The organism is Stutzerimonas stutzeri KOS6, from assembly GCF_000307775.2.
Lineage (GTDB): Bacteria > Pseudomonadota > Gammaproteobacteria > Pseudomonadales > Pseudomonadaceae > Stutzerimonas > Stutzerimonas stutzeri_B.
The window spans coordinates 504,224-602,541 of sequence record NZ_KK020675.1; the positions used below are offsets into that span (position 1 = coordinate 504,224).

General features: G+C 63.6%; 104 protein-coding genes and 1 tRNA gene (1 of these 105 cut by a window edge). 56 read left to right on the top strand and 49 right to left on the bottom strand.

Annotation, left to right across the window (positions count from 1 at the left end):
* The 16 genes from B597_RS26290 to aspS all read right to left on the bottom strand — a co-directional run.
* Window positions 1–435 carry the 5' portion of an acetyl-CoA hydrolase/transferase family protein gene (locus B597_RS26290; RefSeq protein WP_003292835.1) on the bottom strand. 1,062 nt of this gene lie to the left of the window's left edge, so only the first 435 of its 1,497 coding nucleotides appear in the window; the start codon lies at window positions 433–435; its stop codon lies beyond the left edge, outside the window.
* Window positions 436–634: 199 nt separating this feature from the next.
* A tRNA-Lys gene (locus B597_RS26295) sits at window positions 635–710 on the bottom strand.
* Window positions 711–783: 73 nt separating this feature from the next.
* On the bottom strand, window positions 784–1,458 hold the full coding sequence (gene queC, locus B597_RS26300; protein ID WP_003292834.1) for a 7-cyano-7-deazaguanine synthase QueC: 675 nt from the start codon (window positions 1,456–1,458) through the stop codon (window positions 784–786).
* 39 nt (window positions 1,459–1,497) lie between these two features.
* Entirely contained in the window at window positions 1,498–2,139 is a 642-nt protein-coding gene (gene queE, locus B597_RS26305) for a 7-carboxy-7-deazaguanine synthase QueE (protein ID WP_031323193.1), read from the bottom strand.
* Between the two features lie 122 nt (window positions 2,140–2,261).
* Window positions 2,262–3,074, bottom strand: coding sequence for a tol-pal system protein YbgF (ybgF, locus tag B597_RS26310; RefSeq protein ID WP_003292832.1), 813 nt, complete (start codon window positions 3,072–3,074; stop codon window positions 2,262–2,264).
* A 6-nt stretch (window positions 3,075–3,080) separates the two neighbouring features.
* On the bottom strand, window positions 3,081–3,584 hold the full coding sequence (pal, locus tag B597_RS26315) for a peptidoglycan-associated lipoprotein Pal (RefSeq protein WP_003292831.1): 504 nt from the start codon (window positions 3,582–3,584) through the stop codon (window positions 3,081–3,083).
* Between the two features lie 46 nt (window positions 3,585–3,630).
* On the bottom strand, window positions 3,631–4,935 hold the full coding sequence (gene tolB / locus B597_RS26320) for a Tol-Pal system beta propeller repeat protein TolB (RefSeq protein WP_024161644.1): 1,305 nt from the start codon (window positions 4,933–4,935) through the stop codon (window positions 3,631–3,633).
* Window positions 4,932–5,930, bottom strand: coding sequence for a cell envelope integrity protein TolA (tolA, locus tag B597_RS26325; RefSeq protein WP_003292829.1), 999 nt, complete (start codon window positions 5,928–5,930; stop codon window positions 4,932–4,934). The genes tolB and tolA overlap by 4 nt, the downstream gene beginning before the upstream one ends.
* Complete coding sequence (gene tolR, locus B597_RS26330; protein WP_003292828.1) at window positions 5,930–6,370, bottom strand: protein TolR; 441 nt, start codon at window positions 6,368–6,370, stop codon at window positions 5,930–5,932. The genes tolA and tolR overlap by 1 nt, the downstream gene beginning before the upstream one ends.
* 11 nt (window positions 6,371–6,381) lie before the next feature.
* On the bottom strand, window positions 6,382–7,074 hold the full coding sequence (gene tolQ / locus B597_RS26335) for a protein TolQ (RefSeq protein WP_003292827.1): 693 nt from the start codon (window positions 7,072–7,074) through the stop codon (window positions 6,382–6,384).
* A 2-nt stretch (window positions 7,075–7,076) separates the two neighbouring features.
* The gene (ybgC, locus tag B597_RS26340; RefSeq protein ID WP_003292826.1) at window positions 7,077–7,520 is read right to left on the bottom strand and encodes a tol-pal system-associated acyl-CoA thioesterase; all 444 of its coding nucleotides are present in this window, start codon (window positions 7,518–7,520) and stop codon (window positions 7,077–7,079) included.
* A 51-nt stretch (window positions 7,521–7,571) separates the two neighbouring features.
* Window positions 7,572–8,624: a Holliday junction branch migration DNA helicase RuvB gene (ruvB, locus tag B597_RS26345; RefSeq protein WP_003292825.1), complete on the bottom strand. Its 1,053-nt coding sequence runs from the start codon at window positions 8,622–8,624 to the stop codon at window positions 7,572–7,574.
* Window positions 8,625–8,627: 3 nt separating this feature from the next.
* The gene (gene ruvA, locus B597_RS26350) at window positions 8,628–9,233 is read right to left on the bottom strand and encodes a Holliday junction branch migration protein RuvA (protein WP_003292824.1); all 606 of its coding nucleotides are present in this window, start codon (window positions 9,231–9,233) and stop codon (window positions 8,628–8,630) included.
* Window positions 9,234–9,409: 176 nt separating this feature from the next.
* On the bottom strand, window positions 9,410–9,934 hold the full coding sequence (ruvC, locus tag B597_RS26355; RefSeq protein WP_003292823.1) for a crossover junction endodeoxyribonuclease RuvC: 525 nt from the start codon (window positions 9,932–9,934) through the stop codon (window positions 9,410–9,412).
* A gap of 160 nt (window positions 9,935–10,094) precedes the next feature.
* A complete protein-coding gene (locus B597_RS26360) occupies window positions 10,095–10,844 on the bottom strand; it encodes a YebC/PmpR family DNA-binding transcriptional regulator (protein WP_003292822.1) in 750 nt (249 codons plus the stop codon).
* A gap of 147 nt (window positions 10,845–10,991) precedes the next feature.
* The gene (gene aspS / locus B597_RS26365) at window positions 10,992–12,767 is read right to left on the bottom strand and encodes an aspartate--tRNA ligase (RefSeq protein ID WP_003292821.1); all 1,776 of its coding nucleotides are present in this window, start codon (window positions 12,765–12,767) and stop codon (window positions 10,992–10,994) included.
* Window positions 12,768–13,219: 452 nt separating this feature from the next.
* Between aspS and B597_RS26370 the strand changes: the two genes are divergently transcribed.
* A complete protein-coding gene (locus B597_RS26370; RefSeq protein ID WP_003292820.1) occupies window positions 13,220–13,690 on the top strand; it encodes a Dps family protein in 471 nt (156 codons plus the stop codon).
* Between the two features lie 244 nt (window positions 13,691–13,934).
* Complete coding sequence (locus B597_RS47890; protein ID WP_003292819.1) at window positions 13,935–14,543, top strand: cold-shock protein; 609 nt, start codon at window positions 13,935–13,937, stop codon at window positions 14,541–14,543.
* A 52-nt stretch (window positions 14,544–14,595) separates the two neighbouring features.
* Here B597_RS47890 and B597_RS26380 read toward each other — a convergent pair whose 3' ends face one another.
* A complete protein-coding gene (locus B597_RS26380) occupies window positions 14,596–14,802 on the bottom strand; it encodes a SlyX family protein (protein WP_003292818.1) in 207 nt (68 codons plus the stop codon).
* Between the two features lie 2 nt (window positions 14,803–14,804).
* Complete coding sequence (locus B597_RS26385; RefSeq protein WP_003292817.1) at window positions 14,805–15,227, bottom strand: HIT family protein; 423 nt, start codon at window positions 15,225–15,227, stop codon at window positions 14,805–14,807.
* A gap of 436 nt (window positions 15,228–15,663) precedes the next feature.
* Between B597_RS26385 and B597_RS26390 the strand changes: the two genes are divergently transcribed.
* The 4 genes from B597_RS26390 to B597_RS26405 all read left to right on the top strand — a co-directional run bounded on the left by B597_RS26390 (window position 15,664) and on the right by B597_RS26405 (window position 20,312).
* The gene (locus B597_RS26390) at window positions 15,664–16,920 is read left to right on the top strand and encodes an OprD family porin (RefSeq protein WP_003292816.1); all 1,257 of its coding nucleotides are present in this window, start codon (window positions 15,664–15,666) and stop codon (window positions 16,918–16,920) included.
* A 153-nt stretch (window positions 16,921–17,073) separates the two neighbouring features.
* Entirely contained in the window at window positions 17,074–18,789 is a 1,716-nt protein-coding gene (locus B597_RS26395) for a proline--tRNA ligase (protein ID WP_003292815.1), read from the top strand.
* 9 nt (window positions 18,790–18,798) lie between these two features.
* A complete protein-coding gene (locus B597_RS26400; RefSeq protein WP_003292814.1) occupies window positions 18,799–19,734 on the top strand; it encodes a hypothetical protein in 936 nt (311 codons plus the stop codon).
* Window positions 19,735–19,739: 5 nt separating this feature from the next.
* Window positions 19,740–20,312: a transglycosylase SLT domain-containing protein gene (locus B597_RS26405; protein ID WP_003292813.1), complete on the top strand. Its 573-nt coding sequence runs from the start codon at window positions 19,740–19,742 to the stop codon at window positions 20,310–20,312.
* 35 nt (window positions 20,313–20,347) lie between these two features.
* Here B597_RS26405 and B597_RS26410 read toward each other — a convergent pair whose 3' ends face one another.
* Window positions 20,348–20,803: a TlpA disulfide reductase family protein gene (locus tag B597_RS26410; RefSeq protein ID WP_003292812.1), complete on the bottom strand. Its 456-nt coding sequence runs from the start codon at window positions 20,801–20,803 to the stop codon at window positions 20,348–20,350.
* Between the two features lie 227 nt (window positions 20,804–21,030).
* Between B597_RS26410 and B597_RS26415 the strand changes: the two genes are divergently transcribed.
* On the top strand, window positions 21,031–21,423 hold the full coding sequence (locus tag B597_RS26415) for a hypothetical protein (protein ID WP_003292811.1): 393 nt from the start codon (window positions 21,031–21,033) through the stop codon (window positions 21,421–21,423).
* A gap of 1 nt (window position 21,424) precedes the next feature.
* On the opposite strand, the gene B597_RS26420 is transcribed toward B597_RS26415, so the two are convergent.
* A complete protein-coding gene (locus B597_RS26420; RefSeq protein WP_003292810.1) occupies window positions 21,425–21,622 on the bottom strand; it encodes a hypothetical protein in 198 nt (65 codons plus the stop codon).
* 137 nt (window positions 21,623–21,759) lie between these two features.
* On the bottom strand, window positions 21,760–22,992 hold the full coding sequence (locus B597_RS26425; RefSeq protein WP_003292809.1) for a virulence factor BrkB family protein: 1,233 nt from the start codon (window positions 22,990–22,992) through the stop codon (window positions 21,760–21,762).
* 149 nt (window positions 22,993–23,141) lie between these two features.
* Between B597_RS26425 and arsC the strand changes: the two genes are divergently transcribed.
* From arsC to B597_RS26440, 3 genes are read left to right on the top strand one after another with little or no spacing between them, the layout of a single operon-like run.
* Window positions 23,142–23,495 (top strand): arsenate reductase (glutaredoxin), encoded by a 354-nt coding sequence (gene arsC / locus B597_RS26430; protein WP_003292808.1) that lies wholly within the window; start codon window positions 23,142–23,144, stop codon window positions 23,493–23,495.
* Window positions 23,492–24,097: an NAD(P)H:quinone oxidoreductase gene (wrbA, locus tag B597_RS26435; protein ID WP_024161645.1), complete on the top strand. Its 606-nt coding sequence runs from the start codon at window positions 23,492–23,494 to the stop codon at window positions 24,095–24,097. The genes arsC and wrbA overlap by 4 nt, the downstream gene beginning before the upstream one ends.
* Window positions 24,090–24,500, top strand: coding sequence for a DUF2069 domain-containing protein (locus tag B597_RS26440; RefSeq protein ID WP_003292807.1), 411 nt, complete (start codon window positions 24,090–24,092; stop codon window positions 24,498–24,500). Before wrbA ends, B597_RS26440 begins: the two co-directional genes overlap by 8 nt.
* Window positions 24,501–24,616: 116 nt before the next feature.
* On the opposite strand, the gene hda is transcribed toward B597_RS26440, so the two are convergent.
* The 3 genes from hda to B597_RS26455 are packed head-to-tail and all read right to left on the bottom strand — an operon-like array spanning window position 24,617 to window position 27,534.
* Window positions 24,617–25,321 carry a DnaA regulatory inactivator Hda gene (gene hda / locus B597_RS26445; RefSeq protein WP_003292806.1) on the bottom strand — a complete coding sequence of 235 codons (705 nt, stop codon included), beginning with the start codon at window positions 25,319–25,321 and terminating at the stop codon, window positions 24,617–24,619.
* Window positions 25,318–26,415, bottom strand: coding sequence for an AI-2E family transporter (locus B597_RS26450; RefSeq protein ID WP_031323195.1), 1,098 nt, complete (start codon window positions 26,413–26,415; stop codon window positions 25,318–25,320). Before B597_RS26450 ends, hda begins: the two co-directional genes overlap by 4 nt.
* 60 nt (window positions 26,416–26,475) lie before the next feature.
* Window positions 26,476–27,534 (bottom strand): DUF2066 domain-containing protein, encoded by a 1,059-nt coding sequence (locus B597_RS26455; RefSeq protein ID WP_003292805.1) that lies wholly within the window; start codon window positions 27,532–27,534, stop codon window positions 26,476–26,478.
* Window positions 27,535–27,909: 375 nt separating this feature from the next.
* On the opposite strand from B597_RS26455, the gene purM reads away from it, so the two are divergent.
* The 5 genes from purM to dapC are packed head-to-tail and all read left to right on the top strand — an operon-like array spanning window position 27,910 to window position 32,300.
* On the top strand, window positions 27,910–28,968 hold the full coding sequence (purM, locus tag B597_RS26460; RefSeq protein WP_024161647.1) for a phosphoribosylformylglycinamidine cyclo-ligase: 1,059 nt from the start codon (window positions 27,910–27,912) through the stop codon (window positions 28,966–28,968).
* Window positions 28,968–29,615, top strand: a complete 648-nt coding sequence (gene purN, locus B597_RS26465) for a phosphoribosylglycinamide formyltransferase (protein ID WP_003292802.1) — start codon at window positions 28,968–28,970, stop codon at window positions 29,613–29,615. Before purM ends, purN begins: the two co-directional genes overlap by 1 nt.
* A gap of 8 nt (window positions 29,616–29,623) precedes the next feature.
* Entirely contained in the window at window positions 29,624–30,334 is a 711-nt protein-coding gene (locus tag B597_RS26470) for a DUF3108 domain-containing protein (protein ID WP_003292801.1), read from the top strand.
* A gap of 54 nt (window positions 30,335–30,388) precedes the next feature.
* Window positions 30,389–31,054, top strand: a complete 666-nt coding sequence (locus B597_RS26475; protein WP_003292800.1) for a COG3650 family protein — start codon at window positions 30,389–30,391, stop codon at window positions 31,052–31,054.
* A gap of 49 nt (window positions 31,055–31,103) precedes the next feature.
* Window positions 31,104–32,300, top strand: a complete 1,197-nt coding sequence (dapC, locus tag B597_RS26480; RefSeq protein ID WP_003292799.1) for a succinyldiaminopimelate transaminase — start codon at window positions 31,104–31,106, stop codon at window positions 32,298–32,300.
* A 45-nt stretch (window positions 32,301–32,345) separates the two neighbouring features.
* Here the strand turns inward: dapC and B597_RS47260 are convergent, their stop codons facing one another.
* Together B597_RS47260 and B597_RS26485 are read right to left on the bottom strand one after the other, a co-directional pair.
* Entirely contained in the window at window positions 32,346–32,507 is a 162-nt protein-coding gene (locus B597_RS47260) for a hypothetical protein (protein WP_003292798.1), read from the bottom strand.
* 14 nt (window positions 32,508–32,521) lie between these two features.
* Window positions 32,522–32,767: a hypothetical protein gene (locus B597_RS26485; RefSeq protein WP_003292797.1), complete on the bottom strand. Its 246-nt coding sequence runs from the start codon at window positions 32,765–32,767 to the stop codon at window positions 32,522–32,524.
* 128 nt (window positions 32,768–32,895) lie between these two features.
* Here B597_RS26485 and B597_RS26490 point away from each other — a divergent pair, with 128 nt between their 5' ends.
* The 5 genes from B597_RS26490 to B597_RS26510 all read left to right on the top strand — a co-directional run bounded on the left by B597_RS26490 (window position 32,896) and on the right by B597_RS26510 (window position 36,494).
* Window positions 32,896–33,225, top strand: a complete 330-nt coding sequence (locus tag B597_RS26490) for a thioredoxin family protein (RefSeq protein ID WP_003292796.1) — start codon at window positions 32,896–32,898, stop codon at window positions 33,223–33,225.
* Between the two features lie 135 nt (window positions 33,226–33,360).
* Window positions 33,361–33,732, top strand: coding sequence for an ArsC family reductase (locus tag B597_RS26495; RefSeq protein ID WP_003292795.1), 372 nt, complete (start codon window positions 33,361–33,363; stop codon window positions 33,730–33,732).
* Between the two features lie 43 nt (window positions 33,733–33,775).
* A complete protein-coding gene (gene dapD / locus B597_RS26500) occupies window positions 33,776–34,810 on the top strand; it encodes a 2,3,4,5-tetrahydropyridine-2,6-dicarboxylate N-succinyltransferase (RefSeq protein WP_024161648.1) in 1,035 nt (344 codons plus the stop codon).
* A gap of 74 nt (window positions 34,811–34,884) precedes the next feature.
* Window positions 34,885–36,090: an aminotransferase class V-fold PLP-dependent enzyme gene (locus B597_RS26505; RefSeq protein ID WP_003292794.1), complete on the top strand. Its 1,206-nt coding sequence runs from the start codon at window positions 34,885–34,887 to the stop codon at window positions 36,088–36,090.
* The gene (locus tag B597_RS26510; protein WP_003292793.1) at window positions 36,087–36,494 is read left to right on the top strand and encodes a SufE family protein; all 408 of its coding nucleotides are present in this window, start codon (window positions 36,087–36,089) and stop codon (window positions 36,492–36,494) included. The genes B597_RS26505 and B597_RS26510 overlap by 4 nt, the downstream gene beginning before the upstream one ends.
* 186 nt (window positions 36,495–36,680) lie before the next feature.
* On the opposite strand, the gene B597_RS26515 is transcribed toward B597_RS26510, so the two are convergent.
* The 3 genes from B597_RS26515 to B597_RS26525 form a co-directional block, all read right to left on the bottom strand.
* Window positions 36,681–37,802 carry a beta-ketoacyl-ACP synthase III gene (locus tag B597_RS26515; RefSeq protein WP_003292792.1) on the bottom strand — a complete coding sequence of 374 codons (1,122 nt, stop codon included), beginning with the start codon at window positions 37,800–37,802 and terminating at the stop codon, window positions 36,681–36,683.
* A gap of 255 nt (window positions 37,803–38,057) precedes the next feature.
* A complete protein-coding gene (locus tag B597_RS26520) occupies window positions 38,058–38,981 on the bottom strand; it encodes a c-type cytochrome (protein ID WP_024161649.1) in 924 nt (307 codons plus the stop codon).
* Entirely contained in the window at window positions 38,978–39,628 is a 651-nt protein-coding gene (locus tag B597_RS26525; protein WP_003292790.1) for a c-type cytochrome, read from the bottom strand. Before B597_RS26525 ends, B597_RS26520 begins: the two co-directional genes overlap by 4 nt.
* Window positions 39,629–39,874: 246 nt before the next feature.
* Here B597_RS26525 and B597_RS26530 point away from each other — a divergent pair, with 246 nt between their 5' ends.
* Complete coding sequence (locus B597_RS26530) at window positions 39,875–40,405, top strand: hypothetical protein (protein ID WP_003292789.1); 531 nt, start codon at window positions 39,875–39,877, stop codon at window positions 40,403–40,405.
* 21 nt (window positions 40,406–40,426) lie between these two features.
* On the opposite strand, the gene B597_RS26535 is transcribed toward B597_RS26530, so the two are convergent.
* Window positions 40,427–40,654 (bottom strand): DUF3820 family protein, encoded by a 228-nt coding sequence (locus B597_RS26535; protein ID WP_003292788.1) that lies wholly within the window; start codon window positions 40,652–40,654, stop codon window positions 40,427–40,429.
* Window positions 40,655–40,892: 238 nt separating this feature from the next.
* On the opposite strand from B597_RS26535, the gene B597_RS26540 reads away from it, so the two are divergent.
* A complete protein-coding gene (locus tag B597_RS26540; protein WP_003292787.1) occupies window positions 40,893–41,429 on the top strand; it encodes an ankyrin repeat domain-containing protein in 537 nt (178 codons plus the stop codon).
* Between the two features lie 54 nt (window positions 41,430–41,483).
* Here B597_RS26540 and ybaK read toward each other — a convergent pair whose 3' ends face one another.
* Window positions 41,484–41,954, bottom strand: coding sequence for a Cys-tRNA(Pro) deacylase (ybaK, locus tag B597_RS26545; RefSeq protein ID WP_003292786.1), 471 nt, complete (start codon window positions 41,952–41,954; stop codon window positions 41,484–41,486).
* 71 nt (window positions 41,955–42,025) lie between these two features.
* On the opposite strand from ybaK, the gene glpD reads away from it, so the two are divergent.
* Entirely contained in the window at window positions 42,026–43,570 is a 1,545-nt protein-coding gene (gene glpD, locus B597_RS26550; protein ID WP_003292785.1) for a glycerol-3-phosphate dehydrogenase, read from the top strand.
* 32 nt (window positions 43,571–43,602) lie between these two features.
* On the opposite strand, the gene metE is transcribed toward glpD, so the two are convergent.
* Window positions 43,603–45,909 carry a 5-methyltetrahydropteroyltriglutamate--homocysteine S-methyltransferase gene (gene metE / locus B597_RS26555; protein WP_003292784.1) on the bottom strand — a complete coding sequence of 769 codons (2,307 nt, stop codon included), beginning with the start codon at window positions 45,907–45,909 and terminating at the stop codon, window positions 43,603–43,605.
* A 162-nt stretch (window positions 45,910–46,071) separates the two neighbouring features.
* Between metE and B597_RS26560 the strand changes: the two genes are divergently transcribed.
* Entirely contained in the window at window positions 46,072–46,662 is a 591-nt protein-coding gene (locus tag B597_RS26560) for an exopolysaccharide biosynthesis protein (protein WP_003292783.1), read from the top strand.
* A 156-nt stretch (window positions 46,663–46,818) separates the two neighbouring features.
* The gene (gene metR, locus B597_RS26565; RefSeq protein ID WP_003292782.1) at window positions 46,819–47,745 is read left to right on the top strand and encodes a transcriptional regulator MetR; all 927 of its coding nucleotides are present in this window, start codon (window positions 46,819–46,821) and stop codon (window positions 47,743–47,745) included.
* A gap of 6 nt (window positions 47,746–47,751) precedes the next feature.
* Here the strand turns inward: metR and B597_RS26570 are convergent, their stop codons facing one another.
* The 3 genes from B597_RS26570 to B597_RS26580 all read right to left on the bottom strand — a co-directional run bounded on the left by B597_RS26570 (window position 47,752) and on the right by B597_RS26580 (window position 49,973).
* Window positions 47,752–48,726 (bottom strand): SDR family oxidoreductase, encoded by a 975-nt coding sequence (locus B597_RS26570; protein WP_003292781.1) that lies wholly within the window; start codon window positions 48,724–48,726, stop codon window positions 47,752–47,754.
* 84 nt (window positions 48,727–48,810) lie between these two features.
* The gene (locus tag B597_RS26575) at window positions 48,811–49,266 is read right to left on the bottom strand and encodes a VOC family protein (RefSeq protein ID WP_024161650.1); all 456 of its coding nucleotides are present in this window, start codon (window positions 49,264–49,266) and stop codon (window positions 48,811–48,813) included.
* Window positions 49,267–49,340: 74 nt separating this feature from the next.
* Window positions 49,341–49,973, bottom strand: coding sequence for a LysE family translocator (locus B597_RS26580; RefSeq protein ID WP_003292779.1), 633 nt, complete (start codon window positions 49,971–49,973; stop codon window positions 49,341–49,343).
* Between the two features lie 232 nt (window positions 49,974–50,205).
* On the opposite strand from B597_RS26580, the gene B597_RS26585 reads away from it, so the two are divergent.
* The 12 genes from B597_RS26585 (at window position 50,206) to B597_RS26640 (ending at window position 60,616) form a co-directional block, all read left to right on the top strand.
* Window positions 50,206–50,856, top strand: coding sequence for a response regulator transcription factor (locus tag B597_RS26585; protein ID WP_003292778.1), 651 nt, complete (start codon window positions 50,206–50,208; stop codon window positions 50,854–50,856).
* Entirely contained in the window at window positions 50,853–51,236 is a 384-nt protein-coding gene (gene csgE / locus B597_RS26590) for a curli production assembly/transport protein CsgE (protein WP_003292777.1), read from the top strand. Before B597_RS26585 ends, csgE begins: the two co-directional genes overlap by 4 nt.
* Entirely contained in the window at window positions 51,233–51,649 is a 417-nt protein-coding gene (locus B597_RS26595) for a curli assembly protein CsgF (protein WP_003292776.1), read from the top strand. Before csgE ends, B597_RS26595 begins: the two co-directional genes overlap by 4 nt.
* Window positions 51,650–51,672: 23 nt before the next feature.
* On the top strand, window positions 51,673–52,503 hold the full coding sequence (locus B597_RS26600; RefSeq protein ID WP_024161651.1) for a CsgG/HfaB family protein: 831 nt from the start codon (window positions 51,673–51,675) through the stop codon (window positions 52,501–52,503).
* 245 nt (window positions 52,504–52,748) lie between these two features.
* Window positions 52,749–53,249 carry a curli fiber surface-exposed nucleator CsgB gene (locus B597_RS26605; protein WP_003292774.1) on the top strand — a complete coding sequence of 167 codons (501 nt, stop codon included), beginning with the start codon at window positions 52,749–52,751 and terminating at the stop codon, window positions 53,247–53,249.
* A 46-nt stretch (window positions 53,250–53,295) separates the two neighbouring features.
* Window positions 53,296–54,582, top strand: coding sequence for a PPE repeat-containing protein (locus tag B597_RS26610; protein ID WP_003292773.1), 1,287 nt, complete (start codon window positions 53,296–53,298; stop codon window positions 54,580–54,582).
* 375 nt (window positions 54,583–54,957) lie between these two features.
* The gene (locus B597_RS26615; protein WP_003292772.1) at window positions 54,958–55,761 is read left to right on the top strand and encodes an outer membrane protein OmpK; all 804 of its coding nucleotides are present in this window, start codon (window positions 54,958–54,960) and stop codon (window positions 55,759–55,761) included.
* Window positions 55,762–56,368: 607 nt separating this feature from the next.
* Window positions 56,369–57,739: a uracil-xanthine permease family protein gene (locus B597_RS26620; RefSeq protein WP_003292771.1), complete on the top strand. Its 1,371-nt coding sequence runs from the start codon at window positions 56,369–56,371 to the stop codon at window positions 57,737–57,739.
* 49 nt (window positions 57,740–57,788) lie between these two features.
* Window positions 57,789–58,463, top strand: a complete 675-nt coding sequence (locus B597_RS26625; RefSeq protein WP_003292770.1) for a TetR/AcrR family transcriptional regulator — start codon at window positions 57,789–57,791, stop codon at window positions 58,461–58,463.
* A 6-nt stretch (window positions 58,464–58,469) separates the two neighbouring features.
* On the top strand, window positions 58,470–59,438 hold the full coding sequence (locus B597_RS26630) for a LysR family transcriptional regulator (RefSeq protein WP_003292769.1): 969 nt from the start codon (window positions 58,470–58,472) through the stop codon (window positions 59,436–59,438).
* A 54-nt stretch (window positions 59,439–59,492) separates the two neighbouring features.
* A complete protein-coding gene (locus tag B597_RS26635) occupies window positions 59,493–60,014 on the top strand; it encodes a retropepsin-like aspartic peptidase RloA3 (RefSeq protein ID WP_003292768.1) in 522 nt (173 codons plus the stop codon).
* A 143-nt stretch (window positions 60,015–60,157) separates the two neighbouring features.
* Window positions 60,158–60,616 (top strand): DUF305 domain-containing protein, encoded by a 459-nt coding sequence (locus B597_RS26640; protein ID WP_024161653.1) that lies wholly within the window; start codon window positions 60,158–60,160, stop codon window positions 60,614–60,616.
* On the opposite strand, the gene B597_RS26645 is transcribed toward B597_RS26640, so the two are convergent.
* Window positions 60,613–61,554 (bottom strand): class I SAM-dependent methyltransferase, encoded by a 942-nt coding sequence (locus B597_RS26645; RefSeq protein ID WP_003292765.1) that lies wholly within the window; start codon window positions 61,552–61,554, stop codon window positions 60,613–60,615. The two genes, B597_RS26640 and B597_RS26645, sit on opposite strands and share 4 nt — an antisense overlap.
* Window positions 61,555–61,615: 61 nt before the next feature.
* Window positions 61,616–61,840, bottom strand: coding sequence for a hypothetical protein (locus B597_RS26650; protein ID WP_003292764.1), 225 nt, complete (start codon window positions 61,838–61,840; stop codon window positions 61,616–61,618).
* A gap of 14 nt (window positions 61,841–61,854) precedes the next feature.
* Here B597_RS26650 and B597_RS26655 point away from each other — a divergent pair, with 14 nt between their 5' ends.
* Complete coding sequence (locus B597_RS26655) at window positions 61,855–63,387, top strand: sialate O-acetylesterase (RefSeq protein WP_003292763.1); 1,533 nt, start codon at window positions 61,855–61,857, stop codon at window positions 63,385–63,387.
* Window positions 63,388–63,538: 151 nt separating this feature from the next.
* Here the strand turns inward: B597_RS26655 and B597_RS26660 are convergent, their stop codons facing one another.
* Together B597_RS26660 and B597_RS26665 are read right to left on the bottom strand one after the other, a co-directional pair.
* Window positions 63,539–64,126: a glutathione S-transferase family protein gene (locus tag B597_RS26660; RefSeq protein WP_003292762.1), complete on the bottom strand. Its 588-nt coding sequence runs from the start codon at window positions 64,124–64,126 to the stop codon at window positions 63,539–63,541.
* Window positions 64,123–64,551 (bottom strand): VOC family protein, encoded by a 429-nt coding sequence (locus B597_RS26665; RefSeq protein ID WP_003292761.1) that lies wholly within the window; start codon window positions 64,549–64,551, stop codon window positions 64,123–64,125. The genes B597_RS26660 and B597_RS26665 overlap by 4 nt, the downstream gene beginning before the upstream one ends.
* 113 nt (window positions 64,552–64,664) lie before the next feature.
* Here B597_RS26665 and B597_RS26670 point away from each other — a divergent pair, with 113 nt between their 5' ends.
* Window positions 64,665–65,588, top strand: a complete 924-nt coding sequence (locus B597_RS26670; RefSeq protein WP_003292760.1) for a LysR family transcriptional regulator — start codon at window positions 64,665–64,667, stop codon at window positions 65,586–65,588.
* A 166-nt stretch (window positions 65,589–65,754) separates the two neighbouring features.
* Here B597_RS26670 and B597_RS26675 read toward each other — a convergent pair whose 3' ends face one another.
* Genes B597_RS26675 through B597_RS26690 form a run of 4 tightly spaced genes read right to left on the bottom strand, consistent with a single transcriptional unit; the run spans window position 65,755 to window position 73,014 of the window.
* Entirely contained in the window at window positions 65,755–67,260 is a 1,506-nt protein-coding gene (locus B597_RS26675; protein WP_003292759.1) for an MFS transporter, read from the bottom strand.
* Window positions 67,261–67,269: 9 nt separating this feature from the next.
* On the bottom strand, window positions 67,270–68,706 hold the full coding sequence (locus B597_RS26680) for an efflux transporter outer membrane subunit (RefSeq protein ID WP_003292758.1): 1,437 nt from the start codon (window positions 68,704–68,706) through the stop codon (window positions 67,270–67,272).
* Window positions 68,706–71,843 carry a multidrug efflux RND transporter permease subunit gene (locus B597_RS26685; protein ID WP_024161654.1) on the bottom strand — a complete coding sequence of 1,046 codons (3,138 nt, stop codon included), beginning with the start codon at window positions 71,841–71,843 and terminating at the stop codon, window positions 68,706–68,708. The genes B597_RS26680 and B597_RS26685 overlap by 1 nt, the downstream gene beginning before the upstream one ends.
* Before the next feature lie 16 nt (window positions 71,844–71,859).
* Window positions 71,860–73,014: an efflux RND transporter periplasmic adaptor subunit gene (locus tag B597_RS26690; protein ID WP_024161655.1), complete on the bottom strand. Its 1,155-nt coding sequence runs from the start codon at window positions 73,012–73,014 to the stop codon at window positions 71,860–71,862.
* A gap of 160 nt (window positions 73,015–73,174) precedes the next feature.
* Between B597_RS26690 and B597_RS26695 the strand changes: the two genes are divergently transcribed.
* The 4 genes from B597_RS26695 to B597_RS47500 all read left to right on the top strand — a co-directional run bounded on the left by B597_RS26695 (window position 73,175) and on the right by B597_RS47500 (window position 77,127).
* Window positions 73,175–73,909: a response regulator gene (locus B597_RS26695; RefSeq protein ID WP_024161656.1), complete on the top strand. Its 735-nt coding sequence runs from the start codon at window positions 73,175–73,177 to the stop codon at window positions 73,907–73,909.
* Window positions 73,906–74,982: an ATP-binding protein gene (locus B597_RS26700; RefSeq protein WP_003294231.1), complete on the top strand. Its 1,077-nt coding sequence runs from the start codon at window positions 73,906–73,908 to the stop codon at window positions 74,980–74,982. Before B597_RS26695 ends, B597_RS26700 begins: the two co-directional genes overlap by 4 nt.
* A 245-nt stretch (window positions 74,983–75,227) precedes the next feature.
* Window positions 75,228–76,016 (top strand): pyruvate kinase, encoded by a 789-nt coding sequence (locus B597_RS47495; protein ID WP_226924941.1) that lies wholly within the window; start codon window positions 75,228–75,230, stop codon window positions 76,014–76,016.
* Complete coding sequence (locus B597_RS47500; RefSeq protein ID WP_226924942.1) at window positions 75,970–77,127, top strand: pyruvate kinase; 1,158 nt, start codon at window positions 75,970–75,972, stop codon at window positions 77,125–77,127. Before B597_RS47495 ends, B597_RS47500 begins: the two co-directional genes overlap by 47 nt.
* Window positions 77,128–77,187: 60 nt before the next feature.
* Here B597_RS47500 and B597_RS0223045 read toward each other — a convergent pair whose 3' ends face one another.
* Together B597_RS0223045 and B597_RS47895 are read right to left on the bottom strand one after the other, a co-directional pair.
* On the bottom strand, window positions 77,188–77,613 hold the full coding sequence (locus B597_RS0223045; protein ID WP_226924943.1) for a DUF6632 domain-containing protein: 426 nt from the start codon (window positions 77,611–77,613) through the stop codon (window positions 77,188–77,190).
* A gap of 165 nt (window positions 77,614–77,778) precedes the next feature.
* Complete coding sequence (locus tag B597_RS47895; protein ID WP_031323198.1) at window positions 77,779–79,542, bottom strand: methyl-accepting chemotaxis protein; 1,764 nt, start codon at window positions 79,540–79,542, stop codon at window positions 77,779–77,781.
* Window positions 79,543–80,159: 617 nt separating this feature from the next.
* Here B597_RS47895 and B597_RS26715 point away from each other — a divergent pair.
* A complete protein-coding gene (locus B597_RS26715) occupies window positions 80,160–80,426 on the top strand; it encodes a ParD-like family protein (RefSeq protein ID WP_003294236.1) in 267 nt (88 codons plus the stop codon).
* On the top strand, window positions 80,423–81,220 hold the full coding sequence (gene map, locus B597_RS26720; protein WP_003294237.1) for a type I methionyl aminopeptidase: 798 nt from the start codon (window positions 80,423–80,425) through the stop codon (window positions 81,218–81,220). Before B597_RS26715 ends, map begins: the two co-directional genes overlap by 4 nt.
* 131 nt (window positions 81,221–81,351) lie before the next feature.
* On the opposite strand, the gene B597_RS26725 is transcribed toward map, so the two are convergent.
* Entirely contained in the window at window positions 81,352–81,756 is a 405-nt protein-coding gene (locus tag B597_RS26725) for a VOC family protein (protein WP_003294239.1), read from the bottom strand.
* Window positions 81,757–81,814: 58 nt separating this feature from the next.
* On the opposite strand from B597_RS26725, the gene B597_RS26730 reads away from it, so the two are divergent.
* The 3 genes from B597_RS26730 to B597_RS26740 all read left to right on the top strand — a co-directional run bounded on the left by B597_RS26730 (window position 81,815) and on the right by B597_RS26740 (window position 85,232).
* The gene (locus tag B597_RS26730) at window positions 81,815–82,117 is read left to right on the top strand and encodes a putative quinol monooxygenase (protein WP_003294241.1); all 303 of its coding nucleotides are present in this window, start codon (window positions 81,815–81,817) and stop codon (window positions 82,115–82,117) included.
* Window positions 82,118–82,329: 212 nt separating this feature from the next.
* Entirely contained in the window at window positions 82,330–83,571 is a 1,242-nt protein-coding gene (locus tag B597_RS26735; RefSeq protein WP_003294242.1) for an OprD family porin, read from the top strand.
* Window positions 83,572–83,636: 65 nt separating this feature from the next.
* Window positions 83,637–85,232: an argininosuccinate lyase gene (locus B597_RS26740; protein WP_003294243.1), complete on the top strand. Its 1,596-nt coding sequence runs from the start codon at window positions 83,637–83,639 to the stop codon at window positions 85,230–85,232.
* A gap of 4 nt (window positions 85,233–85,236) precedes the next feature.
* Here the strand turns inward: B597_RS26740 and B597_RS26745 are convergent, their stop codons facing one another.
* Complete coding sequence (locus B597_RS26745; protein ID WP_003294245.1) at window positions 85,237–86,487, bottom strand: cation:dicarboxylate symporter family transporter; 1,251 nt, start codon at window positions 86,485–86,487, stop codon at window positions 85,237–85,239.
* Window positions 86,488–86,599: 112 nt separating this feature from the next.
* Here B597_RS26745 and B597_RS26750 point away from each other — a divergent pair, with 112 nt between their 5' ends.
* On the top strand, window positions 86,600–87,526 hold the full coding sequence (locus B597_RS26750; protein WP_003294247.1) for a LysR substrate-binding domain-containing protein: 927 nt from the start codon (window positions 86,600–86,602) through the stop codon (window positions 87,524–87,526).
* A gap of 191 nt (window positions 87,527–87,717) precedes the next feature.
* Here B597_RS26750 and B597_RS26755 read toward each other — a convergent pair whose 3' ends face one another.
* Together B597_RS26755 and B597_RS26760 are read right to left on the bottom strand one after the other, a co-directional pair.
* Window positions 87,718–88,419: an SDR family NAD(P)-dependent oxidoreductase gene (locus B597_RS26755; protein ID WP_003294248.1), complete on the bottom strand. Its 702-nt coding sequence runs from the start codon at window positions 88,417–88,419 to the stop codon at window positions 87,718–87,720.
* 16 nt (window positions 88,420–88,435) lie between these two features.
* Complete coding sequence (locus B597_RS26760; protein WP_003294249.1) at window positions 88,436–89,743, bottom strand: ABC1 kinase family protein; 1,308 nt, start codon at window positions 89,741–89,743, stop codon at window positions 88,436–88,438.
* Between the two features lie 384 nt (window positions 89,744–90,127).
* Between B597_RS26760 and B597_RS26765 the strand changes: the two genes are divergently transcribed.
* From B597_RS26765 to B597_RS26795, 7 genes are all read left to right on the top strand, one after another.
* Window positions 90,128–91,654 carry an ATPase domain-containing protein gene (locus tag B597_RS26765; protein WP_003294251.1) on the top strand — a complete coding sequence of 509 codons (1,527 nt, stop codon included), beginning with the start codon at window positions 90,128–90,130 and terminating at the stop codon, window positions 91,652–91,654.
* A complete protein-coding gene (locus B597_RS26770; RefSeq protein WP_003294252.1) occupies window positions 91,638–93,329 on the top strand; it encodes a response regulator in 1,692 nt (563 codons plus the stop codon). Before B597_RS26765 ends, B597_RS26770 begins: the two co-directional genes overlap by 17 nt.
* A gap of 377 nt (window positions 93,330–93,706) precedes the next feature.
* On the top strand, window positions 93,707–94,687 hold the full coding sequence (locus B597_RS26775; RefSeq protein ID WP_003294253.1) for an isopenicillin N synthase family dioxygenase: 981 nt from the start codon (window positions 93,707–93,709) through the stop codon (window positions 94,685–94,687).
* A complete protein-coding gene (locus B597_RS26780; protein ID WP_024161659.1) occupies window positions 94,680–95,429 on the top strand; it encodes an alpha/beta fold hydrolase in 750 nt (249 codons plus the stop codon). Before B597_RS26775 ends, B597_RS26780 begins: the two co-directional genes overlap by 8 nt.
* Window positions 95,430–95,474: 45 nt before the next feature.
* A complete protein-coding gene (locus tag B597_RS26785) occupies window positions 95,475–96,452 on the top strand; it encodes an ABC transporter substrate-binding protein (protein WP_003292994.1) in 978 nt (325 codons plus the stop codon).
* 4 nt (window positions 96,453–96,456) lie between these two features.
* Window positions 96,457–97,260: an ABC transporter ATP-binding protein gene (locus B597_RS26790; RefSeq protein WP_003292993.1), complete on the top strand. Its 804-nt coding sequence runs from the start codon at window positions 96,457–96,459 to the stop codon at window positions 97,258–97,260.
* Window positions 97,247–98,029 (top strand): ABC transporter permease, encoded by a 783-nt coding sequence (locus B597_RS26795; RefSeq protein WP_003292992.1) that lies wholly within the window; start codon window positions 97,247–97,249, stop codon window positions 98,027–98,029. Before B597_RS26790 ends, B597_RS26795 begins: the two co-directional genes overlap by 14 nt.
* Window positions 98,030–98,318 lie beyond the last annotated feature (289 nt).

Sequence of the window (98,318 nt, forward strand, 5' to 3'; positions counted from 1 at the left end):
GGTGGTCGGAACGATATGGCCGTCCTCGGTGATGCACAGCGCTTCGACGATGGTGACGTCCGGACGCTTGATCTGATGGTTGCGCATCTGCTCGACGGTGTGCGACAGGTGCTGGTCGATGAACATGACCTCGCCCTGGTTGATGGCCTTGCGCAGCACCGGATCCGCCTGGAACGGCATGCGACGAGCCAGCAGGCCGGCAGAAGCCATCTTGCCATCCAGGTCGTTACCGAGGCTGGCACCGGTGACCAGGCTGATCTTCAGCTTCTCGTCCTTGGCACGGTCGATCAGCGCAAGGGGTACTGCCTTGGCTTCCCCCGCACGGGTGAAGCCGCTCATGCCAACGGTCATGCCGTCGCGAATAAGGGAAGCGGCCTCTTGGGCGCTCATGACCTTGTTCTGCAGAGAGGACAAGCGGATGCGATCAGAATACATTTGAGCCTCGAACCAACGGACAATCAGGAAGGTCGCAGTCTATTACGTTTAAAAACGCTTGAGCCACCTACTAAGGTCGTAGAGAAAAAAGTGGCTTATGGCCGAACGTAGCACTCGCGCGGAGCCGAGCGAAAAAGCGGGCATAAAAAAGCCGGACGACCTGTCGGTCTCCGGCTTTCTCTGCTCCCTGAGGAGAATCTGGTGGGTCGTGTAGGATTCGAACCTACGACCAATTGGTTAAAAGCCAACTGCTCTACCAACTGAGCTAACGACCCGATGCGGGGCGCATGATACTGATTTGATTGATGAAAAAAAAGTTTTTTTTAAAAAACTTTGTTCAGCGAACCTTCAGCGATAACGAGTCGGATCGGCCAGCCCGGCCTCGGCGAAACCCGCAGCCCGCAGCCGGCAACTGTCGCACTTGCCACATGCCCGCCCATCCTCGTCAGCCTGATAGCAGGACACGGTCATCGCGTAGTCAACACCCAGGCGCGCGCCTTCCTGAACGATCCGCGCCTTGCTCATGTCCTGCAGCGGGGCCTGGATGCGAAAACCTGTACCCTCCACGCCCGCCTTGGTCGCCAGATTGGCCATGCGCTCGAACGCCGCGACGAATTCGGGACGACAGTCCGGATAGCCAGAGTAATCCACCGCATTGACGCCGATGAAGATGTCCTGCGCACCCAGGACTTCCGCCCAGCCAAGCGCCAGCGAAAGGAAAACGGTATTGCGAGCCGGCACATAGGTAACCGGGATACCGTCGCCAGGCGACTCGGGCACATCGATGCTCTCATCGGTCAGTGCCGAGCCACCGATACCGTTGAGGTTGAGCCCTATGACCTTGTGCTCGACCACGCCCAACTGCCTGGCAACGCGCTCCGCAGCCTGCAGTTCGGCACGATGACGCTGCCCGTAATCGAAGCTCATGGTGTAGCAGGCGTAGCCCTGATCACGGGCCATTGCGACGACCGTAGCCGAATCAAGCCCACCAGACAGCAGAATGACTGCCTTCTTATCGTTCATTGCGCATTACCCTCAAAGCAAATTACCGAGGCCGGTGATTCAGTGGCCTGGCGCGTCATTCCAGATGATCTTGTGCAGCTGCAACTGCAACCTGACCGGCAGGTTGTCGGCAACGATCCAGTCGGCCAGCGCACGCACATCGACCTGGCCATGGCTCGGCGAGAACAGTACTTCGCCAGCCCGGCGATCAAGGCCGTACTCGATCAGCTTGCTGACAGCCCAGTCATAGTCCTCGCGCGAGCAGATGACGAACTTCACCTGATCGTTGCGCGTAAGGCAGCCAATGTTCTCGTAGCGATTGCGCGCAATTTCGGCAGAACCTGGCGTTTTCAGGTCGACCACGCGACTCACCCGCTCGTCTACCGCGGAAATATCGAGTGCGCCACTGGTTTCCAGCGACACCTCGTACCCGGCATCGCACAGGCGCCGCAGCAGTGGCACACAATTGGGCTGGGCCAGCGGCTCTCCACCGGTGACACAGACGTAACGAGGGTTATAGCTGGCGACGCGTTCGACGATCGCATCGAGGGACATCAGCTCTCCGCCACTGAACGCGTAGGCGGTATCGCAATATTGACAGCGCAGGGGACAGCCAGTGAGGCGAACGAACACCGTGGGCAGTCCACTGGTGCGCGTCTCGCCCTGCAGCGAGTAGAAGATCTCGGTAATTCGCAGGGTCATATCAGCCACGGGCGTGACGGCTAGACAGGCCATCCGCCTCCGTTGCAAGGAATAGGGGCGGCGATTCTAACGAAAAAACCCGCACAATGGGCGGGTTTCGTTCGTTATCACCAACGGTGACTTCAGCGATTGAGCTGGCGCTGGGCAAGCTGGGCCGCAGAAGTGTTCGGATACTGCGAAATGACCTGACGCAGAATGCCCTGGGCCTTGTCCCGATTCCCCAGCCGAATCTCGACATCGGCCAGCTTGTAGAGCGAATCCGGCACCTTGCTGTGCTGCGGATAAGCCTGACTTACGCGAGCAAAAGCCTGGCCGGCGCCTTGCAAATCGCCCTTGGCCAGATTGACTTCGCCCAGCCAGTATTGGGCGTTGCCCGCATATTGACTGTCGGGGTATTTACGCAAAAAAGCCGCGAACGCCTGGCTGGCCCTGTCGAAGTCCTTTGCCTTGATCAGGTCGAAAGCAGCGTCGTAATAGAGCTTTTCCTGCGCCGGGTCGCTCGACTCGCTACGCCCCTGCCCTTGCGCGGCGGCATTGGCACTGGCATCGGCGGCGGATGATGCCTCTTGGGGCGCCACCGCCTGATTGGCAGCAGCTGCGGACCCGCTCGACAGGCGTCGATCCAGATCCTGATAACGTTCCAGCCCCTCTTGCTGCAGGCGCTGGATCTCATTCTGTTGCACCTCGAGCATGCCGCGCAATTGCGCGATCTCTTCCTGCATCTGCTGCAGTTGCATGAAGAGCATGCCCTGCGCCGAAGATGGGGCGACAGCCCCACCTCCGGCATAGGCACCATCACCGCTCGGCGCAGCCGCGGAATATCCGGAGCCGGTGCCAGTGGCACCCTGCTCGTAATCCACGACCGGCACTTGAGCCAGCGCCATCAGCGGCAGCCCGAGCACTGTAAAAGTCAGAGCGTGACGGTACTTTCGCATGACGACTTACTTACGCAGTTCGACGCGACGGTTCTGAGCCCAGGACTGCTCGTCGTTACCCATGGCAACCGGACGCTCCTCGCCGTAGGAAACCAGTTCCAGCTGGGCCGGGGAAACACCCTGCAGGACCAGGTAACGCTGAACGGCCTTGGAGCGGCGCTCGCCCAGAGCCATGTTGTACTCACGGGTACCACGCTCGTCGGTGTGGCCTTCCAGAACGACGCGAGCGCCGTTGCCTTTCAGGTCCTTGGCGTGAACGTCCAGAGCGCGCATGGCTTCCGGCTTCAGGTCGGAGCTGTCGTACTCGAAGTAGAAGGTGGTGATGGCGCGCAGAGCAGCTTCTTCGCTCATGCTGCCGTCGACGGCACCGGAGTCAGCACCATAACCAGCATTCGGATCGATCGCGCCCGAACCCTCGCCCGAATCGTCGCCGCCTTTGGACGAACAACCGACAGCAACAGCCATGGCCAGAGCCAGAGCGGTGAACTTACCGAATTTCAGCATTTCCATTTGTAACAACCCCAGGTGTGTTTTGGTTAAAAGCGTTGATACCGCATCAGTTCAGGTAAGGGGACCAGGACGGCTCTCGGACTTCGCCTTGAGCTGTAGGAAGCGGGAGCCTAACGCGTCCATTGATGGACACGAGCATCAAGACTCCCCGGCCCTGCTGGCGGGTGGCGTAGATTAGCATGGTGCCATTAGGCGCAACAGTGGGCGACTCATCCAGACTGGTATCAGAAAGTATGCGCAGGTTGCCGCGCTGCAGATCCTGAGCAGCAACCTTGAAGTTGGTGTAGCCATCCTGACGATGAATCATGACCAGGGTCTTCTCGTCGGCCGACAGTTTCGGGTTGGCGTTGTAGTTGCCGACGAAGGTCACCCGCTCGGCAGAGTTGGTACCCAGCCGCTGCTTGTACACCTGCGGCTTGCCCGCGCGGTCGGACGTGTAATAGATGGTCTGACCGTCAGCTCCCCAGAACGGTTCGGTATCGATCGCATAGTGATTGGTCAGGCGCTGCAACTGCCGCGAGCCCAGGTCCATCACGTAGACCTCGGGATTGCCGTCCTTCGACAGCACGAACGCCAGGCGATTACCGTCCGGGGAAAACGCCGGAGCGCCGTTCAACCCTTCGAAATTGGTGATCTGCTCGCGTCGACCGGTATCGATGTGCTGGATGAAGATGCGTGGACGCTTCTGCTCGAACGAAACGTAGGCGATGCGACGTCCGTCCGGCGAATAGCGTGGCGAGAGGATGGGTTCGCGCGACTGCAGCAAGGTCACTGCGCGCGCACCGTCATAGTCCGAGCGCTGCAGCGTATAACGGGTATTCGCGCCACCCAGCCGCTCGACAGTCACGTACAACAGGCGGGTCGAGAACGCCCCCTTGATGCCGGTCAGTTTCTCGAACGCCTGATCCGCGGCATGGTGAGCCATGTCGCGCAGCTGATCCGAACCGCCACCGACCGTTCCGCTCATCACTTGCTGCTCGGTGGCAACATTGAATACCTCGTAGCGAATCTGCAGACGACCGCCCGCCGGCTCGATGTTGCCCACCATCACATACTGGGCGCCCAGCGCCTTCCAGTCGCGATAGATGATCTCGCTGCCACGGCTCGGCATGCTGATCATGTTCTGCCGCGCAATGGGCTGGAACGTGCCCGAGTTACGCAGGTCGTTACCGATGATTTCCGCCATGTCCTCCGGCAGCACGGTACCGCCCTGCCAGCCGAAAGGCACCACGGCGATCGGAATCGCACGATCGGCACCGCTGGTCACGACGATGTTTTTCTCCTGCGCCACCGCCATTCCTGTCAGGCAGCACAACAAAAGGACAAGTAGACCTCGAAGGGAGTTGATCACAACGCAAGATCCTCAGGCGTGAATGTCATTTTGAATGAACGGTAGGGCTGAAATTCCTGCGGGCTCAGGCCCTGCATTTCAGTCAACCGACCGATGTTCTTCACTGCGGCAACCGCAGAATTGTCGAAGGGTACGTCACCGCTCGATCGCGAAACACCGACGTTGGTGATAGTGCCATCCGGAAGCATGTTGACCTGCAACTGTACGGTCATGTTGTTGCGCGCTGATGGTGGGCGGGTCCAACCTTCCGCGGCACGCAGCCGAATCAGGTCATCGAAGTTACCGGATACCTGATCGCCTTGCGTATCAGCCATCGCCTGTTGACGTTCGGTGGAGTCGGACAGCAGCTCGGCAAGCGCCTGAGCCTTCTTGTCCTCTGCCGCCTTGCGTGCAGCTTCTGCCGCAGCTTTCTTCTTGGCTTCTTCCGCCGCCTTTTTCCTGGCTGCCTCGGCCGCAGCCTTCTTCTTCGCGTCCTCGGCTGCTTTGCGCTTGGCCTCTTCGGCGGCCTTCTTCTTGGCCTCCTCGGCCGCTTTCTTCTTGGCCGCCTCTTCTGCAGCTTTCTTCTTCGCGATCTCAGCCTGTTTCTGCTGCTCGACCTTCTTGGCCGCCTCGGCCTTCTTGGCTGCAGCAGCCTTCTCGGCAGCCGCTTTCGCCGCTTCGGCCTTTCGAGCCTCCTCAGCCTTCTTTTGTTCCGCAACGCGAGCGGCAACCTGCTTTTCCTGCTCGACCTTGCGCTGCTCCATCTGCTCGGTCTCGAACTGCTTGGCAGCGGTCTTCTTCGCCTCGCCGGCGATCTTCTGGTTGGTCTGCGTGGTCGCCTGGCTCTGCGACTTGAGCTGATACAGAGTGGCCTGCACGATCGGCTTGGATGGCGGCAGCTCGGGCGTCATGGAAAAACTGACGAACAGCATGCCGAAGATGAGCAAATGCAGGCCGACCGCAAGCACGGTCGGCCAGAAATAGCCCTGCGAAGGCGAGGAGTCGCGCTGCTGCATCAGGGCGCCTCGGTGATCAGGCCGACATTGCCCACACCGGCCTCCTGCAGACCACCCATGGCAGCCATGACCGAGCCGTAATCGACGGCCCGGTCGCCACGAATGAACACCTGGGTATCCGGGCGCTGGCGCATGATGGCGACGACGGCACGGGTCATGTCTTCCAGCGCTACCGCCTCGTTACCCTTGCTCTCGGTGTCGACTTCGCTGCCGACATTCCAGTAGTAGGTCTTGTCCGCCTTGATGGAGATGGTCAACACCTGCTTGTCGTTGTCCTGCGGCAAGGCCTCGCTGCTGACCTTGGGCAGATCGACCTTGACGCCCTGGTTGAGCATCGGCGCCGTGACCATGAAGATGACCAGCAGCACCAGCATCACATCGATGTAAGGCACCACGTTCATCTCGGCGACGGGCTTGCGTCTGTTGCGGATTCTGGCCATGGCCGTGGGCCTCAGTCTTCGGTGGTGTGGACTTTGCGGTGAAGGATGGCCTGGAACTCGTCGGCGAAGGTGTAGTAGCGGCCAATGAGCATCTCGCCGCGCGCAGCGAAACGGTTGTAGGCGATCACCGCGGGAATCGCGGCAAACAGGCCGATCGCCGTGGCGATCAGCGCTTCGGCGATACCCGGAGCCACGGTTGCCAGCGTTGCCTGCTGCACCTGCGCAAGACCGCGGAAGGAGTTCATGATCCCCCAGACAGTACCGAACAGGCCGATATACGGACTGGTGGAGCCAACGGTGGCGAGAAATGGCAGGCTCTGCTCCAGTTTCTCCTCTTCACGCGAAATCGCCACGCGCATGGCACGGTTGACGCCATCCATCACTGCATCGGGATCGACGCCGGACTGTTGGCGCAGACGGGAAAACTCCTTGAAGCCGGCACGGAAGATCTGCTCGACACCTGAGTCCGGATCAGGATTGCTACCGGCCTGCCGATAAAGCTTGGACAGGTCGATACCCGACCAGAAGCGCTCCTCGAAAGTATCCAGCGCCCGCTTTGCGGCGCGCAGCATGCTGCCGCGCTGAAAAATCAGAATCCACGAGGTCACCGAAGCGGCGACAAGGATCAGCATGACCAGTTGCACCACGAAGCTGGCGTTGCTGATCAGGCTCCACATGGACATATGATCGACGTTGGCTTCCACGCTTACTCTCCTACAGGGGATAGACCCGAGCCCGCGAAGGCTTCGCGCAGCTCTTCGGGAATGGCTCGGGGTTTCAAACTCTCGGCACGCACGCAGGCCACCAGCACCTGCCCCTCACACAGCAAAACATCATCCATCGCGCGACGAACCTGTTGACGGAAACGCAGGCTGGCACGATTCAGCTCGATCACTTCGGCCGTCACCAGCAGTTCATCATCCAGGCGCGCCGGCGCCCGGTAGCGCGCCTCGACCGAATGCACGACGAACAGCAAGTCCTCACCAGCCAGCTGCGACTGGGCGAATCCCAGGATGCGCAACCGCTCGGTACGAGCTCGCTCCATGAATTTGAGGTAATTGACGTAGTAGACGATGCCCCCCGCATCGGTGTCCTCGTAGTAGACACGACAACGGTGGGTGAAGATCTCGGCTTCGGCTTGCGCGCGCATACTAGTGCTCGGCCCTGTAAATGCCAATCGGGTAACAGAACAATATTTTCTTCAAACCATGTCACCGTCGAACAGGTCCGGTGTCGGGGCGTCGCCCATGCGCTTGGGCAGGTTGAGGCCGAAATGCAGATAGGCATGGCGTGTCACGACGCGACCGCGTGGCGTGCGCATGATGTAGCCCTGCTGGATCAGGTAGGGCTCGAGCACGTCCTCGATGGTATGGCGCTCCTCGCTGATCGCAGCGGCCAGGCTGTCGATACCCACCGGCCCGCCGTCGAACTTCTCGATCAGAGTCAGCAGCAACCGGCGGTCCTGGTGATCGAAGCCACGCTCATCGACATCGAGCATGTTCAGGGCGAGATCGGCAATTTGCCGCGTGATCTCGCCCGTGCCGCGCACTTCGGCGAAATCGCGCACACGGCGCAACAACCGATTGGCGATTCGCGGCGTCCCCCGCGCCCGCCGGGCGATCTCGAAGGCCCCCTCGGGCTCGGTCGGCAATCCCAGGATACCGGCCGAGCGACTGACGATGGTGGCCAGGTCCTCGGTGGAATAGAACTCCAGGCGCTGCACGATCCCGAATCGGTCGCGTAGCGGATTGGTCAACATGCCGGCACGGGTGGTGGCGCCGATCAGAGTGAACGGGGGCAGATCCAGCTTGATCGAGCGAGCCGCCGGGCCTTCGCCGATCATGATGTCGAGCTGGAAGTCCTCCATGGCCGGATACAGCACTTCCTCGACAATCGGCGACAAGCGGTGGATCTCGTCGACGAAAAGCACGTCACCGGCTTCCAGATTGGTCAGCAACGCAGCGAGGTCGCCGGGCCGCTCGAGGACCGGCCCCGAGGTGCTCTTGATCGACACCCCCATTTCTTCGGCGATGATGTTTGCCAGCGTGGTCTTGCCCAGGCCAGGCGGACCGAAGATCAGGGTGTGGTCGAGCGCTTCCTGGCGCCCCCTGGCGGCGCGAATGAACAGATCCATCTGCTCGCGCACGACCGGCTGGCCGATGTATTCGGCAAGCCGCAGTGGGCGAATGGCGCGATCCAGCTGTTCGTCGCGGTCGCGACTGCTGGCCGTGACGATACGATCCGCTTCGATCATGGCTTACACCATACCCTTGAGGGCACGACGGATCATTTCTTCACTGCTCAAATCTTCTTCCTGTATGGCGGACACTGCGCGGCTGGCTTCCTGAGGCTTGAAGCCCAGGGAGATCAACGCGCTGACCGCATCATTCTCGGCGCTTGTGACTGCCGTTTTGCCGCCAGGTTCAACCACGAAGGTCGCGATCGCAGGCATGCTTTCCCACGCCTTGAAGCGATCCTTCAATTCCACCAGCAGGCGCTCGGCGGTCTTCTTGCCTACGCCAGGGATGCGCACCAGGACCGACGTATCCTGCGCCTGGACACAACGCACCAGCTCGTCGACCTCCAGGCCGGACATCAATGCCAACGCCAGCTTGGGCCCCACTCCATTCAAGCGGATCAGCTCGCGAAACAGCTCGCGCTCACGCTTTTCGGCGAAGCCATAAAGAAGTTGTGCGTCTTCACGCACAACAAGGTGCGTATGCAGCGTCACCGGCTCGCCGACCGCCGGCAGGCGATACAGCGTCGTCATCGGCACCTCGACTTCATAGCCGATGCCATTAACGTCGAGAATCAGGTGCGGCGGTTGTTTCTCCGCCAGGGTGCCACGCAAACGTCCGATCACAGTCCCGCTTCCTCCACGACCGCGAAGCCCCTGCTCCCGGCCAATCGATTTGTTTCCACCCATGGCGTATGCCGTTCGGAAGGCAGAGATTACTTCGTAGGAGCGCGCCATGCGCACGTTTCGCGAGCATGGCCCGCTCCTACAAGTGATCCCGCGGCCCTGGCGGACGATGACGACTACAGCCGCAGGCGCCCGCCTCGCCGCTTGGCCCCAACCAGCCCATGAGGTATCAGGCTCTGCCTGTGATGCGCATGACAGAGGGCGATAGCCAGCGCATCGGAGGCATCGATCTGCGGCTTTTCCAGGAGCTTGAGCAGGTGCATGACCATCATCTGCACTTGCTGCTTGTCCGCTCCACCCGTTCCGGCGATCGCCTGCTTGACCTGCGTCGCGGTGTACTCGGCGATCGGCAGCCCGGCTTCGGCCCCAGCGACGATGGCTGCTCCCCGAGCCTGGCCGAGCTTGAGCGCGGAATCGGCATTACGTGCCATGAATACCTGCTCGATACCCATGGTCACCGGGCCATAGGTTCGGATGACCTCGCTCACCCCGCTGAAAACGGCACGCAGGCGCTCCGACAGCTCACCCGTGCCGGTGCGAATGCAGCCCGAGGCAACGTATTCGCAAGCGCGACCGGTGTCTCGGACGACGCCGTAACCGGTGATTCGAGAGCCCGGATCGATACCCAAAATCAGCGTCATGCCTTGGCCGTGCTGTCTATTTATCCAGTGGCGAGTATACGGAGGCGCCTGCCACGACGCCACCAGCGGCGTCATATCCAAATGCTCGGCTGACGCTGCACCGAAGCATAAAAAAACCGGAAGCGCTGCTGCGACTTCCGGCTTGTTCGAGCACCACGACTCAGCCCAGCTGCTCCATCACTTCGTCCGGAATCTCGGCGTTGTGGTAAACGTTCTGCACATCATCCAGATCTTCCAACGCATCGATCAGACGCAGGACTTTCTGCGCAGTCTCGACATCGGTGATCGGCGCCATGATCGACGGGATCATCGCCACCTCCGCCTCGTCACCCTTGAACCCAGCCCCGGTCAGCGCCTCGTTGACCGAAAGGAAATCGGCGAAGCTGGTGTAGACCTCGACGGAGCCGTCTTCCTGGGTGACCACGTCGTCGGCACCGGCCTCCAGCGCCGCTTCCATCAAGGCGTCCTCGTCGACGCCGGGCGCGTAGCTGATCTGACCCTTGCGGTCGAACATATAGGCCACCGAACCATCGGTGCCGAGGTTGCCGCCGTTCTTGCTGAAGGCGTGGCGCACCTCTGCGGCGGTGCGGTTGCGGTTGTCCGTCATGGCCTCGATGATGATCGCCACGCCGCTCGGCGCGTAACCCTCGTAGCTCAGCTCCGTCATGTTGTCCGCTTCGCTGGAGCCTGCGCCCCGGGCGATGGCGCGATCGATGACGTCACGCGACATATTGGCGGTCAGCGCCTTGTCCACGGCCAGACGCAAACGCGGGTTGTCCGCCGGCACACCGCCGCCGTGCTTGGCCGCCACGGTCAGTTCGCGGATCAGTTTGGTGAAGATCTTGCCCCGCTTGGCGTCCTGACGCTCTTTGCGATGCTTGATATTGGCCCATTTGGAATGACCAGCCATAACTCACTCCATTCTTCGACTGAATCAGAAATCTCGATAACCCGCCCAACGCCTACTTCGACAGGGCGGGTATCGCCATAACGCCGCCTGCACGGCCCGGAGCCGCAAGACGAAGAAGCCTGGCAGGAACCAGGCCTCGGATAGCGCTTATTCCGCCTTTGGCTGCTCGCGCAGACGGATATGCAGGTCGCGCAGCGCCTTGTTGTCCACTGCCCCCGGCGCCTGGGTCATGACGTCCGCCGCACTCTGGGTTTTCGGGAAGGCGATCACTTCGCGAATGGACTGCGCACCGGTCATCAGCATCACCAGGCGATCCAGACCGAAGGCCAGGCCACCGTGTGGCGGAGCACCGAACTTCAGCGCATCGAGCAGGAAGCCGAACTTCTCCTCCTGCTCGGCTTCGTCGATGCCGAGGATGCGGAATACGGTCTGCTGCATTTCCTTGCGATGGATACGGATCGAGCCGCCACCCAGCTCGGTGCCATTGAGTACCATGTCGTAGGCGCGCGACAGGGCGGCCGCCGGATTGGCTTCCAGTTCCTGCGGCGAGCATTTCGGCGCGGTGAACGGATGGTGCAGCGCACTCAGCGAACCGTCGTCGTTCTCTTCGAACATCGGGAAGTCGACTACCCACAGCGGAGCCCAGTCGCAGGTCAGCAGCTTGAGGTCGTGACCGATCTTGATGCGCAGCGCACCCAGCGCCTCGGAAACGATCTTGGCCTTGTCGGCACCGAAGAAGACGATGTCGCCATCGACCGCACCGACACGATCGAGGATCACATTGAGGTTGTCTTCCGGAATGAACTTGACGATCGGCGACTGCAGACCCTCGACGCCCTTGGCACGCTCGTTGACCTTGATGTAGGCCAGGCCCTTGGCACCATAGATGCCGACGAACTTGGTGTAGTCGTCGATCTGGCTGCGCGGCATGCTCGCCGCACCCGGTACCCGCAGCGCAGCGACGCGACCTTTCGGATCGTTGGCCGGGCCGGAGAAGACCTTGAACTCGACCGCATTGAGCTGATCGGCAACGTCCACCAGCTCCAGCGGGATACGCAGGTCAGGCTTGTCCGAACCATAACGGCGCATGGCCTCTTCGAACGGCATGTGCGGGAAGTCGCCGAACTCCAGACCGAGCACTTCCATGAACAGCTTGCGGATCATGCCTTCGGTGATACCGATGATGTCCGCTTCGTCGAGGAAGCTGGTCTCGATGTCGATCTGGGTGAATTCTGGCTGGCGATCGGCGCGCAGGTCTTCGTCGCGGAAGCACTTGGCGATCTGGTAGTAGCGGTCGAAGCCGGCAACCATCAGCAGTTGCTTGAACAGCTGCGGCGATTGCGGCAAGGCAAAGAAATTACCGGCATGGGTACGGCTCGGCACCAGATAGTCGCGCGCACCCTCGGGCGTCGGGCGCCCCAGGATCGGCGTTTCCACGTCGAGGAAACCGTTTTCATCCAGATAGCGACGAATGCTGGCGGTGATACGCGAGCGCAGCTTGAGCTTCTCGGCCATCTCCGGACGGCGCAGGTCGATGAAGCGATAGCGCAGGCGCGTCTCTTCACCGACGTCGCTGTACTCGTTGAGCGGGAATGGCGGAGTTTCCGCGTCGTTCAGCACTTCCAGCTCGTAGCCCAGCACCTCGATGGCGCCGGAGCTCATGTTCGGGTTGACCGCACCGGCAGGGCGCAGGCGCACCTTGCCGGTCACCTTGATGACGTACTCGCTGCGTACCCGGTCAGCCGTGGCGAAGGTTTCGGCGCGGTCCGGATCGAAGACAACCTGGGCCAGCCCCTCACGATCACGCACGTCGAGGAAGATCACCCCGCCGTGGTCACGACGGCGATGTACCCAGCCGCAAAGAGTGATTTCCTGACCGTCCAGGCTTTCGTTCAGTTGGCCGCAATAGTGACTGCGCATCATGATGGTGTTCGCTTCTCGTATCTTGAATTCGATGGGGCGCTGGAGCCGCGACAGGCCGACGGCACCGTTGCTGCTCTGCGGAAGCGGCATGTTGCTGCGCGCGGTACCGCATTTCGCATGGGGGTGCCGGACGCTGCAGCAGGGCTGTCGGGCGCCGGGCACAAGGGCGGGATTATATCCGCATAATCAACACCGCGCAGCCGTCGGCCCGGGCAATTCTGTTTCTGCCAGCGGACGACTGAACCCAGGAGGGCGCCTGCCCTCCAAAGGCGATCAGCGATGTGCGTGCCGCATCAATTTACAAAGCGAAGCCTTTTTCTGGCATAACTAGGGCCTGTTGACGCTTCAGCGCGAACCGCGTTGCTGCGCCATTTGCCACGCAACCCTTCGGGCCGGCCACGAACGAAACGTCAACAAACCCTAGCGTCTGAACCATCCACCAGGAGAGAAATATGGAAATCAACATTGGTATCGCCGAACAGGACCGTGCAGCCATTGCCGAGGGCCTGTCCCGCCTGCTCGCCGACACCTACACCCTGTACCTGAAGACCCATAACTTCCACTGGAACGTGACGGGTCCGATGTTCAACACCTTGCACACCATGTTCGAGACCCAGTACACCGAACTGGCCGTCGCGGTAGACGATATCGCCGAACGCATTCGCACCCTGGGCTTTCCGGCGCCGGGCACCTACGCGGCCTATGCCCGCCTGAGCTCCATCAAGGAAGAGGAAGGCGTCCCGACGGCAGACGAGATGATCAAGCTGCTGGTGGAAGGCCAGGAAGCGGTCGTACGCACGGCGCGCGGCATCTTCCCGCTGCTGGACAAGGTCAGTGACGAGCCGACTGCCGACCTGCTGACCCAGCGCATGCAGATCCATGAGAAGACTGCCTGGATGCTGCGCAGCCTGCTGTCAGCCTGAGCCTCTTCGGCACAGGGCACTCGCCGGAGTGCCCTGTTGCACCACGACGACGCATTCCTTGCGCCTCGACACCGCGACACGCTCATTTGAGCCCCCCACGCCTTTGCTGTTAAATACGCCGCGCTGCAAGCCAGCCCGCGCGGTTCCTCGAGCAGTATTCAGCCCTGAGCGAGAGAACGTTCCCCACGAGCACCCTGGCCCCTGCGGCTTCTTCTGTCGTGTTATCAACGTGAGCCATACAAGAATGCTTAAGATCGTCCATGTTCTGGCGGGCGTGATCGCCCTGCTGTTGTCATTCGTCCCCAGCCTACGCGGCGGCATGCCGCTCCTGCTGCAGCCCGAAGCCTTGTGCCTGCTGATGCTCGGCCTGCTGAACGCGCAATTCGCCCCTGCGGCTCTACTGAACGACAGCCGGACCCGCCCGGTAATCATTGCCACATCGACCCTGCTGCTGCTCGCGATCGCCCTGCAGGCCGCGATCCTGCTGGCTGCACTGCCGCAGATCGCAGGCCAACCAGCGACCCTGGCCAGCCTGCTGCTCGCCCTGGTCGCCGTCCTGCTCCACCTGGCGACACCGCGCGGACGCATCTCGCAGGCGAAAGCCGCTCGCCCGACCACGAGCGCACCGTCGACAGCCGGCCGCGAGGCGGGCACGGTGAAGTGGTTCAACACCTCCAAGGGCTTCGGCTTCATCTCCAGGGACAGCGGTGACGATGTGTTCGTGCACTTTCGTGCGATTCGCGGCGAGGGACACCGGATCCTGGTCGAGGGCCAGCGTGTGGAGTTCACCATCATGATGCGCGACAAGGGACTTCAGGCCGAGGACGTCGTCCCGGTCGACCCGACCCGCTAAGCCGGCCCAGCAAAGCGCAGGGCCGACCGGCCCTGCTTCCGGCAATATCCAGTCAGTAATGGGGCGGCGGCGCTTCGTCCTCACCTGCACCCAGCGAGCTTTGCAGCTCTTCCTGGCGTCTCGCCAGCGCAGCCAACTGAAGCTTCACGCGCTCCATGATTCGCTGCTGTTCGACCAGTACATCATTCAGGGCCTGAATGGTGTCATCCTGAAACGCCAGACGCGCCTCCAGGTCCGTTATGCGGGCTTCCAGATCCATCGTCATTCCTCGAAACGAAAGTCGTCGGCAAGAACCAGCCGTAGTTTCTCCCTGATCGCCGCCACCTGCTCTTGGGCATAGGGTTTCGCAGGCTGTTTGCCCCATACCGGTGCCGGCCAGGCAGCGTCGTCGCGACGCCTGGCGATGACATGCATATGCAGTTGTGCAACCACGTTGCCGAGCGCAGCAACGTTCATCTTGTCCGCACCGAATGTGTCCTTGACGATCTCGGCCAGCGCGGTGGTTTCCCGCCACAATGCCTGCTGGTCCGCCGAATCGAGCTGGAACAGTTCACTCACCTCCTCGCGCCGCGGCACCAGGATGAACCACAGATATTGCGCATCGTTCATCAGCAATAGCCGGCAGAGCGGGAAGTCACCAATCAGCGACGTATCCTGCTCCAGACGTGAATCGAGAACGAACATAACACTCCCCTTCGACCTGATTGCGAGGCAGTGCGGGAATGCACCGCCTATTAAGCGTCGAAGAAGGATACTCCAGCCCAGCCCGGCAACAACCGCCCTGCGCGCGCAATAATGGTGCCGAGCGCATCTGCGCACGCCGCATTTCGGTGCAGCCGCAGAAACAAGTAAGCTATTGCACGCCTCAAAAGCGCGTCAAACGCATTTGGGTGCGATTTTTGCTATCCATCACGAGAAGCTACGGCAGCGGCTTCAAAACGCCGCAACCGATGCCACGCTGCTTGCTCTGGCGCTGCACTAGAGCTAAACAGTACATTCTCTGGATGGCTTTTCGCGTAAGCGGCCATAACTGGCTAAAGCCTGATGCGGGACTAAGAAGTTGCACCCTTTCCGTTCACGGGAAGGCAAGCACCGTTTTCAAACCAAAGGAGCAGTCACAATGAAAGTGATGAAGTGGAGCGTAATCGCCCTGGCCGTATCGGCGGGCACCTCCCAGATGGCGTTGGCCAGCCAGCAATCGGAATCCAAGGGATTCGTAGAGGACGCAAGCCTCGATCTGTTGCTGCGCAATACTTATTGGAACCGTGATTTCCGTGAAGGCGGCATTGAAGATGCCAAGCCGTGGGGCCAGGGCTTCATCGCCACCTTCGAATCCGGCTTTACCCAGGGCACCATCGGGGTCGGCGTTGATGCGTTCGGCCTGCTCGGCGTACGTCTGGATGGCGGCCGTGGCAGCAACTTCGATCAAATGTTCGAATTTGAATCCGACGGCCACCCGGAGCGCGATGTCGCTCAAGCGGGCGCAGCCATCAAGGCACAACTTTCCAACACCGTCGTGAAGTACGGCGACCAGATGCCAATGATGCCGGTACTGGCATACGACGACTCCCGCCTGCTGCCTCAATCGTTCACGGGCACCCTGGTCACCAGCAACGAGATCGAAGGTCTCGAGCTGAATGCCGGTCACTTCACGTCGGAAAGCTCGATGGCATCGTCCAGCCGTGACAATGCCGCACTGAAGAGCATCGACGTATTCGGTGGCACCTACCAGTTCACCGAAGGGCTGAGCGCTTCGCTTTATTTCTCCGACGTGGAAGACACGTACGACAAGAAGTACGCGAACATCAATTACGTCATGCCCCTGTCCGCAGACCAGTCTCTGGCGTTTGACTTCAACTACTACAAGACAGACGACATCGACGATCGTCTTGTCGCGGATGCCGACGACAATACCATCTGGAGCCTGTCGGCCAAGTACAGCGTTGGCGCGCATGCTTTCATCCTGGCCCACCAGCGCGTGTCCGGCGACACCGGTTATCTGTATGACAACGGTGACGGCGGTAGCGCAATCTGGGTAGCGAACTCCTTCCTCTCCGATTTCAACGCGAAAGACGAACGCTCCTGGCAGGCCAGCTATGAGCTGGACTTCAGCGGCTACGGCGTTCCGGGCCTCTCCTGGAAAACCGCCTACGTCCGCGGTGACAATATCGATGCCGAGTTCTACGGCGGCACTGGTGAAGGCAGCGAGCGGGAAATCTTCAACCAGGTTTCTTACACCGTACAGAGCGGCCCGGCAAAAGACCTGAAGCTTCGCGCGCGCAACTCCATCCTGCGCACCAGCTCCGAGGTCAACGGGTATGTGCCTGATATCGATGAATGGCGCCTGTTCGTCGAATACCCGCTGAGCATCCTGTAACCCAGGCGTTCAGAGCGTTCGATGCAAGACGGAGCCCGGCGAAAGCCGGGCTCTTTCGTTTAATCAACCGACCCAGCCCCGTCCTGTACGCCGCACCAAGCGCGCCGTACAATGCCGGCCAAATTTCAGCCTCTGCAAGGACATAACGGCCACATGCGCACCAGTCAGTTCCTGCTCTCGACTCTCAAAGAAACCCCCTCCGATGCAGTGGTCATCAGCCATCAACTGATGCTGCGTGCCGGCATGATCCGCAAGCTGGCTTCGGGACTGTATACCTGGATGCCGATGGGTCTGCGCGCACTGCGCAAGGCGGAAGCCATCGTTCGCGAAGAGATGAACAAGGCGGGCGCGCTGGAAGTGCTGATGCCCGCCATCCAGCCGGCCGAGCTGTGGCAGGAATCAGGCCGCTGGGAGCAATACGGACCGGAGTTGCTGCGCCTGAAGGACCGTCACAACCGCGAGTTCTGCGTCGGGCCGACCCACGAGGAAGTCATCACCGATCTGGCGCGCAACGAGCTGAACAGCTACAAGCAGCTGCCGATCAACTTCTACCAGATCCAGACCAAGTTCCGCGACGAGATCCGGCCGCGCTTCGGACTCATGCGTGGTCGCGAGTTCCTGATGAAGGATGCCTATTCCTTCCACCTGACCCAGGAATCGCTGCAGGAAACCTATGACCGCATGCACCAGGCCTACTGCAACATCTTCACCCGCCTGGGCCTGAATTTCCGTCCGGTCCAAGCCGACACCGGCTCCATCGGTGGTACCGGCTCCCACGAATTCCACGTGCTGGCCGAGTCCGGTGAGGACGACATCGCCTTCAGCGACACCTCCGACTACGCCGCCAATATCGAGAAGGCCGAAGCCATTGCGCGCGAAACCGAACGCGCGGCGCCTGGCGAAGCGCTGCGCCAGGTCGATACACCGGATGCCAAGACCATCATCGAGCTGGTCGAGCAGTTCGATCTGGCAATCGAAAGGACCGTCAAGACGCTGGTTGTGCATGGTGTCGAGGAAGGCAAGCTGGTCGCCCTCATCGTGCGCGGCGACCACGAGCTCAACGAGATCAAGGCCGCCAATCTGGAACAGGTCGCCAGCCCGCTGGTGTTCGCCTCGGAAGCGGAAATCCGTGCCGCCATCGGCGCCGGCCCCGGCTCGCTGGGGCCGCTGAATCTGCCGATCCCGTGCGTGATCGACCGATCGGTTGCCCTGATGAGCGATTTCGCGGCCGGCGCCAACGTCGACGACAAGCATTACTTCGGCCTGAACTGGGAGCGCGACCTGCCGCTGCCGGCGATCGCCGATCTGCGCAACGTGGTTGCCGGCGATCCGAGCCCGGACGGCCAGGGCAGCCTGATCATCAAGCGCGGCATCGAAGTCGGCCACATCTTCCAGCTGGGCACCAAGTACAGCGAGGCCATGAAATGCCAGGTCATGGGTGAGAACGGCAAACCGGCAACCCTGATCATGGGCTGCTACGGCATCGGTGTTTCCCGCGTGGTCGCCGCTGCGATCGAGCAGAACTACGATGATCGCGGCATTCTCTGGCCCGACGCCCTGGCCCCCTTCCAGATCGCGCTGGTTCCGATGAAATATGAAGCCGAAGCGGTTCGCGAGGCCACCGATCGACTCTATGCCGAACTGACCGAGGCCGGTTACGAAGTGCTGCTCGACGACCGTGACAAAAAGACCAGTCCCGGCGTCAAATTCGCCGACATGGAGCTGATCGGCATCCCGCACCGCATCGTCATCAGCGATCGCGGGCTGGCCGACGGCACCCTGGAGTACAAGCACCGCCGCGATGAACAACCGCAGGCGGTCGCGGCTTCAGAAATCCTGTCCTTCATCAATTCGCGCACTCATCGCTGATCGGAAACCATGCTCAACCGACGTATTGTCGCTTCAACCAGCGCCGCGCTCTGCGCGGCGCTCCTGCTTGGCGGCTGCGCCAATCACCTGCCACAGCGCAGCGAACAGGAGGCCCGCACCGAGCGCAAGCTGCTCGACCACAGCCTGCGCATCGAGCTCGGCGAGCCGCAGGTGCTCGAACTGCCCCAACGGCGCATTCGCATCCAGGAACAGAAGACATTCGAGGTCACCGACTTCGATGTCACACGCCGTTACGACCGCTACACGCCCTATCAGCCATGGCGCGAGCTGTACGAAGTCCCGATGGGATTCGTCGCGGTGGTCGCGGGCGTGAGTGCCAACGTGCTCAACGTAGTGATGCTCGGCAATATCCCCGAAAGCGCTACGCGCGGCTGGATCAGCTACGGTTTCGCCGGTATCAATCCGTTCCTTAACGTCGAGTCCAATGGCCGCTCGCAGCAAAACCTCGCGAGCCTTGATGAACAGCGCCGCGATGCACGGCTCGAGTACACCAGCCTACCCTGGGCCGAGCGCCCGGTTCAGGTGGTGGCAGGCCCGCAGACCCACGAGCTGACCACCGACCGGCATGGCATACTGCGCCTGAACCTGCTCGATGGTTCGTTCGCCGACCAGGACATTACACAGGTGGGCAAGCTTCTGCTGTCGGTCGAAGATCCCCAGGATGGCGCTCGCGCCGATGCCTCGTTGCTGGTCAGCCACAAGCTGCGCGGCAAACTGCAGGAGGCGCACGACCTGATCTTCAACGATCTCGAAGGCGACGACGTAGCGCAATGGGTACATCGGGTCAGGCGCCTGTCCGAGCTCGGCCTGGAAGAAGAAGCCAGCGAGCTGGAGCAAAGCCTGATCGAGCTGACACGCAACGATCCGGAGCTGCAGAAACAGTTTCTGGACAGCCTGATCGAAGGCAGCAGCAGCGGAAACTGAAGCCGATGAAGGCGCGGAATCTTCTTCTGCCATTGCTGCTGGCGATTGCACTGCCGGCAGCCGCCAATATCCGCCAGGCGCCCGAACCCGAACTGCGCGAACTCATGCTGCGGACCGTTGCCGAGGCGGACAGCTTTCAGGATCGCTTCGATGCCGAAGTCTGGCTGGTGGACATGTCCGGACGCCTCAGGCGCTATGTGGCGGACGCCGGGGAGCGGCTATCGCTGCTCAGACTGGTTCACCGCGAAGCGAGCAAGGCCGGCTTGAAGCCGGAGCTGGTGCTGGCGCTGATCCATGCGGAAAGCCATTTCGACCGCTTCGCGATATCCAGCGTCGGTGCGCAGGGCATGATGCAGGTGATGCCGTTCTGGAAGGCCGAATTGGGACGACCGCAGGACAACCTTACCGACAACGCCACCAATCTGCGCTATGGCTGCACCATCCTCAGCTACTACCTGCGAAAGGAAAACGGCGACATCAACCGGGCGCTCGCGCGCTACAACGGCAGCCTCGGCAAGAACCGCTATCCAGCCAAGGTGATCGGTTTCTGGCAGGACTACTGGTACGTCAAGCCGTAAGAATCGCCAATCAATGGCAGTCGTCGAACGATGCGCTACTCGTCCCGTAGCTGTTCGAGATGCGCCAGTATCCCAGCGGCAGTCTGCTCACCGATCAACTGCTTGCGCACCCTGCCCTCGTCGTCAACCAGATAGCTCACCGGCAATACGGCACTGCGTGACAGCTGCAGCCGCTCGGCCGGATCGTCGCTGAGGACCCTGAAACCAATCCCCAGCGCCTTTGCCGCTTGTGCAAGCTCCTCGCCGCGCAGTTCATCGAAATTGACTCCGAGAACCTCCAGCCTTTGCCCCTCGTCGGCCAGGCTATTGAGTTCGGGTATTTCGGTGCGACAGGGTCCGCACCACTCGGCCCAGTAATTGACCAGCAGCCACTTGCCCTGCAGCTCGGCAGCTGTGACTTGCCGGCCATGCTGGTCCGGGCCCCAATCGTCGTCGCAAGCAACGAGCGACAGGCAGATGAGGATCAGGAGTGATGCACGCAGCTTTGCCATGATAGGAGAACCCTCGACTTATCAAGCAGGAGAATACCGCTTCCGTTCCGACCGGGCACGGGCCATGTCGCCGTTTCCCGGCAGGACCGCCAAAGGTGCCAAGGAACCGTCGCGCTTTCGCGGTTCTGCGAGCCCCATCACGAGCGTCGCCGCTCGAGTGCACAGTTTTAGCGGAGCCGGGCTGCCTATAATTCCGCACCCATCAGCAATAGGCCAGTAGCGAAGCCATGTCCCAACTTCATGACAAACTGATCGGTAATGTGCCATCGCGCATCGTCGAGCAAGCCGCCATCTCCCTCACCACCTACGACGGCCGCATCGCCGAGTTCAACGTCGCCGGCTGGTTGCAGCTGCGTGGGACGGCTGGACTGATGGTTTCGCTCGTTGCCAAGTACCGCGACGGCCAGCAACAGCTGGAATCGCCAATCGATCATGGCCGGACTGACAGCGCGGGCAAGATATTGTTGTCCGGCGTCGCCCGGCTACCAGTCAGAAAAAGGATCGAGGACCTGCAGATCCATCTCCGCCCCGCATCCGAAGTCTCGGCCGGCTCGGTGGAAGAACTGTTCGTGCACCCAGTCGAACCCGTCATGGCTGAAATGAAGAGCGCAAAAGCCTGACTCAACCGCTCACTTTCTTCGGCTCGACCTGTCGGACTTCAGGCGTGGACGGCCTTTCATCGCATTGCACCGCCGAACGCTCCACCAACGACTCGGGCCACTGCGAGAAGCACAGGCCGGTCAGACGGTTCAATGCATCCAGCGCCGCGTCGGGCGCTCGCTGATGCAGATAAAGGATGCCACTGCGTTTGCCGTTCATCGCGCCGTCCTATCGAGTACTCAAGCCTTAGCCAGAAGCATGCCAGCCATGCGAATGCCACCGGCCTGCGCCCATATGGCCGTTTCCGTTGCCTTCTGCCGCCGCGGCGAGCACGACCGAGTCGCGCGATCACTCCGTTATTGACGATTTTTGTCACCGCTGGCCTGCAGCCAGTCGGCCAGGCTACCGCTGAACAGGTTGGCCTGCTCCTGCTGCAGCAGTTCGAGGGAACGGCGTAGCGTCGGATACCAGGGCTCATCGAGCTGCTCCGGCAGTTGCACGCGCGCCGACAAGGGCCAGGGATTGGAGCGCAGCAGCTGATCCAGGCTGTAATGGCTGAGATCGCGGCAGAGCACCCAGCCCCCGGAGCCAGTGCGACAGGCCAGTTGCTCCTGATCGAAGAAGCCGAGTATCTCGTCCCACTCATCCTCCGGCAGGCGCAGGCCTGATCGGTGCAGATCGCGTAGATGAAGCTCGCGCCCCTCCTGCTGACGCTGATGCAGGTGGCGCAGCAGCGTCAGCATGACCAGCAGGCGCGGCAGCGGGCGACGACGCCATTGCTGCGACGATGACAGGCCACAGACCAACTCGGCACCGAACAGCACGATCATCCACGACAGGTACACCCACAACAGGAACAGCGGCACAGCGGCAAACGCGCCATAGATCAGCTGATAGCTGGGAAAGTAGCTGACATACAAAGCGAACAGTTGCTTGGCTGCCTCGAACAGGACTGCCGTGAAGACTCCGCCTGCCAGCGCATGACGCACCGGCACGCGGGTATTGGGCACGGCCGCGTAGATCAGCGTGAACGCGGCAACACTGAGCAGCAGCGGCATGACCTTGATCAGAGTGCCGACACCGAAGACCGCATAGGGCCCCGATATCAGCGACAGCGACGCGATATAGGTACTGGTGGCGAACCCCGCCCCAAGCAACAGCGGCCCGAGGCTGAGGATAGCCCAATAGAGCAGGAAGCTGGATACGCCGCGCCGCGGTTGCCGCACACGCCAGATGGTGTTGAAGGCCTTTTCGATGGTCAGCAGCATCATCAGCGCGGTGGCCATGAGAAAGCCGACACCGAACCAGGTGAGCTGCCGCGCCTGGCTGGTGAAGGCGACCAGGTATTCCTGGATGGTCGCTCCCGTGGACGGGATGAAGTTGTTGAAGATATAGAACTGAATCTGCTCACCAACGCCCCGGAACGCGGGAATCGCCGAGAGCATGGCGAAGGTGACGGTCATCATCGGCACCACGGCGAACAGCGTGGTGTAGGTCAGTGCCGCGGCACTGTGTGGTCCACGGTCGGTCAGAAAGCGCCTGACCAGGAAACGGCTGAATTCCAGCATGTTGTCGATGCGCTGATGCATCCATTCTCCCTTAGAGGCGCGACGGCCTCGACGATCATAGCCCTCGCAGCGGACAGATGACTGCTCACGAGGCGCCAGTGCTGAACGTTTCGGCGGGCGCCCCGTTGAGGGTTAGAATGGCCACTTCAACCGGCGAGACGCAACTACCAATGACCGAACTCACGCTGTATCACAATCCACGCTGCTCCAAATCACGTGGTGCGCTGGAGCTGCTCGAGGCCCGCGGCCTGACGCCTGAAATCGTGCGCTACCTGGAAACCCCTCCCTCGGCACACGAGCTCGAAGGACTGCTGGGCAAGCTGGGACTGACGGCGCGGCAGCTGCTGCGGACTGGCGAGGACGAATACAAAAGCCTCGACCTGGCCAACCCTGAACTCAGCGAAGCCGAGCTCATCGACGCCATGGTCCAGCACCCGCGGCTGATCGAGCGCCCGATCCTGATCGCTGGCGACAAGGCCATCGTCGGCCGCCCACCGGAAAAGGTCCTGGAGATACTGCCTTGAGCGCTCCGTACATCCTCGTGCTTTACTACAGCCGTCACGGCGCCACTGCCGAAATGGCCAGGCAGATCGCCCGCGGCGTCGAAATGACCGGCATGCAAGCGCGCCTGCGCAGCGTTCCAGCCGTCTCCACCGAATGCGAAGCCGTTGCACCGTCCATTCCCGATTCCGGCGCCTTGTATGCGACCCTCGAAGACCTGAAGAATTGCGCCGGACTCGCGCTGGGTAGCCCGACCCGCTTCGGCAACATGGCCGCGCCGCTGAAATACTTCCTCGACGGCACCAGCAGCCTGTGGCTGACCGGCGAACTGGTCGGCAAGCCGGCCGGCGTCTTCACTTCGACCTCCAGCCTGCACGGCGGCCAGGAAAGCACGCTGCTGTCCATGCTGCTACCGCTGCTGCATCACGGCATGCTGGTCCTCGGCCTGCCCTACAGCGAGAACGCCCTGCTGGAAACCCGCGGCGGCGGTACGCCTTACGGCGCCAGCCATCATGCCGGGACGGACGGCAAGCGCCTGCTGGACGAACACGAAATCGCCCTCTGCCGCGCCCTCGGGCAACGCCTGGCGCGAACCGCCCAGCAGTTGGAGACCCAACGTGGCTAAGAAGCGAAAACCACTGCCGACGCTGGAATGGCTCAAGCCGCGGATCAAGCTCAGCCGGGGCATCGGCCTGGCCAGCTTTTTTGGCCTGGCCGTGTTGCTGACAGTATGGAATCTGGTCTTTGCCGACCTGCATGGCGCACGTACCTGGGTGGTGCTGAGCATCCAGCTGATTCCGCTGCTGCTGGTCGCGCCAGGCATGATCGCCGGCAGTCCACGTGCGCATGCCTGGACCTGCTTCATCGTCAACCTTTACTTCATTCAGGGTGTACTGGCCGCCATCGATCCCGCACGGATGATCTACGGCCTCGCTGAAGCGTGCCTCAGCCTGACGCTGTTCATCGCCGCGCTGCTCTACACCCGCTGGGCGTACCAGTACGAACGCAAGGCTGCCGGCGAAAGCTGAACACAGCGAGGAACGAGCCTTGCTCGCGGATGCTGGCCACGCGAAAGCCGCTCGCGGGCATGGGCTCGGCGGCGCCGCCCGGTTTCTGCGGCAATCGCGGGGAGCTATGAGCCCCGCTACCAGCCGAGGGTTTCCTTGAGAAAGGGGATGGTCAGCTTGCGCTGTGCCTGCAGCGACGCCTGATCGAGCCGGTCGAGCAACTCGAACAGCGCACTCATGCTGCGCGAGCCCCGGGTCAGGATGAAGCGACCGACATCGTCCGGCAGATTCAGGCCGCGTCGCGATGCCCGCAGCTGCAGGGCGCGAAGCTTGTCCTCGTCGGACAGCTGCTGCAGCTGGAATACCAGCGCCAGACTCAAGCGCGACTTGAGATCCGGCAGCTGGATCGCCAATTCTCGCGGAGATGCGTCTGCCGCCAGCAGCAGCCGTCGACCGGCGTCGCGCAGGCGGTTGAACAGGTGGAACAGCGCTTCTTCCCACACCGCATCGCCCGCAACCGCATCGAGATCGTCCAGGCACACCAGCTCGCTTTGCTCGAGGTTGTCGAGCAAGGCCGGGCCATACTCGGCCACTTCGGCCAGCGGCAGATAGACCGCCAGCTCGCCACGCTCCTCCACCCGCAGGCAGGCGGCCTGCAGCAGATGGCTCCGGCCCACACCGGACTGTCCCCAGAGATAGATCAGCTCGTCGGACCAGCCCGCAGCAGGCGAACACAGCCGCTCGACATAGCCGAGGGCCGCCGCGTTGGCGCCCGGATAGAAGTTGGCGAAGGTTGCGTCGTCACGCAGACGGACGCCGAGGGGAAGCTGGATGGGTTTCATGGCTGACTGGGTGGTTCGGCCGGTGCACCGGCAGGCTCGGCGTAAAGGTCGGAGAGTTTATATAGATCGTGGACGTGACGCAGCAGAACCATGATCACCGCGGCCACTGGCAGCGCCAGCAGCACACCGGTGAAACCGAACAGCTGGCCACCGGCGAGTACCGCGAAGATCACCGCCACCGGGTGCAGGCCGATGCGATCACCCACCAGCAACGGCGTCAGCAGCATGCCCTCGAGCATCTGCCCGACCGTGAACACGGCCGCCACGCCCAGCAGCGGATAAGGCTCCAGGCCGAACTGGAACAGCACCGCCACCACAGCCGCGCCGAAGCCGACGACAAAGCCCATGTACGGCACGATGCTGGCGAGTCCCGCCAGCACACCGATCAGCAACCCCAACTCGAGCCCAAGCAGCATCAGCCCGGACGCATAGATGACCGCCAGCGCCAGCATGACCAGCAGCTGGCCACGCAGGAAAGCGCCGATGACCTCGTGACACTCGCTCATCAGACCGACGATCATCCCTTCACGCCTACGCGGCAGCAGGCTGCGTAGCTTGAGCATGATCAGATCCCAGTCGCGCAGCAGATAGAAGCTCACCACAGGGATGAGCAGCAGATTGCCGATCCACGCCAGCAGCGCCAGGCTGGAAGCGGTCGCGCGACTCAGGATCATGCCGAGTATGTCGGTGGTGCTTCCCAGATGCTCGGTGAACGCGGCCTTGAGCTGATCGAGACGCCAGAAATGCTCTTCCAGGCCGAACTGCGCCTGCACCCATGGCAACGCCTGGAGCTGCAGCCAATCGAGCGTCAGCGGGGCCAGTTGGTAAAGCCGCATCAGCTGCTTGCCCAGCATGGGCAGCAACACCAGCAGCATCAGCAACATCAGCAGGCTGAACAGCGTGAACACCGCGATCACGCCCCAGGTACGCGACAGCCCCCAGCGCTCCAGGCGGTCAACCAGCGGATCGCCCAGATAAGCCAGCAGGATGCCGATCAGAAACGGGGTAAGAATCGGCGTCAGCAGATACACCAGCCAGACGCACAACAACAGCGCCACCAGCCAGGGCCAGCGGTTCGAATCACTCATGTTCATGCTCATTGCCTTCCTTGCAAGACTGTCGCCGGGGCCGTAGAGGACGCTGCAAGCGCCTCATTACCAGCGATAACGCAACACTGTACCGGTGTCGGGCGCCACCGGCGCGCTGTCCGGCTCGACGGCTTCGCCAGGCTCGCCCATCGGCTGCTGCGCAGCCAACGGCTGTTCGCCTTCGCTCACCTCCTGCAGTCGCGCCAGCGACAGCTGCGCACGCAGTTGCTCGGGACTGGCATTGACGCGATAGACCAGGCGATCACTCTCGACCCGCAGCAATACGCCGCCGAACGGCTCGAGCAACCGGTCCAGCTCGGCGAAGCGCGCCACATCGGCGCCGATGACTTCCACCGTGAGGTCCGATGCCGCACCTGGCTCGATTAGATACCGCGGAGCGAGATACTGACTGACCGCCAACATGACCGCATCGGCAAGCGCCTCGGGAGTTTGCGCTTCGACCTTGCCGTCACGCTGTTCGGCATCGACCCATAGCCGCCAACGCGCCTGCCAGCTCGCACCCGCTTCACGCGCATGCACCGCAAGCAGGACATCGGCGTCATAACGCTCGGACGGTTCACCGAGCACACCGGGGCGAGCCTCGGCAAAGCCCTCCGGCGTCGCCAGCAACTGCTCGGACAGGTCGGCCAGCGGCAGGCGCAACGGCAGGCCGCGATGCTGTGCAGCCCCGCGCAGGATGCTGGCGTTTTCCTGGCCGTCACCGATCAGCTGGGTGCCGTCCACTCGCTCGTTCAGCCACCACGCCAGTACCGTCGGGCGGTTCGCTCCCCACAGGGAAACGCCGGCACGCCGCAGACTGCGCTCGGTGGTCGCCGGATCGAACTCAACGACGATGTGCGCGTCCTCGTAGCCATACTTGCTGATCAGTTGCTGCGGGGCTTCGCGCAGGGCTGCGAGCGCCTCACGCTTGCCAGCCCCGGCATCGCCGGTCAGGCGCAGCAACAGCGTGTCGAAGGCACGCTGCAACGCGGCCGTGCGCTCCTCGGCCTGCTGACCGGAAACAGGCTCGCGCACCTGGTAAAGGTCCCTGAGCGGCTCAGCGTGGCCAGGCAGTGCCGCCCCGAATGCAATGCACAGGACGAGTAAGCGGAAGATAAGGCGCATGATCGATTCTCGCAGACCACCAGCGGCTGGCGGCATGAAGTAGGGGGAACAGGACGCTACACCTTAAACAGCCCGCTCTGAGGCGGCAACCGCCGGCCTCACGGTCGTTGGCACCCGGCACGCCGATCCCGCCTCCGCTTTCCTCCACCTCTGCTGCCGGGATGGCCGCTGCGCAGCAAGCCTGATAAAATCGCGCGCTTTCCGCAGACCGGTCTCGGCGCATGCCGAGCCCTGCAGTCAGACGCCAGGCAGACACGGCGCAGGGAGCATTTCCCGGCGACGGATCGGCACCTGCCGATCCCGGCAGACACTTGTTGGCCTGGGCGCCGTATTTGACCGGTCGATACCCGCATTCCTTCCACAGGTCCGGATTCTATGAGCAAGCAACCCTCCCTCAGCTACAAGGACGCTGGCGTCGATATCGATGCAGGCGAAGCGCTGGTCGAACGCATCAAGGGCGTGGCCAAACGCACCGCACGGCCTGAGGTAATGGGTGGCCTGGGTGGCTTCGGCGCCCTGTGCGAAATTCCGGCCGGCTACAAGCAGCCGGTGCTGGTCTCCGGCACCGACGGCGTCGGCACCAAGCTGCGCCTGGCGCTGAACCTGAACAAGCACGACAGCATCGGCCAGGACCTGGTCGCCATGTGCGTCAATGACCTGGTGGTCTGTGGCGCCGAGCCACTGTTCTTCCTCGACTACTACGCCACCGGCAAGCTCAACGTCGATGTCGCCGCCACCGTGGTCACCGGCATCGGCGCCGGCTGCGAACTGGCCGGCTGCTCGCTGGTCGGCGGCGAGACCGCCGAGATGCCGGGCATGTACGAAGGCGAAGACTACGACCTGGCCGGCTTCTGCGTCGGCGTAGTGGAAAAGAGCGAGATCATCGACGGTTCCAGAGTGCAGGCCGGCGATGCTTTGATCGCCCTGCCCTCCTCCGGCCCGCACTCCAACGGCTATTCGCTGATCCGCAAGATCATCGATGTTGCCGGCGCCGACATCGAGAACATCCAGCTGGACGGCAAGCCGCTCACCGAACTGCTGATGGCCCCGACGCGGATCTATGTCAAGCCGCTGCTCAAGCTCATCAAGGACACCGGTGCGGTCAAGGCCATGGCGCACATCACCGGCGGCGGCCTGCTCGACAATATCCCCCGGGTACTGCCACAGGGCGCCCAGGCCATCATCGACGTGGCCAGCTGGAACCGCCCGGCGGTATTCGACTGGCTGCAGGAGCAAGGCAACGTCGACGAGCACGAGATGCACCGCGTGCTCAACTGCGGCGTCGGCATGGTCATCTGCGTCGCCCAGGATCAGGTCGAGACGGTACTGGCCAACCTGCGCGCATCGGGTGAAGCACCGTGGCTCATCGGCGAGATCGCCAATGCCGCGGAAGGTGCCGAGCGAGTCGTGCTGAATAACCTGAAACAGCACTGATGAGCGCAAGCTGCAATGTGGTGGTGCTGATTTCCGGCTCCGGCAGCAACCTGCAGGCGCTGATAAACAGCCAGAGCGAAGGCAATCCGGCGCGCATTCGTGCCGTGATTGCCAACCGCGCCGATGCCTTCGGACTGACCCGGGCGCAGGGCGCAGGCATTCCCACCGCCGTACTCGATCACAAGGCATTCGCTGGACGCGAGGCGTTCGATGCCGCGCTGATGCAAGCGATCGATGCCCATGCGCCCGACCTGGTGCTACTGGCCGGCTTCATGCGGATCCTGACGCCCGGCTTCGTACGCCACTACCAGGGCCGCCTGCTGAATATCCATCCGTCACTGCTGCCCAGGCACAAGGGCCTCGACACCCATCGGCGCGCCCTCGAGGCCGGTGACGAGGAACATGGCTGCAGCGTCCATTTCGTCACCGAGGAGCTAGATGGCGGGCCGGTGGCGATCCAGGCGAGCCTGGCAATCAAGCCGGGCGACAACATCGATGAGCTCACTCATCGGGTACATGCCGCCGAACACCAGATCTACCCGCTGGCCATGCGCTGGTTCGCCGAGGGGCGCTTGCGCCTTGCCGAACAAGGCGCGATGCTGGACGGCACCATCCTGCCGGCCTCCGGCTATCAGATCAGAATCTAGGAGATACCATGCGTCGCGCCTTGCTGCTCGCTCTTGCCGTGCTCACCCTGCCGGTCCATGCCCTGGAGCTCAAGCCGTTCTCAGCCAGCTACACCGCCGACTGGAAACAGGTTCCGATGAGCGGCACAGCTCAGCGCAACCTGGAGCAGCTGGAAGACGGCAGCTGGCGCCTCGACTTCGAAGCTTCCATGCTGGTTGCGAGATTCAACGAGCGCAGCACCTTCCGCACCGAAGGCGACACGTTCCTCCCCCAGACCTACCGCCTCAAGCGCAGCGGCCTCGGCAAGGGCAAGCGTGTCGAACAGCGTTTCGACTGGGAAAACAAGCAGGTCGAGGGCGAGGATCGCGGCGACCCGGTCAAGCTGCCGCTGCATCGCGGCCTGCTGGATAAGTCCACCTATCAGCTGGCGCTGCAGCACGAAGTAGCGGCAGGCAAGCAGAGCATGAGCTACCAGGTAGTCGACGGCGACGAGATCGAAACGTACGACTTCCGAGTTCTGGGCGAAGAGAGCGTCAGCACCAAGGCCGGCCAGGTCGACGCCATCAAGGTCGAGCGTGTGCGCGATCCGACTCAGAGCAAACGCGAAACCATCCTCTGGTTCGCCAAGGATTGGGATTACCTGCTGGTTCGCCTGCACCAGGTGGAGAAGGACGGCAAGGAATACCAGATCATGCTCGAAGAAGGCAGCGTCGCCGGCAAGTCCGTCAAAGGCAACTGAGCCATCGCGGCAGGGTCGATGACTGCCGCCTCCCCCACACTTGCGAGTCCATCGATGGCCCCTTCACGCTCCCTGCTGATTGCACTGCTGCTGTCCCTGGCGGGCTGCCAGTCTTTCTTCGCCGACGGCAACCCACCTCAAGTGGCGACCGAACGCTTGCAAGGCGAGCTACGGCGAGTCGACGGCCAGCTGCAGTTCCAGAGTTGCCAGGGCCAGCGCACGCTAAGCCTGCGGGAAGGGACGACAACTTTGCAGGATGACGCACAGGCACTGATGACCGACCAACAGCAGCGGCTGTTCGCCGATCTGCGTGGCACGCTCAGCCATGCGCAGCAAGAAGGCCCCGGCCTGCTCGCACTGACCCGCATCTACCGGCTGCAACGCGAAGGCCACGGCTGCCATGAAGACAGCTTCAAGGAGCTGATCCTGCGCGCCAGCGGCCATGAGTCAGGCTGGACGCTGAGCGTGACCACGCGCGGCATGCTGCTGGTACGCCCTGGCGAATCGCCGATTGCTCTGCCCTACCTGGAAGAGCAGCTCCCCGGCGGCCAGCTCAGCTTCACCAGTGAAGCCAACGAACATCGGCTCGACCTCTGGGTCGCGCCGCAGCGCTGCATCGACAGCGCCAGCGGCACCGTCAGCCACCTGACCGCGGAACTCCGCCTGGGCAGCCAGACCTTGCGTGGCTGCGCCTACTACGGCGGCGGCCGCGACGACTGAACTCATGAATGTGGACATTCGCCGCATTCATCCTGAAAGAACTGCATCCATGAACCACGCCCTGAACCTGCTGCACCCCTACCCCTTCGAGAAACTGCGCGGCCTGCTCGCCGACGCTCAACCGCCGGCAGACAAGCACGCCATCGCGCTGTCGATCGGCGAGCCCAAGCACCGCTCGCCGGACTTCGTCGCCCAGACGCTGACCGACAACCTCGATCAACTGGCGGTCTATCCGACCACGCTCGGCATTCCTGCGCTGCGCGAAGCCATTGCGCGCTGGTGCGAGCGCCGCTTCGATCTCGCCGCAGAGGCGCTGGACCCGGCGCGGCACGTGTTGCCGGTCAATGGTACGCGCGAAGCCTTGTTCGCCTTCACCCAGGCGGTGGTGGATCGCGACGCAGCCGGTCTGGTGGTCAGCCCCAATCCGTTCTATCAGATCTATGAAGGCGCGGCGCTGCTCGCCGGGGCCACGCCGCACTACCTGCCGTGCCTCGAGCAGAACGGCTTCAACCCGGACTTCGATGCCGTGCCGGCAGACGTCTGGCAGCGCTGCCAGATCCTTTTCCTCTGCTCACCGGGCAACCCGACCGGCGCGCTTGTGCCACTGGAAACCCTGAAGAAGCTGATCGCCCTGGCCGACGAGCACGACTTCGTCATCGCCGCGGACGAATGCTACAGCGAGCTGTATTTCGACGAGGCCAGTCCGCCGGCAGGCCTGCTCAGCGCGTGCGCCGCGCTGGGACGCCATGACTACAAGCGCTGCGTGGTCTTCCACAGCCTGTCGAAGCGCTCGAACCTGCCGGGGCTGCGCTCGGGCTTCGTCGCCGGCGATGCCGATATCCTCAAGGCCTTCCTGCTCTATCGCACCTACCACGGCTGCGCTATGCCTGTGCCGACCCAGCTGGCGAGCATCGCGGCGTGGAACGACGAGATTCACGTTCGCGCCAACCGCGAGCTGTATCGTGCCAAGTTCGATGCCGTGCTGGACATACTCGCGCCGGTCATGGACGTGCAGCGGCCGGACGGCGGCTTCTACCTGTGGCCGAAAACGCCACTGGACGATCAGCAGTTCACCCGCGAGCTGTTCATCCGCGAGCATGTGACCGTGGTGCCAGGCTCCTACCTGTCGCGTGAAGTCGACGGCGTATCCCCTGGGGCGGGCCGCGTTCGCATGGCGCTGGTTGCGCCGCTGGCCGAATGCATCGAAGCGGCCCAACGCATCCGCCATTTCATCGAAACCCTGTAAGCGAATCGGAGCCGGGGCAGCCTCGCCGCCCCGGCATGCCCACGCTCAGGCTACGCCAGGCGGGATCGCGTCCTTGCCATAATCGCGTAGCTTCTCCAGGTTTTCCGGCTTCATGTGTTCAGGCACGTCCGGGGCCGGACGTTCCTGCTGCGGCTCGGAGTGCGCTTCGTCGCGTGCCGGCCCGGCACGCTCGTCATGCTCGCTCATACGCGGCCTCCCGTTCAGATGGCATTTTCTTCCCAGATCAGCTGTCCTTCGTCGCTGACCTCTATAACCTTAGTCAATGCTGCCTCGGCGATCGCATCAGCCTCTGACGCCAGGTCGTAGCGGCGGCCATCGGCGATCCTGAACACCTGTACGTGCTCGTCGCTATCGCGTCGCTTGACGGCGATGACCGCCTCGAACGCATTCTCGACGGGCACCGCCGAAGAAATCGCCTCGAAATTCTCGAAATGCTTGCGCGCCATTACTCGTCACCTCACCGTTGCGATTGTCATCAATGGACAACGCCAGCAGTGTAAAAGGTCGAGTTTCCCGGCTGAACGACGGTTCGCCAGCAGGCTCGAACGTTTAACCGCACCTTGGAGGCCCTCCCGTGAACATGACAGAACACTACACGCCAACCGAACCAAGCCGGGCCGAGGTCGATGCCATGCGCGGGCCGGTCCTGCTGGAGTTCGGCACGCCATGGTGCGGCCACTGCCGCGCCGCTCAGCCGCTGATCGGCCAGGCGCTGGCCGACAGGACGGGCATCAGCCATCTGAAAATCGAGGACGGACCCGGCCGCCCGCTTGGGCGCTCGTTCCGCGTCAAGTTGTGGCCGACGCTGATCCTGCTGGAAAACGGCTCCGAGCTTGGGCGCATCGTACGCCCGCAAAACCAGCAGGCCATCGAGCAGGCGCTGGGCGAAGCAGGAAAAGGCTGAGCATGCGCAACCGCCGCGGACTGCCACACCAGCCCTGCGGGGCAAACGCCTCGACGGCATGCAGCGCCTCCACAGGCCGGCGAGGCATGGCATAATCCGCCGTCCAGTTTTGCAGGAGTCTTGGAGAGTCGCTCTATGTCCGAACCAGATCAGCAGTTGCGCCTGTACGGAATCAAAGCCTGTGACACCATGAAAAAGGCCCGTATCTGGCTCGACGAGCACGGGCTAAGCTACGACTTCCACGACTACAAGAGCGTCGGCATCGACCGCAGCCACCTCGAAGCCTGGTGTAACGAACACGGCTGGCAGACCGTTCTCAACCGTGCAGGCACCACCTTCCGCAAGCTGGACGACGCTGAAAAGGCCGATCTTGACCAGGCCCGGGCCATCGAGCTGATGTTGGCCCAACCGTCGATGATCAAGCGCCCCGTACTCGATCTGGGCGATAGAACCCTGATCGGCTTCAAGCCCGATCTTTACGCTGCCGCACTGGCGGCGCCGAACTGATAGCCGCCCACAGACGGCGCGGCCAACGAAAAAGGATAATCCTATGTCTGCAAACCTGTTCAGCCTCGCCTTTGGCGTCGGCACCCAGAACCGCCAGGGCGACTGGCTGGAAGTCTTCTACGCGCAGCCGCTGCTGCAGCCGGCCGGCGAACTGGTGGCCGCCATCGCCCCGCTGCTCGGCTATGCCGGTGGCAATCAGGCGATCAGCATCACCACCACGCAGGCCGCTCAGCTGGCCGATGCGCTCAAGCCGCTCGACGCCACCCAGTACGCGCTGCTGACCCGCCTGGCCGAAAGCCAGCGCCCGCTGGTCGCCACCCTGCTGGCTGAAGATGCGCCACTGACCTCCACCCCCGAGGCGTACCTCAAGCTGCACCTGCTGTCCCACCGCCTGGCCAAGCCGCACGGCCTGAACCTGACTGGCATCTTCCCGCTGCTGCCCAATGTCGCCTGGACCAATCAGGGCGCCGTGGATCTGAGCGAACTGGCCGAGCGTCAACTGGAAGCACGCCTGAAGGGCGACCTGCTGGAAGTCTTCTCGGTGGACAAGTTCCCGAAAATGACCGACTACGTGGTCCCGGCCGGCGTGCGCATCGCCGACACCGCTCGTGTGCGCCTCGGCGCCTATGTCGGTGAAGGCACCACCGTGATGCACGAGGGCTTCATCAACTTCAACGCCGGTACCGCCGGCCCGGGCATGATCGAAGGCCGCGTTTCCGCTGGCGTGTTCGTCGGCAAGGGTTCGGACCTGGGCGGCGGCTGCTCGACCATGGGTACCCTGTCCGGTGGCGGCAACATCGTCATTTCCGTGGGCGAAGGCTGCCTGATCGGCGCGAATGCCGGTATCGGCATCCCGCTGGGCGACCGCAACACCGTGGAATCCGGCCTTTACATCACTGCCGGCACCAAGGTCAGCCTGCTCGACGAAGGCGACCAGCTGGTCAAAGTGGTCAAGGCCCGCGAACTGGCCGGCCAGAGCGATCTGCTGTTCCGTCGCAACTCGCAGACCGGCGCCGTGGAGTGCAAGACCCACAAGTCGGCCATCGAGCTGAACGAGGCGCTGCACGCGCATAACTGAGCAGGAGCAGCGGCAAGCTGCGAGCCATGAGCGCCTGCCTTGCCGCCTCCCCTGCAGCTGGAGGTTTGCCGCTTATGGCCCTGTTTTCTCCCTGGCGCGCCGACTTCCCTGCCCTGGCGGTGCTCGAAGCGCAAGGCCAGACCTATCTCGACAGCGCCGCCACAGCCCAGAAGCCACAGGCGCTGATCGATGCCCTCAGCGGCTACTACACCTGCGGCGCCGCCAATGTGCATCGCGCCCAGCACCAGCCCGCCGAGCGCGCCACCCGCGCCTACGAGGATGCCCGCATCAAGGTGGCCAAGTGGCTGAATGCGGCCTCGCCCACCGAAATCGTCTTCACCCGCGGCGCCACCGAAGCGCTGAACCTGCTTGCCTACGGCCTGGAGCATCTCATCGAGGCCGGTGACGAAATCGTCATCAGCGCCCTCGAACATCACGCCAATCTGCTGCCCTGGCAGCAGTTGGCCAAACGACGCGACGCCAGGCTGCAGGTGCTGCCCATCGACGCCTCAGGGCGCATCGACCTCACCGCTGCCGCCGAACTGATCGGACCGCGCACGCGCGTGCTGGCGGTGAGTCAGCTGTCCAACGTGCTCGGCTGCTGGCAGCCGCTCGACGAACTGTTGCGCCTGGCCAAGGCACAAGATGCGCTGACCGTCGTCGATGGTGCGCAAGGCGTGGTCCACGGGCGCCACGACATGGCCGCGCTGGGCTGCGACTTCTACGTGCTGTCCAGCCACAAGCTCTACGGCCCCGATGGTGTCGGCGCGCTCTATGGTCGCGGCGAATCGCTGCTGCAGCTACGCCACTGGCAGTTCGGTGGCGAGATGGTGCGGATCGCCGACTACCAGCACGCCGAATTCCACGCCGCACCACTGGGCTTCGAGGCCGGCACGCCGCCGATCTCAGGCGTGATCGGACTGGGTACCACGCTGGACTATCTCGCGAGTCTCGATGCCGCCACCGTTGGCCAGCATGAGCAGGCGCTGCACGACCGGCTGGTGGCCGAACTGACGGCCCGGGATGGCGTCCGCCTGCTCGGTTCGCCGCAGGTCGCCCTGGCCAGTTTCGTGGTCGACCGAGTGCACCATGCCGACCTGGGGCATCTGCTCACCGAACAGGGGATCGCCGTGCGCAGCGGCAATCACTGCGCCATGCCGCTGATGAAGCATCTCGGCCTGGACGGTGCAACACGCGTCTCTCTCGGGCTTTACAACGATCACAGCGATCTCGAGCGTTTCTTCGACGCGCTGGATCAGGCCCTGGAACTGTTGCGATGAGTGACCTTCCACAGTCCGCTTGCGAGGCGCTGGGCGCATTTACCCAGGCAGCCGGCTGGGAGCAGCGCGCGCGCCTGCTGATGCAGTGGGGTGAGCGGCTGGAGCCGCTGGACGATGCCGAACGCAGCGAGGCCAATCGCGTCGCAGGCTGCGAGAGTCACGTCTGGCTGGTGGGAGAACGGCAGAATGAGCGCTGGCACTTCCGTGCCGCCAGTGACGCCCGACTCATACGCGGTCTGCTGGCAATACTGCTGGCGCGGGTCAATGGCCTGGAGGCGGACCAACTGGCCCAGGTGGGCATGGCCGACTGGTTCGCCAGCCTCGGGCTGTCGCGGCAATTGTCGCCTTCGCGCAGCAACGGCATGAACGCGGTGCTGCAGCGAATGCGTGAGCTGACCGGCTGATCGGGACTTCCCCACTGCCTGGAGTCGTCGTGGTGGGCTGAAGCCCACCCTACGGGCTGATCCGGGTCCTTCCCCACTGCCTGGGATCGCCGTGGTGGGCTGAAGCCCACCCTACGGGCTGATCCGGGTCCTTCCGCATTGCCTGGTGTCGTCGTGGTGGGCTGAAGCCCAGCCTACAAGCAACGATCAGCGTTTGCGCAGGATCACGCTGCCGATCGAGTAGCCGGCACCGAACGAGCTGAGCACGCCGAGGCTGCCGGCAGGCAGATCATCCTGATGCTTGTGGAAGGCAATCACCGAACCGGCCGAACTGGTGTTGGCGTAGGTGTCGAGGATCACCGGCGCCTCTTGCTCGGTAGCGTCACGCCCCAACAGCCGGCGGACAATCAGATGGTTCATGTTCAGGTTGGCCTGGTGCAGCCAGAAGCGTTGCACCGACGCCACCTCGATATCGTTCTCGCTCAGGTGCTCGCCGATCAGCTCCGCCACCATCGGGCAGACTTCCTTGAACACCTTGCGCCCTTCCTGGATGAACAGCTTGTCCGGGTCGTTCATGTGTTCTTCGGCGGCGCGGTTGAGGAAGCCGAAGTTGTTGCGGATGTTGTTGGAAAACTCGGTCACCAGCTTGGTGCTGACGACTTCCCACTGCTGCGCCGAGGTGGCCAGATCTTCGCGCTCGATGATCACCGCAGTGCAGGCATCGCCAAAGATGAAATGACTGTCGCGATCGCGGAAATTCATGTGCCCGGTGCAAATCTCCGGGTTGACCATCAGAATCGCGCGCGCCTGGCCAAGCCTGATGCTGTTCACCGCGTTCTGGATGCCGAAGGTAGCCGATGAGCACGCCACGTTCATGTCGAAGCCGAAGCCCTTGATACCAAGCGCGGCCTGCACCTCGATGGCCACCGCCGGGTAGGCCCGCTGCAGATTGGAGCAGGCGACGATCACGCCATCGATATCCGCCACCGTTTTACCGGCGCGCGCCAAGGCTTCTTCGGCTGCCTTGACCGACATCTCGCAAAGAATCGACCACTCGTCGTTGCTGCGCTCGGGAATTCGCGGAACCATGCGCTGCGGGTCGAGGATGCCAGCTTTGTCGGTGACATAGCGGCTCTTGATGCCGGAAGCTTTTTCGATGAAGGCAGAGCTGGACTCGGGCAGCGGCTGCATTTCACCGGCCGCGATGGCCGCCGCGTTTTCGCTGTTGAAACGCTGGACGTAGGTGTTGAAGGACTCCACCAGTTCGTCGTTGGAAATGCTGCTGGCAGGAGTGTAAAGGCCGGTACCGCTGATGACGACGTTATGCACGATCGCTCCTCTCGAATTTGGCTTGATCGTTCTGATGGCGGGACGGTGCGACGGCCAACCTCGGCCAGTCACCATCCTTCCAGCGCCTCTTATGGTGGCTATTGTGCACGAAAAGCAGAAAGAAACCGTAACATTGCGCAGTCTGCGGAGACTGTAATTAAGCCATTCGGCGTATACCGGAGTGACCGCCCGGTCGGAATATGAAGAAGGTGCCGCCCGGGCACCTCCTTCCGTTCACGACACTCGCCGCGAGTCTTATTTGACGCCCTGACCCAGCAGCACGCCATCGACCTGCTGCCCGTAAAGGTTGACCCCGTCGTTGGCGTGGTAGCGGAGCCGCGTCTTCTCCACCGAGCCCTCGACCAGCCGCGGGTCCTGCGGCCGTTCATGGCTGTTCATGTATGCGGCCACGTGCCAGGCATCCTCGTCGCTGAGCGAACCACCCTTGCCCAGCGGCATGCTCTCCTTGATGAAGGCCGCGGCGGTGTTGATCCGGTGCATGCCGGCGCCCCAGTTGAACGAGTCCTTGCCCCATAACGGTGGAAACACATAAGCGCCACCCGCCTGCTGGCCTTGACCGTTGTCTCCGTGACAGACCGCGCACTGCTCGACGTAGACCTGCTTGCCCTTGGCGATATCGAAACCACCTTTGGGCTGCGGGACTTCGGGATAGGCCCGCCCCGGCAGCTCCTGGCCCGTCGGAGCGCCAGTGGAGAGCCAGTAGGAATAGGCCGTCAACGCATTGATCACATGGCTATCGGCCGCCGGAGGCTTGCCGTTCATGCTGAACTGGAAACAGCCCTGGACCCGTTCGGCGTAGCTGTTGACCTTGTCGTTCTTCTTCCGGTAAGCCGGATACATCGGATACGCGCCCCACAGCGGCGCGGAGTTGGCCTTGCGACCCTGATCGAGGTGGCAATTGGTGCAATTCATGCCGTTGCCGACGTACTCGGCCGCGTACTTCTGCGTATCCACGAAGATCGCACGGCCCTGCTGCACCAGCTCGCCATAGGCATTGGCCGGCAGGTCCTTTTCCTCGGGGGGCTGAAAGTAGGACGCACCGGCAGCCTTGGCGGCCTTCTGGGTGAGCTGGGACTGGTCATCCATCTTGATCTCGGCTGCAAGCGAAGCGCCGCTGATCGTGGTAGCCAGCAGGGTAATCATCAGGCGCGCTTTCATTGACCGACCTCCTTCTGCCCAATACCGGCGAAATACTCGGCGACAGCCTGGACTTCGGCATCGGTCATCGAGCGGGCAATGTGCCCCATCAGGTCATTCGGATCGTTCTTGCGCGTGCCCTGGCGCCAGGCATTGAGCTGCGCACTGAGGTATTGCGTCGACTGTCCGGCCAGCGGCGGGAAGCTCTCGCCGACACCCATGCCACCGGGGCCATGGCACGCCACGCATTCGGGAATGTTGCGTTCCCAGGCACCCCGAAGGGCGAGACGCGGCCCCACGCCTTCCGCCTTTTCCGCCCGACCGATGCTGGCGAAAACCGGCGCCGGCCTGGCTTCGAGCATGGCCGCCACGGCACCCATCTCCTCATCGCTCAAGGCTGCGGCAATCGGTTGCATGACCGGATTGCTTCTCGCGCCGGAGCGGAAGTCCTCGAGTTGCTTGCGCGTATATCCGGCGGATATCCCGGCGAGGCGTGGAAAGCCCGCCGCCGCCATGCCCATCGCATCGGCACCGTGGCAGGTGCCACACGCCATCGCTGCGGGGTTGGCGCCGCCCTGCGCGTAAATTTTCTGCCCATCGGCAGCCTGTACCTGCATCGTCAGCAACAACGCAGCCACACCGGCCAGGGCCCAGCGAGTCGGTTTCATGGAAGACCTCATCAGCGGTTGGTGATGCTGCGCCACCGGCATCGTTCGAATCGATGCTCTCGTCTGTAGGCATGCGGCAGCCTGTCACAGCAACGCTAGCACAGCCCCGCCAGCACCTCTAGAAACAGAATAACCTTAGAACAACTTTGCATATGCACATGCGACAGCCGTTTAGAGGGGGCCCACGGGCCGCGCATCCGCTCGAAAGCTTGGTTATCCTTGTGCGCCCTCGACCCAGGAATCGCCATGAAAGACCAACTCGCCGAGCTGATCACACTCATCAGCTCCGGCTGCATGACCGCCGAAGACATAGCCCGAATCGCCGACGAAGCCGCCCAGGCCTATGCCGATCCGCAAGCCTTTCTGCAGGCCAATCCGGACATCAACTATGACGACAGCTTTCCCATTCCGCTCGGCGAATGGGTGGTGGTGGGCAGCCTGCCGGATACCGTGCTGTTCCAGGCGGACGACTATCAGGAGCTGTTCACCCAGATCGTTGCGTCCTTCGGCGACAGCGTCACCTTCGTCCTCAAGCCCAAGCAACTGGCCAGGACCGAACCACTGACGGCACTCAACCGCGTTCAGGTGCAATTGAGCAGCCTTTACCCGGAGAAAGGCGGCTACGTACTGGTGGACTTCAGTGATCCGCTGGATGACGAATTGCAGGCGGTACTGGTCTACACCTGCGATGTGCAGCGACTGATGGAGCTGGCCGTGGAGATCGGCATCTACGCCGCCCCAGCGCTGGACGCTCTGCGCCAGGAGCAGGGGCAGTAGGCGCCGTCAGGGACGCGAGGGCTAACCACGCATGCTGTTGCGGCGGCGCAGCGGCTCCAGCAGGGCGGAAAGCCCGTTGTGATCGATCTCGTGCATGAGCGCCAGCAACTGGCCGAGGCTGCCGGGAGGGAAACCGACACGGGCGAACCAGTTGAGGTAATGGCCAGGCAGGTCGGCGATCAGCCGCCCCTTGTATTTGCCATACGGCATCGTCTGGGTCACGAGTCGTTCGAGGTCTTCGGGTTTCATCGGGTGCGTATCGGAAGTATCAGGCTGTCGAATACTGCCACAGTCGGCGCCATCGCCGCCGTCAGGTTCTGTCGGCAAGCAGGCCGGCGCTCCCGGCAGCTCGCAATGCGCATGTCGCGTCCGGCATGCACGATGGCTATCCGCAGCATAGAAAGGCTTGCTTGGCGCTCATTCGCCGGCGCGCACACAATGGCAACCGAAACGGCGAAACGCCACCCTCTGCCAATGGAGAACAGCAATGCAAGCGCCCAAGCAGACACCGGAACTGGATGACGCCACCCTGGCCTTCGCCGAGCAGGTCTTCGACAGCGCCCGCAACGGCGACCTGGCCCGTCTTGGCGAACTGCTGAACCAGGGGATGCCGGCGAACCTGCGCAATCACGCCGGCGACAGCCTGCTGATGCTCGCCAGCTACCACGGTCACCTGGCAGCCAGCCGCGTGCTGCTCGAACACGGTGCAGATCCGCAGCTGCGCAACCATCGTGGCCACACGCCGCTTGCCGGCGCGGCGTTCAAGGGCGATCTGGACATGATCAAGCTGCTGATCGAACAGGGTGCCGATGTCGAAAGCCCATGCGCGGACGGCAAGACCGCGCTGATGATGGCGGCCATGTTCAACCGCACGCTGATAGTCGAGTGGCTGGTCGCACAAGGGGCCGATCCGCAGGCCACCGACAGCAACGGTGTCACGCCACTGGCTGCCGCGCGCATGATGGGCGCGAACGATACTGTCGCGCTGCTGCAGCGCATCAGCGAGTCGCAACAGGTCGATTGAATGCAGCCGAAGACAACAGGCCGCGGGCGCTCTACAGGGTGGGCGTGAGCTCCTTCAACCGCGCCCGATCGGCGCGAAGGTCGCCCTCGTGTGCTCGGCCAGTACCGCCGCTGCCAACTCAACCTCCAGACCACGGCGACCGGCGCTGACATACACGCTCGGTTGTGCCTGTGCCGAGCTGTCGATAAAGGTGCGTAGGCGCTTCTTCTGCCCCAGCGGGCTGATGCCGCCCAGCAGATAGCCAGTGGCGCGCTGAGCGGCCATCGGGTCGGCCATTTCGACCTTCTTCACCCCCGCAGCCTGTGCCAGCGCCTTGAGATCCAGCGTTCCGGCTACCGGAACCACGGCCACCAGCAGCTCGTTCTTCTCGCTGCAGGCGAGCAGTGTCTTGAATACCCGGTCAGGCTCCAATCCCAGCTTTTCCGCCGCCTCCAGCCCATAGGACGCGGACTTGGGATCGTGCTCGTAACTGTGCACGCGATGCTCGGCACGGGCTTTTTTCAACAGGTCGATGGCAGGTGTCATTGCTTTGTAGTGCGATTGGTTGATGAATGGCGGTAACTTACAGCACAAAGAATCGGCCGTTATAAGCATCCATGAATCATCCTCTACTTGCACCACTCGCGGAAGTCTACGATCTAGTCGTGGTGGGCGGCGGCATAAATGGCGCCGGCATCGCCGCAGATGCCGCGGGACGTGGCCTCTCGGTATTTCTCTGCGAACAGGACGACCTGGCAGGCCATACCTCCTCGGCCAGCAGCAAGCTGGTGCATGGCGGGCTGCGCTATCTGGAACATTACGAGCTGCGCCTGGTGCGCGAAGCGCTGGCCGAACGCGAAGTCCTGCTCGCCAAGGCGCCGCACATCGTCCGCCCGCTGCGCTTCGTACTGCCTTACCGCCCACACCTGCGCCCCTCGTGGATGATTCGCACCGGCCTGTTTCTCTACGATCACCTTGGCAAGCGCGAGAAACTGGGCGGCTCGCATAGCGTTCGCTTCGGCGACGACAGCCCGCTCAAGGACGACATCCGCCACGGTTTCGAATACGCCGACTGCTGGGTCGACGACGCCCGCCTAGTGGTACTCAACGCCATGGCGGCACGCGAGCATGGTGCGCACATTCACCCACGCACCCGCTGCGTCAGCGCGCGCAGCAGCAAGGGCCTCTGGCATCTGCACCTGGAGCGCAGCGACCGCAGCCGTTTTTCCATCCGCACACGGGCCCTGATAAACGCCACCGGCCCCTGGGTGACGACATTCATCGAGGACCACCTCAAGCAGAGCCCGCCTTACGGCATGCGCCTGATTCAGGGCAGCCACATCATCGTCCCGAAACTGTACGAAGGCGAACAGGCCTACATTCTGCAGAACGAGGATCGCCGAATCGTCTTCGTCATCCCCTACCTGGAGCAATTCAGCCTGATCGGCACCACCGATCAGGAATACCAGGGCGACCCGGCACAGGTGCGGATCACCGACCGCGAGATCGATTACCTGCTGGACGTCGTCAACGGTCATTTCAAGCAGCAATTGGGCCGTGACGACATACGCCACAGCTATGCCGGGGTACGGCCGTTGTGCGACGACGAATCCGACCAGCCCTCGGCCATCACCCGCGACTACACCCTGGCACTGAACCTGAACTCCAGCGAAGGACCACTGCTTTCGGTGTACGGCGGCAAGCTCACCACCTACCGCAAGCTCGCCGAAGCGGTACTGGCGCAGCTGGCGCCACTGTTCCCGGAGATGAAGGCCGCCTGGACGCACGACGCAGCGCTACCCGGCGGCGAACACTTCGACGAGCCGTCCGGGCTGGCCCACGCGCTGTGCGCCAGCTACCCCTGGTTACCCGGGGCGATTGCCCGGCGCTGGGCTCGAACCTACGGCAGTCGCAGCTGGCTGCTGCTCAAGGGCACGGACGGACAGAAGGATCTGGGCGAACATTTCGGCGCCGGCCTGCATGCCCGCGAGGTGGATTACCTGATGGTCGAGGAATGGGCACAGACGCCGGAGGACATTCTCTGGCGCCGCACCAAGCTCGGCCTGTTCATCGAACCGGCCGGCGTTACCCGGCTGCAGCACTACCTGGACAGCCGGACGGCCGAGCACCTGACCAGCTTCGAGCACGCTGCCCAGGGCTGAAGGACGCGGCGCGACGACCTGCACTGACGGCGTCAGGCCACCCCGGTATTGCGGGCCGCGCGCAATTGCCGGGCCGCAGCCACCATGTTCACCAGCGCAGCCTCGGTTTCCGGCCAAGCGCGAGTCTTCAGGCCGCAGTCCGGGTTGACCCAGAGTCGCTCGGCCGGGATGCATTCGGCGGCCTTTTCCAGCAACTGCACCATCTCGTTGGTATCCGGCACGCGCGGCGAGTGGATGTCGTACACCCCGGGCCCGATGTCGTTCGGATAGTCGAACGCGCGAAACGCTTCGAGCAGTTCCATCTGCGAACGCGAGGTCTCGATGGTGATGACGTCGGCATCCATGGCGGCGATGGATTCGATGACGTCGTTGAACTCGCTGTAGCACATGTGGGTGTGGATCTGGGTTTCGTCGCGCACGCCGCTGGCGCACAGGCGAAATGCCTCGACCGCCCAATCCAGATAATGCTGCCACCGGGCACGGCGCAGTGGCAGGCCTTCACGAAAGGCCGCTTCGTCGATCTGGATGATGCGGATACCGGCGGCTTCCAGGTCGCATACCTCATCGCGGATCGCCAGCGCCAACTGCCGCGCCTGCACTTCACGCGACACGTCTTCGCGGGCGAACGACCACATCAGCATGGTCACCGGGCCGGTGAGCATGCCCTTCATCAGCCGGTCGGTCTGCTGCTGGGCGTAACGAATCCAGTCGACGGTCATCGGCTGCGGTCGGCTCAGGTCGCCATAGATGATCGCCGGCTTGACGCAGCGCGAGCCGTAGCTCTGCACCCAGCCGAAGCGGGTGAAGGCATAACCGTCGAGCTGCTCGGCGAAGTACTCGACCATATCGTTGCGTTCCGCCTCACCATGCACCAGTACGTCCAGGCCAATCTGTTCCTGTACGGCGACGGCATGGCGGACTTCGGCGTGCATCGCCTCGGTATAGTCGCCAAGCGACAACCTGCCCTGCCTGAAGGCCTGCCGCGCGAGGCGGATCGCCGGCGTCTGCGGGAAGGAGCCGATGGTCGTGGTGGGGAATGACGGCAGTTGCAGTCGTGCACGTTGCAACTCGATACGCGTGGCAAAGGGCGACGTCCGCTGGCTGTCGCCGGGGCCGATGGCCCCAAGACGCGCCCGGACCTGTGGCTTGTGAATGCGCGGCGAGCGCTCGCGCGCAGCCTGTATTGTCCGGCTACGGGCAAGTGCGGCCTGCACATCGGGGTTCTGCGGATCGTCGATGGCGCGGGCGAGCGTGGCGACTTCGGCGCACTTCTGCACGGCGAAAGCCAGCCAGCTCTTCAGTTCCTCATCCAGCTTGTCCTCGCGCTCGAGGTCGACCGGGCTGTGCAGCAGCGAGCAGGACGGCGCCAGCCAGAGACGATCGCCCAGCCGCTCGGCGGCATGCCGCACCACCTCCAGTGCCTTGTCCAGATCACAGCGCCAGACGTTGCGTCCGTTGACCAGGCCCAGCGACAGCACCTTGTAGGTCGGCAACCAGTCGAGGATCAGCGGGTACTGCTCCGGCGCACGTACCAGATCGATGTGCAGGCCATCCACCGGCAGCGCCGCGGCCAGGCCGAGGTTGTCCTCGAGGCCGCCGAAATAGGTGGCGACCAGCTTCTTCAGCGGCGCGCGCTGCAGCAGGTTGTAGGCACGCTCGAAGGCATTCTTCCAGTCCTGCGGCAGATCCAGCGCGAGGATCGGCTCGTCGATCTGCAGCCACTCGACGCCCTGCGCGGCGAGCCGCTCGAGCACCTCGCCGTACACCGGCAACAGTCGCTCGAGCAACTCCAGTTTGTCGAAACCCTCGGCCTGGCCCTTGAGCTTGCCCAGCCAGAGATAGGTCAGCGGCCCGATCAGTACCGGTTTGACAGCATGACCCAACGCCCGCGCCTCCTCGACTTCCTCGAAAAGCTGGGTCCAGGACAGGCTGAACTGCTGGTCCACTGTGAACTCCGGGACCAGGTAGTGATAGTTGGTATCGAACCACTTGGTCATCTCCTGCGCCTGTGAGCCTGCGCAGCAATTGCTCGCCACGCCGCGGGCCATGGCGAACAGGGTCTCCATGGCCGGCTGGCCGTCGGCCGGACGGAAACGCTGCGGGACCACGCCGAACATCAGCGAATGTGTCAGTACCTGGTCATACCAGGCAAAGTCACCCACCGGCAGCAACTCGATTCCGGCCTCGGCCTGGAGCCGCCAGTGCTGCGCCCGCAACTGGCGGCCAACCTGATGCAGCCCCTGCTCGTCCAGCTCTCCTTTCCAGTACGCCTCGAGGGCCTTCTTCAGTTCGCGATCCGCGCCGATGCGTGGAAACCCGAGGTTGTGCGCTAAAGCCATTACTCACTCCGAATGCCGTCTTGCATGAATGGGGGGATTGTCCGCCTCCGCCAGCCATGAAACAAACTCAAGACATTGCATTTCAAAGAAAGAAAAATTCATGTTGAAGCATTTGTCGCCACCCGCGCTCTAAACCAGGAATCCTTCCGGCAAGACACGACCATGAATTCCGAGCAACCCCCGCAAAATCTCGAAAATCTGCTGGAGCGCCTCGAACGGGCCGGCGAAGCCGACCAGCCGGTGACCATCGAGTGCATGCTGCAGGCCACGGACGAGCGCAGCTTCGGTGCCCTGCTGCTGATACCGGGCTTGCTGGTACTCTCGCCCTTGTCCGGCATTCCCGGTCTGCCCAGCGTGCTGGCGGTCATGGTTTCGTTGATCGCCGTTCAGTTATTGCTGGGACGGGAGCGCTTCTGGCTTCCGCAGTGGCTGCTCAGGCGCAGCGCTTCGCGCAGCAAGTACGACAAGGCCATCGCGTTCCTCCAGCACATCGCGGGCTTCGTCGACCGCTTGCTGCGCCGGCGCCTGACCTTCCTCACCAGTGGCCCGGCGACTCGCCTGAATGCCCTGCTGTGCCTGGCAATTGCCGCAACGATGCCGCCACTGGAGCTGATTCCGTTCGGCAACTCCATCGCCGGGGCGGGGCTGAGCGTTCTGGGCCTGGGCATGATGGCTCGCGACGGGGCCATGGTCCTCGTCGCATTGCTGTTCTTCTTCGGGCTGGCCTTCATGGTTTCTCGGCTGTGGTCGTGAACCTGCCTCGCCAGCAGCGATAGCGGCCTCTCGACAGCATGGAGACGCTGCGACACACTTGCGGGTGGATGAGCCATGCTCATATCTGCTCACTTCCGGAGTGAAGCGACCTTTGCCCGAACGGTCGCAACGCTCCGCCCTGCAAGGTAATCCGGCATGCTCGAACTTCGCCACCTGAAGACGCTTCATGCGCTCAGGGAAACCGACAGCCTCGTCGAAGCCGCCGAGCGCCTCCATCTGACCCAGTCGGCGTTGTCCCACCAGTTCAAGGAACTGGAAGAGCGTCTCGGCCTGCAGCTGTTCGTGCGCAAGACGCGGCCGGTGCGTTTCACCAGTGCCGGCCTGCGCCTGCTGCAGCTCGCCGATGTGATGCTGCCGCAGTTGCGCAGCGCCGAGCGCGACCTGGCGCGACTGGCCGGAGGCACGGCCGGGCGGCTGCACATGGCCATCGAATGCCACAGCTGCTTCCAGTGGCTGATGCCGACCATCGATCAGTTCCGCGATGCCTGGCCGGAAGTGGAGCTCGATCTGGCATCGGGATTTTCCTTCGCCCCGCTGCCGGCGCTGGCGCGTGGCGATCTGGACCTGGTAGTCACCTCCGATCCGCTGGAGCTTCCGGGCATCACCTACGTGCCGCTGTTCACCTACGAAGCGCTACTGGCCGTGGCCAATCAGCATCCGCTGGCGGCGCGGCCATACATTCGTCCCGAGGACCTGGCGAACGAGACACTGATCACCTACCCCGTCGAGCATGATCGCCTGGATATCTTCACGCGCTTTCTCGAACCGGCCGACATCGAACCCGCCCAGGTACGCACCTCGGAGCTCACAGTGATGATGATGCAGCTGGTGGCCTCGGGCCGCGGCGTCTGCTGCCTGCCAAACTGGGCCCTGCACGAATACAGCTCTCGCGGCTACGTCACCGCCAGACGCCTCGGCGACAAGGGCCTGTTCGCCACGCTCTATGCCGGCATTCGCGCCGACATGCTCGACTCGCCGTTCATGCGCGACTTCCTGCTGACCGCCAAGGACACCTCCTTCGCCACGCTCGAAGGGGTCAGCGCCGCGTCCAAGGCCCGCTGATCCGTCTCAGCGCCGCCGCGCCAGGCACAGGCACACCCCGACGAGCCCGGCTGCGACGCCGCCGATCAGCAACCAGCGCCGGTCGACAGCCGGCTCGGTTCGCCAGCCGCCGTCTATACGTCGCTGGCCGAGGGCAGGATGAAAGAGGTTGCCCGACGAGGTCGGCACTCGCCGCGCCCGGCCGAGGGCGAACCGCATCAACAGCCCGTTGATCCGATCGAAGCCCGGCGTGAGGAAATGCGCCAGGCGCAGCAATGTCGCGGTCGCGCCGACCGAGGTGGTATGCCGAGGATGCAGCGCCAGGCTGACCATGGCATCAGCCACCTGCCGCGGATCGAGCAACGGTGGCGGCGGCTGCAGCGAGCGGCCGGCATAGTTGGCGCCATCGCGAAAGCCAGGGGTATCGACGACGCCCGGATAGACATCGCAGATGTGAATGCCGGGCCAGGCCCCCAACTCGCCGCGCAGCGCCTGGGACAAGCCGCGCAGGCCGAACTTGCTCGCCGAATAGGCCACCGCGAAGGGCTGCGGAACCCAGCTGCCGACGGACAGCGTATTGATCAGGACACCGCGCTGTTGCTGCTTGAAATACGGCAATACCGCATGCGCGCCACGCAGATAACCGAGCAGATCGGTCTGCACCACCTGCTCGTGGGCATCCAGCGGCGTCTCGTCGAATGCGCCCACCGCACCGATTCCGGCATTGTTGATCCAGACGTCTATCCGCCCCTGACCGAACTCAGCCGCCGCGCTGGCCAATGCCTCTACCTCGTCGCCATGAGTGACGTCGGTGGGCACCACCAGCACTTCAGCTCCCAGCGCCCGGCACTCGTCAGCCGATTCCGCCAGGGCCTCGGCATCGCGCGCGGCCAGCACCAGCCGGGCGCCCTGACGCGCGAAGGCATGGGCCGCAGCGCGGCCGATACCGCTGGAAGCGCCGGTCAGGACCACCAGTGCAGCGTCGAGATTTCCAGGGTTCATGCTCGTTGCTCCGCAGATAGCTGTCGTAGCTAAGCTGACAGCGACGGCACACCGATCATTCCCTCCGGTGGTCGGTACAGCGTGTCAGGCCTGCGCCACGCTGCCTGCGGCCTCGTCCGCCCAGGGATCGTAGGTGCCGAAGCTCCACAGATGCCCCTGCGGGTCACGGCAGCTGAAACCGCGACCACCGTAATCCTCATCCTTGAGCTCGACGACGATTTGCGCCCCGGCAGCCTTGGCCTGCGCATACAAGGCATCGGCACTGTTGACGATCACATAGATGCCCTGGGTCGACAGGCCACCGATTTCGTTCGGCTGGCGCAGCTGACGGCCATACTCGGAGTCGGTCACCGGCGCGATCATCAGCATGCCGCTGCCGAAGCCGAGTTGCGCATGGGCGATGCCACCCTGCTCGTCCCGATACAGCCGCAGGCACTCGAAGCCGAAGGCCTGGCACAGCCAGTCGATGGCGGTCGCCACATCGCGATAGCGCAGGCAGGGGATCAGGGTGGAAGTGGTGTTCTTGCTCTGCTGTGACATACGCAGCTCCATCATGGGTGGCCGATTGTCGGCCCTCCCCTGTTGAGAGCCGTCCGCGGCCGATCAATTCCCCATCAGAGGCGTTCGCTCAAGCCCAGGCGAATGCCCAGTCCAATGAGAATCGACCCCAGCGCGCGATCGATCCACTGACTCAAGCCAGGATTGTTGCGTAGCGCCGTGGTGGCGCGCGCGGCCAGCAGCACCAGGGTGCACTCGACGATGATCGCCACCAGCACCACCAGCATGCCGAGCCCCAGCAGCTGCAGCGGCACGGCGCCGTGCTCAGGGCGGACGAACTGCGGCAGGAAGGCCATGAAGAAGATCGCCGCCTTCGGATTCAGCACGTCCACCAGCACACCCTGGCGATAGGCTTTCCAGGCCGAAGCACGGGGTCCGGCGCGCAGCTCGAGCGACGTAGCGCTACCGGACCTGAGCGCCTGGAAGCCCAGGTACAGCAGGTAGGCCGCGCCCGCGTACTTGACCGCCATGAAAGCCAGCGCCGAGGTGGCAAGGATCGCGGAAATCCCCAGGGCGGCGAACGCCACATGCACCAGTGCCCCGCTGCATACGCCACAGGCCGAAACGATCCCGATGCGACGACCACCGCTGAGGGTGCGTGAAATCACATAGAGCAGATCCGGCCCTGGCGAAAGATTCAGTGCCAGAGCCGCAGAAAAGAACACCAGCCAGAAGACTGGATCACCCATTGCAGACCTCCATTTTTGATGTGCCAGGCAGCGTCCGGGACGAGCACCGGATGAACTGTATGAGCAATGCACGCCATCCGCCAGTACCGCCCCTGATGGCATTTCGTCGGCAAACCGGCACAAATCTATATTCGCGACTTTTTTTTGTCGCAAAGCTGAACTATTTTGAGATGCGCGCCACAAAGTGAGCGCCAACAGGGATCTCCATCCACATTCAGCAAAGGACATGCGAATGAAAGACGATGCCGTGCCGGCCTTTCAGCCCGGCCATTCCAGCGTACTCCTCCTTTCAACCAGTGAACTCCTCGATGGCGCGCTACGCCTGCATCTGCAGGACAGCGCCAACTGTATCCTGCACCACTCACGTACGCCGATCGGGGATCACTCCGACGTTTCGCTGATGTTGCTCGACGTGGCCAGCTATGAGCGCGACGAGTGTCTTCGGCTGCTCCGGCAATTCGGCGACGTTCCGGTGGCGCTGATCAATGCCCAGCCGGATCAGGCCCGCCAGCTGATCGAAACCCACCCCTGGATCCGCGGCGTTTTCTACCGTGCGACACCTCGCAGCATCTTCGTACGCGGCATCCAGACCATGCTTGCCGGGGCCGACTGGCTGCCCAGGGAACTGATGGAAAAGCTGTTGTGCCGGTATCGGCAACTCAGCAACGCCAACCAGTTCATCGACGAACTGACCCTGCGCGAGAAACAGATTCTCGCGCTCGCCGGCCAGGGCCTGTCCAATGCCGCCATCGGGGAAAAACTGCACCTGAGCATCCATACCATCAAGAGCCACGTGCACAACGCCTTGCGCAAGCTCGGTGCCAGCAATCGCGCGCAGGGCGCCTCGCTGGTGCTGGCCCATGTCGGCGAGGCGGTATCGTGAAACGCCGCAGCGCACTGCTTCTTCTGCTGCTGGGCCTGACGGTCCATGCCGATGAAGCCGAGCTGCAGGGATTCATTACCGACAACACGATTTCCCGCTCCGGTCACGAGTTCTACGTGAGGTTCTGCGAGCGGCTGAATGACATCAGCCAGCTGGATTTCAACCTCGCGATCAAGGAACGCCCTTCGGCTCGCTGGGGGGTTCTGGTATGGGTGGAGCATGAAAACCAGCCGCTGTATCGCCGGTTCCTTCAGCCCAACGTCGCCGACATGAAGGAGACCGCCTACGAGGCAGCCGACTTCGTGGTGCAGGAGATCAATCGGCGAAAGATCGAAGCGCTGTTCGAAGACAACATTGACATGGCCAAGGACGAACTATGAAACAGCACACCTACACATCGCTCGGCACGCTGCTCGGCAGCCTGCTGCTCTGCGCTGCCGCCAGCGCCACGGAACTGGTGTACACACCGGTCAACCCATCCTTCGGTGGCAGTCCGCTCAACGGAGCCTGGCTGCTGGGCAACGCCCAGGCGCAGAACAGCAAGAAGGACCCCGACGCGCTGGATCGCGCGTCGTTACTGGAGAACCAGTCTGCGCTCGACCGCTTCACCAGCCAGCTGGAGTCGCGCCTGCTGAATGACCTGCTGACCGATGCCAGCAATGGCGAACCCGGCATGGTAACCACCGACGACTTCATCGTACGCGTCTACAACGGCGACGCCGGCATGCTGATCGTGGAAATCACCGACCGACTCACCGGAGAAATGTCCGAAATCATCATCGGGCAGAACTGACCCCCCAAGGAGAAACAAAGGCCATGAGAAGCCTATTCGTAGCCATAGGGATGATGGCTGTATTGCAGGGTTGCGCCGTGCGCGAGCCCATGTCTGCCGATCAACAACCCCCTACCCTCACTCCCCGCACCTCGACCTACCAGGACCTGCTGGCGCTACCGCGCCCGAAAGGCCCATTGGTGGCTGCGGTGTACGGGTTCCGCGACCAGACCGGTCAATACAAGCCAACCCCGGCCAGTTCGTTCTCCACCGCAGTGACGCAGGGTGCTGCGAGCATGCTGGTCGATGCCATGCAGGCCAGCGGCTGGTTCGTGGTCCTCGAACGCGAAGGCCTGCAGAACGTGCTGACCGAGCGCAAGATCATCCGCGCCTCGCAGGCCAAGCCGGACGTGGCACCCAACATCCAGTCCGAGCTGCCTTCGCTGCTGGCCGCGAACATCATCATGGAAGGCGCCATCGTCGCCTATGAAACCAATGTGCGCAGCGGTGGCCAGGGCGCACGCTACCTCGGCATCGGCCTGTCGCAGGAGTACCGCGTCGATCAGGTCACGGTGAACCTGCGGGCCATCGATGTGCGCAGCGGTCGGGTGCTGTCGAACGTGATGACCACCAAGACGATCTTCTCCGTCGGGCGCAGCGCCAACGTCTACAAGTTCATCGAGTTCAAGGAACTGCTGGAGGCCGAGGCAGGCTACACCACCAACGAGCCAGCGCAGCTTTGCGTACTCTCGGCGATCGAGGCCGCAGTCGCCCACCTCGTCGCCCAGGGTGTCGATCGGCGGTTGTGGCAAACCGCCGAAGGCAGCGGCAGCGAGCACCCGGCGCTGAGCAAGTATCTGAGCAAGCTCGACTGAGATAGCCCATCGGCGCAACGCCGACGGCCTCCATCGCTCCCGGGGACAAGCTTCCTGGCGACGCACCCGCGTTGCCCGGAAGCTCGTCCCCGGCGTGCTTCATGAAAGACACAGTACGCCCATAAAGGCGTTTTTCGGCGCTCGATATGCACCGAATCGCAGCATTTTCAATCATTGGATGGATGGTCGCCGCCTCGATTCAGGGCAAGTATGTCCACATCGGAGCCCAATCAGGACTGGATGCCATGAGACGCTCGCAACGGATTGCACACGATCTGCTGATACCTGCTGTTCTGCTATTGCTGGCATCGACCAGCCAAGCCGAGCCCCACACCCCGATTGACCTCGCGCCCAGCGAATTCGCCCGCGTCAACGCGGATTTCACCAGCCCGGGCCAAACCGACATCAGCACGCAAGCTTCGCTGGCGATCGTCCAGCAGAACGGCCAGGACATGAGCGGACGCATCGGGCAGACGGGCGCCGAACTGGAGGCGTACATCATTCAGAGCGGCTACGCCAATGACGCCGCGATCGAGCAGATCGGCCTCGGCAACGCGGCGCTGATCAGCCAGAACGGCTTCGGCAACGACGCGCGCATCGACCAGTTCGGCTCGGACAACCGCGCCGCCATCGCACAACAGGGCGTGAGCAATAGCGCCCTCATCGAACAGACCGGCAGCGGGCACACCAGCAGTGTCAGCCAGAGCGGCCAAGGTCTGACGGTAGTGGTTCGCCAGTACCGCTAACCCCAAGGAAATACCGCTGTACTTAAAACATCCATGGAGAGACAAAATGTTTAAGTTCAAACCTCTTGTAGCAGCCATTCTGACCGTCGCCACTGCCCAGGCCTTCGCTGCCGATAACACCTCTGAGCAGGACCAACTGGGCATCAACAACGTTGCGGAAGTGCTGCAAAGCGGCGGTGCGGGCAACCTGGCCACGCAGAGCCAGAGCGGCTACGCCAACGACGCGATGGCCGAGCAGAGCAGCGCGCAGGACACGACTGCCAAGCAGACGCAGGCCGGCAACTTCAACGATGCCGAATCCCGCCAGAGCAGTACGCTGATGAGCGTCTCGACGCAGAACCAGCGCGGCTGGGGCAACGATGCACTTGTCGAGCAGTCCGGAACCTACAAGACCGGCGCGGTGCAGAACCAGAACGGCAGCCACAACGTCGCCGAAACCTTCCAGACCGGCGTGACCATGAGCAACGCCGTCACCAACCAGAAGGGCCAGCACAACTATGGCCTGGTCAACCAGAGCGCTGCGTACGGCAGCCAGGCCGTGGTGACCCAGGATGGCGACCTGAACAACGCCAGCATCGCCCAGTCCTTCAGTGCCGGCGACCGGGCGACCATCGACCAGCAAGGCGTCGACAACGACAGCCACGTCACCCAGCTCGCCAGCAGCGGCTCCATTGCCGAAGTCGAGCAGATTGGCTGGAGCAACGACGCCATGGTTTCGCAGACCGGCATCCAGCACGAAGCGTACGTTCTTTCCGATGGCACGCAGAACAAGGTGGACGTGAGCCAGAGCGGCAACGCACAGAACGCCTTCGTCCTGCAGCAGGGCCATGGCAACGACTCCAATATCGAGCAGAGCAACAGCCTGTTCGGCGGCAACAACACTGCCACCACCGAACAGTCCGGCTTCCACAACGAAGCCGATGTCTATCAGCACGGCCGCAACCAGACCGCCAAGACCCTCCAGGAAGGCGCCGGCAACGTCGCCTCCGTGGACCAGCAGGGCCGCGGCAACGACCTGCACTTCCGTCAGGATGGCACCGGCAACGAGTTGAGCGCGACGCAGAACGGCGCCGACAACGAAATCGTAGGCGTCAGCTACGGCTGGGCCAACGCCAGCGAAATCGATCAGAACGGCCATGACAACCTGGCCACCGTGAGCCAGAACGGTACGCTGAACGACGTCACGCTGAGCCAAGGCGGAGCCGATCAAGTAGCCCAAGTGACACAGCAGGGCTTCGGCAACGACGCCATCGCCAGCCAGGCCGGTTACGGCAACGCGGCGTACGTCAATCAGAACGGCTGGAACAACACCGCCCTCGTCACCCAGCACTGAGTGCTCCACGCCACACCGACTGCCGGCCTCGCGCCGGCGGTCGTGTTTCCGTTCTCCACGCTTGGGTACCCGCTACCCATTCACCAATGGGCGCACCGTTTCGGTCGAAAACCTGGCCATCAGCCATGAACTACGCCCCAAACTGAAGCAATCTGACACTTCGGTCAGGTCACGCGAACATATTCAAGGTCTCAGAGCGCGCGCACGGTGATCACCGCCCGCTGCACCTAAAAAATAATTACGATATATATCAATCAGTTAACGTCAAACTACAGCTGCATTACCGAATTGGCGCGGAGCTTGCTAAAGGACAAAAGCCTGACCGCTTGGACAACTTACAAGCTCACCAACATGCCAATACGGAGTAAACCGCCAATGAAACGCAGCCTCACCACCGCAGCCCTAGCGGCAGGGTTCATCCTCAGCAGCCAAGCCATGGCAAGCCCGATGCTCTGGCAGAACAACAGCCTGACCTATCTGTACGGCAAGAATTTCGCCGTGGATTCTGCCGGTGGCAAGGAAGGCGATATTCAGCAGACCATTACCTTCGAACACGCCAGCGGCTGGACCTGGGGCGACATGTTCATGTTCGTCGATAACAAGTGGTACAACGGCATTTCCGGCAGCGATGGCCACACCTACTACGGCGAATTCAGCCCGCGCCTGTCGCTGGGCAAGATCAGTGGTGCCGACCTGTCCTTCGGACCGGTCAAGGACATCCTGATTTCGACGACCTACGAACGAGGCGAAGGACGCAACCGCAACTACCTGTTCGGCCCAGCCGTAGACCTCGCCATCCCCGGTTTCGACCGCTTCTCCCTGAACACCTATTACCGCAAGCCTGACGGCATCACCGGCAAGCCGGGCGGCCAGTGGCAGATCACCCCGGCCTGGGCGATGACCTTCCCGGTGGGCAAGTCCGACATCCTCTTCGACGGCTATATCGACTGGGTCGTCAACGACGCCGGCTCCAAGTCCAAAGGCGACTACCTGGCCAAGAATTTCCACTTCAACCCGCAGGTCAAATACGACCTGGGCAAGGCGCTGGACTACACCCCAGGCAAGCTCTATGTCGGTATCGAATACGACTACTGGTCGAACAAGTATGGGATCGAGGACTCCGACGGCTTCAACACGGACAACAACGTCACCAACTTCATCGTCAAGGCCCACTTCTGATGCCAATGCCGCCCGGCCTTGCCGGGCGGCCGCGTAACGCTACACGCTCCCATTTTCCTGACGGTCGTTGCGCAACAACGACCGTCAGGCGTTTTCATAAAAAGAACACCTCCTCATAGACTCTTTGGCGTGAAAAGCGCCACGGCCAGCTCGCGGTATGCAAGTGGGCGCGGATCGCTGGCCAGGCTGCTACGACGCAACAAAAACGGGCAACGGTGAACCAGCCGGACCATCTTGGTGCGAGCAAGCGCCTCGCCGCTGATTCACGGCGCCGTTCAGCTCCCACGCATTACCTGAAAGGAAAACGCGTCAAGCCCGTGCAGGCCCCGGCAGGCGCTGGCCCGAGGCCGTTCGCGACCATCCTCAAGCGGGCAAAACCTAAGCGACTGGTCAGCTTCTTGCAGTAGCTGAAAACCAGACAGGCGCAAAGCCCGATAGCGTTCAGATAAACACCGAAAGCACTGTAGGAGCGCACCGTGCGCGCGATCGCGGGTGCGGCCCGCTCCTTAATCCGCCGGCATCCAGCTTGCGGGCTGGACGTCGGAATCAGTCAACGGCATCAGGTGCTGAAGCCTGCTTTTTCTTTCGTTCGCTTGAGATTCCTGCCATGCAAGAAAACGCCGATTCCGAGTTGATCTACGGCCTGGACGACCGTCCGGCACCGACCGCCGCCGTGTTCGCCGCCCTGCAACACATCCTTGCCAGCTTCGTCGGCATCATCACCCCGCCACTGGTGATCGGCGCTGTGCTGGGCCTGGCCGAGCACCTGCCCTACCTGATCAGCATGGCGCTGATGGTTTCCGGCGTCGGCACTTTCATCCAGGCCCGCCGGCCGCTGGGCATCGGCGCCGGCATGATCTGCCTGCAGGGCACCAGCTTCGCCTTCCTCGGCGCCGTGCTCTCGGCCGGCCTGCTGGTGAAGAGTCGCGGCGGTAGCCCCGAGGACATCCTGGCGATGATCTTCGGCGTGTGCTTCTTCGGTGCCTTCGTGCAGATCGTGCTCAGCCGTTTCATCGGCCAGTTGCGCAAGGTCATCACGCCGCTGGTGACCGGCATCGTCATTACCCTGATCGGCGTCAGCCTGATCAAGGTCGGCATCACCGATATCGGCGGCGGCTTCAACGCCAAGGACTTCGGCGCGCCGGGCAACCTCGCCCTCGGTGCGCTGGTGTTCCTGCTGATACTGCTGCTCAACCGCTCGCAACAGCCCTGGGTACGACTCTCGGCGATCATCGTCGGCCTGGCGGTCGGCAGCCTGGCCGCCTGGTTCAGCGGCAAGCTGGTCCCGCAGCCGCTGCCGGACCTGCCGCTGGTCAGCATCCCGCAGCCCTTCAAGTACGGTTTCGCCTTCGACTGGACGGCCTTCGTGCCGGTGGCGCTGATCTACCTGATCAGCACCATCGAGACGGTCGGCGACCTGACCGCCAACTGCATGCTCTCGCGCAAGCCCATCGAAGGGCCGAGCTACGTGCAGCGACTGCGTGGCGGCATCCTCGGTGATGGCGTCAGCTGCCTGATCGCCGCGACCTTCAATGCCTTTCCCAACACCACCTTCGCGCAGAACAACGGCGTGATCCAGATGACCGGCGTGGCCAGCCGCTACGTCGGCCTGTACATCGGCGCCCTGCTGTTCGTCCTCGGCCTGTTCCCGCTGCTCGGCGCGATCCTGCAGCAGATTCCCAAGCCGGTACTCGGCGGTGCCACCCTGATCATGTTCGGCAGCGTCGCCGCCGCCGGCATCCGCATGCTCGCGCAGGTGCAACTGGACCGGCGCAACATGCTGATCATCGCCGCCTCGCTGGGCGTCGGCCTGGGTATCGCGGCGCAACCGGAACTGCTGCATCAGATGCCGAAACTCGTGCAGAATCTGTTCGACTCGGCCATCACCTGCGGCGGCCTGACGGCGATCCTGCTGGACCTGTTGCTGCCGCGCGAACGGACCGAGCCCGCCATCGTCGCCAGCACGCATCGGGCCTGAGCCAATGCGGTGGCGTACAGACGCCACCGCGCTCTTCGGACAAGGGAACATGGACAAGAACAACGCGCCGCCACCGCTGTATACCGCACAAGGCAAACCTGCCGGCCGCATCCGCCAGAAGAACGAGGAAGCCATCCTCGCCGCGGCAGCGGAGGAATTCGCCCGCTATGGCTTCAAGGGCACCAGCATGAACGCCATCGCCACCCGCGCCGGATTGCCCAAGGCCAACGTGCATTACTACTTCAACAGCAAACTGGGGCTGTACGTCGAGGTCATGCGGCACATCCTCGAGCTCTGGGACACCGCCTTCGACGACCTCACCGTCGATGACGACCCGACCACCGCACTGGCCGACTACATTCGCATCAAGATGGAATTCTCGCGACGTCACCCACAGGCGTCGAAAATCTTCGCGATGGAAGTCATCAGCGGCTGTGAATGCCTGTCCGAGCACTTCAACCAGGACTACCGCAACTGGTTCCGTGGCCGCGCCGCGGTGTTCGACGCCTGGATCGCCGCCGGCAAGATGGACCCGGTGGACCCCATGCACCTGATCTTCCTGATCTGGAGCAGCACCCAGCATTACGCCGACTTCTCCGACCAGATCCGCCGCATCAACGGCAAGCGCATGACCCGCGCGGATTATGCCAATGCCAGCGACAACCTGATCCGCATCATCCTCAAGGGCTGCGGGCTGAACCCGCCGCCCGCGCCGGAGAGCTGATCAACCGTGTCCCGCAGGCTGCGCATCCATTCCCCGGCGATTCATTACTTCGACATGGTGCGCCGCTGCCAATCCATACGCGAGGCTTCACGGCGCCTCAATGTCGCCTCCTCGGCGGTGAACCGGCAAATCCTCAAGCTCGAGGACGAAGTCGGTACACCGCTGTTCGAGCGCCTGCCGGGAGGGCTGCGACTGACCGCAGCCGGCGAGATCTTCGCGCGCCACGTCATCGTCGTGCTGCAGGATGCCGAACGGGTGCGCTCCGAGCTGGACGCGCTGCAGGGCCTGCGTACCGGCCATGTGGAGATCGCCACGGTCTCGGGCGTCACCACCGACCTGCTTCCGGGCGTCCTGGAACAGCTGCGCGAGCGCTATCCGAGGGTCACCGTCGGCGTCACCAGCCTCGGCTCGCAGGCCATTCCCGAGGCGGTGACCAGTGGCCAGGCGGACATCGGCCTGGCCTTCGCACTTCCGCGCACCGCCGACCTGCAACAACTGGGCGTCGGCCATTTCCGCCTGGGTGCCATCGTGCATCCGGACCATCCGCTCGCCGCGCGATCCGACGTGAGCTTTGCCACCTGCGCCGAATACCCGCTGATCCTGGCCAAGAGCGATCTTTCGATCCACCACCTGTTGGCCCCCCTGCTGGCGCGTACCCGTCCACGGCACAAGGCGCCGCTGGAAACCAGCTCCGTGGAGCTGGCATTGCAGATGGCCAAGCGGGGGGCCGGCGTCGCGTTCCAGACGCGCATCGGCATCGAGGCAGAACTGGCCAGCGGCACACTCGTGCATGTACCGCTGAACGACGGCGGCTCGGTATTCAGCGACCTGGGCGTCTACGTGCGCAGCTCGCGTTACCTGCCCGTGGCGGTGGACGCCTTCGTCCGGGCGCTGAGCGAGCAGATCGCCGAGCGCGAAGCGGCCCAGGCCGGCAAGGCCACGGCCGCCAGCGCTGGCGAAACCAGGGCAGGCTGAACGTCCGCGGCAGATTTCGCTCTATTGAGCGAAGCCATTGCCCAGGAGCCGCCCTTGAAACCGTCCCGAATACTGGCCATACCGGCCGCACTGTTGCTGTCGCTGCAGACCCTGCCTTCGCTCGCCGCCGACGGCACCCCGCTCGGCTGGGTGGAGCGAGGCATGGTGCTGCCCGAGGAAGTCACGGTGAAGTTCAAGCTCGATACCGGCGCGCTGACCTCGTCCATCCATGCCGAAGATGTCGACCATTTCAAGAAGGATGGCGACGAATGGGTGCGCTTCGACCTCGACCTCAAGGACATCGAACGAGACAAGCTGGTCAAGTCGCGGATCGAACGCAAGCTGCAACGCGAGCTGACCGTCCGCGGCGCCGGCGGTACCGAAGACCGGCCAGTCGTGCTGATGAAAATCTGCATCGGCGATCGCCTGCTCGAGGAAGAGTTCTCGCTCAACGACCGGGACGATATGAACTATCCGGTCCTGCTCGGCCGGCGCACGCTGGAAAAGCTGGGCCCCGTGGACTCGGCGCGCACCTTCACCGTCGAACCCAACTGCGCCGAGCGGGCAAATCGCTGAGGGGCACGCCGCACAGCCGGCTGTGCGGCTGAGGCTGATCGAAGTCGCCACACCTGAAGAGCAGAGCGCCGCACGAGGGCAGTGGTCTTGCCCGGTTGAGATGCCCGCTGCCGCCCCGCCCGACACCGCAAGAGGAACAAGCCATGCAGCCCTACGCGAAATTCAGCGCCATGATCGCCACCTCGACACTGGTGATGTTCGGCCTGATGTACCTGAACGTCTTCGCGCTCGAGCATGTCCTGTTCAGCGAAACGCGCGCCTACATGGCTCTGGTGATGGGCGCGAGCATGGCGATCGTCATGCTAGCGTTCATGCTGAAGATGTATCCCAGGCGCGGCCTGAACATCGCCATTTTTGCCGGTAGTGCGCTGGTCTTCGCGGTGTCGCTGTGGCTGGTGCGCAGCCAGGCGACAGTGGACCAGGTGTCGTGGATGAAGGCGATGATCCCTCACCACTCCATTGCCATCCTCACCAGTGAACGGGCGGATATCCGCGACCCGCGAGTTCGCGAGCTGGCCGACAGCATCATCGAGGCGCAGCGACGGGAGATCGCCGAGATGAAGTCGCTGATCGAGGAATTGGAAGCCGGCGCTGAGCGCTAATCCGCCGCGACGAACAGCAGCGCCTTGAGCCCACTCTCCGGATGGATGTCGGGAAACTCCGGCGGGTTCTCCAGGCGCTGCTCGAAGCGCAGCTGCGGCGCCTCGGCCGCCATGCCGCGGATCAGGAAGTCCGAGCCGACATCCGGGTCGTTGACGCAGGCCAGCACCCGGCCCCCGGCGTTCAGCAGTTCCGGCAGCTTACGCAGGATCTTCTGGTAGTCGCGGGTCAGCGCAAAGCTGCCCTTCTGGAACGACGGCGGGTCGATGATGATCAGGTCGTACGGCCCGAGCTTGCGCACCTTGCCCCATGACTTGAACAGCTCGTGACCGAGAAAGCTGACCCGGCCGAGATCGTGCTGGTTCAGGCGATGGTTCTCCCGCCCGCGGGTCAGCGCGGCGCTGGCCATGTCCAGGTTGACCACATGCTCGGCAGCACCGGCAATCGCCGCCACCGAAAAGCCGCAGGTGTAGGCAAACAGGTTGAGCACCCGCTTGCCCTGCGCATGCTCCTGAACCCAGCGGCGGCCATAGCGCATGTCGAGGAACAGGCCGTTGTTCTGCTTGCGCCCGAGATCGAGCTTGTAGCGCAGGCCGTTCTCGCTGATCTGCCACTCGGTGGGCACATCCCCCAGCAAAGCCTCGGTCGGCGCATCCGGCAGATAGCGATGCTGCAGCAATAGCCGCTGTGCCTGGCCCTGTTGCCAGGCCGGGCTGGCAGTCAGTGCCATGAGCATCTGCCGCAGCGCCGCCAGTTCCGCCTCGTCGGGATCACGAAACAGCGCCACCAGCAGCGTCCCCTGCAGCCAGTCCACCGTCAGCTGTTCGAGCCCCGGATAGCAGCGGCCGCGGCCATGGAACAGCCGCCGCGTCTCGGCGGGCGCGGCGGCCAGGGCGTCTTGCAGATGCTGATCGAGGTAGGCAAGGGTTGCGGGCGTCATGGGCGGGCTTCGTCGGCGGTGTGGTCGCGCATTCTAAACGCAGCCGCCGCCGAGCGAGGCTTCAGATATCCAGGCCGAACTTGCCGATATGCCGGTTGCTTTCCTGGTAGCGGAACGCCTCGGCGATTGCGCGGCGCAGCGATGCGCAACCAGCCCTCGGATGCGCCACAGCATAGCCAATCCGTCCAACCCGTGACGGCAGCGAACTTACGTCCATCGCCATCGTCGAAAGCGCGTCCGCCCTCGCCACGGCCCACCTGCGCCAGCCGCGATGATCCAGTGCCATCCCGGAACAACCTCATGCCCGAGCTTCGCCATCGCCCTGAACACCCGTCCCCGACACTCCTGCGCTCGGCCATGGCCGCAACGCTGCTGGCCATCGCCGCGCACGCCCCGGCAGCCATCACGGACCGCGACCTCGCCGCCCGCGATGCCGAGAACAAGCGCCTGAGTGCCGAGCTGCTGGCCGAGCCCAACGAGCTGACCCAAGCGCTGGACAGCCGCTACAACCACATCATCACCTACGGCCAGTCGCTCGCCTCCGCCGCCGAAGGCTGGCCGGCGCTGTCCGTCGCGCCGCGCTACGACAACCTGATGCTCGGCCGCTCGCCGCGCTCGGCGGCCTTCAGCGGAGCCGCGTTCAAGCCGGTCGGCGAGATCGCCTTCACCCCGCTGCGCGCCGTGGTGCAACAGAAGAGCGATGCGGCGGTGCTGCTCGATGCGGAAAAGGTCGGCGAGCTGCCGCCGCAGGCCCAGGAAGAAGGCGAATCAGTGGAAGTCGGCGCGCTGAACATGGCGCGCCGGCTCTATCTGCATCAGCTCGGTCGCGACACCGACCCGGATCACCTGCTCGTAGCCAGTAACGCCTCCACCTCCGGGCGCTCCATTGCCCAACTGTCGAAAAGCGGCGGGACCAACGAGTACCAGCGGGTGATCCAGGCAGCCGAACAGGCCAAGGCGCTGGCCAATGCACAGCGCGCGAGCTACAGCATCAGCGCCTTCTTCTGGCTGCAGGGCGAGTACGACTATTCGCAGACCAACGGCGGCCGGAACGACAAGGCCTACTACAAGGCCCGGCTGCGCCAGCTGCGCGATGACCTCTACGCCGACACCGCCCGGGCCATCGCCGGGCAGGACAAGATGCCGGCATTCTTCAGCTACCAGACCGACGCCAAATCCTCGGTCAAGGACGGCTCGCTGGCCGTGGGCATGGCGCAATGGGAACTGGCCCGGGAAGAACCCGGCTGGTTCCTGGTCGGCCCGGTCTATCCGTACACCGACAAGGGCGTGCACCTGTCGGCGAACGGCTACCGCTGGTTCGGCCAGATGCTCGGCAAGGTCTACCACCGCGTGGTCGTCGAACGAAAGGGCTGGGCACCGCTGTCCCCGCGCCGCGCCACGCTGGATGGGCGCGACGTGCTGATCGATTTCCACGTTCCGCACCCGCCCCTGGCATTCGACCAGCCCTACATCGGCCACAGGGCCAGCGATGTAAAGAACAAGGGGTTCATGCTCCACGACGATCAGGGCGAAGTGCCGATCGCCGCCGTGGAAATCGTCGCCGACACCATCGTCCGCCTGCGCGCCGGCCGCGACCTGGCCGGTCAGCCCCACGTCAGCTACGCCAGCTATCAGGTCGGCGGCGCCGGCCAGCTACGCGACAGCGAACCACTGCGCGCCGACACCACCTACGAATACCTCCCCGACCTGATGCCCGCCGAAGCCAACATCAAGGCGCTGGTGCACCAGCCCTACCCGCTGCAAAACTGGAGCATCGCGTTCGATATCGCCGCTGAAAAAGACCCGCCAGCAGAACAGCCCGTCAGCGAGTAACCCCCCGGCGCCGGTCATACCGGCGCTTCGATCCCCAGCACGCGCATGCGCCGATACACCGTCGGGCGCGACACGCCAAGCCCTCACCGCTCAGGGTCTTCGTCGATTTCCTCAAGGCCGGGGGACAGGAGCGGAGCTGACTCAGCGCCGGTCAGGGCTTGGGCAGATAACCCGGCAACGCTTCCAGCCGCTCCATCCAGCGGGCGACGTGGCTGTACGGCGTGAGATCCACATCGCCTTCCGGTGCCAGCACCACGTAGGGGTAGGCTGCGCAGTCGGCGATGGTCGGCCGGTCGATCGCCAGCCAGTCGTGGCGCTGCAGATGATCGTCCAGCAACTTGAGCACCGCCGGCGCCTTGGCCAGCGCTGCGGCCTTGTCCAGCGGATAGCCGAATTTCTGTACCAGCCGCGCCGCATTCAGGCTGTGCTGAATCTCGTTGGCGGTGAAGGACAGCCACTGCACGATCTCCGCCTGCCCGCGCGGATTGTCCGGCCACCACGCCAGGCCGCCATAGGTCCCGGCGAGGTAGACCAGAATGGCTTGCGAGTCGCGGACGATGTGGCCGCCATCATCCAGAATCGGCAACTGCCCCAGCGGGTTCAGCTCGGACAGCGGCGGCTTCTTGTGCGCACCATTGGCGAAATCCACCGCTACCAATTCAAGGTCGATGTTTGCCAGCGCAGCGAACAGCCGCACCTTGTAGCAATTGCCGGATGGAGCCAGGTCATACAGTTTCATTGCGCACCTCCTTCGATGAGCTGATTGAATTCGAGAACGTTGCCGTCCGGGTCACGGATGAACAGCGCGATCCGCCGCGGGCCGATGGGATGCGGCCCCTCGGTGATGACGATGCCCTGCGCCTCGAGCCAATGCTGGAGGGCCGTGAGGTCGTCGACGATAAAGGCCGGATGGGTCATGCCCGGACGCTTGACCGGCGCATCCAGCAGCACGTTATGCGCATCGGCTGCACGCGCACCGTTGAAGATCAGGTTGATGCGCACGCCATCCGGGCTGAGCATTTCGTTGGCCTCGAACAGCGGAAAGCTCGCGCTCTCGACGAAGCCCAGCGCCTGGTAAAAGGCCATCGCGCGCGGCCGGTCGCTGACACGAATGCCGATGTGGTCGTAGGCGAGAATTCGAGCGGGACTGGCTGATTGATTCATGTGCGAAACTCCAGAAGACCTCGGTCCCTGAAGTGTCAGCCGCCCTGCGGGTTTCACCTATGCCGCGGGCCTGACAACATCTATGCAGCAATCGCACAAATCCAGGGGTGGCAATGGACAAGCTCAAGGCAATGGCCAACTTCGTTCGCATCGTCGACAACGGCAGCCTGAGCTCGGCCGCCGATGCCACCGGGCAATCCGTGGCATCGGTGGTACGCTCGCTGGCCGCACTGGAACGCCACCTCGGCGTGCGCCTGCTGAATCGCACCACCCGACGCATGGCCCTGACCGACGAGGGTACGGAGTACCTGGCCTGGAGCCGCCGCATGCTGGCGGACTTCGCCGACATGGAACAGCGCCTGGAAGCCAGTGACGGCGCCGTCCGCGGCCTGCTGCGCATCACCGCGCCAGTGGAGTTCGGCCAGCGTTACGTCGCGCCGCTGGTGAACGCATTTCTCGGGGAACATGCAGATATACGGGTCGAGCTGAACCTGAGCGACCAGATCGTCCCGCTGCTCGACGAACGCCTCGACCTCGCCCTGCGCATCGGCCAGCTGCCCGACTCAGCGATGGTTGCCCGGCAGATCGGCAGCACCCGGCTGGTCACCTGCGCCAGCCCGGACTACCTGAGCACCGCCCCCTCCATCGACACCCCGGCGGCGCTGAAGGACCACGCCTGCATCCTCTTCGCCGCCCAGGGCCGCCACTGGTACTACCGCCAGGGCGAGACGGAACAAGCCGAAGAAATCACCCCGCGCCTGACCTGCAACCAGATCCGCGCTGCCAGCCTGGCCTGCGTACAGGGCCTGGGCATCACGCGGCTGATGCACTATCAGGTCGCCGACGAACTGGCTGATGGGCGTCTGGTAAGAGTGCTCAGGGATTACGAACCGAAGGACCTGCCGATCCAACTGGTGTACCCGCACGCCTTGCAGCTGTCGCCAAGGGTGCGGGCGTTTGTGGAATGGGCTTGCCCGAGGTTGGAGAGGCTCACGCCGGGGCCGGATGGGGATAGTAGGCCGGCTGCTTTCTCCTAAACGGTCACGAAACGCGCCACCACTAACGGGTCCGCACCTTCTTCTGGATCAGGTTTCTTGACGAGGACTCAGGCCCCCAAAGCAGACGCCTACTGTCCAGCGGTGAGTGCAGTGGGCGTATTTCCAACATGGGGTTCTGCTCCATTTCCACACACTTTAAGAGCTATCAAACTTCACGCTCCCTGTAGCCTCTGAGCATGATGAATACAAAGATTCCCAGAATTCCGATCATCACCGAGGAAGTCATCAACAACATCGCATGCGCCGCCGAAAAAGCGTCTTTGGCCGCCTCGATCAGAGCAGCACCCTGGGGCTCAATCAAACTGTGAGCGACGACGTAGCTATCGCCAATCGAGCGCTCCGCACGCTCTGCTAGCGGTTTCGCAAGATCCATGGGAAGCGAGATCGTGTGGCTAAATATATCGGACAGGAATACACCGAAAAGAGTGATCCCAAGGCCGGTGCCCAGCTCATAGCCGGTGGCCTCGAGCGCACCTGCCGCCGCGCCCCTGCTGGCGTCCACCGAACCCATGATGGCAATGGACGAGGCGGTCAGGCCGATACTCAGGGTCAGGCCCAGCAGCGCCAACATCGCCGGGACCGTGAAACCAGGCTCATGGAAATCGGCCAGGGCCAGGAAGGCCAGGGCCACGGCAGACAGCCCCATCGACGCACTGGCCACCAGACGCAGGCCGCAGAGGTTGGACAAGTAGCCGGCCACCGGCCCACCGACGGCTGCGGCGGCCATGATCGGGATCATGAAGATGCCGGCCTGCAGCGGCGTCTTGCCCAGCACGTACTGCAGCTCCTGCGCCAGCGTCAGTTCGACCCCGGCCAAGGCACCGGTCGCCACCACGGCCATGATCATCCCGGCAAGGATCGCTGGGTGCGAGAACAGCGACAGGTCGAGCATGGGCGTCGCCGAATGCAGTTGCAGGTGCACGAAGGCGGTCAGCAGGCCCAGCCCAAACAAGATCACCGACAGTGCCACGCCCAGGGTTTGCGTCGCGCCGAAAGCAGCCTTGATGCCGTAAACCGTCATCAGCATGCCGGCGATCAGCAACAGGACCTGGCCCAGCGCCCAGGTACCGGGCGTGGTTTGCTCCGTGCGCGGCAGCAGGAGGAACACCAGCGGCGCGACCACCAGCATGATCGGCACGTTGATCAGGAAGGCCGAGCCCCACCAGAAGTGCTCCAGCAGCGCCCCGCCGATCAGCGGCCCAAGCGCGGCGCCGGCCGCACCGACCATGCCCCACAGGCCCAGGGCCATGGCGCGCTCGTCTTCGTCCTCGAAGGTGCGGCGGATGATGCCCAGCACGCACGGCATGATCATCGAGCCGCCGAGCGCCAGCAGCACCCGTGCAGCGATGAGCAGCGCGGGGGTCGGCGCGAAGGCTGCCAGCAGTGAGGCGATGCCGAACACCACCAGGCCGGTGAGCAGCACGCGGCGGTTGCCGATGCGGTCGGCCAGGGTGCCCATCGGCACCAGCAGGCCTGCCATCAGCAACGGGTAGATGTCGATGATCCACAGCACCTCGGTGGCCGAGGCGCCGAGCGCGAGGGTCAGCGAGGGCACGGCGATGTGCAGGATGGTCATGTCGATGACCACCGGCAGGAAGGCCAGCATGACGGCCAGCAGGATCAGCCAGCGACGGGGAATGACGGTAAGCATGGACGGACTCTATTGAGCCGCTGTGACAGCGGCAACCTCCGGAATATCGCGCGCATGCAGGCCGCCACCCAGCGACTTGTACAGCGCCACCCGGTTGGCGATTTCCGCGCGGCGCAGCTCCAGCAGCGCCTGCCGTACGGCCTGTAACTGGCGTTGCGCGTCGAGCAGCTCCAGACGGCCATCGACGCCCGCGCGGTAACGCAGGTCAGACAATTGCAGACGCCGCTCGGCCGCGCTCAATGCGCGCAGTTGCGCCTCGATTTGGCGGTCGAAGGTGGCGGTTCCGGCCAGGGCATCGGCCACCTCGCGGAAGGCGCCCTGGATGGCGCGCTCGTACTGCGCGACCGCTTCGGATTTGCGCACTTCGGCCAGGCGCAGTTCGGCGCGCAGGCGCCCGCCCTGAAACAGCGGCTGGGAAATCTGTGGTGCGAAACGCCAGACCTGTCCGGCCGGGTCGAACAAACTGCCGAGCGAGGTGCTGGCATAGCCGAACGACGCGGTCAGGGAAATCTGCGGGAAGAACGATGCCCGCGCCGCGCCGATATCGGCATTGGCGGCGACCAGAATCTGCTCGGCCTGGCGCAGATCCGGCCGATTCAGCAGCAGGTCGGCTGGCAACCCCGCCGGCAGTTGCGCGATCACCGATTGGCGCTCCAATGGCAAGCCAGCAGGGAGATCGCCCGGCAGTTCGCTGCCCACCAGCAACTGCAGGGCGTTGTCCGCCTGCGCCAGGGCGCGGCGGCGCGTCTGCAGGTCGGCTTCGGCCTGGGCCACCTGCCCTTCGGCCTGGGCCACGTCCAGGCTGCTGCTCTGCTCGGCCCGCTTGAGCAGGCGCGCCAGTTCCAGCGATTGCTGCCAGTCGGCCAGGGTGCGTTCGGTGAGCTGCAGTTGCTCGTCGGCCAGACGCTGGGCGAAGTAGGCCTCGGCCACCGCACCGACCAGGGCGATCTGCGCCGCGTCGCGGCCCTGCTCGCTGGCCAGGTAGCGCGCGAATGCCGCATCGGAGAGCGCGCGCACACGGCCGAACAGGTCCAGCTCGAAGGCGCTGAGGGCAACGTTCACCCCGCTCTGCTGGCTCACCTCACGGCTGACCTGGCCGCTGGTATCGGTGCTCAGGGCGCGCTCACGCGTGCGCGTTCCTTCCAGCCCCACGGCCGGCAGTCGCGCGGCGCGCTGGATGTTGGCTTGCGCCTGCGCCGCCTCGACATTGAGGGTGGCCAGGCGCAGGTCGCGGTTATTGGCCAGTGCAAGATCGATCAGCCGTTGCAGGCGCGGGTCGCCGAACATCGCGCGCCAGCCCAGGGCACTGGCCGGCAGCGTCGAGGCCGGTGCGGCAGCAGCCATGGGAAAGCTCGCCGGCACGGGCGCAGCCGGGCGCTCCAGGGTCGGCGTCAACGAGCAGGCGCTCAGGCAGGCGAGCAGCGGCAAGGTCAGATACAAGCGCATCACGGGTTCTCCTGGGGCAGCGCAGCAGTGCCACGTCGAGCACGCCAGGCGCTCAAGCGCTCCTGCGTGCCAATCACGAACACAAAAAAGGCCGGCACGAAGAACACCGCCAGCAGGGTGCCACTGAGCATGCCGCCGAACACCCCGGTGCCGATGGCGTGCTGGGTTTCGGCGCTGGCACCGCTGGCGAGCATCAGCGGCACCACGCCGAGGGTGAAGGCCAGCGAGGTCATCAGGATCGGCCGCAGGCGCAGGCGCGCGGCGGTCACGGCAGCATTGACCAGCGTGCGCCCCTCGCCATGCAACTGGCGGGCGAACTCGACGATGAGAATGGCGTTCTTCGCCGACAGGCCGATGATGGTGATCATCCCCACCTTGAAGAACAGGTCGTTGGGCATGCCGCGCAGCATCACAGCGGCTACCGCACCGAGCAGGCCCAGCGGCACCACCAGCATCACCGACAGCGGGATCGACCAGCTCTCATAGAGCGCCGCCAGCACCAGGAACACCACCAGCGCCGAGAGCAGCATCAGCAAGGGCGCCTGCGCCGCCGACTGTTGCTCTTGCAGAGACTGCCCGGTCCAGGCCAGGGCGAAGCCCTGCGGCAACTGCGCCACCAGGCGCTCCATCTCGGCCATCGCCGCGCCGCTGGACACGCCAGCCGCCGCGCCACCGGCGATACGCACGGCGGGAAAGCCCTGGAAGCGCATCATCTGCTGCGGCGACTCGCTCCATACCGGCGTTACCACCTCACGCAGCGCCACCATGCCGCCGCTGGCATTGCGCACGCGCAAGCCGAGCACGTCGTCCAGTTGCATGCGTGCCGAGGCGTCGGCCTGCAGGATGACCTGCTGCATGCGCCCGGCATTGGGGAAGTCGTTGACGTACAGAGAGCCCATGGCCGCCGACAGCGTGCTGCTCACCGCCGCGAAGGACAGGCCCATGGCCTCGGCCTTCTGCCGGTCGATCTCCAGGCGGATGCTCTCGCCGGGCGGCAGGCCATCGGGGTAGACATCGCTGACCACCTCACTCTGCGCCGCCAGCTCCAGCAGTTGCGCCTGCGCCGCCAGCAAGGCGGCCTCGCCCCGGTTGGCGCGGTCCTGCAGGAACAGGGTGAAGCCCGAGGATGTGCCCAGCTCGTCGATGGCCGGCGGCATCATGCTCATCACCGTGCCCTCGACGTTGTCCGCCATGGCCTGCTGCGCCAGCTCGGCTTCTTCGGCGGCGGTGGCGCCATCGCGCTGATCCCAGTCCTTGAGCATGGTGAAGGCCATGGCCGCGTTGGGGCCGGAACCGGCGAAACTGAAGCCCAACACCACCAGGTTGGCATCCAGCCCCGGACGCGAGGCCACGTGCGCCTCGTAGGCCTTGACCACGTCCAGCGTGCGCTCGCTGGTAGCGCCGGTGGGCAGCTGGATGGAGGTCATGAAGTAGCCCTGGTCCTCCTCGGGCAAAAAAGCCGACGGCAACTGCGCGGCAGCGACGGCCAGTACCGCGCAGAGCACGGCGAAGGCCGCCATCATTCGTCCGCTGCGCCCGGCCAGGCGCGCCACCCGCGCCCCATAGCTCGCCGTGAGGCGCTCGAAGCCCCGGTTGAAGGCACCGAAGAAGCCGCGTTTGTCATGGTGCCCGGCGCTAACCGGGCGCAGCAACGTGGCGCACAGCGCCGGCGTCAGGCTCAGGGCGAGGAAGGCCGAGAACAGGATCGACACCGCCATCGACAGGGTGAACTGCTGGTAGATCACCCCCACCGAGCCACTGCCGAAGGCCATGGGGATGAACACGGCGGTGAGTACCAGGGTGATGCCGATCACCGCGCCGGTGATTTCCCGCATCGCCTGCCGGGTCGCCTCTTTCGGCGACAGCCCTTGCGTGGCCATCAGCCGCTCGACGTTCTCCACCACCACGATGGCGTCGTCGACGATGATGCCGATGGCCAGCACCATGCCGAACATGGTCAGCGAGTTGATCGAGAAACCGGCCAGCAGCATCACCGCGAAAGTGCCGAGCAGCGCGATGGGCGCGACGATGGCCGGGATCAGCGTGTAGCGCAGGTTCTGCAGGAACAGGAACATCACCAGAAACACCAGCGCCATGGCCTCGAACAGGGTGTAGATCACCTTCTCGATGGACACCTTGACGAAGGGCGCGGTGTCGAACGGCACCGAGTAGGCCATGCCGGCCGGCATGCTCGGCGCCAGCTCGGCCAGGCGCTCGCGCACCTTTGATGCGGTGCGCACGGCATTGGCGCCGGGCGACAGCTGGATGGCGGCACTGGTCGCCGCCACGCCGTTCTCGCGGTTGGAGAAACCGTAGGACTGCGCGCCCAGCTCGACCCGCGCCACGTCGCCGAGCACCACCCTGGCGCCATCGGCAGCGGCACGCAGGACGATGGCGGCGAACTGCTCCGGCGTGCTCAGTTGGCCCTGCACGGTCAGCGGCACGGTCAGGCGCTGGCCTGGCAGCGCCGGCTCGTCGCCGATCCGCCCGGGGGCAATCGACGCGTTCTGCTGCTCAATGGCCTGGGCCAGTTCATTCATGGTCAGGCCATAGGCGGTGAGCTTGTTCGGGTCGACCCAGACGCGCATGGCCTGCTCGGCGCCAAACAGCTGCACGCGCCCGACGCCTTCGATGCGGCGCAACTCCTGAACGATGTTGCGCGCCAGGTAGTCATTCAGTGCGACTTCATCGAACTGGCCGTTGGGTGACGTCAGGCCGACCATCATCAGAAAGCCCGAGGCGGCAGACTCCACCTGCAGGCCGCTTTGCCGCACGGCCTGGGGCAGGCGTGGCTCGACCGCCTTGATGCGGTTCTGTACGTCCACCTGGGCCAGCTCCGCATCGGTGCCCGGCTTGAAGGTGGCGGTGATCTGCGCGGTGCCCGAGGTGTCCACCGAGGACTCGAAGTACAACAGGTTCTTCACCCCCGATAGCTCACGCTCGACCAGGCTTACCACCGAGTCGTTGAGCGTCTGCGGGGAGGCCCCCGGATAGGCGGCATAGATGGTCACCGACGGCGGCGCCACCGAGGGGTAGCGGGCAATGGGCAACTGCGGGATGGCGATGACGCCGACCAGCACGATGAACAGGGCGATGACCCAGGCAAACACCGGACGGTTGATAAAGAACTGCGGCATGAGGGCTTCCCCGGAGTCAGCGCGCGGCGGCGCTGAGGCGTTCGCGGGGGGCGGCGGGCTGCCAGGGGCGCGTGGCGACTTGGGCGGCGGGGCTCAGGCGCTCGATACCCTCGATCACCACCTGCTGCCCGGCGCTGAGTCCGGACACCACACGGTAACGGCCTTCGACCAGCTCACCGACCTCGATCGACACCGGCTGCACCTGGCCCTGGGCATCCACCAGCCACACGCTGGCCTGACCTGCCGTGCGGGTCACCGCCTGCTGCGGCACGCTGAGGGCGGCGGGGTAATGCGCACGGGGAATCCGTGCCTGCACGTAAAGGCCAGGCAGCAGACGGCGCTGCGGGTTGTCCACCAGTACGCGCAGCAGCACGTCGCCGGTGCCGGCATCCACCTCGATGCCGGAGAACAGGATGCGCCCATGCATGCCCAGCGGCTTGCCGTCGCTGCCGAGGATATCGATGCTCAACTCCGGCGTCGCCGAACCTGCCTGCTGCCGCAGCGCGTCCAGCACCGAAGCGGACTGGCGCACGTCGACGTACACCTGATCGATCTGCTGGATGCGCGCCAGGGGCGTGGCATCGGTGGGCGACACCAGCGCTCCTTCGCTGACCAGCGCCTGGTCGATGCGCCCGGCAATCGGCGCCTCGACGCTGGCGAACTGCAAATCCAGCTTGCGCCGTGCCAGCGTCGCCCTGGCCTGGGCTACATCGGCGGCGGCCTGCTCACGCTGCGCCACGGCATCGTCATACACCTGGCGGCTGACTGCCTCGGCCTTCACCAGCAGCGTCAGGCGCTCGACCTGCACCTGTGACCGTGCCAAAACCGCCTCGGCGCGCTGCAAGGCAGCAGCGGCACTGTCCACCTCGGCCTTGAACGGCGCGGGATTGATCTGGAACAGCACGGCACCGGCCTCGATCTCGGCGCCCTGTTCGAACAGGCGGCGCTGCACGATGCCACCGATCTGCGCACGAATCTCGGCGCTACGCACGGCAGCCACACGCGCAGGCAGAACCTCGCTGACCGCCAGTTCGTGCGCCTGCAGTGTCAGCACCGAAACCTGCAGCGGCGCGGCCGCTTCGGCTTGCTCTGGCGCCGCGTCGCACCCTGCCAGTGCCAATACGGCAAGCCCTGCGAGCACGATGCCCAGATGCCGTTGTTTGCTGCCCATAACCCACTCCTCGTTGCACGCTACGCTCCGGTGACCTGATGCCGAACGGGAGCTGATCGAGGCTGCAGTCTGGAACAGCGCTGTTGCGAATGATTCGAGGCTTTATGGAGAAAGCATGGAGGGCGCGATAACATTCAGCGCCATCGCCTTCGAGTCTTCAATGTCCGATCCCAACGTGCGCCTCAGCCCCGCTTTCCCTACTGCGTCGCTGGTGCTGGTCGCCGAGGACGAAGCCGAGATCGCCGACATCCTTATTGCCTACCTGCAACGCAGCGGGCTGCGTACCCACCACGCCAGCGACGGTCAGCAGGCATTGGCCCTGCACCAGGCGCTCAAGCCGGACCTGCTGCTACTCGATGTGCAGATGCCGGTGCTCGACGGTTGGAAGGTGCTCAGCGAAATCCGCTCCCGAAGTGACACCCCGGTGATCATGCTCACCGCGCTCGACCAGGACATCGACAAGCTGATGGGCCTGCGCCTGGGGGCCGACGACTACGTGGTCAAACCCTTCAACCCGGCCGAGGTGGTGGCGCGGGTGCAAGCGGTACTGCGGCGCACGCGGGCGAGCGCGCCTGCCGCCACGCAGATGCTGCGCGTCGGCCCGTTCCAGATCGACCTGGACAGCCACGAGGCCAGCGTGCAGCGTGATGGCCAGCCGCACACGCTGGAACTGACCCTGACCGAGTTCAAGCTGCTGGCCTGCCTGATGCGCGCGCCGAAACGAGCGTTCAGCCGCGCGGAACTGCTGGAAAACTGTTTGCCCGAAGGCGATACCCAGGAGCGCACCGTGGACAGCCACGTCAGCAAGCTGCGCAAGAAGCTCGAAGCCCTCGACATCCAGGGCGTGCCTGCCAGCGTCTGGGGCGTGGGCTATCGCTTCGGCGCCGAGCCATGAAGCCGACACCGGGGCTGCGCCGGCAGTTTATCCAGGCCCTGGCGGTAATGGCGCTGGGCATCATCTTCATCGCCGTGTTCGGCTCCTACGTGTTCTACGCGATCGCCGTGGCCTACATGCCAGGCAGCATCTCCGAAACCTGGATACCTTCGCAGGTAGAGATGATCTGGATCGGCTGCACCATTGTCGCCGCGCTGGGCATGTCGGTATTCGTCGCCATTCGCCTGTCGCGGCGTCTGATCACGCCGCTGAACTCGGTGGCGCACAGCCTGCGCGAAGTGGCCGAAGGGCGGCTCGACGCGCGCGCGCCATTGGGCGAGCAGGCCATGGGCGAGACGGCGCAACTGGTACGCGACTTCAATGCCATGGCCGAGCGCCTGCAAAGCATGACCCGCGAGCGCGAATTCTGGAACGCCGCCATCGCCCACGAGCTGCGCACCCCGGTAACCATTCTGCGCGGCCGCCTGCAGGGCCTGGCCGAAGGCGTGTTCAGCCCCAGCAGTGAGTTGTTCGAGGGCCTGCTGCGCCAGGTGGAGGGCCTCAACCATCTGATTGAAGACCTGCGTGTGCTGAGCCTCAACGACAGCGGCCACCTGGAAGTGCAACGAGTCAGCGTCCGGCTGGCCGATGAACTGCGCACCGTGCTGCAGGCCTTCGCCACGCCCCTGGCGGAGAGGGGCTTTAACCTGCACGAGGAACTGGACACCAGCCTGCAGGTGGAGTGCGATCCGGTGCGCATCCGCCAGGCGCTGATGGCACTGCTGGAGAATGCCATGGGCCATGCCGATCCGGGCAACCTGTGGGTACGCCTGGAACAGGCGAACGGCCTCTGCCAACTGACCGTGGAGGACGATGGCCCGGGTATCGACAGCACTCTGGCCGCCGACATTTTCGAAGCCTTTCGTCGTGGCGATCCTTCGCGCTCTCGAAAAAACGGCGGTAGCGGCCTGGGGCTTGCCGTGGTCAAAGCTATCGCAGAGGCCCATGGTGGTCATGCGATATGCCAACCCTCTGGCCTGGGAAGTTCGTTCATTATTTCCTGGCCGGCCAGCACGCAGGTTGCACAGCAATAGCCCGTTGACCCAGCGTCCACAATTGGCCGAGTCCGGCCGAACGGCGACTTTGGCCACAAGCAGTCTCGAGCTGCGGACAAAAATGGCAGGCAACGGTTACCTGTCGGGTTCACGTCCCTCCCCTCGCGTAAAGCTTTATCCAGAGCGACCCACTGGTCGTCTGTCATGAAACGGGTACACCCTGCAGTTGGTCAGTCTCACTACCGTTAGCGGCCGCTCCGACCGCATGCTCTCTGGAGAATTCGATGTCGAAAAAGGCACCGACCCGTTCCTCTGCAGTCCTGGCTTCCGATCCCTTACGCGTGCAGCTCGAACGGCTACGTGACGAGATGACGAGCGACGCCTGCCTGGCGCCGCTGGAAAGCATCCAGGTTCATGACTGCTACAGGCTAAGCGCCGAGAACCTGCTGCACTATCTCTGCCTTCGTCGCCATGACTTGCGTGAAGTACAAGCGCAGTTGGCCCAGATCGGGCTGTCGTCCTTGGGTCGGTCAGAGGCGGCAACACTCGCAGCGGTGACTGCGGTGATCGGCGTGTTGCAACGGCTCGAAGATCCGAATGCGCAAGTGCCCACTACCCCTGACCTGGGGCTGGATGAGGGTGGGCGTCTGTTGGAGGCTCACACCGAGGCGCTGTTCGGGAAGCCCCGTAGCGCACGGCCGGTTCGAATCATGGTCACGCTCCCCTCCGAAGCGGCGCACGACGGCGAACTCATCAATGCGCTAATCAAGGAAGGCATGGATTGCGCGCGTATCAACTGCGCACATGATGACCCGGACAGCTGGCGTGCGATGATCGAGCATGTTCGTGCGGGGGAGAAAGCGCTTGGCCGTGAGTGCAAGGTCGCCCTCGATCTCGCTGGCCCCAAGTTGCGCACGGGGCCCATTGCAAACGCGCCAGGTGTGAAAAAGGTACGGCCCAGGCGCGATTGCTATGGGGCGTGTCATCTGCCCCGCGCGCGTTCGTCTTGCCTGGACGAAGGCAGGCTTGAACGATTCCGATACCGACGCATGTTTGATGGTTACAAGCGATAAAGCGCTGGCCGTACGGGCTGGCGATACGCTCAGGTTGCGCGATGCGCGAGGCTCGAAACGAAAGATGAGGGTCGTCGCGGCCAATCAGGATGGCTGCCTGGCGGAGCTGAACAAAACGGCCTACTTCACTGACGGTATGCAGATCAAACAGCGCCGCGCAGGCAAGACCCATGGCCGAATGCGCCTCACCGACCTGCCGCCACGTGAGCAGCATTTGACCCTGCGGGTTGGCGACCTGTTGACGCTGACTGCTGACGACGACCCTGTCGATCCGCCGAGCAACGACAACGATGCCGAGATCGCACGGATAGGCTGCACCCTACCGCACGTCCTGGCGGCGGTCGGAACGGGCGATCCGGTTTGGTTCGACGACGGCAAGATCGGGGCGCGGGTGGAGTCAGCGTCTGCCGAGGCGCTGACCTTGCGCATCACCCAAGTCGCGCATGCCAGCGGTCGCGCCACGCTGGCCAGTGACAAGGGCATCAACTTCCCTGACAGCACCCTCCCAGTCCGTGCGCCGACCGAGGAAGATATTGAGACGCTCGGGTTCGCGGCTAAACACGCCGATATCGTCGAGATGTCCTTTGCCAACAGTGCCGAAGACGTAATCGAACTGCTCGATCATCTAGAACGGCTGGACGCGAAGCATCTTGGCGTCGTGCTGAAAATCGAAACCCGTGCCGGTTTCGAGAACCTGCCCGCGATGCTCCTCGCCGGGATGCGATTGCCGCGATTGGGCGTAATGATCGCCCGAGGCGATCTGGCGGTAGAGACCGGCTTCGAACGTTTGGCCGAACTCCAGGAAGAAATACTGTGCCTGTGCGAGGCAGCCCACGTACCGGTGATATGGGCAACCCAGGTGCTTGAAAGTCTGGCCAAGAAAGGAGCCCCGGCGCGTTCCGAAATTACCGATGCAGCCATGAGCGTTCGCGCCGAGTGCGTGATGCTAAACAAGGGACCGTACATTATCAGGGCGGTGACGACCTTGAATGACGTACTGCACCGCATGCGGGAGCATCGCACCAAGAAGCGCGACCTGCTTCGCTCTCTGCATGTGGCTGAGCGTGAGGCAAGCTTCAGGAAACCCTCTGAATCGCCCCTGGCTTCGTAGGCACCACCAGGTCTCAAATGAGGTCAGTCAGTCGCGAAGCAGCTCGCTTCCGGCTGGTATCTAGGCCCCATCGTGTGTCCGGGGCCGAGCGGCCAATTGCGTGCGGGGCGTCAAGATGGCCAAGGCAACCGCCACGATGAAGAGCGCCGGCACATCACCTGCCAAGTGCCCCATTTGCCCCGGCTGGGTGACCGCCTGGGCGGCCATGATTGCTCCATGTACGGCGCTAGACCACACGGTGAACCAGATCAGGCTCAGATTGGCCAATGGATCACGCGCGGCCCGGATCAAGAACACGCCAAGCGTGGCGTAGATGCCAACGATCATCAGCGGGTAGTCCGAGTGACCAACGTGCCAGGCCCAGCCGGACGGCCAGAACATCATACAAGGCCGGGAATCGTGACAGTCGGGTGACCGCTGAAGGCGACTTCCACCATGGATGGCAAGCCCAATCTGCTCGATCAGTTCCGGCAGCAGACCAAGCATAGCTATTCGTGAGCTATCGCTCCGCCCACCGGCCGCTGGCCGGAAACTGCCCTTCGCATCAAGCCGCTGCCGGGCCACAAGCAGCCATCCGCAACTATGGCTTCTGCGATTCAGTTGGTGACAGCGGCTTGAGTCGCTGGACACATAGGCGCAAGAGCCTAGCACCTACGATGAGGACAGCAGGGCATTCAGGGATACGCTCAAGCGGTCGATTCGTTCGGTGCTTTCGGTGACCAGCTGGGTGATCTCTGTTGCTGAATCGGCGGACTGCTGGGCGAGCTTGCGAACCTCATCAGCGACCACGGCGAAGCCGCGTCCGGACTCACCGGCCCTGGCCGCCTCAATGGCGGCATTCAGGGCCAGGAGGTTGGTTTTCTGGGTGATCGAGTTGATCGTTGCGATGATGTTGACAATCTGAGTGCTCGACTCCTGTACAAGGCGCATCTCGCGGTCCGTAACCAGCGAGGCATCATGCTTGACCTGCTCGTCGATGCCGTAGCTGACCAGGCGCTGAATCCTGCCGATCGAATCGGTGATGGGGCAGACGGCGCCGCTGAATTGGATGGTGCGCCCATCCTTGCCTGGGGTCGTATAACCGCCAGCGTATTGCTCACCCTTGAGCAGTCTGGAAAAGACTTCGGCGCCCAGAATATCGCGAAGGTTAAGCTTGAGGCGCAGCAACTCGGATGCCTGCTGGAAACCAAGGTGCTGGACCAAGTAATCGTTGGCCGAGTGCATCAAGCCATCAGTTTTCCATTCCGCTACGGCATTGGTGACGCTGATAGCTTCAAACCGCTTTTCCGACTCAAGGGACAGCTCCTTGGTTTGGGTGATATTGGCCTGGATTGAGATGTACTGCTCGACCTCGCCTGCAGCGTTGAAGATGGGATTGATCGCCAGCGAAATCCAGTAGTGCTCGCCCGTTTTCCCGTAGTTTAGGATCTCGTTGTAAATGGGGCGGTTGTTACACAGGCCGTCCCTGATCTGCGCGACGGTTTCCATGTCAGTTGCCGGCCCCTGCAGGAAGTTGCCCGGCTTCTTCCCGACCACTTCATCCAGACTGTAACCGGTGAGCTTGGTAAAGCCCTGGTTCACATACTGGATGAAGCCATCCTTGTTGGTGATGACGATGGAATTATCTGTCTCGTTGGCGACCAGGGAGAGAAGCTTGAATTCCTGATTGCGAAGCACCTCGGCGGTGATGTCATTCGCGAACTTGATGACTCGCACAACCTCGCCATCGGATTTGCGAATGGGGTTATAGGTGGCATGAATCCAGACAGAACGGCCACTTTTGGTGATCCTCTCGTACTCGGCTGTCTCGAAGTTGCCGGCGCGAAGCTTGTTCCAGAAGTCGGCGTACGCCCTGAATGTGTGCTCGGACTCACGGACGAAAATTCGGTGTTTCTTGCCGCGAATCTCTGACAGGGAATAGCCCATCAGATTGAGGAAGTTTTCGTTGGCTTCGATAATCGTGCCGTCAGGGCTGAACTCGATAACCGCCTGTGAACGATTGATGGCCTCCATCTGCGCGCGGACGCGTGCGCCCTCGATCACCTGGGCGGTAACGTCAGTGGCAAACTTGATGATCCGCTGGACCCTTCCGCCACGAATAATCGGAGTGTAGGTCGCCTGAATCCAAACAGCCCCGCCGCTTTTGCTGAGCCGCTTGAACTCTCCAGTCTGGGGACGGCCTGCCCGCAGGTCCTGCCAGAAGGATCGGTATGCCGGGCTCTGGGCGTAATCAGGGGAGGCAAAGATGCTGTGATGGCGGCCGCGAACTTCGTCGAGCGAATAGCCCAACAAGTCCAGGAAATTCTTGTTGGCTCGAATTACTTTGCCGTCAAGATCGAACTCGATGACTGCCTGCGTCTGCTCAATAGCATTAATTACGTCCAAGGCAGATCTTTTACGAAATAGGTTAAGCATCTAGGTTCCTGGCCATCCGGATAATTCTGTTCTTGTTTAACGGCAGGCCGAAGGCGAATTTAAGCCCCGCATGCCAAGCCTACATGCTCTGGTCGGCAGCACTTGGTTGAGGGGCTGCCGCGAGCGCGAGCCATCAGTCGATGACTATCGCCATCGGCTCCTGCTAATCCTGGAGCGTCGTTAACCGGTTAGATGAAGTCGTTGAGCGATTTGAGATATCACAAAAAGGGCAACGGACGAAGAATTTAGGAAGCTTGGTGGCCGCTCCATCAGAGCGGCCACGTCAGCCGCTATCAGGATCGCTCCCCGAGTGATGGCTGGGGGCCGGCTGGTCTGTGCGGATACCAGATCCGACACTAGCCAGGAGGGGGCAGATACCCAGCTGGTGCCTCATAGCCTGACTGATCATATGCTCCGTGGTCACCATATCCATAGGCTAAGCAGACAGCAGCCACCGACGGACGAATCCGACCCAAGGCGCCCCGCCCCATTCACGCAGAAACAGGCTACAAATGCCTCACGCAACAGCCGCTCCCAAGCGGTCCCTTTGCCACGATTGCAGGACGACCACCCGGCGCCTAATATACGTTTCGTAAACGCTTCGTATAGAGGATGCGATGGGCATAGTGAAAATTTCCGAAGAGATGCACGAGAGTCTGCGTATCTCAAGCAGCGCGTTGAGCCGTTCGATCAACGCACAGGCGGAACACTGGATGCGGCTTGGCATGCTTGTTGAACTCTATCCTGACCTCGACCATAACCAGCTTTGCCGGATGCTCATTCGTGCTGAAGAGGCCGGCGGACTGAGCTTGAGGCGGGTATGCGATCAGGCAGACCTAGCCGCTGCCTCCCGCTCTACGGCTGAGCAGGAACGAGCATCATGAAAGGCAGCATCCCCCTCCACAGCACAGCTGATATTGCGCGATCCAAGGCGGCTGGCTGCCTGGCAGCCGAAGTGCTGGCAATGATCGCCGAGCACGTCAAACCGGGCATCACCACCGAGCGGCTCGACCAGATATGCCACGAATACATCGTTCAGGTGCTGAAGGCCATTCCGGGGAATGTCGGTTACCAGGGTTACCCTAAAACGGTGCTCACGTCGGTCAATGATGTTGTCTGCCACGGCATTCCGTCAGCCACCGAGCTGCGGGACGGGGACATCGTGAACATCGACGTCGCGGTGGTGAAAGACGGCTGGTACGGCGACACCAGTCGCATGTACGTCGTTGGCCAAGCAAGTGACCGGGCGTTGCGGCTCGTAAAAACAACGTACGAGGCGTTGTGCGCCGGTATTCGTGTGGTGCGGCCCGGCGCAACGCTGGGTGACATCGGCCACGTGATCGAACAAGTGGCCGCGCGGGAAGGCTTCAGCGTGGTCCGGGATTTTTGCGGGCATGGCATCGGGAAGGTTTATCACGATGAGCCGCAGATCCTGCACTACGGCAAGCCCGGCCAGGGCATGAAGTTGAAGGCCGGGATGATCTTCACCATCGAGCCCATGCTGAACGCCGGCAAGTATCAGGTTAAGACCCTGGCTGACGGCTGGACAGTCAAGACCAGGGACCAGTCCCTGTCGGCGCAGTGGGAACACATGGTGGCGGTCACGCCGACCGGATTCGAAGTCCTCAGCCCCTGGCCCGACTCAGTTGAAGGATATCCGCCGATTACCCACGGCTAGCCGTGGGTCATTTCTGTTTCGACAAATGCCAAGCAGGTGCCTTTCGGCATTCCAAGATGGCGGTGGCGACCGCAAACCGGCTGAAGGCGGTCGTTCCGTTTTCCTCCGCTCGCCCCCTCGCCCCGTTCAGATCAATGCAAACGCTGCCCCGATACCGCCGGATGATAAAGCGGCTGAACGGTATTTCCCGCCGGATCAAGCATATGAAAACTATGGGCGCCGTCGCTGTGGGCGAAGGGGCGATCCAGCAGGGTCACGCCCTGGGCTTTCAGGTATTCGTACCAGGCGTGGAGTTCGTCCAGGCTATCGACGATGAAGCCGTAGTGATCCATTGCCTGGACGCCGCTGCTTTTTTCCCGGGCGCGGCCCAGGGAGAGGTTGTCGTTGCCGCAGGTCAGATAAACGAGGTCCTTGCTCGCGCGGTTGAGCACTTCCATGCCCAGCACGTCGACATAGAAACGTTCGCACTCTTCGAGGTTCGGGGCGGTCAGCGCCAGGTGACGCAGGCCATTCAGGCGACCGGGACGGGTTGGCATGGCTTGATCCTTTCTTGTATACAATCAAGCCGCAACCATAAAACAAAACAGGATGCTTATGTACTGTCTCATTTTGAAAACTCAGCTCAAGCCTGGCTCGTTCGCTCAGTTCATGGAGGCCATGCGCGTCAATGCCGCTGCTTCGGTGCAGAACGAGCCGGATTGCCTGGTGTTCGATGTCGTGCAGGATCTGAGTGATCCTGATCTGGTGTATCTCTACGAACTGTACCGCGACGAATCGGCCTTCACTTACCACAAGACCACCGAGCACTACCTGCAGAGCCGCCCGCTGGTAGGCGAATACATCGTCAAGCAAGAAGCCATGAAGGGCCGCATGGTCAGCGCCAATAGCAAGCGCTGAATCATCACTCGAAACTGACACAGGGATCGCCTCCATCTAGCGGTCGTGAGGCGGACGCTGTCTTCATGCTCCGCGCTGCATACTTCATAGATATCGACATCAGACAATCTATATATTTTTAATCCTAAACGTAGGTGATTAGCATCGCTCCAGACGCTGCCGGTCGTACATCGACAGCGTCTACCTCCAATAAAAATAAACAGGAGACAGTGATGCTCAAGTCACCGAAGCCGCTCGCTGCGGCGATTGCGGTTGCTGCGCTGGGTGCGAGTTTGCCGGGTGTGGTCATGGCGGAGTTTCTGGCGGACAGCAAGGCGACGCTCGAACTGCGCAACTTCTACTTCAATGCCGATTACCGACAGGATGGCGCCAATCAGTCGAAGCGCGACGAGTGGGCGCAGGGCTTTTTACTCAACTATGAGTCCGGCTTTACCGAGGGGCCGGTCGGCTTCGGGATCGATGCCATCGGGCTGCTCGGGGTGAAGCTCGACTCAGGTCCGGAGCGGCAGAATTCGGGGCTGTTGCCGGTGGGCGATGACAAGGCGCCCGACGAATACAGCCAGCTAGGCGCAGCGGCCAAGATGCGCTACTCGAAGACCACCCTGCGCGTCGGCACCCTGCTGCCGAAACTGCCGACGGTGCTGCCGAACGATTCGCGCCTGTTGCCGCAGACCTTCCGGGGCGGCATGGTGACATCGCGGGAGATCGACGGACTGACGCTGAACGCGGGTCGCCTCACACAGAACAGCCTGCGCAACTCCGCCGCCAACGACGACATGCAGGTAGCCGGCAAGGGCATCCGCGGTGGGCAGGCCAGTGACCAGTTCGATTTCGCCAGCGCCAGCTACCGCTGGACCGACAGCCTGACCACCGGCTACCACTACGGCCACCTGGACCAGAACTACAAACAGCACATTTTCAACCTGTCGCATGTCTTGCCCTTGGGCGAGGACCAGGCCTTCAAGAGCGATCTGCGCTTCGCTCGCTCCACCGAGGCGGGCAACACCAACGTCGACAACGATGCCTTCGGCGCCAAGTTCACCTACCAGCTCGGCGGTCATGCCTTCGGCGCGGCATATCAGAAGATAAGCGGCGAGACGGGCTTTCCGCATATCAACGGAACCAACTCGTACCTGGTCAACTACGTGATGATCTCGGCGGATTTCGCCAGCCCCGGCGAGAAGTCCTGGCAGCTGCGTTACGACTATGACTTCGCCGCGATGGGCATCCCCGGCCTGAGCTTCATGACGCGCTACCTGCGCGGCGACGGCTTCGACGGCCCGGGCGGACGCGATGGCCGCGAATGGGAACGCGATACCGATATCGGCTATGTGTTCCAGCAAGGCGCGCTGAAGAATTTCGGCGTGAAGCTGCGCAACGGCACCTACCGAAGCACGGGCAACGACATCGATCAGACCCGCTTCATCCTCAGCTACACGCTGCCGCTGCTGTAACGGCCCCGCCCCTGCCATGCCGTCGCTCGCACGGGTGATGGTGTCGTTTCACGAGGAGATCCTTCATGTTCATGCAAAAGACTCTGCTTTCCCTGGCCGTGGCGTTCGCCCTGGCCTCCAGCCATCTGAGCGTACAGGCGGCGGATACTGCCGACCTGCCCTGCCGCACCACGGCCGAATGTGCGGCCGAAGCGGCGAAGATCGGCGCCACGGTCGATCGCGCCGGCGCCAGCAAAGGCAAGCACGACGACCAGTTCACCTGGGTCAACCGGATCAACAAGGCATCCATCGTCATGCTGACCGAGGAAAAGATCGTCGACCGCGACCAAGGCCGCGAAATCGCCCGCGGCGTTCAGCATGTCATCGACCAGGCCGGCAAAGCCGATGGCAAGCGGCCCAGCGACGTGATGCAGATCGAACGCATCATGATCGACAAGATCGGCCCGCAGGCATCGCTGATCCACTCCGGGCGCAGCCGCCAGGACATGTACGCCACCTACCGGCTGGCCACCCTGCGCAGCCAGCTGCTGGACTACACCGACGCGATGAACGCCACCCGCGCGCGGCTGCTGGAGCTGGCCAAGGACAACGTCGACACGCTGATCCCGGCCTACACCAACGGCGTGCAGGCTCAGCCGATCACCTATGCGCACTATCTGCTGGCCTACGAGGCGGCGTTCGAGCGCGACGCCCAGCGCATCCGCGAGCTGTACGAGCGGCTGAACCGCAGCCCAATGGGCACCGCGGTGCTGGCCAACTCGGGCTGGCCGCTGAACCGCGAGCGCCTGTCCGAACTGCTCGGCTTCGATGACGTGCGCGAGAATTCCCTGGATGCCGGGCAGGTCTCGACCTATGACATCCCCATCGAGGCAGCCGGCATCGCCTCGTCGTCGGCGATCCGCATCGGCGCAATGCTGGGTGACATCCACACCCAGTACCATCAGATCCGCCCGTGGCTGCTGCTCGAGGAAGGCTCCACCTATACCAGCAGCGCCATGCCGCAGAAGCGCAACCCCGGGTTGATCATGCGGGCACGGGAATCGGCTTCTGACGTGGTCGGCCTGGCCCACACCGTCACCCTGCGTGCGCATAACGTGACGACCGGCATGACCGACTACAAGTTCGCCTTCGACGGCCTCGGTCTGTTCGATAGCGCGCACGAGATGTTCGTCCGCACCGGCAAGGTGATGGATGCGCTGGTGGTCAACCCGGAACGGGCGATGGAAGAGCTGGAAGCCGAATGGACCACATCCATGGAGCTGGCGGATACCCTCGAGCGAGAGCACAAGGTGCCCTTCCGCATCGGTCACAGCTTCGCCTCCGCGGTAGTCGGCCATGCGCGCAAGGAAGGCTTCGTGCCGGCCAACTTCCCCTACGCCGAGGCGCAGCGCCTGTTCACCAAGGCCGCGGACAAGTACGAGTGGAAGACCCGCACCCTGCCGCTGAGCGAGTCGGCCTTCCGCGCCACGCTGTCACCGCAGAACATGGTCGAGACCCGCGTCGGCACCGGCGGCCCGCAGCCGGCGGAGGTCAAGCGCATGCTTGGTGAAGCCAACAAGGCGCTGGCCGGTGATCAGCACTGGACCAAGGCCCGCCGTGATCGACTGGCCACAGCCGAGAGCGAGCTGGACAAGGCCTTCAACGCCCTGCTGAAGAACTGAGCCGCTAGCGTTTCCCGGCGATGCTGCCGGGAAACGCCACCTGCCGACGGGGCTCCAGGGCTTCTCGGAGTGCCTTGCGATCCAGCGCACCGGCCCACGCTGAAACCACCACGCAGGCCAGACTATTTCCGATGACGTTGGTCAGTGACCGACACTTCATCAGCCGCTCGACGCCGAGCAACAGACCGAGCGCTTCCAGCGGCACCAGATTCAGACCCGCGACCGTCGCCGTCAACGTCAGGAAGGCGGAGCCGGCCGCGCTGGTCGACCCCAGCGACGTCAGCAGCGCGATCATCAGCAGGACCGACAGCTGCATTCCGTCCAGTGCGATGCCCGCCAGTTGCGCGAGAAACACCGCGGCGCAGGTCACGTAGATATTCGAACCGGCGAGGTTGAAGGTGTAGCCGGTGCTGAGCACCAGTCGCACCTCCCGACGCCCGCATCCGGCGCGCTCAAGCTTTTCGATCAGCCCCGGTACCGCAGCCACGGAGGCACCGGTAAAGGCGACCAGGCAGAGTTCGGCCTTGATATAGGCGATGAGTCGAAACAGGCCGATGCCGCCCAGCCGGGCCATGACACCCATTACAACGACGATGAACAGCAGGCAGGCGAAATACACCGTGCCGACGAACTTGAGCAGTGGCCAGGCCGATGCAGGCCCGTACCGCCCGACGGTGTATGCCATGGCGCCGAATGCGGCCAGCGGCGCGAACTTGAGCAGCATGCGCAACGCCTTGAGCAGCCAATCGACCAGCACATCCAAGCGGCGCCGCAACGGCTCGCCCGCATCGCCCGCCCAGCCGAGACCGAGACCGAACAGCAACGCCGCCAGCAATACCGGAAGAATGATGGTGTGTCCGACGACCTGCGCCAGGCTGGTCAGGACGGCCGCAGGCAGGTCATGCATCGGCTGCGTCGTCGATACCGGAAACGACACGGCATCGAGACCGGGAGCCAGCAACGTCGCCACGGCCGCTCCGGTGATCAGCGACAGCACGGCCATCAGCAGGAAATACGCCATCACGCGCCCGGCGCAGCGGGTCTTCTGGCCGCGCTCCCCGAAGCCGGCCACCGCGGAGGACACCAGCACGAACATCACCAGCGGCACCGCATGGCCGATCACGCCGAGGAAGGCATCGCTGAGCGGCTTCATCTCGATGGCCAGCAGCGGTCGCATGATGCCCAGCGAAAGACCCAGGGCGATCGCGAACAGGAGGAGCACGGTGTCGTTGCGGTACAGCTTGGATAAAATCATGGGCCGCCGAGCGAAGTTGTTGTTTTAGTCGCTTCAGTGCCCCGTATCCTACCTCATCAGGACACACCCGCCGCCCGCACATCGGCCGCCGCCCCGCCAGGATTACCAGCTTATGGAACTTCGCCACCTCCGCTATTTCGTCATGGTTGCCGAGGAAAGGCATTTCACCCGCGCCGCTGCACGCCTGCATATGCAGCAGCCGCCGTTGAGCCAGCAGATCCGGGCGCTGGAAACGGAGCTCGGGTTCGACCTGTTCAAGCGCCATCCCAAGGGTGTGGACCTGACCACTGGCGGAGCGGCGTTTCTGGAGGAGGCCCAGGCGATCCTGGCGCGGGTAGAGGACGGTGCCCGCCGCGCCGCCCGCGTCGCCACCGGTGTGGAGGGCACGCTGACGATCGGCTTTACCTCGTCCGCGGCAGCGCACCCGTTGATTCCGCGCATCATCCGCGCCTACCGCGAGCAGTACCCGGCGGTTTCCATCACCTTGCAAGAAGGCAACGCCGGGCGCCTGACCGAACGCGCATGCGCTGGCGAACTGGAGGTCGGGATCCTGCGCGCACCGGTCGGTCGGCCGGCCGGCATCGACTTCCACCGCCTGCTGGTAGAGGAGCTGCTGTGGGTACTTCCGGTCGGTCACCCGGCACTGGCCAGCTCCGATGGCGGAATCGACCTTCAGATCCTGCGCAACGAGCCCTTCATTCTGGTGCGCCGGCCCGGCGCACCGGGGATGTATGCCAATCTGCTGCGTGTCTGCCAGGCGGCGGGGTTCGAGCCCAAGGTGGCCTTCGAGGTCGAACGCATGCTCACGAACGTCAGCCTGGTTGCGGCTGGCGAGGGAATATCGGTGGTGCCCGCCTCCATGCGCGACATTCATCGAGACAGCGTGGTTTACCGTCGGATCCTGGGCGCGCGCCCGCGCCTGGTCGCACCCTTGACCATGGTCTGCCGCCGCTTCAACCAGTCCCCGGCATTACAGAACTTTATCCGGCTCGCTCGGCAATGGGCCAAGGAACACCGGGCTCAAGCACTGCGGAAATGAGCATCGGCCGTCATCGAAGCCAGGCAACCTTTGCGCTCGACGGCTTGTGGCTGGTCTGCGCTCGGCTTCACCGGCAAATGCAGGAGATGCTGGCTGCCGTTGCGGCACAAGCGAAGTCGGCACCCCCCAGCTTGGGACGGCGACAACGACATAAAGCTAGCACCCTTGCTTTCTGCCGCTGTACGCCCGCGCTACCACGGCAGTTCCTCCCCGCTGTAGGCATAGAAGCCACCGCTCGCGTCCGGGCCCGCACTGTCGACCACCCGCAGCAGATCCTGCGCTGCATTGGCGGCTGGGCGGCCGATTTCGGCGCCGCGGAAGGGTTGCGACAGGCGCGAGTTCACCGTGCCCGGGTGCAGCGCCAGCAGCACGGCGTTCGGCTGGCTGCGGCGGACTTCGATGGCAGCCGTCCTGATCAGCATGTTCAGCGCGGCCTTGGAAGCACGGTAGCTGTACCAGCCGCCGAGGCGGTTGTCGCCGATGCTGCCGACCTTGGCCGAGAGCATGGCCAGCACGCCGCGCTGGCGGTCGAGCAGGCCGCTGAAGTGGCGCAGCACCAGCGCCGGGCCGAAGGTGTTGATCTGGAAGGTGCGTAGCAGCTGCTCCTGGTTGAGATCGGCGAGGCGCTTCTCCGGCATGAAGTCGGCGTCATGCAGCACCCCGGCGGCGTTGATGATCAGCTGAAACGGCCCCTGTCCGGCCACGGCTGCCGCCGCCTGTTCGATGCTCGCAGGGTCGGCCAGGTCGAGCGCCGGTGCGGATGCGCGACTCAGCGTGATCACCGAAGCGCAGCGTGGATCGCCACGCAGGGCCTCGACCAATGCTGCGCCGATGCCACCGCTGGCGCCGATCACCAGCGCGCGAAACCCATCGGGGAATGATTGCATCTGCATGGCAGGCTCCAATTGTTCAGGATTGGCAAGACCCGGCCTCGCTGCGCCAGCGGTCGATATGCGCGGCGAGCAGATCGGCGATGGGCAGGCAGGCACCGAGTCGATAGAGGTTCCAGTAGTGGCCTTCCAGCGTGCGATTGATCAGCAACGTACCGGAGGCCGGTTGCAGGCTGCCGAGCGCCGACATCAGCAACGGGAACAGCTCGGAGAGCTGCCGATGCAGTGCGGCGCCGCGAAAATCCCACTGCGCACCGGGTTGCAGCAACGGATGCAGCATCAGGTGGATGCGCCGGTACAGGCCATGGGGCGGCGTGCTCCCGGGCTGGCGGCCGCCCAGCGCCTGAAAGCCGGGTTCCAGTGCTTCGCTGGACGGGCCACGCAGCGCCTCGAATATCTGCACGTAGCCGGCCAGCAGGTGCGGCTCGACCCGCAGCACACTGCCGAAATCGTAGATCAGCAGCTCGCCGTCCGCGGTCCAGGCAAGGTTGCCTGGATGCGGGTCGGTGTGCAGCATTTGCAGCCCGAACGCCTGCGCCGCAAGCCACTGGCAAAGGGTTTCGGCCAGCCGTTGGCGCACCTGCGCCGGCGCTTGCTCCACCTCGGCCATGGAGCGCCCCGGCAGCTCTTCCAGCACCAGCACGCCGGGTCGGCAGAGCTCGCCGGCGGCAAACGGAATGCGGATGCCTGGCCAGTCACTGAAGTACTGGCGGAACGCTTCGAGACGGGCTCTTTCGGCATCGTAATCCAGCTCCTCGCCGATGGCCCGCTGCAGCTCGAGGTACACCGCCTCCAGGCGCGCCGGCGGCGTGCCGAACAGGCGGCCCAGCGGCATCAACCGGCGCAGCTGGCGCAGGTCGGCATCGCATATGGCACGGATGCCGGGATACTGGATCTTCATGATCAGCGCCCTGCCCTGGCGATCCCGGGCGCGGTGCACCTGACCCAGCGAGGCGGCCGCAGCAGGCACTGGCTCGATCGACTCGAACAGCTCGTACAGCCTGCCGTCGTAGAGCTGCTGCAGATTGGCCTGCAGCGCCGCGAATGGCAGCGAGGGCACCTGGTTCTGCAGGCGCGCCAGGGCCGCACTGACCGGCCCGGGCAACAGGTCCTGCCATTGCGAGGCCTGCTGACCGAGCTTGAGCACCGGTCCCTTCATCTGCCCGAGCGCGTCACCGAGCAGTTCGCCCACCGGCTCCCAGTCGGTGCGCGCCTTGCCCGGGGTGATGCGCTGTACCAGCAGGTTGCCAGCGATACGCGCGCCGGTTCCGCCCAGTTGCAGAAAGCGCCCCAGTGCCGATGCCGAGGGACGTGAGAATCGAGACATGCAGGCGACCCGTGAAGGCAAAGGCTGATCATGGAGCAGCCGGGCCAGCGATCCAATACCCAATGGTTGCAGCCTGTTGCATCGTCGCTGCGGCGGAACAACAAGCGCAGCGCCAAACGCGTGTGGCTCGGCGTCAGCATGGCATTCAGCGGCGAACGCGGAACGGGCGGACAGCGAATGAGTCGGATTAGATGACCGCGCCCTCGAGCGTCGCCTGCCGAGCGCATTCGGCGAACACGGCACGCCACCGTGCGACGACTCGAGCGGCTTCCGGCCCGACCACTGCAGGCAATCCCGCGCGTGTTTGCGTCCGACCTGGCTCTTTTGCGGGCCATGTGGATATCAAGCAAGGCACGCGGCGAAGCCTGCCCAAGGAGAACGGAAATGACCGACTCGACTACTCCCCCCCATCACCCGGACGCTGAAGCCCCGCGCATTTCCACCGGCAGCGAGGGGCTGGACGACATCCTCGGCGGCGGCCTGGACCCCAACCGCATGTACCTCTATGAAGGCTGCCCCGGATCGGGGAAAACCACCATCGCGCTGCAATTCTTGTTCGAAGGCGTGCGCCAAGGCGAAAACGTCCTCTATGTGACCCTGTCGGAAACCAGGGACGAGCTGGAGCTGGTGGCCAAGCGACACGGCTGGACTCTGGACGGCATCGATGTGTTCGAGCTGGTCACCCCGGAGGCGAGCCTCGATCCGGAACTCGAACTGACCGTGCTGCATCCGGCGGAAATGGAGCTGAGCGAAACCACGCAGCAGGTGTTCGATCGCGTCACCGAGACCAACCCGAGCCGGGTCATCTTCGACAGCCTTTCGGAAATGCGCCTGCTGGCGCAAAGCCCGCTGCGCTATCGGCGGCAGGTGCTGGCGCTCAAACACTTCTTCACCACGCGCAACTGCACCGTGATCCTGCTTGACGACCAGACTTCGGAAAAGGGCGATCTGCAGCTGCATTCCATCTCCCACGGCGTAGTCATGCTCGAACAGCTGGCCATCGACTATGGCGCCGAGCGCAGGCGGCTGCGGGTCATCAAGATGCGTGGCATCCAGTTCCGCGGCGGTTATCACGACTTCGTCATCCGCAAAGGTGGCCTGCGGATCTACCCGCGGCTGGTCGCCGCCGAGCACCATTCGCCATTCATCGGCACCCTCGCCTCCTCCGGCAACGAAGCGCTGGACAGGATGCTCGGGGGCGGACTGGAGCGCGGCACCAACGCGCTGCTGGTCGGCGCGGCCGGCGTCGGGAAATCATCGTTGGCCCTGAGCTATGCCGGAGCCGCATGCGCTCGCGGCGAACAGGTGGCCTTCTTCGTCTTCGACGAGAACATCGGCACCCTGCTGGCACGCGGACGCTCACTCGGCTTGGCCATGGAGCCCTGGATCGAGCAGGGCCTGCTGCATCTGCAGCAGGTCGATCCCGCCGAGCTGTCACCGGGCGAATTCATCTCCGCGGTGCGTCAGAGTGTCGAAGTGCAGGGCGCGAAGCTGGTCATCCTGGACAGCCTCAACGGGTATCTGCACGCCATGCCCGACGGCAAATTCCTCATCCTGCAGATGCATGAGCTGCTGAGCTACCTGGGCCAGAAAGGGGTAATCAGCATCATGGTGCTGGCCCAGCATGGGATGGTCGGCCCGATCGATGCACCGATCGATATCAGCTACCTCAGCGATGCCGTTATCATGCAGCGCTACTTCGAGCATGCCGGCGTCGTTCGCCGGGCCTTGTCTGTGGTGAAGAAGCGCAGCGGGCGGCATGAAAACACCGTCCGCGAATATCGCCTCAGCGCTGCCGGCCTGCAGGTCGGGCCGCCCCTCAGCCATTTCAGTGGCATCCTCTCGGGCACGCCGGAATACTTCGGCGATGCGACCTTACTGTTTACGGACGAGCATGACGACGCCCATTAAGCGAGACAACCCGATTGTAGTTGTCTATGCCCCGATCGGCCGCGACGGCCCCGCTTCGGCGGAGCTGCTCGGCCGCAGCGGCATGGATGCCGTTGTCTGCCACAGCGTTGCGGAAGTGCTGCAACGCGCCGAAAGCGACGCCGATGCCGTGTTCATCGCCGAGGAAGGTTTGTTCGGCCAGGATCTCGAAGGGATTTCGGACTGGGTCAGGCGGCAGCCAGCCTGGTCGGACTTTCCCTTCGTCGTACTTACCAGCAAGCAACAACAACCAGCGGTCGCTGCCTGGCGCCAGCGCATGGTCGCCGCGCTGCGCAACGTCTCGCTGCTGGAACGTCCGGTGCAGGGCATCACCCTGACCAGCGCCCTGAAAACCGCCCTGCGCGGGCGTCATCGCCAGTACGAAGTCAGGGCCCTGCTGGAAGCGCGTGAGCGGGCCTCGCAACAACTCGAAGAGCTGATCGTCGAACGCACCAGCGAACTGGAAGAGGCCAACCTAGAATTGCGCACACAAATGGAAGAACGTGCACATATCGAGGAAACCCTGCGCCAGACGCAGAAGATCGAAGCCATCGGCCAACTCACCGGAGGCATCGCCCACGATTTCAATAACCTGCTGATGGTCATCTCGGGCGGCCTAGACATGCTCGATCGGCGCGACGATCCGGATCGCCGCAAGCGCCTGATGGACGGCATGCGGCAAGCGGCCCAGCGCGGCTCGGCGCTGACTCGCCAGTTGCTGGCCTTCTCCAGGCGCCAGTCCCTGGCCCCCGAACCTGTCGACCTGGCCAGCCGCATCAGCCAGATACGTGAAATGCTCGACCGCAGCCTGCGTGGCGACGTGCATGTCCGCCAGCAGTTCGCGCCTGACCTGTGGCCAGTACAGGTCGATCCGGGCGAACTGGAGCTGGTCATCCTCAACCTGGCGGTCAATGCGCGCGATGCCATGCCTATGGGCGGCTCCATTCTGCTGCAGGCCTGCAACGCACCGAATGAACAGGTCATGGGCCGCAGAGCAGACTTCGTCCGCCTTGCCGTGATCGATACGGGCACCGGCATCCCCGCCGAGGTGCGCAGCCGGGTGTTCGACCCGTTCTTCAGCACCAAGGAAATCGGCAAGGGCTCGGGCCTGGGGTTGGCGCAGGTGTATGGGTTCGCCAGGCAATCGGGCGGTACCGTCTGGATAGAGAGCGAATGCGGCCAGGGCACCAGCGTGATCCTGCTGCTACCACGAGCCGAGCAGACTCCCGCACAACCCGCCGACGATGCGCAGGCCGCGGATGACGACTGCGACGTCTCCGTCGGCAGTGTCCTGCTGGTGGACGATGACGAGGAAGTCGCCGCCCTGGTCGGCGAGATGCTGGAACATCTCGGCTACCGCGTCACTTATGCGGCCAATGCCACCGAGGCACTCAACGCACTGGCCAATGGCTGCAAGGTGGACATCGTGTTCTCCGACGTGATGATGCCCGGCGGCATGAACGGCGTTGAGCTGGCCCGGGAAATCCGCAGCCGTGCGTTGGGCATCCCCGTGCTGCTCACCAGCGGCTACGCCGAGGCCGCCCTGCAGTCGGTCATCGCCGAGGGCATACAGGTACTGGCCAAGCCGTACCGGCTGGAAGAGCTGGCGGAGGCGCTGCGCGAGGCCATCGAAGCTGCAGCAGTGGCTGCCGGTTGACCCATGCGCTGATGCAGGGCTGAACGCCTGGGGCATTGCATCGGCGGCTGGCGCCGAACAACGCCGCCACGGATCGTTGCCACGCCAGAGCACGGCGTGTCTGCAAAAAAATATCCGCCACCAGGCCGCCCGCACGGCGCGCCAAGACAGTGCAGCAGGAACAGCCTCTGCCTGGCTCCGAGCCCGCCACCCGCCTGCATCCGCGCCCTTGCCGACGCACCATTGGAGCCCACTGCCCGCCTCGCAATGAGGCATGCTCCTCTGCTGCCGAAACGGCATCAGCATGCTCGATATTCTCTGCTTTTGCGCTCAGGCAGTGCGACCAGATACTGCGCCCGCCGGCCGCCATTCCGCAGCCGGTCAAGCAGGACAGACACATGAAAGATGCCCTTTGCGCCCGCCATCTCGACGCCGCCGCGCTGCCGCTGATCGATATCGCCGGGCTGTTTTCAGCCGAACCTGCCGACCGCATCGCCGTCGCCGAGCGCATCGGTGCGGCCTGTCGCGAGGTCGGCTTCTTCTGCATTGCCAACCATGGCGTCGATCCGGCGCTGCAGCGCGAAGTGTTCACCCAGGCGCAGGCCTTTTTCGCCCAGCCGGAGACGGCCAAGCGTGCCGTGGACAAGGCTCTTTCGAAGGCCAACCGCGGCTATGAGCCACTGCGTGGGCAGGTGCTGGAAGCCGGGGCGCCGGCCGATCTCAAGGAAGGCTTCTATATCGGCGAGGAACTGGCCGAGAACGACCCCCGCGTGCAGGCCGGGCGCTTCAACCATGGCGCCAACCAGTGGCCCGCCGAGCCCACAGCCTTTCGCCCGAGCATGGAGCGTTACCGCGATGCGATGAATGCGCTGGCGACCCGGTTGATGGGCGCGCTGGCGCTGTCTCTGCAGCTGCCCGAGGATTATTTCGCCGGCTTTTGCCGCGATTCCATGAGCACCCTGCGCCTGCTGCATTACCCGCCGCAGCCGGCCAATGCCGCGCCCGGCGAAAAGGGCTGCGGCGCGCATACCGACTTCGGCGGCCTGACGCTCTTGCTGCAGGACGAGAACCCCGGCCTGCAGGTCTGGGATCGCCACAGCGAAAGCTGGATTCACGCCGAGCCAGTGCCTGGCACCTATGTGATCAACCTCGGCGACATGATCGCCCGCTGGACCAACGACCGTTACCGCTCGACCTTGCACCGGGTGGTCAACATCTCCGGGCGCGAGCGCTACAGCGTGCCGTTCTTCTTCAGCGGCAACCCGGACCATCTGGTCGAGTGCCTGCCGGTCTGCCTGGCGCCGGGCGAGACGCCGCGCTACCCCGCGGTGACGGTGGAAGAACACCACCGCGAGATGTACCGGAGGACCTATGGCTGACATCGTCCTCATCCACGGCGCCTGGGCCGGCAGCTGGGTCTGGGATTCGCTGCAGGATGGCCTGCGCAGTGCCGGACACAGGCCCCACGCGGTCGATCTGCCGGGCAATGGCAGCGACGCCACGCCGTTGGCGGATGTCTCGCTGGAACGCTACATCGAGCATGTCGGCGGGTTGATCGAGACGCTGCCCGGCCCGGTGCACCTGGTGGCTCATTCCGGCGGCGGGGTGACGGCCACAGCGGTCGCCGAGCGCTATGCCGAACGCATCGCCGGAGTCGCCTATGTCGCCGGGATGATGCTGCCCAGCGGCATGGGCTTCGGCGAGCTCTGCACAGAGCTGAGCCGCGACTTTCCCGAGGTCAGCGGCATCGGACCCTATCTCGAAGCAGCGCCCGGCGGCAGCCGCGTACCCAGCGATGCCGCCTGCGCAGTCTTCTTCCACGACGCACCGGCGCAGGCCGCGGTCGACGCGGCGCGCCGCCTGACGGTGCAGCCCGACGGCGGGCGCGACATCGCCGCGCACTGGAGCGCCGAGCGCTTCGGCCGCCTGCCGCGCCTTTACATCGAGGCCACGCGGGACCGCTCCGTACTGCCGCTGGTGCAACAGCGCATGCAGCAGCTGGTGCCGGGCGCCGAGCAGGTGCTGCTCGATTGCGGCCACGCACCGCAGCTGGCCGCGCCGCAAGCACTGCTCGCCGCCCTCCTGGATTTCTTCGCTCGCCATCCGCATCCGGCGTTCTGACCCGTTTATTGCATTGCGCTATCAGCCAACCTCAAGGAGCTTTCCATGTTCAAGAAAACCCTGATCGCCAGCACCCTGCTGGCCCTGTTCAGCCACTCCGTCCTCGCCGCCGACAAGGTGCGCTGGCTCAACGACTGGCTGCCGGCCGGCGACAAGGCGGCAATCTACCTCGGCGTCGAGCAGGGCCTGTTCGCCGCCGAAGGCATCGAGGTGGAAATCGCCAGCGCTCGCGGTGGCAGCGATGTGGTGACCAAGCTGGCCACCAACAGCGCCGACTTCGGCTCCGCCGGCCTGGCCTCGCTGCTGCAGGCCAAGGCCCAGGGCGATGTACCGGTGGTGGCGGTCGCGCCGATCTACAACAAGCAGCCGGATGCCTTCTTCACCACCGAAGGCTCGGGCATCGAGAGCTTCAAGGACATCGTCGGCAAGACGGTCGCCACCCCGACCTTCTCCGCCTCCAACGTGGTCTGGCCGCTGCTGCTGGAGCGCAACGGCATCGACCCGGCCAGCGTCAAGCTGCTCAAGCTCGACCCGGGCGCGCTGGCACCGATGCTCGCCACCGGCAAGGTCGACGCCACCATCAACTGGCTGACCGTCGCCCCCGGCTTCGTCCGCGCCCTCGGCGAGGCGGACAAGACGCTGAAGACCATCCCCTGGTCCGAGTACGGTTTCGAAGGCTACGGCCTGTCGCTGGTGGCATCGCAGCGCTTCGTGCAGAGCAATCCGGAGTTGGCCAAGAAATTCGTCAAGGCCTATCAGCAGGCGCAGAAGAACGCCATTGCCGATCCGGCTGCCGCCGCCGCGGCGCTGAAGAAGATGGTCAGCGAGGTCGACGAGCAGCAGGCCGAGGAGCAGTTCGTCGCGTCGGTGCCGCTGATGCAGAACGCCATCAGCGACGCCGAAGGCGCCGGCTTCGACGCCAAGCGCCTGGCCACCACCTGGGAATGGGTCGCCAAGGCACAGGGGCTGGAGGTCGACAGCCTGGACCCGGCCAGCGCCATCGACTCCAGCCTCAGCGAGTAATGCCATGAGCGCCGCAGCCCCGAATGCCACACCGCGTCCCAACATCAGCTTCGACCGGGTCAGCCAGGTCTTCACCTCCTCCGATGGCAGCGAGGTGGTGGCCCTGGACAATGCCAGCTTCGACATCGGCCGCCACGAGTTCATCGCGGTGCTCGGCCCGTCGGGCTGCGGCAAGTCCACGCTGCTGCGCATCCTCGCCGGACTGGTCAAGCCGACCCACGGCCAGGTCAGCATCTACGGCAGCCCGGTAGACGGCCCGCGCGACGAAATCGGCATCGTCTTCCAAAAGCCGACGCTGCTGCCCTGGCTGAACATTCGCGACAACCTGACCTTCCCCATGCGCCACAAGTACGGCCGCGTCACCGCCCAGGAGATCACCCGCGGCGAGGAACTGCTGGAACTGGTGGGGCTCAAGGAGTTCGGCAACAAGCGTCCGGACGAGCTCTCCGGCGGCATGCAGCAGCGTGCGGCGATCGCCCGGGCGCTGCTGCACGACCCGGAAATCCTGCTCATGGACGAGCCGTTCTCGGCCCTCGACGCGCTGACCCGCGACGAACTGAGCCTGGAGCTGCTGAACATCTGGACCCAACGCCCGAAGACGGTGCTGTTCATCACCCACTCGATTCCCGAGGCGCTGCTGCTGGCCGACCGCATCCTGGTGATGTCGGCACGTCCCGGCCGCGTGCAGGAAATCATCGATGTCGACCTGCCGCGCCCGCGGTCCATGGAAACCCTCACGGAGCCCCGTTTCAATGAGCTCGCCAACCACATCCGCCGCAAGGTCTTCTCGCGCCATGCCGACCATTAAGTTCAAGGCCCAGGCGGATCGTTTCGCGCCCTGGCTCGCCCTGCTCGTCCTGCTGCTGGTGTGGGAAGCGGCCTGCCGTCTGCTCAAGCTGCCGAGCTTCGTGCTGCCCTCGCCCAGCGCCATCCTCGCGGCAACGCAAAAGGTCGGCCCCGGTGCCTGGGCCGAGCATATCTTCGCCACGCTGCGGGTGACCCTGATGGGCTACGGCCTGTCGATCCTGATCGGCATTCCGCTGGCCATCGCCCTGGCCTCTTCGCGGGTGATGTCGCGCACGCTGTATCCGCTGCTGGTGATCGTGCAGTCGACGCCGATCGTCGCGGTCGCGCCGATCATCGTGGTGGTGATGGGCGCCGGCGACCTGCCGCGGGTGTTCATCACCTTCCTCATCGCCTTCTTCCCGATCGTGGTGTCCTGCGTCACCGGCCTGCTGGCGACGCCCGAGGAACTGGTGGAGCTGTCGCGTTCGCTGGGCGCTTCCAGGGCCCGCGAGTACCGCAACATCCGCCTGCCCTATGCGATCCCGCATCTGTTCTCGGCGCTGCGCATCTCCATCACCCTGGCGGTGATCGGCGCGGTGGTGGCCGAGTTCGTCGCCGCGGAAAAGGGCCTGGGCTACTTCATCAACTTCTCCACCTCGATGTTCCAGGTGCCGCAAGCCTTCGCCGCGCTGATGATGCTGGTGGTGATCAGCCTGCTGCTGTTCCACCTGATCGGGTTGCTGCAGAAGATATTCTTCCCCTGGAGCCTGCCCAAGGCGCAGCAGTCATGAACCTGATGCGGACTGGCAGAGGCCCACGGGCGAATGAATTCGCCCCTACAAAAGCCAGTGCCCCCCCGTAGGGGCGAACTTGTTCGCCCACATCGACCGCAGCCCACTGGCGAATGAATTCGCCCCTACAAAAGCCGGTGCCGTACCCGTAGGGGCGAACTTGTTCGGCCACATCGACCGCAGCCCGCGGGTGAATGAATTCGCCCCTACAAAAGCCAGTGCCACCCCCCGTAGGGGCGAACTTGTTCGCCCACATCGACCGCAGCCCGCGGGTGAATGAATTCGCCAC

Excerpts from the sequence above, each read along its gene's own strand:
- queC (WP_003292834.1), bottom strand. The coding sequence starts at position 1,458 with ATGAACGATAAGAAGGCAGTCATTCTGCTGTCTGGTGGGCTTGATTCG.
- queE (WP_031323193.1), bottom strand. The coding sequence starts at position 2,139 with ATGACCCTGCGAATTACCGAGATCTTCTACTCGCTGCAGGGCGAGACG.
- ybgF (WP_003292832.1), bottom strand. The coding sequence starts at position 3,074 with ATGCGAAAGTACCGTCACGCTCTGACTTTTACAGTGCTCGGGCTGCCG.
- pal (WP_003292831.1), bottom strand. The coding sequence starts at position 3,584 with ATGGAAATGCTGAAATTCGGTAAGTTCACCGCTCTGGCTCTGGCCATG.
- tolA (WP_003292829.1), bottom strand. The coding sequence starts at position 5,930 with ATGCAGCAGCGCGACTCCTCGCCTTCGCAGGGCTATTTCTGGCCGACC.
- tolR (WP_003292828.1), bottom strand. The coding sequence starts at position 6,370 with ATGGCCAGAATCCGCAACAGACGCAAGCCCGTCGCCGAGATGAACGTG.
- ybgC (WP_003292826.1), bottom strand. The coding sequence starts at position 7,520 with ATGCGCGCGCAAGCCGAAGCCGAGATCTTCACCCACCGTTGTCGTGTC.
- ruvB (WP_003292825.1), bottom strand. The coding sequence starts at position 8,624 with ATGATCGAAGCGGATCGTATCGTCACGGCCAGCAGTCGCGACCGCGAC.
- ruvC (WP_003292823.1), bottom strand. The coding sequence starts at position 9,934 with ATGACGCTGATTTTGGGTATCGATCCGGGCTCTCGAATCACCGGTTAC.
- B597_RS26360 (WP_003292822.1), bottom strand. The coding sequence starts at position 10,844 with ATGGCTGGTCATTCCAAATGGGCCAATATCAAGCATCGCAAAGAGCGT.
- aspS (WP_003292821.1), bottom strand. The coding sequence starts at position 12,767 with ATGATGCGCAGTCACTATTGCGGCCAACTGAACGAAAGCCTGGACGGT.
- B597_RS26370 (WP_003292820.1), top strand. The coding sequence starts at position 13,220 with ATGGAAATCAACATTGGTATCGCCGAACAGGACCGTGCAGCCATTGCC.
- B597_RS47890 (WP_003292819.1), top strand. The coding sequence starts at position 13,935 with ATGCTTAAGATCGTCCATGTTCTGGCGGGCGTGATCGCCCTGCTGTTG.
- B597_RS26380 (WP_003292818.1), bottom strand. The coding sequence starts at position 14,802 with ATGGATCTGGAAGCCCGCATAACGGACCTGGAGGCGCGTCTGGCGTTT.
- B597_RS26385 (WP_003292817.1), bottom strand. The coding sequence starts at position 15,227 with ATGTTCGTTCTCGATTCACGTCTGGAGCAGGATACGTCGCTGATTGGT.
- B597_RS26390 (WP_003292816.1), top strand. The coding sequence starts at position 15,664 with ATGAAAGTGATGAAGTGGAGCGTAATCGCCCTGGCCGTATCGGCGGGC.
- B597_RS26395 (WP_003292815.1), top strand. The coding sequence starts at position 17,074 with ATGCGCACCAGTCAGTTCCTGCTCTCGACTCTCAAAGAAACCCCCTCC.
- B597_RS26400 (WP_003292814.1), top strand. The coding sequence starts at position 18,799 with ATGCTCAACCGACGTATTGTCGCTTCAACCAGCGCCGCGCTCTGCGCG.
- B597_RS26405 (WP_003292813.1), top strand. The coding sequence starts at position 19,740 with ATGAAGGCGCGGAATCTTCTTCTGCCATTGCTGCTGGCGATTGCACTG.
- B597_RS26410 (WP_003292812.1), bottom strand. The coding sequence starts at position 20,803 with ATGGCAAAGCTGCGTGCATCACTCCTGATCCTCATCTGCCTGTCGCTC.
- B597_RS26415 (WP_003292811.1), top strand. The coding sequence starts at position 21,031 with ATGTCCCAACTTCATGACAAACTGATCGGTAATGTGCCATCGCGCATC.
- B597_RS26420 (WP_003292810.1), bottom strand. The coding sequence starts at position 21,622 with ATGAACGGCAAACGCAGTGGCATCCTTTATCTGCATCAGCGAGCGCCC.
- B597_RS26425 (WP_003292809.1), bottom strand. The coding sequence starts at position 22,992 with ATGCATCAGCGCATCGACAACATGCTGGAATTCAGCCGTTTCCTGGTC.
- arsC (WP_003292808.1), top strand. The coding sequence starts at position 23,142 with ATGACCGAACTCACGCTGTATCACAATCCACGCTGCTCCAAATCACGT.
- hda (WP_003292806.1), bottom strand. The coding sequence starts at position 25,321 with ATGAAACCCATCCAGCTTCCCCTCGGCGTCCGTCTGCGTGACGACGCA.
- B597_RS26450 (WP_031323195.1), bottom strand. The coding sequence starts at position 26,415 with ATGAACATGAGTGATTCGAACCGCTGGCCCTGGCTGGTGGCGCTGTTG.
- B597_RS26455 (WP_003292805.1), bottom strand. The coding sequence starts at position 27,534 with ATGCGCCTTATCTTCCGCTTACTCGTCCTGTGCATTGCATTCGGGGCG.
- purM (WP_024161647.1), top strand. The coding sequence starts at position 27,910 with ATGAGCAAGCAACCCTCCCTCAGCTACAAGGACGCTGGCGTCGATATC.
- purN (WP_003292802.1), top strand. The coding sequence starts at position 28,968 with ATGAGCGCAAGCTGCAATGTGGTGGTGCTGATTTCCGGCTCCGGCAGC.
- B597_RS26470 (WP_003292801.1), top strand. The coding sequence starts at position 29,624 with ATGCGTCGCGCCTTGCTGCTCGCTCTTGCCGTGCTCACCCTGCCGGTC.
- B597_RS26475 (WP_003292800.1), top strand. The coding sequence starts at position 30,389 with ATGGCCCCTTCACGCTCCCTGCTGATTGCACTGCTGCTGTCCCTGGCG.
- dapC (WP_003292799.1), top strand. The coding sequence starts at position 31,104 with ATGAACCACGCCCTGAACCTGCTGCACCCCTACCCCTTCGAGAAACTG.
- B597_RS47260 (WP_003292798.1), bottom strand. The coding sequence starts at position 32,507 with ATGAGCGAGCATGACGAGCGTGCCGGGCCGGCACGCGACGAAGCGCAC.
- B597_RS26485 (WP_003292797.1), bottom strand. The coding sequence starts at position 32,767 with ATGGCGCGCAAGCATTTCGAGAATTTCGAGGCGATTTCTTCGGCGGTG.
- B597_RS26495 (WP_003292795.1), top strand. The coding sequence starts at position 33,361 with ATGTCCGAACCAGATCAGCAGTTGCGCCTGTACGGAATCAAAGCCTGT.
- dapD (WP_024161648.1), top strand. The coding sequence starts at position 33,776 with ATGTCTGCAAACCTGTTCAGCCTCGCCTTTGGCGTCGGCACCCAGAAC.
- B597_RS26505 (WP_003292794.1), top strand. The coding sequence starts at position 34,885 with ATGGCCCTGTTTTCTCCCTGGCGCGCCGACTTCCCTGCCCTGGCGGTG.
- B597_RS26510 (WP_003292793.1), top strand. The coding sequence starts at position 36,087 with ATGAGTGACCTTCCACAGTCCGCTTGCGAGGCGCTGGGCGCATTTACC.
- B597_RS26520 (WP_024161649.1), bottom strand. The coding sequence starts at position 38,981 with ATGAAAGCGCGCCTGATGATTACCCTGCTGGCTACCACGATCAGCGGC.
- B597_RS26525 (WP_003292790.1), bottom strand. The coding sequence starts at position 39,628 with ATGAAACCGACTCGCTGGGCCCTGGCCGGTGTGGCTGCGTTGTTGCTG.
- B597_RS26530 (WP_003292789.1), top strand. The coding sequence starts at position 39,875 with ATGAAAGACCAACTCGCCGAGCTGATCACACTCATCAGCTCCGGCTGC.
- B597_RS26535 (WP_003292788.1), bottom strand. The coding sequence starts at position 40,654 with ATGAAACCCGAAGACCTCGAACGACTCGTGACCCAGACGATGCCGTAT.
- B597_RS26540 (WP_003292787.1), top strand. The coding sequence starts at position 40,893 with ATGCAAGCGCCCAAGCAGACACCGGAACTGGATGACGCCACCCTGGCC.
- ybaK (WP_003292786.1), bottom strand. The coding sequence starts at position 41,954 with ATGACACCTGCCATCGACCTGTTGAAAAAAGCCCGTGCCGAGCATCGC.
- glpD (WP_003292785.1), top strand. The coding sequence starts at position 42,026 with ATGAATCATCCTCTACTTGCACCACTCGCGGAAGTCTACGATCTAGTC.
- metE (WP_003292784.1), bottom strand. The coding sequence starts at position 45,909 with ATGGCTTTAGCGCACAACCTCGGGTTTCCACGCATCGGCGCGGATCGC.
- B597_RS26560 (WP_003292783.1), top strand. The coding sequence starts at position 46,072 with ATGAATTCCGAGCAACCCCCGCAAAATCTCGAAAATCTGCTGGAGCGC.
- metR (WP_003292782.1), top strand. The coding sequence starts at position 46,819 with ATGCTCGAACTTCGCCACCTGAAGACGCTTCATGCGCTCAGGGAAACC.
- B597_RS26570 (WP_003292781.1), bottom strand. The coding sequence starts at position 48,726 with ATGAACCCTGGAAATCTCGACGCTGCACTGGTGGTCCTGACCGGCGCT.
- B597_RS26575 (WP_024161650.1), bottom strand. The coding sequence starts at position 49,266 with ATGTCACAGCAGAGCAAGAACACCACTTCCACCCTGATCCCCTGCCTG.
- B597_RS26580 (WP_003292779.1), bottom strand. The coding sequence starts at position 49,973 with ATGGGTGATCCAGTCTTCTGGCTGGTGTTCTTTTCTGCGGCTCTGGCA.
- B597_RS26585 (WP_003292778.1), top strand. The coding sequence starts at position 50,206 with ATGAAAGACGATGCCGTGCCGGCCTTTCAGCCCGGCCATTCCAGCGTA.
- B597_RS26595 (WP_003292776.1), top strand. The coding sequence starts at position 51,233 with ATGAAACAGCACACCTACACATCGCTCGGCACGCTGCTCGGCAGCCTG.
- B597_RS26600 (WP_024161651.1), top strand. The coding sequence starts at position 51,673 with ATGAGAAGCCTATTCGTAGCCATAGGGATGATGGCTGTATTGCAGGGT.
- B597_RS26605 (WP_003292774.1), top strand. The coding sequence starts at position 52,749 with ATGAGACGCTCGCAACGGATTGCACACGATCTGCTGATACCTGCTGTT.
- B597_RS26610 (WP_003292773.1), top strand. The coding sequence starts at position 53,296 with ATGTTTAAGTTCAAACCTCTTGTAGCAGCCATTCTGACCGTCGCCACT.
- B597_RS26615 (WP_003292772.1), top strand. The coding sequence starts at position 54,958 with ATGAAACGCAGCCTCACCACCGCAGCCCTAGCGGCAGGGTTCATCCTC.
- B597_RS26620 (WP_003292771.1), top strand. The coding sequence starts at position 56,369 with ATGCAAGAAAACGCCGATTCCGAGTTGATCTACGGCCTGGACGACCGT.
- B597_RS26625 (WP_003292770.1), top strand. The coding sequence starts at position 57,789 with ATGGACAAGAACAACGCGCCGCCACCGCTGTATACCGCACAAGGCAAA.
- B597_RS26640 (WP_024161653.1), top strand. The coding sequence starts at position 60,158 with ATGCAGCCCTACGCGAAATTCAGCGCCATGATCGCCACCTCGACACTG.
- B597_RS26645 (WP_003292765.1), bottom strand. The coding sequence starts at position 61,554 with ATGACGCCCGCAACCCTTGCCTACCTCGATCAGCATCTGCAAGACGCC.
- B597_RS26650 (WP_003292764.1), bottom strand. The coding sequence starts at position 61,840 with ATGGCACTGGATCATCGCGGCTGGCGCAGGTGGGCCGTGGCGAGGGCG.
- B597_RS26655 (WP_003292763.1), top strand. The coding sequence starts at position 61,855 with ATGCCCGAGCTTCGCCATCGCCCTGAACACCCGTCCCCGACACTCCTG.
- B597_RS26660 (WP_003292762.1), bottom strand. The coding sequence starts at position 64,126 with ATGAAACTGTATGACCTGGCTCCATCCGGCAATTGCTACAAGGTGCGG.
- B597_RS26665 (WP_003292761.1), bottom strand. The coding sequence starts at position 64,551 with ATGAATCAATCAGCCAGTCCCGCTCGAATTCTCGCCTACGACCACATC.
- B597_RS26670 (WP_003292760.1), top strand. The coding sequence starts at position 64,665 with ATGGACAAGCTCAAGGCAATGGCCAACTTCGTTCGCATCGTCGACAAC.
- B597_RS26675 (WP_003292759.1), bottom strand. The coding sequence starts at position 67,260 with ATGCTTACCGTCATTCCCCGTCGCTGGCTGATCCTGCTGGCCGTCATG.
- B597_RS26680 (WP_003292758.1), bottom strand. The coding sequence starts at position 68,706 with ATGCGCTTGTATCTGACCTTGCCGCTGCTCGCCTGCCTGAGCGCCTGC.
- B597_RS26685 (WP_024161654.1), bottom strand. The coding sequence starts at position 71,843 with ATGCCGCAGTTCTTTATCAACCGTCCGGTGTTTGCCTGGGTCATCGCC.
- B597_RS26690 (WP_024161655.1), bottom strand. The coding sequence starts at position 73,014 with ATGGGCAGCAAACAACGGCATCTGGGCATCGTGCTCGCAGGGCTTGCC.
- B597_RS26695 (WP_024161656.1), top strand. The coding sequence starts at position 73,175 with ATGTCCGATCCCAACGTGCGCCTCAGCCCCGCTTTCCCTACTGCGTCG.
- B597_RS26700 (WP_003294231.1), top strand. The coding sequence starts at position 73,906 with ATGAAGCCGACACCGGGGCTGCGCCGGCAGTTTATCCAGGCCCTGGCG.
- B597_RS47495 (WP_226924941.1), top strand. The coding sequence starts at position 75,228 with ATGTCGAAAAAGGCACCGACCCGTTCCTCTGCAGTCCTGGCTTCCGAT.
- B597_RS0223045 (WP_226924943.1), bottom strand. The coding sequence starts at position 77,613 with ATGCTTGGTCTGCTGCCGGAACTGATCGAGCAGATTGGGCTTGCCATC.
- B597_RS47895 (WP_031323198.1), bottom strand. The coding sequence starts at position 79,542 with ATGCTTAACCTATTTCGTAAAAGATCTGCCTTGGACGTAATTAATGCT.
- B597_RS26715 (WP_003294236.1), top strand. The coding sequence starts at position 80,160 with ATGGGCATAGTGAAAATTTCCGAAGAGATGCACGAGAGTCTGCGTATC.
- map (WP_003294237.1), top strand. The coding sequence starts at position 80,423 with ATGAAAGGCAGCATCCCCCTCCACAGCACAGCTGATATTGCGCGATCC.
- B597_RS26725 (WP_003294239.1), bottom strand. The coding sequence starts at position 81,756 with ATGCCAACCCGTCCCGGTCGCCTGAATGGCCTGCGTCACCTGGCGCTG.
- B597_RS26730 (WP_003294241.1), top strand. The coding sequence starts at position 81,815 with ATGTACTGTCTCATTTTGAAAACTCAGCTCAAGCCTGGCTCGTTCGCT.
- B597_RS26735 (WP_003294242.1), top strand. The coding sequence starts at position 82,330 with ATGCTCAAGTCACCGAAGCCGCTCGCTGCGGCGATTGCGGTTGCTGCG.
- B597_RS26740 (WP_003294243.1), top strand. The coding sequence starts at position 83,637 with ATGTTCATGCAAAAGACTCTGCTTTCCCTGGCCGTGGCGTTCGCCCTG.
- B597_RS26745 (WP_003294245.1), bottom strand. The coding sequence starts at position 86,487 with ATGATTTTATCCAAGCTGTACCGCAACGACACCGTGCTCCTCCTGTTC.
- B597_RS26750 (WP_003294247.1), top strand. The coding sequence starts at position 86,600 with ATGGAACTTCGCCACCTCCGCTATTTCGTCATGGTTGCCGAGGAAAGG.
- B597_RS26755 (WP_003294248.1), bottom strand. The coding sequence starts at position 88,419 with ATGCAGATGCAATCATTCCCCGATGGGTTTCGCGCGCTGGTGATCGGC.
- B597_RS26760 (WP_003294249.1), bottom strand. The coding sequence starts at position 89,743 with ATGTCTCGATTCTCACGTCCCTCGGCATCGGCACTGGGGCGCTTTCTG.
- B597_RS26765 (WP_003294251.1), top strand. The coding sequence starts at position 90,128 with ATGACCGACTCGACTACTCCCCCCCATCACCCGGACGCTGAAGCCCCG.
- B597_RS26770 (WP_003294252.1), top strand. The coding sequence starts at position 91,638 with ATGACGACGCCCATTAAGCGAGACAACCCGATTGTAGTTGTCTATGCC.
- B597_RS26775 (WP_003294253.1), top strand. The coding sequence starts at position 93,707 with ATGAAAGATGCCCTTTGCGCCCGCCATCTCGACGCCGCCGCGCTGCCG.
- B597_RS26780 (WP_024161659.1), top strand. The coding sequence starts at position 94,680 with ATGGCTGACATCGTCCTCATCCACGGCGCCTGGGCCGGCAGCTGGGTC.
- B597_RS26785 (WP_003292994.1), top strand. The coding sequence starts at position 95,475 with ATGTTCAAGAAAACCCTGATCGCCAGCACCCTGCTGGCCCTGTTCAGC.
- B597_RS26790 (WP_003292993.1), top strand. The coding sequence starts at position 96,457 with ATGAGCGCCGCAGCCCCGAATGCCACACCGCGTCCCAACATCAGCTTC.
- B597_RS26795 (WP_003292992.1), top strand. The coding sequence starts at position 97,247 with ATGCCGACCATTAAGTTCAAGGCCCAGGCGGATCGTTTCGCGCCCTGG.